The sequence below is a fragment of the Marinococcus halotolerans DSM 16375 genome (assembly GCF_000420725.1).
In the GTDB taxonomy this organism is placed as follows: Bacteria; Bacillota; Bacilli; order Bacillales; family Marinococcaceae; genus Marinococcus; species Marinococcus halotolerans.
The window spans coordinates 55616-170958 of the sequence record NZ_ATVM01000003.1 but is presented as its reverse complement, the minus strand read 5'-3'; the positions used below and the strand labels follow the sequence as shown (position 1 = coordinate 170958).

The window sequence follows — 115343 nt, the reverse complement described above, 5'->3', positions numbered from 1 at the left end:
TGTCACAATCTCCATATCTTTAGTCATCGTGCCGTATTCCGCCAGTGCTTCAAAAATGGTTGGCATATTCCGGATGGACACCCCTTCCCGGAGCAGCTTGGCCAGCACCTTCTGCACATCTCCGATCGTAAGCGTTGAAGGAGTCACTTCTTCGACCAGCGTCGGGTACGTTTCCTTCAGATGATCGATCAGCTGCTTCGTTTCCTCGCGGCCGAGCAGCTCGTGAGCATGCGTTTTAATAACCTCGGTTAGATGCGTGCTTACGACCGACGGCGGATCCACGACCGTGTATCCGGCATCTTCAGCAATGTCGCGCTCTTCTTCCGGAATCCAGAGGGCAGGCAGCCCGAAGGCCGGCTCTGTCGTTTCGATGCCTTCGATCGGCTCTTCAGCTCCGGTACCCATTGCCATGTAATGATCCATGTACAGCTCGCCCCGGGCGATTTCGCTGCCGCGCATGCGTACAACGTACTCTCCCGGCTGCAGCTGGATATTGTCACGAATCCGTATGACCGGCACAATCATCCCGAGCTCAAGCGCCAGCTGACGCCGAATCATCACTACCCGGTCAAGCAGGTCGCCTCCCTGCTTAGCATCTGCAAGAGGAATGAGGTTATAGCCGAATTCAAACTCAATCGGGTCTACGTCCAGCAGCTGCATGACGCTGTCCTGCGAACGCAGATCCTCCTCCTGCGCTTCTTCGGTTTCATGTACCGCTGCCTGCTCCTCCTGCAGCACCGTCTGCCTGATGGTAAATCCAATGGCAGCCATCGCTCCGGCAATGCAGGTGGTTAAAAAGAAGTTAATCGGCGTGAACACGCCCAGTAAAAAGATGGCGCCTGCTGCTACAAACAGCATCGGCGGAAAAGCAAACAGCTGCTTTGTAATATCATGGCCGAGGTTGCCTTCCGAGGCCGCCCGCGTCACGACAATACCGGTTGCTGTCGAAATAAGCAGCGCAGGTATCTGGCTGACCAGGCCGTCCCCGACGGTAAGGAGGGTAAAGGTGTTCGCAGCGGTGCCGATGTCCATCCCATGCTCGGTCATGCCGATCACAAGGCCGAAAATAACGTTAATAATTACAATGACAATCCCTGCGATGGCATCCCCTTTTACAAACTTACTCGCCCCGTCCATCGAACCGTAAAAGTCCGCCTCCTGCTCGATTTTTTCCCGGCGCGCTTTCGCCTGCTGTTCGGAAATAACACCCGCATTCAGATCGGCATCGATGCTCATCTGCTTTCCGGGCATCGCGTCGAGGGTAAAGCGGGCCCCGACCTCCGACACCCGTTCCGCCCCTTTCACGATAACGACAAATTGAATCACAACAAGAATCACGAAAACCACCAGGCCGACAAAGGCGCTTCCCTGGACGACAAAGCTTCCGAACGTCTCAATAACGTTGCCTGCTTCAGCATTGCTTAAGATCGAACGGGTCGTCGAAACGTTCAGCCCGAGCCGGAACAACGTCACAAGCAGAAGCAGCGTAGGAAAGATGCTGAACTCAAGCGGCTCCTTCGTGTTCATTGCCACGAGAATAACCAGAAGCGCCAGTGAAATATTGGCCATAATTAAAACGTCTAAAATAAATGTCGGCAGCGGGATGATCAGCATAATGACAATCAATATAACGCCGAGCAGCACTGATAGTTCTCTAAATCCCATAGGGTTGCTCCTTTTCTAGCCGTTTTTCCTTTTAATGCGGTACACGTATGCAAGCACCTCGGCTACGGCTTTGAATAAATCTTCAGGTATTTCATCATCGATTTCGGACTGGGCGTATAGTGCACGGGCGAGCGGCTTGTTTTCCACCATCGGAATCGAATGCTCGCCTGCTTTTTCTTTGATTTTCCGGGCCAGATGGTCGGCTCCTTTGGCAATCACCTTCGGCGCACCCATTGCGCCTTCTTCATAGCGGAGCGCCACCGCAAAGTGGGTCGGGTTCGTAATGACGACATCTGCTTTCGGTACTTCCTCCATCATCCGCCCCATCGCCATTTCCTGCTGCTTCTGCTTTCGTTTGCCGCGGATAAGCGGGTCGCCCTCCATGTTTTTCATTTCCTGCTTTACGTCGTGCTTGGACATGCGGATCTGCTTTTCATGGTCGTGCTTTTGATAAATATAGTCCGGCAGCGAAAGTACAAGCAGCAGCAGGCTCCCGATCAGCCCCATCAGTCCGGTCAGGCGGGCGATTTCCATAAAGCCGTCACCAACATCCTTTTGCGATAAAAACAGGAGACGGTCGAGCGCCAGCCAGAGAATTGCAAAAACGACCCCGCCGACAAGCGTAATTTTTAAGAGTGCCTTGGCCAGCTCCACGAGCGCCCGGGCCGAGAATATCCGCTTGATGCCGCTGAGCGGGTTAATCTTTTCAAGCTTCATTTTGATTGGTTCGCCTGTGAACAAAAAACCTACCTGCGTAAGCGAGGCTGCGACACCCGCCACCATAGCCACAAGCATCACCGGCAGAATAATAATCACGGACTGGATCGTAATTTCCTGCAGCATCGCCGGCACACTGGCTTTGGTTATGTCCCACTGCATGTATTCTATGTATGTATGTGTCATTAACGCCTGCAAATGATTAAAAATAGTGCCTCCGTACATATAAAAGAGCGCAAATACTAAAAACAGGATGACTGCTGTATTCACATCGTTACTTTTAGGAACCTGGCCTTTCTGCCTCGTGTCCCGGCGCTTTTTAGGAGTGGCCTCCTCTGTTTTTTCCTGTGAAAAAAACTGCAGATCGAGTGTCCACTTCATTCCTGTCCCTCCCCTAAAAGTTCAAGCAGTCCACGCGTGACGTGAAACATATCTTCATACAAGTACTGAATGGCCAGGAACATTCCCGGGATTGCCACCACAAGCAGTGGCAGCCCCGCCGCAATTTTCAGCGGCAGTCCGACGACGAACACGTTCATCTGCGGAACCGCCCTTGCCATAATCCCTAAAGCGAGATCGACCAGAAAGAGCGAGCCGACGAGCGGAAATGCCAATTGAAAAGCGAGAATAAACATTTGGTTAAAAGCTTCCGCCACGTGGGTAACAACCGCTTCATCGCCGAACGTAAGTCCTGTCTGGTCGATGGGCACAAAGCTGTAGCTGTAGTAAATGCCGTCAAGCAGCAGATGATGGCCGTTCACTGCCAGAAGCATTAAGAGCGCGAAAGCGTAAAAGTATCCGCCAAACAGCGGGCTCTGCGCGCCCGTCTGCGGGTCCACCACGTTTGCCACCAAAAAGCCGAAGGAGATGTCGAGAAACATTCCGGCTGTCTGCACCGCATACAGCATAATCGTCGCAATAAGCCCGATCGCAAGCCCGAGCATGACCTCCTTTAACAAAAGCAGGACATACTCCCCGTCCACCGTCATTAGCGGGGCATCCAGTGCCGGAAAAATAGCCAGGGCGAGAAAAAATGCCAAACCTACTTTAAATTGATTCGGTATAGTCCGATAAGAGAAAAGAGGCATCGTCGTAAAGAAAGCGAGCACTCGCACAAGCACCAGGGAAAAAGCCGGGAGCTGCTCTATTATTGCTTCCATCGTCTGTTTATCCGATGAACTGCTGCGCGTGGTACCACAGGTTTCTCGTATACTCCACCAGCTGCGTCAGCATCCACGGGCCAAGCACGAGCATGGCGGCCAAAACGCCAAGAATCTTTGGTATAAACGCAAGCGTCTGCTCCTGGATCTGGGTGGTTGCCTGAAATATGGCAACACCAAAGCCGAGAACGAGCGCAATGACAAGCAGCGGCCCTGCAATTAAAAAAACCATCCATATTCCCTGTTGTGCGATCTGCATTACCTGTTCTGCTGACATACATTTCTTCCTTTCTTCAACCCGGCTAGGTGTAGCTGAGGAGGAGTGATTCCACAATCAGATACCATCCGTCTACGAGCACAAACAATAAAATTTTAAACGGCAGACTGATCATGACAGGCGGAAGCATCATCATGCCCATGCTCATCAGTACACTCGCCACAATCATGTCAATAACAAGAAAAGGCACAAAAATAAGAAACCCCATCTGGAAAGCTGTTTTCAGTTCACTGATGGCAAACGCCGGCACGAGCGATGTGAGTGGAATATCTTCGACCGACTCCGGCCGCTCTTCCCCCGCATAATCCATAAACAGCGCCAGGTCTTTTTCCCGCGTATACCGGGACATAAATTCCTTCATCGGTCCGACTGCTTCTGTCAGTGCTTCGTTCTGGTCAATTTCTCCTGCCATCAAAGGGCTGAATGCCTGCTCGTTTACTTCCGAGAGGGTCGGCGCCATGATGAAGAAGGTTAAAAATAAGGCAAGGCCGATAAGCACCTGGTTTGGCGGTGTCTGCTGCGTAGCAAGCCCCATCCGCACAAAGCTCAGCACAACTACGATTCTGGTAAAACAGGTCATGAGCACTAAAATACCGGGAGCAAGAGACAGCACCGTAAGCAGCAGCACAAGCTGGACCGACGTTGCCGCCCCTTCTCCGCCGCCCTCAAGCAGTCCGCTGAAATCAAGCGCAGGAAGAGCACTAATAATCATCGCCGTTCCTCCTTCGCTTCCGTCCGGTTATCCGGCACCTCCGGATGTTTTGCGTTACGTGCTGTTTGGAGCCGTTCTTCGAGTACCGATTGAAAGGACTGGCCGCTTCCTTCCTCTGTTTTCCCTCGTGTTTTCCATTTTTCCAGCAATGACGGCACACCTGTATATGTATTCTGTTCCTGCGCGGTGATCCGCTCCTGCTCTTCTTTATCTTCAATCTCCTGAAGCAGCGAAATCGTATCCCCCACTCCGACAACAAGCATTTTATCCCCGACTTTAACGACCTGAATCGATTTGTTCTGTCCAAGCCCAATGCCGCCGATGCTCTGAAGCCAGCGGGTGGATTGATATTTGCTTGTTTTTTTGTTGATAAATTTCAGAAGCCAGAACAAAAGGCCGAGAACGACTGTAAGCGCTCCGATCATCTTTACAAAGTTCAGCCACAGGCTGCCGCTGTCCATCGCTGCCGGCGTCGTCTCATCATCTGCCGGAGCTTCTTCATTCCCGGCTGCCGGATCCTCCTGATTTTCCTGTGGATTCAGGGACTCGTTGACAGTAGTGCTGGCAAGCGCTGTATCAGCGCCCGCCAAAAGAATCACTGTCATAATCAAACCTATGATAATTCCGTATTTCCAGTTCATTTTCTTCCCCCGCGGCAGGCCATCAGCCTAGCGTTTTATTAATTGCTTCAAGTACACGGTCTGCCTGAAACGGTTTAACGATGAAGTCCTTTGCCCCCGCCTGAATCGCATCGATCACCATCGACTGCTGACCCATGGCCGAACACATAATCACCTTGGCATTCGGGTCCGCCGCCTTGATTTCCTTCAGCGCTTCAATTCCGTCCTTATCCGGCATCGTAATATCAAGCGTGACCAGATCCGGCGACGTTTCTTGGAACTTTTCCACTGCTTCGTTCCCGTCCTTTGCTTCCCCTACTACGTTAAACCCGTTCTTTTCCAGAATGTCCTTAATCATCATCCGCATAAACGCGGCGTCATCTACTACTAAAACTGAATATGCCATGCTTTCCACTCCCTGTTTGTCATTATTTTAATTGCGCAACCCGTTCTCTTGGACTGAGAATTTCCGTAATGCGTACCCCGAAATTTTCATCGATGACGACCACTTCCCCTTTAGCCACAGGCTTCTGGTTCACCAGTACATCGACGGGTTCGCCGGCAAGCTTATCAAGCTCGACCACCGAGCCCTGGGACAGCGACAAAATGTCTTTGATCGGCTGACGGGACCTGCCAAGCTCCACCGTAACGTCAAGCGATATATCCATCAGCATATCCAGGTTTCCGCCGCCGTCACTGTATCTGTGCGCGGGCTCCTCAAGCTCGGAAAAGGCGGCTCCGCTCACTGCCGGTGCTGCTTTTGGCTCCTGGACACGAGCTCTCTTGGGCTCAGCTTCCTGTCGTCCGGAAGGCTTTCGGGCAGGTTCCTGCTTTTGTTCAGGCTGAGCTTTTGCGGCGCTTGCCCCGAGCAGCTCTTCCACCATTTTTTTCGCAAATCCAAGCGGAATGAGCTGCATAATGTAGGAGTCCATCAGCTCCCCTATCTGGATGCGAAACGCAATCTGTACGACCGTATCTTCATCGGGGATGTATCGGGCCGATTCTTCTTGTTCGAGGTTCATTATATTGACCCCCGGAGGAGAAATATCCACCCGCTTGTTAAAAATGGTGCTCATCGACGTGGATGCCGAACCCATCATCTGATTCATGGCTTCCTGGACCGCGCTTTGCTGCATTTCATCAATGTGGTCCGCCTCGTCGACTTCGCCGTCGCCACCCATCATCAGGTTGGCGATAATGCTTGCATCCGTCATGCTGATTACAAACAAGTTAGTGCCTTCAAATCCTTCCGTATACTCCACATTCACCGCTACGTGTGGGCGGGGAAAGGATTTTTCCACCATCTCGGTCGACACCGCTTTTACACCCGGAATGGTAATGCTGACTTTTTGGTTCAGCAGGCTCGACAGAGCAGTGGCTGCGCTGCTGAAGCTGATATTGCCAATTTCGCCGAGTGTATCCTTTTCTTCGGTGGAAAGCAGATGATCGAGCCCGTCCTCTTGTGTGGAAGAGGCTATTTCTTCGGCCGGCGTCTCCCCGGAGGAAGCACCGCTGTCATCATCGTCTGCACCGACGTTTTTCAGCAGCTCGTTAATTTCGTCCTGCGAAAGCATATCGTCATTACTCATGCTGTTCTTCTCCCTCCTCTATCTTTTCTAGAATCTGTACAGCCATATGGCTGCGCTTTTTCCCCGGCTGAGCCGTGAATTTCTTTCTGCTGCCTACGTGCACCTCGAGCGGGTCATGAATGTGCTGGTTGAGCGTTAAAACGTCTCCACGCTCCATATGTAAAAGCTCCTCGATCGTGATAGAGGACGTGCCGAGGATTGCCTGAAGAGACACATTCCCCTGCAGCAGCCACTCGTTCAGATGCTCTACTTCCTGCTGATTCCGCTCTTTTACTTTCGTCTGCATCCAGTAGTGGGTCGTAAGCTTGGGCAGTATCTCTTCAAGCACCATATGCGGCAGGCACAGATTAATCATCCCGGATGTTTCTCCAATCGTCGTGGTTAAAGAAATAACTACCACGGTTTCGTTTGGAGAGACCATCTGGAGAAACTGCGGATTCACTTCAATTTCGGAGCCGATCGTTTCAATGCTGAGCACTGATTCCCAGGCGCTCTGAAAGGATTCGAGAATCATCTGCATGAATGAGCTTAAAAGCTTTGTTTCAATTTCCGTCAGCTTTTCAACCTTGTTCATACTTTGGCCCTGGCCGCCGAGCAGCCGGTCGAGCATGGCGTAGCCGACATGCGGATTGACCTCCATGAGCATCCGTCCTTCAAGCGGCGGAGCTTCAAACACATTCAGCAGCGTCATTTTAGGAATCGATCGGATAAATTCGTCGTAGGGGACCTGATCCACGGAGGCGACACTGATATCTACAAAGGAGCGCAGCTGTCCTGAAAGCGCCGTGGTAAGAATCCGGGCGAAATTTTCATGAATTCTCGACAGGCCCCGGATCTGTTCTTTGGAAAACCGCAGGGCGCGCTTGAAATCATAGGAACGGACCTTGCGTTCATTTTCTTCTTTTTTTAACTGCTCCCCATCCATTTCTCCGGTAGACAATCCGGATAAAAGGGCGTCTATTTCATGCTGGGATAGTACATCTGACAAGAGGTTTTCACCTCCCTTTCTCTTCTCTCTGGCGGTTTCCGGGCTATTGAATGACGCGTTCGGTCGTGTAGACCCGCTGCACTTTCCCTTCAGTCATAACCTCATTCACTTGTTCCTTGATTCGTTCTTCCATTCTGGTAGTGCCCTCGGAGCCTTCAATGTCTCCGGGTTCGAGCTGGGCCAGCTCATGGATGATAATATTGTTGATCTGATAGTCGCGCTGCTCCAATTCTTCCCGGGCTTTTTCATTATCGGCCTGCAGGCTGAACATCGTTTTAATATAGCGGTCGTTGCCTTTAAGGTTGGTCGTCATTTCCTCCATATCCCAGGTGAGCTCCCGCAGTTCTTCGGCGCTTAATTCCTCTGCCGGTTCTTCTTCACTGCCCTCTGCCTGTTCAGAGGAGGAGCCGAGAAACTGGTACACAGCAGCTGCTGCGCCGGCGATAAGAACAAGAGTCAAAAGCATTATCATCATCGTTTTTCCTGCTTTGCTTTTTAACATAGTTCAGGCGTCCTCCCCTTTTCGAACGGCCGGCATCCATGTCCGACGGTAAAACCGTTCGGCAAGATCCATCACTTCACTGATGCTCTCCCGCACAACAATTTTGTTGCCGTTCAATAGCGTGATTGTCGTATCCGGCGCTGCTTCGACCTGCTCAATCAATGTAGTGTTCAGCACGAACGGGCGTCCGTTTAATTTAGTCAATTCCATCATAATTAATTGAGGGGCAGCGCTGCGCCCCTGTCTCCCCCGATTTCATTCATTAGTTACCGCTTAATGTTAAGCAGTTCCTGCAGTACTTCGTCTGCTGTCGTAATACCTCGAGTATTCGCCTGGAAGCCGCGCTGGGCAGTGATCATTTCCGTAAATTCCTCGGACAGGTCAACGTTGGACATTTCAAGGGCTCCGGACACAATTTCTCCGGCGCCACCTTCGCCCGGCAGAACGTCTACAGCGTCTCCAGAGTTCAAGGAGGCGCTATACACATTCCCTCCCACTTTATCTAAGCCACCAGGATTACTGAATGTAGAAAGTCCAATGGTTACTTCATCAAAATCTTCAGCTCCTACTACGTTCAGGTTGCCTGAGGCGTCAATGCTGAAGCTCTGGGCGTCGTTCGGGATGTTTATTGTTCCCCCATCATCATCCAATAGATAATAGCCATCTCCGTTTACTACATCTCCCTCTTCATCCAAGTAAAAATTCCCGGCGCGGGTATAAACTTCCTCATCTACATTTTCCGGATCTTGAAGCCTAAAATATCCCGAACCCGAAATCGCGAGATCGAGCTCGCGCCCGGTATTTTGCAAGCTACCCTGCGTATCAACTGTGTCGATGCTTCCAAGTTCACTTCCAAGTCCGATTTGTTTCGCGTTAACACCGCCCCGACCGCCATCAGCTCCTGCAGCTGCCCCGGTCTGCTGGCTCATCATATCCTGAAATGTCGGGCGTCCTTTTTTGAATCCCTGGGTATTGACATTTGCGATGTTGTTGCTGATAACGTCCAGCTTCTGCTGAAAGTTCTTCATTCCTGCGATTCCTGAATACATAGAGCGTAGCATTGTATTCCTCCTTTGGTTTAAGCGGGCCCCGTCTGTCTGTCGGGAGCCCAGGCCTCCTTGCGGTCAAGCCTTTTACATGAATATAACGCCGTCAATATTAGTGAACGTATGATTTGCTGCTTCCTGCTTTGACATTGCTGTAATAATGGTCCGGTTCTCTGCATTGACCACCAGTGCCGCTTCCGGGAAAACCACGACGGATTCTTTGACGCCCTTTTCCGCTGCTTCACCTAGCTTTACCTGCATCTGCTCCCAGTCTGCGCTTTTAATATGGACATTTCTTTCTTCCATTCGTTTGGCAGCGTGCTTGCTGATTTTGACATCCGGGGCCTTCAGCTCGTTTTGCAGAAGCGTGGCGAATGAACCATCCTTCTGTTTTGCCGGCTGCGAGGTGTTGGCTGTACTAGATGGAACCGGCATTCTGGCATAGTTGTGCACCTTTGAATAATCCATGCTGTTCCTTCCTTCGTATCAGCTTTCCTCTGCAGCCGCCTCGTCCTCCCCGATGTTCACCACCTGCCTGCCGTCAATCCAGCGTCCGGAGTCAAGCTCGACCATAATGTTTCCCTGTGTATCTTTTTTCACTGACATAATTTCATTGCGGCCTGTCTGCACATCCTCATTTGGGGTATTCGCGTTTACGAGCGTCTGCCACGTCACATCCTGGCCGATCAGGCCGCTCAGCTGCATCAGGGCATCCTGCGCCATAAATTGTGTCGACTGCTCCATCGATTTATTCATGTTGTTCATCTGCTCGAGCGTACTGAAGTTGGCAATCTGTGAAACGTATTCGGTATCATTCATCGGTTCAAGCGGGTTCTGGTTCTGCAGCTGGGTAATAAGCAGCTTTAAAAAATCATCTTTATCCATATTGCCGTTGCTGTTTTCAGCGGCAAAGGGCGTTTTGCTGTTTGAAGCATTGTTCAGCTGCATATTATCTGTAATTGCACTCACCGTATGTTCACCTCCTTTAAATTCGTTCGTTGATCGAAAGCTGCTGTAAAATATCTTCAAACGAGCGTTCTTCCTCTTCTGAAGACTCTTCCTGCATATTTACCGCTTCCCGCTGTTCTTCATGATCTTCTTTCTGCTCTTCTTCTTTATAGAAATCCGGATGCTCGGCTACTTCGATGCGTTCGACCTGCAGGTTCTGCTGCAGGAAGGAATGCCTCAGCTGATGCACGCTGCTTTCCACGAGCTCCTGCGCCCCTTTGGAGGTTGTAATCAGCTGGGCGGTCCACTGGCCTTCGATTTTTGTGAGCTTCACATCGAGCCGGCCCAGATGTTCAGGGTGAAGACGAATCGTATAGGAAGCTCCGTTTTTCAGCTGGGCAGCGTTCATCGTGCCGAGCGTCTGCTGAAACTGCTTTAAAAATTCGGCCTGTCGCTGATTTCCTTCAGAGGCCGGAGGAAGCTGAATCACAAGCGGCGCGTTCGGCTGAAGAGCTCTCGGCTCTCCCGCTCCGTGTGCTGGTGCTGAAGAGGCTGGTGCATTCCCTGCTTCACTGCGGATGCTCCTCAGGATCTGCTCAAGCTGCACGGTAAACGACTCGTTTTTCTCTGTCTCTGCCGTTAAAGATATCGACGGCTGCTTTTTGACCAGAGCCGACAGGCTCTGGATAAATGCCGTCAGCTGCTTTTCCGGCTGTTCTCCAGAGGAAGGCTGAAGGGCTTTTGGTACCCAGGCACCCGGCTCTTCCCGTGCGCTAAGGTACTTCTGCCATTGCTGCAGATCTTTTTTTATCGCTTGAGTGGCGGCGTCTGTCGCTGCCTCCTTCCCGGCAGCAGGACTCATCCACCCGGCAGGCATCTGCGGCAGTAACTGAGGTCGCGGCGTTGGGCTGCTTTTAGCGTCGCCCAGCTGGGCCAGAGAAGAAATTAGCTGCCGCACCTCGGGCGTTTTTTCTGGAAACAGGATGTCGAGTTTCTCTATTCGGGACATTTCCTTCTGTCCCTGCGCCCGTAACGGCTGGCTGTTATCCTTTGCCGGCGCTTCGACGGCCACTGCCGCTGCTGCAAGAGCGGCTTCCGGACGGACACTTTCAGCATTGTCTGGTAAAACCTTTGAAAGAAGCGCAGCCAGTTCATTCAGACGACTCGCAAATACTTGTTCTGCTTGCTTCTTTTCCTCCCCCGCCAGGGTTTTGGAAAGCAGTGGCCCGGCGGTCTCCTGCAGCTTTTCTGCTGCCACCTGTATCGCCTGCTGATCGCTCGGAGCAAGGTCGTTTAACCGGGCTGCCAGCTGCTCGAGCACCGGCAGCTCCAACTGCTTCTCCGCCTCGGCAGCATTTTTTCCTGCAGCTGCTTCTGCGTCCGGAGAATGAAGAACAACGGCAAGCTTTGTGAAAATATTTTCTTTTTCCCCCGGCATTTCTTCGAGCGTCTCTTTTTCCCCTGCTCCTTCGAGGCTCGTTTCGTTACCTGCGAGCTCAGCGATAAACATGACGGCTTCTTCAAATTCGGGGTGCTTCTTCATCAGCTCATTGATTGCTTCCGGTTCTGCTTCGATGACTTTTATTATCTGCTCAGCAGAAGGCCCGGCAGTTTCCGTTCCTTTTTCCGTATCCGGCTGTTTGCCCGTTAATGCAGCGGTCCCGGCAAACAGAGCGGCAAAAGCTGAGGAACTGCTTCCTGCCTGACCGGACAAAGGCGCGCTGTTCAACTGGGCCGCGGACCGGCCGGTAATTGCTGTCTCCATAGCTGGCCTCCTTTCCTCTACTGTTCCAAATCGAGACCTTCAATCCCCGAAACAACGGAAGCAGCAAGCTCCTCATCCATCTCTTCGAGGATGGCGGCCTGTTCCTCCGGCTGAAGGGAATACAAATGCTGAATAATAACTTCTGTTTCCTGCTGCCCAAGCACCGCTGCCGCAGTTGCCGGCTTCATTTCCTCATAAATTTTCTGGGCTGAACCGGCATTTCCGCCGCTTTCTTCCTCTTCATTATTCTCTTCTGTTTCTGATTCGAGCGTCAGTTCCTCAAGCTCTTCTTCCACGCTACGGAGTTCCTGCTCCCGTTCATCAAGCCGCTGCTGCAGTTCGACGATTTCTTCTTCCTTGGCTTCGAGTTCTTCCCCGGAAGTCCCGGCGTCATCTGCACTTTCTTCGCTGCCGGTGACTGACTTCACTACGTCCTGGCCGAGCTGAGTGACGTTTATCCCCATAAAGGACATAACAGCCACCGACAGGACGACAGCGAAAAGAAGCGGGATCAGAAACAGCATGAAAAACCATTGAAAAAAACCGGCTTTTTTCTTTTCTTTTTCAGCCATAGTGCTGCACCGTCTGCTTCTGTAGATACATTTGCACTGCCGTGTCATCCATTGTCATACGCTCGTCCCGCTTTATTTTTTCCATATGTTTTGCTTCTTCTTTTTCTTTTATCAGCTCAAGCTTCCGGTTTTCACGCCATGCTTCCTGCATCGCTTTTTCTTCGCGCTGCATCATCCAGCGTGCCTTGCTCACCGCTTCTTCGAGAACGGCTGCTCGGCGCTCATACATATGCAGCATCTTTTCCTGCTGGCGAAGCTCCCGTACCGTCACTCCCCGGATCATTTTCTCCCGGTTGATTTCTTCTGCGTGCTCTTTGGAACGGAGCATTTCATAGAGGGTTTCCGCTTTCTGCTCAAACTGGTCCACTGCCTCATTGTAGGATTTTACCTTCTGGTCTTTTTCGCGGTCTCTCAGCTGCAGCAGCTGTTCTAAAGAAAATTGGTAGGACATTAGGACGCTCCTTTCTCCGTAACGTTTTGCAGCTTTTGCAGCGTCTGTTCCATCGTCGATGCTTCCATCGACCGCTGCTGGATAAGCGCTTCAACGGCCGGTAATCTTTCCAGTGCCTCGTCGGTTTCCCGGGAGCTGCCTTTGCGGTAGGCCCCGATTCGTATAAGCTCCTCTGCTTCCCGGTAAGCCGCAAGCCAGCTTTTCACTTTCAGAGCTGCCTTCTGATGATTTTCATCCGTAATTTCTGACATCACCCGGCTGACGCTTTGAAGCACGTCAATGGCCGGAAAATGGTTTTTATTGGCAAGCGACCGTTCGAGCACAAAGTGACCGTCGAGAATACCGCGTACGGCATCGGCAATCGGCTCGTTCATGTCGTCTCCGTCCACAAGCACCGTGTAAAACGCGGTAATCGAGCCTTCGTTGCTTGTGCCGGTCCGCTCAAGCAGTCCCGGCAGGAGGGCAAATACCGACGGCGGGTATCCTTTTGTCGTCGGAGGCTCACCAATCGCAAGGCCGATTTCTCTTCGTGCCATCGCAAACCGGGTGATGGAGTCCATCATGAAATTGACCTTTTTTCCTTTGGAGCGAAAATATTCAGCAATGGCCGTTGCCGTGTAGGCGCCCTGGATCCGCATCGAGGCGGGCTGGTCCGAGGTCGCTACTATCAGCACTGATCTGGCCATGCCTTCTTCTCCCAGATCGCGTTCGATAAAGTCCCGTACCTCGCGCCCGCGCTCCCCGATCAGCGCGATCACGTTAATATCGGCTTCAGTGTAGCGCGTGATCATCGAAAGCAGGGTGCTTTTTCCGACACCGCTTCCGGCAAAGATGCCTATCCGCTGGCCTTCGCCCATCGTGAGCAGACTGTCGATCACCCTCACCCCGGTCGGCATAACGTTTGTAATTCTTGGCCGGTCAAGTGGAGCCGGCGGTGCTGCTTCCGAAGAAACGCTGATCAGACCTTCCGGAAGCTCCTGGTGATCAATCGGCTCTCCCATGCCGTTTAACACACGCCCGATAAGCCCTGCCCCTGCCTTGATTTTCAGTGGTTTGCCGGTGGCTTCGACTGTGCAGCCGGGGCTGATGTTTTTTAACGATTCCAGCGGCATCAGGAGCACGTATTCCTGCCGGAAACCAACTACTTCAGCGGCCATGGAGGTGTCGCTTCCGACGCCATATATGTAGCAGATATCCCCTACGTTAGTTTTTGGGCCGCGCGACTCCACCATCAACCCAATCACCCGTTCCACACTTCCGTAGGAACGGTACAGAGACATCTGTTTCACCTGCCGTGCTGCATGCTCTGCTCTCATACCGGCATGCCCTCTTTCACGACAGCCTGCAGCTGTTTTTTCAATTCCTGGAGCTGGGTATCCAGGGAAACATCGAGTTTTCCAAAGTCCGTTTCGAGCACGCACTGCCGCTCTTTCATCTTTGCATCCGGATAAATGGTTACCTTCTGGTCGCTTCCCGCCGCGCTCTGCAGTTCTTCTTTGTACATTCGCACATCTTCATAATCTTCGGCGCTGACGAGCACGCGGATGTTGCCCTGTGCACGCAGGGAGCCGACAGCCGTCGAGAGCTGCATCCGCCAGTGTTCATCCGGGAGCCATTCCGGACCGAGCATTTTTTCGAGCGCCTGCACCGCAATATCGATTACCGTCGGTTCGGCTTCATTCAGGCGTTCGTGAAAGGCCTGTTCAGCAGACTCTATGATCCGCCCGGCGTGGGCAATCTGCTGCTGCCACGCTTCAAAGCCTTTCTGCTCCCCGCTCTCGAACCCTTCAGTGTATCCTTGTTGTTTAGCCTCTTCAGCCCAGGCAGCAATACGCTCCTGCGCTTCCATTTCTTCTTGTTTGATTTTTTCCAGGGTGTCTTTCCAGGCCTGTTCGGCCTGCTCTTGCAGCCGGCCGGCCTGCTCTTTTAACTGCTCGGCCTGCCGCTGCTGAAGGAAATGCTCATCTATCTGTGAAGGAGCTTCTTCATACACGATTTTTTTCGTCGCAATGGTTGTATGCTCTGCGCTGACGTGTGTGCGAAATACGTTAGACAATCACATCATCTCCCCCGCCGCGGGCTATTACAATTTCACCCGTTTCTTCGAGCCTGCGTATAATGCCGACAATTCTCGATTGTGCTTCTTCTACATCACGCAGCCGGACCGGCCCCATAAATTCCATTTCCTCCTGGAACGTTTCGGCCATCCGCTGGGACATATTCTGGAAAACGACTTCTTTCACCTGCTCGCTTGCTACTTTCAGGGCAAGCTGAAGGTCATCGTTATTGACATCGCGTACAACACGCTGAATCGAGCGGTTATCAAGCGCCACCACGTCTTCAAATACAAACATGCGTTTTTTGATTTCCTCGGCCAGCTCCGGATCTTCCTGTTCCAGAGATTCAAGGATGATTTTTTCCGTGCTCCGGTCCACGCCGTTGAGCACCTCTACGACGGATTCAATACCTCCCGCTTCGGTGTAGTCCTGAGTGACGGAGGTCGAAAGCTTTTGTTCGAGCACTGCTTCCACTTCGCTTACAATTTCCGGCGAGGTCCGGTCCATTTTCGCGATACGCCGGGCCACGTCGGTCTGCTGGGTCTCAGGCAGCTCCGACAAAATCTGGCCGGCCTGCCCCGGTTCCAAGTAGGAAAGCACAAGAGCGATTGTCTGCGGATGCTCATTTTGAATAAAGTTCAGCACCTGGGAAGGCTCAGCCTTGCGGGCAAAGTCAAACGGCTTTACCTGCAGCGACGAGGTGAGGCGGTTGATCATATGCATCGCTTCCTCTTCTCCAAGCGCTTTTTCGAGCACGCTTTTAGCGTAGCCGATGCCTCCCTGGGAAATGTAATCCTGGGCAATCGCTATTTGATGAAATTCATTCATCACTTCTTCTTTTTTCGAGCTCTCCACTTTTCTTACATTCGCAATTTCAAGCGTCAGCTTTTCAATCTCTTCTTCCCGTAAATGCTTATATACTTCGGCTGAGACGTCCGGGCCCAATGAAATCAGCAGCACAGCTGCTTTTTGTTTTCCGGTCAGCGTTTCTTTTCTTTTCTGCAATTGCTGCTCCTCCTTTTAATCATCGGACAGCCAGAAACGAAGCAGCTTTGAAAATTCTTCCGGCTTTTCTTTTGCTAGCTTCTCGAGCTGGTTTCGTTTCATTTCTTCTTCGGTCATTTCCCGGCTGTTTTCCAGGTCAGGGATGTCGCGCTGTTCAAATTCTGCAGCCTGAATGCCTTCCTCCTGGGCTTCCGCCGGCTTTTTCCGGCGTACGAGCCATACTACTAATATGATAAGACCAACAGCGCCTACAGCCATTAACGCATACGCCCACCACGGCAGGCCTCCTGCTTCCTGGTCGATCTCTTCTGCGCCAAGGAAGGTCTGGGAGGAAATAGAGACTTTTTCTTCTACATCCATCTCTTCGCCTTCGACTTCAAGATATTCTTTATCAATGCTCGTGCTTATGACTGTCTCAAGCATCGCCTGCATGTTATCCATCGTTTCCGGCTCTAAAGAATTCGGGTCTTCCGGATCCGGCGGCTCCACCATTACCTGAATGCCGAGGTCGCGCAGCTTGTACGGGCTTTCCTGAATCTCTTTATGTATACGGTTTACTTCGTAGTTGATTCGTTCCTCGGTCCGCTCGGAATCGCCGGCTGCTTCAGTACCAGCCGGGTAGTTGGCTACGTCTTCCTCTCCGGCGCCAGCTTCTCCTTCTTCGAGCGGATCCACGCCCTCATAGGCTTCCGCAATTTCTTCAGCACTCACGGCAATGCCTTCCATCGTTTCTTCATCCACCGGCTCCACCAGGTCTTCTTCCCGATTTTCTTTTGTAAAGTCGATATCTGTCGTTACCGACACCATTACTTTATTTTGTCCGGCCACGGTGCCAAGCATCTGCTGCACGTCACGGCGGATGTCTTTTTCGATATCCTGCTGGACCGCACGCTGGTCCTCGTATTCATTCATAGTGGAACCAGAGGATCCGTTTTCCTCATATGTATAATAGTTCATGCTCGTATCGCTGATATCGATGTTTTCAACCGGCAGATCGGGCACACTTTTGGAAACAAGGTTGTACAGAGTTTTCACCTGCTCCTGATCCAGTTCTCCGGTGCCGCTCAAATCGACGGTCACCGATGCTGTAGCTGCTTCGGCTTCTTCAGCCACCCATGTGGCTTCTTCCGGCATGTTAATCATGACATCGGTGCTTTCCACCGCGTCCATGTTGGAAATCAGCGCCTCAAGCTCGGTCTGGAGCGCCGCCCGCTCCATGACGGAGAATTCATTGTCTGTCATTCCAAAGCCGGTCTGATCTTCAATAAAGCTGTAGTCGATCGCCCCGTCCTGCGGAAGCCCCTCAGCCGCCAGATCCACCTTTAACGCATCCACCTGATCCTTTGGCACACTGATGGTGGTTCCTTCATTCGATATTTCATATTTCACTCCGCGGGTGTCCAGGGTCTCTTTGATGCTGCCTGCTGTTTCCGGTGCCAGGTCGGTGTAAAGAGGCTCAAAGTTTGTCCGCGAAAACAGCAGTATGCTGATGAGGAGAAAAAGAAAGATCGCCGTTGTGCCAAAAATATATATTCTTTTTTGTTTTTTACTGCGGCTGCTCCAATACGTTTTCGCCTTTTGGCTGTACTCTTTCCATTTTTCTTTCATAACTCCGCTTCATACCTTCCTCTTTACGATTACACCTGCATCCGCATCATTTCTTTGTAAGCCTCCACCGCCTTGTTTCTCACCTCGGTCGCCGTCTGCATGTAAATACTTCCTTTTTCTGCAGCAATCATCACATCATGCAGATTGTCCGCTTCGCCGGTTACCAGTTTTTCTGTCATCCGATCCGACTCAAGCTGGGCCTCGTTGACTTTACTCATTGCCTCGCTCATTGCCTTTTGAAACGAGTCGCCGGTTTCTTTTACTGTTGCCTGACCCGCCTCGTTCGCCGTTTTCATGGCGGGAGCCTGAATATTTGTGACTTCCATCCGTACGCCTCCTTTCGCTGTTAGTTTTTACCGATTTCGAGTGCTTTCATCATCATGTTTTTATTGGCATTGAGCGCCGTGACGTTTGCTTCATACGAACGCGATGCCGAAGTCAGATCCGTCATTTCTTTTAAAGGGTCCACGTTTGGCATCTGCACGTAGCCTTCTTCATTGGCATCGGGATGCTCAGGCTGGTAGACCTCATCAAAGGGAGCGTCATCTACGCCGATTTCCGACACGCGCATGCCGCCCTGATCATTTAATGCCTTCGTTAAATTCGACTGAAAGGAATTGTCCTGCTTCGGGCTCATGGAGACAGTTTTGCGCTGGTAAGGCTGCCATTCCCCGTCGACGAGCCGGCCTCTCGTGGAATCTGCATTCGCAAGGTTCGAGCTGACAATGTCCATGCGCAGACGCTGAGCCGTCAAGGCCGAACCGGAGGCCTGAATTCCATTAAAAATAGACATGCTTATGATCCTCCCCGGATAGCCGATTTAATGCCGCCGAATTTTCCATTTATACGGTCAACGATGGCGTTATAATGCAGTTGGTTTTCCGAAAGCTCGGTCATTTCTTTATCAATGTCTACGTTGTTTCCGTTATTATTGTATGTATTGCCCCGCTGCTCGTATACGCCTGGAGAATTTTGATTATTCTGAAAAGAAAAGTGTTTTGCGTCTGTTTTTACAGCTTCCATCTGACTGCTGCTTTCCTCCTTTAACATATCCTGAAAGGAGACTTCCTTTGCTTTGTAGTTCGGCGTGTCAATATTGGCAATATTATCTGTGATTGCCTTTTGTCTGAGCGACGCCCCTTCGACCCCTGCCTGCAATTTCTGCCAGGTCCCGGATTGGAACAGTTCCATTTTCTCACCTCTGGCTTTTTTATTAATACTAAAGGTTCAGTAAAATATTTTTATATGAGCATTACTTCCTAAATTGTATAGAAAAAATGTACATTTGTCTAATCAATATCGCTGTTTTTGCATTTCAGCAACTTCCGTCTAAGCAGTTAAACTACTTTTTAATAGTTCTTTTATCCTTACCGAACTTATTTATTTGTATAACATTCAGTTTTTCCTGTGGAAAATGTTGCAGCATGAATTTTTGCTTTTTCAAAGGCATAAAAAAAAGCGACCCATAAAAGGATCGCTCTAAAGCCGTTAATCGTTATTTTTAATTTTCTCGAGCTCATACAAAAACTTATTGTTTAATACTTTAATATACGTCCCTTTCATGCCAAGGGATCTTGATTCGATGACCCCGGCGCTTTCAAGCTTACGCAGAGCGTTGACGATCACAGAGCGGGTGATGCCGACGCGGTCGGCAATTTTGCTTGCTACAAGCAGCCCTTCCTTGCCGTCGAGCTCTTCGAAAATATGCTCGACCGCTTCGAGTTCGCTGTAGGACAGGGAGCTGATGGCCATCTGGACCACTGCTTTGCTTCTCGCTTCCTCTTCAATCTCCTGCGTTTTTTCATGAAGAATTTCCATACCTACAACCGTCGCTCCGTACTCGGCGAGAATCAGATCATCATCATCAAACGTTTCGCTCAACCGTGCCAGCACAAGCGTGCCAAGACGCTGGCCGCCACCGACAATCGGTACAATCGTGGTCAGGCCGGATGCGAATAATTCGGCGCTTTCCTGCGGAAATGCGGTATATTCGCTCTGCACATCCAGATTCGGCGAGGTTTCATTAATGGCGAACAGACCGGAGGTGTATTCCTGTGGGAATTGGCGTTCTTCTAAAATCCGCTGCATTTTTTCGTGCTCGATTTCCTGTTCGATCGAATAGCCGAGCAGTTTCCCGCGGCGGCTGACCACAAACACATTAGCCCCGATAATTTCCTGAAGGGTTTCGGCCATGTCCTTAAAATTGACGTGGTCTCCCTGTGTTTTCTGTAACATTTCATTAATTCTTCTGCTTCTTGTTAACAAATCCATGCTGATTCTCCTCCTGATTTATGCTACAAAATGTACCGGCTGACGTCCCGGTCCCTGGCGATGGTTGCCAGTTTATCATTGACGTATTCCGGCGTGATGGTGATAGCGTCCATAGTAATCTCCGGAGCCTCGAAGGACAGATCTTCGAGCAGTCTTTCAAGCAGCGTGTGCAGCCGCCTTGCACCGATGTTCTCTGTCTGCTGATTGACTGCTTCCGCTAATTCTGCAATGGTTTCGACAGCTTCGTCTGTAAACGTTACTTCAATGCCTTCGGTGCGGATGAGCGCCTGGTACTGCTTGGTAAGAGCCTGATCCGGCTCCCGCAGAATCCGGGCAAAATCTGCTGCTCCTAAGTTATCTAATTCGACACGCACCGGAAATCTTCCTTGCAGCTCAGGAATTAAATCGGAAGGCTTGGCCGTATGAAAAGCACCGGCGGCGATAAACAGCATATGATCGGTACGAACCGGTCCGTATTTGGTATTGACCGTAGACCCTTCCACAATCGGCAGAATGTCCCGCTGTACGCCTTCACGCGACACGTCCGCACTGCTGCTTTCCTTTTTGCCGGTCACTTTATCAATCTCGTCCAGGAACACAATTCCCAGCTGCTCCGCGCGGTAAACGGCTTCCGTGCTCACTTCGTCCATATCGATCATTTTCTGGGCTTCCTGCTCGGTCAGCACCTTGCGTGCTTCGCGCACGGGGAGGGTGCGGCTGCTCGTTTTCTTTGGCATCATATTTCCGAGCATTTCCTGCATGTTCATGCCCATCTGCTCCATGCCGCCGCCCTGAAACATGTCTCCCATCGAGCCGGACTGCTGTTCGACCTCAATGGTTACTTTGCGGTCTTCAAGCTCACCCATCTCCAGCTGCTTCTGCAGCTGGCGGCGCTGCTCACGCAGATCACTGTTGTCTGCGGTGTCTGTTTCTTCTTCTTCCTCGCTGTCATCATTCTGCTGAAAAAGCATGCCGAACGGATTGCCGGAGCTGCTGTCCGCCTGACGATTTTTGCGTTTTCTCGGTGCAAGCAGCCGGACGATTTTTTTATTCGCAGCTTTTTCCGCCTTCTCCTGCACGGAGGCTGTTTTTTCTTCCTTTACAATACGTACGGCAACCTCCACCAGATCCCGGATCATCGATTCCACGTCGCGGCCGACATAGCCGACTTCCGTGAACTTAGTGGCTTCGACCTTCGAAAACGGGGCGCCGACAAGCTTCGCAATCCGGCGGGCGATTTCCGTTTTACCTACGCCCGTCGGCCCGATCATCAGAATATTTTTCGGCGTTACTTCCTCCTGAAGCTGTTCGGGCAGCTTGCTTCTGCGGTACCGGTTGCGAAGAGCTACCGCAACAGAACGTTTTGCTTCATTCTGGCCGATAATATATTGATCGAGCCGTTCTACAATCTGTTTGGGTGTCATCGAAATTTCCATTAGTAAGCCCCCTTAGCGGACTATGTTTTAAGATTCCAAATCTTCAATAATGATTTCATGGTTGGTGAACACACAGATATCTGCTGCTGTCTCAAGCGAGGCTTCGGCCATTTCCCGGGCGCTCAGATGCGTCGCATGCTTTTTGAGTGCCCGTCCGGCACTGAGCGCAAAATTGCCACCGGAGCCGATGGCAAGCATGTTGTCATCCGGCTCGATCACTTCTCCTGTGCCAGCGACCAAAAGCATGGTGGATTTATCCATGACAATGAGCATCGCTTCAAGACGCCGCAGTGTTTTATCGCTGCGCCAGTCCTTGGCAAGCTCGACGGCTGCCCGCTGCAGATTGCCGCTCCACTGCTCGAGTTTTTCTTCAAACAAGTCAAACAGGGTAAACGCATCAGCCACCGAGCCGGCAAATCCGGCGAGAACCTTCCCGTTGTACAGCCTTCTTACTTTTCGTGCGGTATGCTTCATGACCACCTGCTGGCCGAGCGTTACCTGGCCGTCACCGGCCATTGCTCCTTTGCCGTCGTGGTGGACAGCGTATATCGTTGTGGCGTGAAAGGATGGTTCCATTAGTTATTCACGCTTCCTTTCTGCTCTTGGATGTGATTGACGGTACACATCCTGGAGCCGTTCTTTAGTTACGTGGGTGTAAATCTGGGTTGTGGATAAATTGGCATGGCCGAGCAGATCCTGCACGACCCGGAGGTCCGCCCCGTGATTGAGCAGGTGCGTCGCAAACGTGTGCCTCAGGTCATGAGGAGAAATACGAAGCGTGCTCGAGACCTTTTTCACCCGTTCGTTAATAACATGGCGGAACCCGCGGTCGGTCAGCGGGCCGCCACGGGCGTTTAAAAACAGCTGGCCGGCCGGCACTTTGCTTTTGGCTGCAAGCTCCGGACGCACAGTGGTTTTGTACAGCTCGACGGCTTCCTGGGCAAAGCTTCCTACCGGCACGTACCTCTCCTTGCGGCCCTTACCCTTCACAAGAATGGTTCCAAGGTAATCATCGAGGTCATCGGCCTGCAGCTGCTGGCATTCACTGATGCGCATGCCTGTTGCATAAAGCAGCTCCATAATAGCTTTATCCCTGATATCAAGCGGCTTGCTCATGTCAAATGAAGCAAACAGCGATTCGATTTCTTCTTCATATAAAAAGTGGGGGAGCGGCCGCTCTTTTTTTGGATGGCTCGCACCGATAAACGGATTTTGTTCAATATAATCCTCTCGCTGCAGGTAGCGGAAATACGCACGCAGCGCGGAGATTTTCCGCGCTACTGTCGCCCTGGCATACGAGCGGTCATACATGCTGCTGTAGTAGAGACGGACGAGGGTTGGATCAACATCCTCCACGTGCTCCCATCCTTCCTGCTGCATAAACGCTTCAAATTCAATTAAGTCCTGTTCATAAGCTGTTTTCGTATAGGAGGAAATGTTTTTTTCCAGCTCCAGATAGCGGAAAAATTCTTCCCTCCAGGTTAATAGCGGGTTCATCAGCTTTTTGCTCCTTTGCGCTCTCAGCTTCCTTGTGCGCGTCTATTGCCGCCTTATGAAGACAAAAGCTAGTAAATCGTATCATAAACCATGGAGCCTAGCAATCATATCTGGACTTTTTTCTTAAAATTCTGAATAGCCTCCAGAGCCCGCTCGGCGTAGTATTCATTACGCTCCCGCTTGTTTTTAATTTTTTGCTCCGGAGCCGGCAGCAGGCCGAAGTTGGCGTTCATCGGCTGAAAGTTTTTGGCGCCGGCTGTCGTAATATAGTGGCTCATGGCACCAATCACCGTTTCCTTCGGGAAGGTATCTGTTTCTTCCTGTAAATATTGTTTAGCCGCGTTCCATCCGGCGACCAGGCCGGAAGCAGCTGATTCCACATAGCCTTCCACACCGGTAATCTGTCCGGCAAAGAACAAATCACTGCGTGCCTTTGTCTGGTAGGTCGGATTCAGGAAATTCGGGGAATTTAAAAACGTATTCCGGTGCATTACGCCGTAGCGGACAATGTCGGCATTTTCAAGTCCCGGGATTAAGCGGATTACTTCTTTCTGCGGTCCCCATTTAAGATGAGTCTGGAAGCCGACAATATTAAAAAGCGTGCCTTCCTGGTTGTCCTGTCGCAGCTGCACAACAGCGTGCGGGCGCTCCCCTGTTTCCGGATGCTCCAGGCCGACTGGCTTCATCGGGCCGAACAGGAGGGTCTTTTTGCCTCTGCGGGCAATTTCCTCGACCGGCATGCAGCCTTCAAAGAAGATGTTTTTCTCAAATTCGCGCAGCGGCACAACCTCTGCTTCCACCAGCGCATTGTAAAAGCGATCAAATTCCGCTTCGGTCATCGGACAGTTGATGTACGCGGCTTCCCCTTTATCATACCGGGATTTCACGTACGCTTTGTCCATGTCGATGCTGTCTGTTTCGACAATCGGCGCGGCTGCGTCGTAAAAGTACAAATGCTCTTCGCCGGTCAGCTTAAAAATATCCTCAGAAAGGGATTCGGCGGTCAGCGGTCCTGTAGCAATAATCGCCGGTTCCTCGGGGATATGGGTCACTTCTTCCGAGACGACTTCCACGAGCGGATGGTTTTTGACTTTTTCCGTGACGTTGGCGGCAAATTCATGCCGGTCTACGGCAAGGGCGCCGCCTGCCGGTACCGAAGCTGCGTCTGCTGCCTCGATAATCACGCTGTCGAGGTGTCTCATTTCTTCCTTTAATACGCCGACGGCATTTGTAAGATTGTTGGCGCGCAGGGAATTGCTGCAGACCAGCTCCGCAAATTTATCGGTATGGTGGGCGGCCGTCTGTTTGTTCGGACGCATTTCGTGAAGTACGACCGGCACGCCCTGCTTGGCAAGCTGCCATGCCGCTTCGCTTCCGGCCAGTCCTGCACCGACGATATGAACAGGTGTACTTTTCATGATAAAAACTCCTTTCCCTTTTGAAAGCGCAGGCAACTATTCCTTTCGGAAGCAGTCAGGCCTGCGCTGTAACCAGTCATTTTTTAATTTGGTTCTTCCTTGTAATCACATTCAGAGCACTGGACGTGTACGCCTTTTTTCGTCTTTTTCTCCACGAGCATATTTTCACATTTCGGACACGGGCGGGCAATCGGTTTGTCCCAGGAAACAAATTCGCAGTCCGGGTACCGGTCGCAGCCGTAAAAGATCCGCTTTTTCTTACTTCGGCGTTCAACGACATTTCCCTCTTTACATTTCGGGCATTTCACGCCGATATCTTTAACAATTGCTTTCGTATTACGGCATTCCGGGAAATTGGAGCAGGCCATAAACTTTCCGTACCGGCCCATTTTATACACCATCGGATGGCCGCACTGCTCACAGTCTTCGCCTGCCGGCTCATCTTTGATTTCGACTTCTTCCATTTCTTCCTCAGCTTTTTTCAGCCTTGGTTCAAATCCCTGGTAAAATTCGTCGATAATCTCAATCCAATTTTGTTTTCCTTCTTCAATATAGTCAAGATCGTTTTCCATCTTTGCGGTAAATTCCACATCAAGAATTTCCGGGAAGAATTCCACGACCAGATCCATGACAATCTCGCCGAGCTCGGTCGGCACGAAGCGCTTTTCTTCAAGCGCTACGTAGTTCCGGCGCTGTACTGTATCGAGCGTCGGGGCATACGTTGACGGCCGGCCGATGCCCATTTCCTCCATCGTCCGCACGAGCCGCGCTTCTGTGTAACGCGGCGGCGGCTGGGTGAAGTGCTGATTTTCTTCCATGTCCGTCCGGGTGACCATCTGGCCCTCCTGAAGGTCCGGAAGCATTTTGTCCTCTTCTTTTTTGCCGTCGTCCTGACCTTCCACGTACACCTTCATAAAGCCGGGGAATTTCACTTTCGAGCCGGTCGCCCGGAAAAGCACGCCTTCATTATCAAGGTCCACCGACATTGTGTCCATCACGGCCGGGGCCATTTCACTCGCAACCAGACGCTCCCAGACAAGCTTGTACAGCCGGTACTGGTCTCTTGAAAGCGAGCTTTTTACCTGTTTTGGTTCATACATGATGGACGTCGGCCGGATTGCCTCGTGAGCGTCCTGGCTGTTGCTGTTTTTCGCATTCTTGCGCTCTCCCTGGCGGACGTATTCCTCGCCGTACTTTTCCGTAATAAACGTCCGGGCTTCTTCTTTAGCGGTCTGGGAAACCCTCGTGGAGTCCGTACGCATGTATGTGATCAAACCGACGGTGCCGGCCGGTTTCCCTAAATCAATACCTTCATACAGCTGCTGGGCGACCATCATAGTCTTTTTCGCCCGGAAATTCAGCTTTCTCGCTGCTTCCTGCTGCAGGGACGAGGTCGTGAATGGCTGCACCGGGTTGCGTTTACGTTCTTTTCTCGTAACCTTTGTTACTTCAAACTGGTCGCCCTTCATCCTTTGAAGCACGCCGTCGACATCTTCCCGGGAAGCAAGCGCCTGTTTTTCTTTCGCTGTTCCGTGAAATTTCGCTTCAAATTCCGCGTCCCCGTCCGAAAACGTTCCATTAATACTCCAGTATTCTTCCGGAATAAACGCCTTGATTTCTTTTTCCCGGTCAATGATCATTTTCACAGCAATCGACTGCACTCGTCCAGCACTCAACCCTTTTTTCACTTTCTTCCATAGTAATGGACTGATGTTATAGCCGACGAGCCGGTCAAGTATCCGGCGGGCCTGCTGGGCATCCACCAGATCCATATTGATGGAACGGGGGTGCTTGAACGCATCCTTCACCGCCGTTTTTGTAATTTCGTTAAAAACGACGCGGCATTCCGAATCCTCATCAATGTTCAAGCTATGCGCCAAGTGCCACGCGATAGCTTCACCCTCTCTGTCAGGGTCGGCTGCAAGATATACTTTTTTCGCTTTCTTTGCAGCCGTTTTTAATTCTTTTAAAACTGGACCTTTCCCGCGTATCGTTATATATTTCGGGTCATAATTGTTTTCAGTGTCGACTCCCATCTGGCTTTTCGGCAGATCTCTTACGTGCCCCATTGAAGCTTTCACTGCATATTTTTTCCCTAAATACTTTTCGATTGTTTTTGCTTTTGCGGGAGATTCCACGATGACTAAATAGTCGGCCATTCCTCTTCTCCCCTTTGTCTCAATGAAATATTACCATTATTAACGTGAATAAATTACTCTGTCAAATAGTGATGCTTTTATGTTCTTACTCGTTTCAGTGCGTTTTGTGCTTGAAATCACAATTATTCTTTCACAGTTTACCGGACGTGTCTAGCATAACATACGGAAAATTTAAAATTCCGTTTCAATTCCGTCAGCTGTTATGAGACGCTGTCCGGCCGCCGCCAATAAGTAAATCCTCCGGCTGGAGGACCGGGAGAGCGCCGTCATAAATCAGCCGGTTCGTGCCCGCGCTCTGTCTGGAAAACACCGGCCCCGGCAGCGCGCAGACCTCCCTGCCCTGTTCAAGCGCAAGTGAAGCGGTGATGAGAGATCCACTGTTCACGTCTGCTTCTACTACGAATATTTTATCGGACAGGCCGCTGATAATACGGTTTCTGGCCGGAAAGTGCCACTTTCTCGGTGATCTGTCCGGAGGATACTCGCTCAAAAGCAGCCCCGCGTCAGCAATATTTTTTGCCAGCGCGAGGTGCTCCTTTGGATAAATACGGCCAAATCCGGAGCCGAGCACCGCAATAGCCGGCGCCCCCGTTTGCAATGCCTGACGGTGGGCATGGCCGTCTACGCCTCTTGCGAGCCCGCTGACAATCTGCACCTTTCCGTGGGGAAGTAAGGCTTCCACCGCAGCCCTGCCGTAAGACGTCATGCTCCGGGAGCCCACTACCGCAAGCCGGGGACTGTCCCGAAGCAGCGCTGTGTTTCCTTTCGTATATAACACCCACGGCGCATCGTAAATTGATTTTAAAGACGACGGATAGGAGTCGTCAAAATATGTAATCCATCCGGTGTCCTGCTCGCGGTACCACGTGAGCCGCTGCTGGAAGTTAAGCTGGGACATATATGTCCGCCAGGCAGTCCGATGGGCGCTGCTTACGGGCAGAAGATGAGGATGCGTAAAAGGGAGAAGTAATTCGCGGTCGCGGCGGAGCAGCTCTGTGACGTGCTTCCATTGAAAATGGGGAAATTCGTGAACAGCCAGAAGCCGTTCATTAAAGGAGAGATTTTGCATGAGGGATAGTCCTTTCCTGGGGGTGGTGGTTTCTCGGGGAAATACGGGGAGTAAAAGAAACCCTCCGCCTGCCCGAAAGAGGCAGCGGAGGGCGGTTGGCTTATACTTGTGGTTCGTGGGTGAGACATTTTTCGTACAGACCGCGTTCTTTCAGAACGTTGATCATCGTATCACCGATTTCTGCCGGTGTCGCTGATACCTGCACGCCGCTTTCGTTTAACGTTTTGATTTTTTCCTCTGCGGTGCCTTTACCGCCGGAAATAATCGCGCCGGCGTGGCCCATACGTTTCCCTGGAGGCGCTGTGGCACCGCCGATAAAGCCGACAACCGGTTTGGTCATGTTCTGCTTGATCCATTCAGCTGCTTCTTCCTCGGCTGTACCGCCGATTTCACCAATCATGATCACGGCTTCTGTGTCCGGATCGTCATTAAAGGCCTGCAGCACGTCGGTAAAGCTTGTGCCGTTTACAGGGTCGCCGCCGATACCGACAGCTGTCGACTGGCCGACGCCTGCTTTAGTAAGCTGGTCTACGGCTTCATACGTGAGGGTACCCGAACGCGAAACAACACCTACGTGTCCTTTTTTATGAATGTAGCCAGGCATAATGCCGATTTTGCACTCGTCCGGTGTAATAACACCCGGGCAGTTTGGACCGACAAGGCGCGTACGCTTGCCTTCCATAAAGCGTTTCACTTTAATCATATCAAGAACCGGGATGCCTTCAGTGATGCAGATGGCAAGATCAAGGTCTGCATCTACTGCTTCAATGATCGCGTCCGCTGCAAAAGCAGGCGGAACGTAAATAACCGAAACGGTGGCGCCGGTTGCTTCCACTGCATCGTCAAGCGTGTTGAAAACCGGTACGCCTTCAACTTCCGTGCCGCCTTTACCCGGCGTCACGCCGCCGACAATTTTCGTACCGTACTCTAACGCCTGCTGAGTGTGAAAGAGGCCGGTAGATCCTGTAATTCCTTGAACAACTACTTTTGTATCTTTATTAATATAAATGCTCATAGGTCGATGGTCCCTGCCTTTCTATTGAACTAACGAAACAATTTTTTGCGCACCGTCTGCCATAGAGTCCGCTGCTGTAATATTCAATCCGGATTTTTCCAGAATTTCTTTGCCTTTTTCTACGTTCGTGCCTTCCAAACGTACAACAAGCGGAATCTCTAATCCAGTCTGCTTCGTAGCTTCCACTACCCCGTCAGCGATGACGTCGCACTTCATGATTCCACCGAAGATGTTAACGTAAATGCCTTTAACCGCATCATCTTCAAGGATAATTTTAAATGCTTCCGTTACTTTTTCAGCCGTCGCACCGCCGCCAACGTCCAGGAAGTTCGCCGGATCGCCGCTGTAGTGCTTAATGATATCCATTGTCGCCATCGCAAGACCGGCACCATTGACCATGCAGCCGATATTGCCGTCGAGGGCAATGTAGCTTAAGTCATATTTGGAAGCTTCAATTTCCTTTGGATCCTCTTCATCGAGGTCCCGGTAATCAAGTATTTCTTTTTGACGGTAAAGTGCATTGGAATCGAAATTGAATTTCGCGTCAAGTGCCATTACTTTTCCGTCTCCGGTCGTTACAAGCGGGTTGATTTCTGCGATAGAGCAGTCGTTGTCGATAAAGACCTTGGACAGGCCAAGCATAAACTTCACTGCTTCTTTCAGAAGGTCTGTCGGTATATTCATGTTAAATGCCATACGACGGGCCTGGTAAGGCTGCATACCGATAGCTGGATCAATGTATTCGCGGAAGATTTTTTCCGGATTTTCTTCAGCTACTTCTTCGATTTCTGTTCCGCCCTCTTCAGAGCCCATCATTACAATGCGGGACGATACCCGGTCGAGCACAACACCTAAGTAGTATTCCTTCTTGATGTCGCTTCCCTCTTCGATGTAAAGACGCTTCACTTCTTTACCTTCCGGGCCGGTCTGATGGGTAACCAGTGTTTTGCCGAGAATTTCGTCAGCATATTTGCGGACGTCATCGAGGTTTTTAGCGAGCTTGACCCCGCCGGCTTTCCCTCTTCCACCTGCGTGGATCTGGGCTTTCACCACTGTTACGTCAGAACCCAGTTCTTTTGCGGCTGCTTCTGCTTCATCTACCGTAAATGCAACTTTTCCGTTAGGGACTGCTACTCCGTATTTACGAAGGAGCTCTTTTCCCTGGTACTCATGAATATTCATGCTTTTTTCCCCCTCACCGTTACAATACGAATCCTTCTATCGACTGTGTAAGTGATTACAAAATCGAATCTGGGCAGAGCGAAAGCCTGCAAACGGCCTTGCTGCTTCCCACACATCCTTTATCGTATAGAAATTTAGAAAAAAATTCAACATTTCCGTGAAAGTTTCTATCGCGCGGTTTAGTTTTCATTTTTCCCGGCTGTTTTTTTATCCATCCGGTAGATAAAGGCGAAGATTTCCGCTACTACTTCATACAGCTCTTCCGGAATTTCTTCATTCCATTCCAGCTCATGAAGCATATGTACAAGACCGGCATCTTTATGCACCGGCACGTCCTGTTCAGCGGCCGCTTCGATAATTCGTTCTGCAGTCCATCCCCGCCCCTTCGCTTTGACTGCCGGCGCCCGCGAGGTGCCCTGCTTATAATTAAGTGCCACTGCTTTTTTTGTTGTCCAGTTCTGGTTGGAGGTCATATCCGGATATCAAATGCTCCTTTCAGTCCTGATTCCCGGCCATACGGCCTTCCCGGCGCCGCTTCTTCTTCGTGCCACTTAAGCGACACCAGCTCGTAGTTTAAAGATGCCATCGCCGTTTTCAGCATCGGCTGAAAAAGATGCATCGGCTGCTCCGGGCGCGGATTTTCACTGCTGATGTTTATCGTTACATTTCGTTTGTAAATCTGTACATCGGCGAGTAAAACGCCGAGCCGCTCCATCTCAAGCTGAAATAAAATATGGCACGTATCCGGATCAAGCCTGCCGTCTTCGGTCCGTTTTCCCTCCCAGTGAACAACAGCATCCGAAAGCATTTCTCCCCACTTCGCCGGCAGATGGGAGAGCTGCTGCAGCCAGGCATCCTGATCGCTCTGCTGCATGAGCTGCTGACCGGCTACATGGGCGACGGTCCGTTCATGCTGGACAGAGACTTCATTTCTCGACATCATGTGCGTCTGAGCCTGCTCTAAATGCCTGTAAGACGTCTGCATTGCCTCTTTGGTTCCGCTTTCTGCCCAAGCGGACCAGCTCGCACTGCCGGTGTAGCTTTTCAGCCATTCCACCATCTGCGGTGTATTGGCAAGTATCGCTGCAGCTTCCGGGACCAGGGGGTGCCAGGCCTTCATCAGAACCTTTGCGCTCATATCCGCGGCATTGCCTGGCAGCTGCTGGATCGTCTGGTGCAGTCTTTCTGCGTTTTCCACCTGGGACTGAAGCCATTTTTCCACGGAACCGCTGCTTATCGCAGCCTGCCCGACGTGCTGCAGAAATGCTTCAGCATTCAATGGCGGCTGCAGGCTGGCAAATAACCGGTGGATCAGTTGGGCTGCCTGACCGTTTTTGTCACTCGCCGCCGCGGCGGCGGCTGCCGCAAACAGCTGCATTGGCTTTGTCGGGGCTTCGATGTCTCCTTTAAAGCTTTCAGGGGTAAGCACAGCGCTGCTGAGGGACTGATGCACGGCGTCCGATGTTTTATGCCGGGCAAGAAGCGCTGTTAAATCCTGAGCCAGCGACGGCCCGTGCAGCACTTGATGAACGCTTTGAAAGATGGACGTTTTTAAAGGAGCTCCTGCAGTAAGCATCCAATGAATGGTCTGCATGCCCTGCTTGTTTACAGCGCCCTCTCCTTTTAACAGCTGCACGCTTTTTTGAAGCGTCTCCCTCGTTACCGGCAGCTGCATCTGTTCGAACATGCGGAATATGTATTGCTCCTGCTTTCCGGACGACAGACCGAGCTGTTTTAAAAGCGCCTGGCTTTTGTCTGCAGAAGCAGCAGCTCCGTTTGCTGCCACCTGCCACACCTGCCGCCCGTTTTCATTTTTCACCTGAAAATAATATGATTTGCCGGTTTCAACCGGAGCTTCCAAAGAGGCGTGATACACCCGCCCGTTCACGGTGACCGCCGCCTGCTGGCCGGGGTACAGCTGCTTAACGGTACCTTTAATAATCTGACCGGCTTTAATTTCTTCATTTCCGGCCTGTCCTGTACGGTTTCCGGCATATGTGGACAGCAGCGACAGCTTCATTAATTTTCTCTCCTTTTACGAACGGGGGAATCCGGATACCGGCTGAAAGGAATACCGATGGATGGCACATCCACCGAGACGCTTTAAGCCGTCCAGATGGTTCTGAGTGCCGTATCCTTTGTTGCTGGCAAAATCGTAATCCGGATAGAGCGTATGGTAATACTGCATGTAACGGTCCCTTTCCACCTTTGCAAGAATCGAAGCAGCCGCAATCGACACGCTGCGGCTGTCTCCCTGCACGAGCGACTGCTGTTCAATACGCAGTGGAAGGGTCATCGCATCTACGAGCAGGGCGTCCGGAGCAGGTGCAAGGTTCGCGACAGCCGTCCGCATAGCTTTTTTGGTTGCCTGATATATATTCAGACGGTCAATTTCATCCGCCTCGATATGAACCACGCTCCATGCGATGGCCGCCTCTTTGATTTTCGTCTCAAGCTCTTCGCGTTTCTTAGCGGAAAGCATTTTGGAGTCATTTATTTCTACCAGACTGATGTCCTTTGGCAGCACCACAGCAGCGGTGGTTACCGGCCCGGCAAGCGGTCCGCGCCCGACTTCGTCGACCCCGGCCACTGCCTCAAAGCCCCGGTCCCAATAGCCCTGTTCAAACGACAGGCGGCGGCAAAAATCTTCGTACTTTTCCTGCTTCTGCTTCTGTCGTTTGGCATACCGCTGCAGCTCCTTCTGGACGCCGGCCCGGGAGTCCTCCGCCCAGGACTCCAGCAGTGCCGCATCCGGTTCCTCGTTTGTTTGCAAATACTCCTTTACAGCTGTTATCGTCCATTTCTCCAATGTTTTCACCTCTGCTGCACAATTATTCGTTTACTTCGTCGTCCGGGCGTTCAAGGCTGATGCGGCCGAGCAGCCCGCCGCGGAATTCGCGCACAACCATTTCCCCTGCTTTTTCGTAATCGATTTCCGCTCCCGCAAGCAGGGCCCCCCGCTTACGGCCAATATCTTCAAACCATTCGAGCGACGTTTCTCTCGGCTTATCCTCAAGTCCAAAGCGCTGAAGCAGCTTTTCAGGGTAATACTCCTGGCAGATACCGATAATAAAATAAGCAATATCCTGCAGATCCAAAAGCTCATCTTTGATGGCGCCCGTCGCTGCGAGACGTTCACCAACGTAAGGGTCTTCAAACTTCGGCCAGAGAATGCCCGGGGTGTCGAGCAGATCCATTTCTTTGCCCATTTTCAGCCACTGCTGGTTTTTCGTAATTCCCGGACGGTCGCCGATTTTAGCCGTCTTTTTGCCGATCCACTGATTGATGAGCGTTGATTTCCCGACGTTCGGGATGCCGATAATCATCGCCCGTATAGCCCGCGGCTTAATGCCTTTTCTTTTCCATCTGGCCTGGAGACGCTCCGTCTGCTGAAGCGCCGCTTCCTTAATCACATGCAGGCCCTTCTTATGCTTGGAATCCACGTCGACTGCTTCAATTCCCTGATCCCGGTAATACTGCTTCCATTCCTCGGTTACTTTCGGATCGGCCAGGTCGGCCTTGGTTAATACGATAACCGAGGGCTTGTCCTGAATAATCGTTTCAAGCAGCGGGTTCCGCGAGGACCGGGGGATTCTTGCATCTGCGAGCTCGATGACCACATCCACCTGCTTTAGCTTGCTCTGCACTTCTTTTTGTGCTTTGTCCATATGTCCGGGATACCATTGAATGTCCATACCTATGCCTCCTTTCAAATTAAAATGGCGATGTCCACATATGATTGAGCGGCCAGAACGTTATGACCGCTTCGCCGACGATCTCCTCTTCTTCTACGAGCCCTATAGCCCGGGAGTCATAGCTGTTCGGACGGTTGTCCCCCATGACAAACACCTGTCCCTCAGGGATACGGCTCCGGCCTGTTTTCTCCTTCAGTGTGAAATCGGTAGTCGCAGGTATTGGCCCTGCCGCCAGCGTCTTTTTATCAAGGAACGGCTCATCCACCTGCTCCCCGTTAATAAAAAGCTTATCGTTTCTGTATTCGAGTGTATCACCCGGCAGTCCGATGATCCGTTTAATGTAATCATCTTTATCATTAGCGTGGAAAACGACCACATCAAACCGGTCCCACTCATGCAGCCATTTACTTGATTTATTCAACAGCATCCGGTCTTCATCATGAATGGTCGGCTCCATTGATTCGCCTTTCACCACGACTGGAGCTACCAACAGCCAGCGTGCTGTTAGTGCAATAAGTAATGCAATCATAATTACTGTCAGAAGATGCAGCCAATTGATGGGAAAGCGGCGTTCATTCATGCGGTCGATTCCTTTCTTTATATAGTTTATCCGTATGAAAAAAGCTGCAGACGGAATACTCCGCTGCAGCTTTTTTTCCTGTGTCTTATCGAAGTTCTTTAATACGCGCAGCTTTTCCACGCAGGTTACGGAGATAGTACAATCTAGCTTGACGTACTTTACCGCGGCGTTTCACTTCAATCTTATCGATTCTTGGGGAATGAAGCGGCAGAGTTCTCTCTACGCCAATTCCGTAGGAAACTTTACGCACGGTGAAAGACTCGCTGATGCCTCCGCCACGACGTTTAATAACGACGCCCTGAAACACCTGTACACGTTCACGGGAGCCCTCGACAACCTTCAAGTGCACTGCTACAGTGTCACCTGGGCGAAAGTCCGGGAGATCCGATTTTAACTGTTCCTTCGTTATGTCGCGAATAAGTTGTTGCATTTGTATTCGCCTCCTTCTCTCGCATGCTCTTGTCCACGATGAAAACAGCGGAGCACCGTAATTGATGACTATTTAGTCACAAAATGAATCATAGCACATTCCACTGGTGGAATCAACCGCCGGATTTACGTCTGATCGGTATATTTTTCCCAAAGATCCGGCCGCCGTTCTTTTGTTCTCTTTATTGCCTGGTTTTGCCGCCATTCAGCGATTTTTCCGTGGTCGCCGGACAGCAGAATATCTGGCACCTTCATTCCGCGGAAGTCCGCCGGACGGGTATACTGCGGGTACTCCAGCAGCCCGTTTTCAAACGAGTCCGTATGGGCAGACTGCTCATTGCCGAGTACGCCGGGCAGAAGACGCGTAATGCTGTCTGCCATGACCATGGCGCCGAGTTCGCCTCCGGTCAGCACAAAATCGCCGATCGAGTATTCATCCGTAATTAAATGCTCGCGGATCCGCTCGTCATAGCCTTCATAATGCCCGCATATGAACATCAGCCGCTCTTCACCGGCAAGCTCCCTGGCATCCTCCTGCTTAAAAGGCTTTCCCTGCGGGCAGAGAAGAATGACACGGTCCGGCGGCGCATCGCCTGTACTTTTTACCTCAGCGGCGGCGTCAAACACTGGCTGCGGCTTCAATACGAGACCTGCTCCCCCGCCGTACGGGTAATCATCCACCTTGTTATGCTTGTCGTCTGTATAGTCCCGGATGTCGTGGGTATGAAAGGAGACGTGCCCTCTTTCAGCGGCCCGGGAAAGAATGGAGTGGCTGAACACACTTTCAAACATGCCCGGAAACAGGGTTAAAAAATCCATTCTCATTCCGGCAGCATTCCCTTCATTACCCTTACAGTAATACGTTTTTCGGCGACGTCCACATGCTGGACGACCTCTTCAATATAAGGAAGCAGAATATCCTGACGCCCTTCTGCCGGTTCCACCACCCACACATCATTGGCCCCCGGGGTCAGGATTTCTTTCACATAACCGAGGCGGGTGCCTTCTTCCGTGTAGACGTCTGCATCAATGATTTCATGAAAATAATATTCCGTCTCTTCAAGCGGGGCAAGCGCCGTTTCCGGTACAAAAAGCGCCGCATTTTTCATCCAGTCCACGTCGTCAATCGAGTGGAACCCTTCGAATGTGAGCAGAATAAACTGTTTATGCGGCCTTGAGCTTTTAATGACCAGCGGCTCATAGCCGGTTTCTGTCTCGGGCTTCTCTACGTATACCTCCTGCCCGGGCTGAAAACGGTCCTCCTCAAAGTCGCTGACGGATTTTACCCTGACTTCCCCCCGTACGCCGTGCGTGTTTACAATTGTTCCTACATTAAACCATTCCATCTTCGTCACTCGCTTTGTGTTTTGATCTGATTTCTTTTATAATGCCCTCTTCCACAACAATGGTACCCCAGTGCTCGCCTTCATGCCACGGGCTTCCCACTTCGATATCAAATATCACTTCCGTCGTGCCAAATGACAGCTCCGAGCCAACCGGCAGATGCTCGAGCTGGTTCTGCAGAAAATAGAGCTGCTGCAGCTCCTCTTTTCGCTTTTCAATCTCTTTGTTGAATTTATCCATAGCAGCCCAGCGGCCGTTCTCAGTCTCGCGTTCCTTGTTCTGCTTTTGTTTTTGAAAACGAAGCTGTTCTGTTTCCTCCAGCAGCCGGGATTTCTGCTGCTCATACTTTTCCTGCAGCTCCTCTTTTAATGTTTCCGTCAGAATATGGTGAACGTTCATTTTTTTCATTACACGCACTATATCACCTCTTCAAGGGCCCCGAAGCGGCAGCTAAACAGGGAGTTATTTTTGATCGTTCAACAGCGTAAGACGGACGTTTTTCCCTTCTGCTGAGGCTTTCGCCTGCAGGAGCGTTCTCACCGCCTGAATCGTTTTTCCCTGCCTGCCGATCACTTTCCCTGCATCCTCCGGATGAACCCTTACTTCAAGAAGCACCCGGCCATTTTCTTCCGATTCCGTCATATCTATATCATCCGGATAATCCACGATCCGCTCGAGTATTATGTAGGCAAAAGACTTCATCCACTCATCCTTTCCTGATATGTATTATTTTATCACAAACAAACGGCTCCCGGGGCCTTGGCTACAGGCAGAAGCCATGCAGAACGGGCGTATGTATAAAAAAAGACCGCCTCTCCCTGCTCGTTCCGTAAGGAAAGGGCAGGTACAGACGGTCTTTCACCTTATTACTTTGCGTTCTTTTCGTTGTGAAGACGGGTCATAAGACCTTCCTGCGAAAACAGGTTACGAACAGTATCCGATGGTTTAGCACCGTCGAGCATCCACTTAAGAGCTTTCTCTTCGTTCACGTGGAACTCGGCAGGGTTAGTCAGCGGGTTGTACGTACCGATTTCTTCGATAAAACGTCCATCACGTGGAGCCCGGGAATCCGCTACTACCAAACGGTAGAAAGGACGCTTGTTCGAGCCCATGCGCTTTAATCTGATGCGCGTTGCCATATGCAAACACCTCCATTTTTTTCTCACATTTGATTATTATAATAGCTTCTTTGCGTGCTGTAAAGTGTTTTTCCTTGCCATATAAAAATTTTACATGAATGGCATCGAGAAATTGCCTTTTTTCTTGCCCTTCTGCTGCGAAGTCATCTGCTTCATCATTTTTTTCATGTCTTCAAACTGCTTAAGCAGACGATTTACGTCCTGGATCGTTGTACCGCTTCCTTTGGCAATCCGGCGCTTACGGCTTGCGTTCATTAAAGACGGCTGCTGGCGTTCCTGCCTGGTCATAGAGCGAACGATTGCCTCCACCCGCGTAATCTGATTGTCGTCCATCTGGACGTTCTTAAGGCCTTTCATTTTGCCGGCGCCGGGGATCATGCTCATGATATCTTCCATCGATCCCATGTTGCGCACCTGCCCGAGCTGTTCCAAAAAGTCGTCGAACGTCAGCTCCTGCGACCGCATTTTCTTTTCAAGCTCTTTGGCCTTATCTTCATCCACGTTGGTTTGTGCTTTTTCAATCAGAGAGAGCATATCGCCCATGCCAAGAATCCGCGAAGCCATCCGTTCCGGGTGGAATGGTTCAATGGCGTCAATTTTCTCTCCGGTACCGGCAAATTTGATCGGCTTATCCGTTACCGATTTAACCGACAGCGCTGCCCCGCCGCGGGTGTCACCGTCAAGCTTTGTGAGCGTCACACCAGTGATGCCGAGCTGCTCGTTAAAGCTTTCTGCCACATTGACAGCGTCCTGCCCGGTCATCGAGTCCACCACGAGCATGATTTCATCCGGATTGACTGCTTCTTTCATGCGCTGCAGCTCGTCCATCAAGGAATCATCCACGTGCAGACGGCCTGCTGTATCAATAAACAGATAATCATAATGCTCTTCTTTTGCTTTGGCAAGCGATTGTTTGGCGATATCGACCGGATCCGCCTCGGTTCCAAGAGAGAAGACAGGCATGTTCAGCTGCCGGCCGAGCGTCTCAAGCTGATCAATCGCTGCCGGACGGTATACGTCGGCTGCGGCCATCAGGGGCTGGCGGTTTTTGTTTTTCCGTAAATAATTCGCAATTTTCGCAGAAGTGGTCGTTTTCCCGGCGCCCTGCAGGCCGACCATCATTACTACCGTCGGCCCTTTAGCCGCTTTTGCAATTTCAGCCTGTTCGCCGCCCATCAGCTGGGTCAGCTCTTCGCTGACCACCTTGACGACCTGCTGGCCGGGCGTTAAGCTTTTCATCACTTCCTGGCCGGTGGCACGATCTTTCACGCTGTTGACGAACTGCTTTACGACCTTGTAGTTGACATCTGCTTCAAGCAGCGCAAGCCGCACTTCGCGCATCATTGCTTTAACGTCTTCATCCGTAACTTTCCCACGGCTTTTCATATGGTCAAACGTGGACTGCAGACGTTCGCCTAATCCTTCAAATGCCATTACGAAACCCCTTCCTCTTCTAATTTTTCGAGCGTTTCTATCGCTTCAAGCAGCTGCGCCCTCCCCGGGAAATCGTCCGGGGCCAGCAATTTTAACTGCTCATACAGCGCGAGGCGCTCCTGGTATTTTTTATATAATCCAAGCTTTTCTTCGTATTCTTCAAGCATCGTCTCGGTGCGCCGAATGTTGTCGTAAACAGCCTGGCGGCTGACGTTAAATTCCTCCGAAATTTCACCAAGCGAAAAGTCGTCTAAATAGTACCTTTCCAAATAGAGCCGCTGCTTGTTTGTCAGCAGCGGCTGGTAAAAATCAAACAGTGAATTCATGCGAACTGTTTTTTCGAGCATGCAGACCACCTCTGGCGTTAAGTGCAATTACTTTACAGTTCATCTTACGAACCACAGCGTCTCTTGTCAAGAAATTGCATGACCGGATGCTACCGCTCCTCTGCATCAGCCGGCGTCTGCTCAATCATATCCTTGAATAACCCATAGACGAAATCCTCTGCTTCGAAGGGCTGAAGATCATCCAGCTTTTCTCCGAGTCCGACCATTTTTACCGGGATGTTCAATTCGTTGCGGATCGCCATCACGATGCCGCCCTTCGCGGTGCCGTCGAGCTTCGTCAGGATAATGCCGGAAACCTCCGTTGCCTCCCGGAAGGTTTTTGCCTGGCTCATGGCATTCTGGCCGGTGGTAGCGTCCAGGACGAGCAGCACTTCATGAGGAGCCTCGGGAATTTCCCGCGTGATTACACGCTTTACTTTCGCAAGCTCATTCATTAAATTGACCTTGTTCTGCAGACGGCCGGCCGTATCGCAGAGAAGCACATCTGCCTGTCTCGATTTGGCTGACTTGATCGCATCGTAAATGACCGCTGCCGGATCACTGCCGGCCTGCTGCTTGATAACGTCCACTCCGGCACGCTCTCCCCAGCCCTCGAGCTGCTCAATCGCCCCGGCGCGGAACGTGTCCCCGGCTGCGAGAACTACTTTTTTTCCTTCTGCTTTCATTTGATGGGCCATTTTTCCGATCGTGGTCGTTTTCCCGACGCCGTTCACGCCGACAATAAGCATGACAGTCATTCCATCGGGATTCATGTTCAGTTTAGAATCTTCTCCGGTGCGGTCCAGCTTTTCCGCCATTTTTTCTGTAATCAGCGGGGTAAGCTTTTCCGTCGTCCGTATATTTTTCAAGAGCGATTCGTTTCGCAGCTCGTCGATGATTTCCATCACGGTTTCCACTCCGACGTCCGAGCTGATCAGAATTTCTTCGAGTTCTTCAAAAAAATCTTCATTTACTTCGCGGTACTGGGCAAACAGTTCATTCATCGCTTCGGAAAATGACGATCTTGTTTTTGCCAGTCCTTCACGGAAACGGCTGGAAAGCGAGACGCGCCGTTCTTCTTCCGTCTCTTCTTTGCCTGCTTCCTTTGCCTGCTGCTTCGCTTCTTCCCTGGCTTCTTCTTCCGCCGCTTCTCCGGCCATTCGTTTTTTTAATCGTTGAAAAAGACTCATGCTTTTCACTCCTTACACTTCCAGTAGTTCATCCGCTTCTTCCAGGCGGACAGATACCATTTTTGATACGCCTGATTCTTCCATTGTAATTCCGTAAAGCACGTCAGCCTCCTCCATTGTTGCCTTGCGGTGGCTGATCACAATAAACTGGGTCGTTTCACTGAACGAGCGCAGATATTTCGCAAAGCGTACGAGGTTCGCTTCATCAAGAGCGGCTTCCACTTCATCGAGCACGCAGAACGGGGCTGGTTTTACTTTAATGATGGCAAACAGCAGCGCGATGGCTGTCAGCGCCTTCTCCCCGCCAGAGAGCAGAGACAGGTGCTGTCTTTTTTTGCCGGGCGGCCGGGCGGAAATATCCACTCCCGTATGAAGCAGATTCTCCGGATCCGTAAGCACAAGGTCCGCTTCCCCGCCGCCGAACAGCTTCGCAAACACATGCTGGAATTCTTCTCGGATGGCATGGTACGTGGCGGCAAAGCGTTCTGTGACTTCTTTATCCATTTCATCGATCACATCCTGCAGCGACTGTCTCGCCTCCATCAGATCCTCCTGCTGGTTGCTTAAAAAGCGGTGACGCTCCGTGACCCGCTCGCACTCTTCAATCGCTCCGATATTTACAGTACCGAGCTCTTCGATGCCAAGCTGAAGCAGATGCACTTCATCTTTTGCCTGCTCCGGGCTTACAGACAGCGTATGCTTCTCTTTCGCCCGTTCAAAGGACAGTTCATATTCCGACTGCAGGTAGGTGATTTTATTTTCGAGCGCCACGTCAAGCCGGTTCATGCGCACCGTTGTTTCATGCAGACGGTCCCGGCTCTCCTGGAAGCGGTCATTCTGCACAGAGGCTGTCGCTTCGATCTGTTCTGCAGCGCGGGCTGCGCCCGCCTTTTGTTCACTCAGCTGCGCCTGGAGCCGTTCAATTTCTTCTTTGGCAGCTCGCGCCTCTTCAACTAACTTGTCCCAGTCCTGGCCGCTGCGGTCGTTATTTAAATGCTCTTCCCAGGCAGCTGCCCGCTCTTTACGTCCGGTCACCGCCTGTTCGAGTTCTTCTTTTTCCTTATGCAGCCGCTCTTTTTCTTTACGCTGGGCAGAAACATTCTCCCGGAGCGCTGCCGTCTGCACTTTTCGTTCTGTCTCCTGCTCCCGGAGCGCCGCTTCTTCCTCGCCGCGCCTCGAGTATTCCTGCTCGAGCTCGTCAATCGAGGCTTTCAGCTCTGTAACCGCTTTTTCGACTCTTGACCGGTTGTCTTCAAGCACCTGCAGGCGTTCTTCAAGACGTTTTTTCTCTTCTTCAAGCGAAGCGTATTCCCGGTCAAACATACCGAGACGGGAATCAAGACGGTCGTGCTCCTGCTCGCTTTTACGGCGGGCTTCCTTTTTCTCCTCAAGCTGTCCGGAAAGCTTCCGGGCCTTCTGCTGTTTGTCACTCGCAGCCGCTTTCTGCTTCTTTGCAGCTTCCTTCGTGTTCTTCACCGTTTTCTCCCAGGCTGCGGTCTTTTCTTCTATTTCCGATAAATTATTTCTTAGCTCCCGCAGCTCGCGCTGTTTTTCGAGAAGCGTCCCCTTCTGGTTCTGCGTTTTTCCTCCGCTCATCGAACCTCCGGGATTTACGACGTCTCCTTCGAGAGTTACGATACGAATTTTATAGCTGCACGCTGCCGCCAGGCGGTTCGCCGTTTCCAGCTGATCCACCACAAAAATATGGCCGAGCAGCTGGTCACGCACATGCTCATACCCCTGGCGGACATGCACAAGCTTTCCAGCCGTTCCGATAAAACCGGTAAACGTCCGGGCTTTTTCATAGCTTGGCCGGTCGGCCTGTCTCGGCCGCACCGTTTCGGATGGGAGCAGTGTCGCCCGGCCCTTCTGATGCTTTCGCAAATACGCAATCGCCTCACGCGCGTCTTTTTCGGTCCTGGTCACAATATGCTGCAGCGAAGCTCCGAGTGCCGTTTCCATCGCCTCCACGTATTCTCCCGGCACATCCATCAGCTCCGCCACCGAGCCGATAATGCCCGAAAGCTTTTGTTCCCGGGCTTTTAAAATTTCCTTGGCTCCCTGGTAATAGCCGGCATACTCCTCCTGCATTTCTTCAAGCATGCGGATTTTTGATTTTTTTTCGTCGACATACCGGTACGCTTTATACAGTCTGTCTTCCTGCTCTTTCAATTTTTCTTCCAGACGCTCTTCTTCTTTGCTGGCTGCTTCTGCTTCCGCGCGCGCTTCTTCCGTTTGGCGGGCGAGCGCTTCTTCTTCTGTTTTCTGCTCCTCCACGAGCTGTCCGGAATTCTGGCGCTCTTCAAGAAATGATTGGTTATCCTCTTTCAGTGCTTTCATGCGCCGTTCAAGAGAAGCCTTCTGGTCTGTGACGTAACGGGTCTCATTGCCTACAGATGCCTGCTCATTAAGTTTTTCAATGTATTCGCTTTTTTCTGCTTCAAGATCTTTTCCGTTCATTTCCTGGTAGGAACGCAGCTGTTTTTGAACCGACTGCAGCTCATTCAGCCCGCTCGTGAGCGCTTCGTTTTCTTTTTCATACCGTTCTTTTTGTCCCCGGTAAGCGTTTGTTACTTCGCTCAGCCTGGCCTCGTCTTCTTCGAGAGCCTTTTTTTCTGCTTCGAGCTTTTCAGCCGCGTGTTTTCCCTGTTCATTTGAAAGGTTACGGTCCCCTTCGCGTTTTTCGAGATTTCTGGCTGCTTCCACATACCCGCTCTGCACCTGCTGGTGGAACCGGGCAAGAAGGGCTTCGAAATCCCGGGCTTTTCGGGAGAGCGATTCCGTCTGTTCTTTTTTCTGCTTCCATCTCTTGTTGTGCTGTTCTTCTTTTTTCTCCTGCTCCTGGGCGTCTTTCCAGCCCGAATGCAGCTCTTCAATTTCATGCACGAGCAGAGCCGATTCCAGCGCTTCAAGCTCTTCACGCTTGGCCAGGTAGTCCTTCGCCGCCGATGCCTGCATCTGCAGCGGCTCTATCTGCTCGTTTAATTCATGCAGAATATCCTTTACCCGGTGCAGATTCGCCTCTGTTGACTCAAATTTTCTTTCGGCTTCCTGCTTGCGCTGCTTGTATTTCAACACCCCGGAGGCTTCTTCAAACATTGCGCGCCGTTCTTCCGGACGACTGTTTAATACTTCTTCGACCCGGCCCTGGCCAATAATCGAAAATGACTCTTTTCCCATGCCGGAATCCATAAACAAATCGATAATATCCCTGCGGCGGCACTTTGTCCGGTTCAGCAGATACTCGCTTTCTCCGGAACGGTACAATCGGCGCGTGACGCTTATTTCACTGTAGTCATACGGAAGGCTTCCGCTTTCATTATCAAGCACGAGCGTGACTTCCGCAATATTCAGTCCCCGGCGGGTATCGCTTCCGGAAAAAATCACGTCCTCCATACGGGCGCCTCGCAGCGACCGGGCCGATTGTTCTCCGAGTACCCAGCGGATGCTGTCGGAAATATTGCTTTTGCCGCTGCCGTTCGGCCCGACAACGGTCGTAATACCGGGGTTAAAATCAATATGTAAACGGTCGGCAAACGATTTAAACCCTTTAATTTCTATCCGTTTCAGGAACAAAGGTATGCCCCCTCTTATTTTATAGTACCTACTGGCAGCTCCCACTGCTTTCTTTCACTGTTTATATTTTATCACAACACGCGCGCCGGCAGAACTCGACCTAAATCCCCCTTTGTCAAACGCAGGAAAAACCACTACAATAATATTAACGTTGTCATAAAAACACCGTGGATACCTTACAAAGAGATGAACCATGGGTTTTTAAACTGAACGGAGTGGAGGAGAAAAATTCGCATGAGTTTAGAACAAGCAAACCGTGATAACCTGGATTACATGATCACCGACCTGCAGAAAAAATTACAGATCGTCAACGTTTCTGTGATGCAGCCGGAGCACTTTGATGTCGATCAATACCATGAGATTAAAGAAATCTATGACATGGTGGATTCCAAAAATAATATCAGCGTCAGCGAGATGCAGGCCATCGTTTCCGAGCTCGGCCATCTGCGCAAAGGCTGAGCCGCACATTTAAACAACCGCCAGCAGCTGGCGGTTGTTTTTTAATGTCATTTATTCGCGGCGCTGCAACTGTTCGAGGGTAGCCTGGGCTGCCCGCTGCTCCGCTTCTTTTTTTGAACGTCCGCGGCCGGTACCGGCGCGCGCTTCGTTTAAAGAGACAGCAGAATGAAATTCCCTGTTGTGGGCCGGCCCCTGCTCATCGGTGATTTCATAGGAAATCACGCCCAGGTTTTCCTTTTGGACGTATTCCTGCAGCTGGCTTTTATAATCGGCTGTCACAGAAAACGCCCCTTCATCGAGCTTAGGAAAGACGAAGCGTTCCAAAAACTGTTCGACGTTTGAAAGTCCCTGGTCAAGATACATTGCTCCGACGAATGATTCGAATACATCTGCGAGCAGTGCCGGACGGGTGCGGCCGCCGGTCATTTCTTCGCCCTTGCCCATCAGGACCACGTTTCCAAATTGCAATTCCTCGGCCAAGCTAGCTAGCGATGCTTCACATACCATTGCGGCGCGGAGTTTTGTCATATCGCCTTCCGTCATGGAAGGGAATTCGCGGAACAAATGATTGGAAACCGCCAGCTCCAATACAGCATCGCCGAGAAATTCCAAGCGTTCGTTATCCCTTACGTGCTTCATACGATGTTCATTTACATAGGAGGAGTGGGTGAAAGCCTGCCGCAGCAGCTGCTCGTCTGCAAATGAAACCTGCAGCTCCCGGAGAATGGACTGCATGAGTTCATGCTGTCTGGTCGTAAATACTGCTTTCTCCCTCGCCTGACTTTTGGACGATGTAGGTTTTGGCACAAATGAACCTCCCTTAAAATAATTTCGGGGCATTACATAGAAAAGCCCAGCCCGCTTGCACAGGACGTGGGCTTGCTTTCTACTACTGCTTCTCTATGTAATTGATTACATCACCGACTGTCTGAATTTTTTCTGCTTCTTCATCAGAAATTTCCAGATCAAATTCATCTTCCAGTTCCATGACTAATTCTACTACATCCAGAGAATCCGCGCCGAGATCTTCCTTAAAGGTCGCGTCTTTATTGACGTTCGCCTCGTCCACGCCAAGGTGGTCTGCAACGATTTTTTTCACACGTTCCAACGTGTCTGCCATTCCTTTCACCTCCTTTAAAGAATCGTTTCGGCTTCATCCCATCCATTCCACTTCTGAGCACGAATGAAACCGCTGTGTCACCGATATTTTATGGCATTACCATGCCGCCGTCAACATGAAGCGTCTGGCCGGTCATATATTTGGCGCTGTCTGAAGCAAGAAATAACACCGTATTGGCCACATCTTCAGTCTCTCCGAGCTTTTGCAGAGGGATCTGCTGCATCATCTGTTCCTTGGTGCCTTCCTCGAGTTCGTCGGTCATTTCCGTGGAGATAAAGCCTGGTGCAACAGCATTTACCCGAATATTTCTCGAAGCAAGCTCGCGGGCGAGCGTTTTCGTGAGCCCGACAACTCCTGCTTTTGAGGCCGTGTAGTTCGCCTGCCCGGGGTTGCCGGTCGTGCCGACGACAGAAGCCATATTGATGATCGTTCCGCCCCGTTTTTTCATCATCGGACGGGCGGCTGCCCGGGATGTTAAAAACACGCTTTTTAAATTCGTATCAATGACGTCATCCCACTCGTCTTCTTTCATGCGCATTAACAGGTTATCCTTCGTGATACCGGCGTTATTTACAAGCACGTCAATACCGCCGAATTCCTCTGTTACCTGCTTGAGCATTTCTTTGACATCCGATTCATTTGAAACGTCGGCCTGAATAACAAGCGTTTTTACGCCGTGCTCCCCGCACTGCGAGGCAGTCTCCTCGGCCTTTTCCCGGCTGCCGGCGTAGTTGATGGCAACGTTTGCTCCCTGAGCCGCAAAGCCAAGGGCAATGGCTTTGCCAATACCTCTTGACGCTCCAGTTACAAGCACGCTTTGTCCTTCAAAATTCATGACGATGCACTCCTTTTTTCGAGCCATTTATCCAGCGATGCTTCGTCCTGAACGGCATGTACATCGAGGCCCCGTCGCTGGATCCGCCGGATCATTCCGCTCAGGACATTGCCCGGGCCAATTTCCACAAATTCCGTTACACCAAGGTCAATCAGCCGGCGTACCGAGTCTTCCCAGTGGACCGGAGAGGTTACCTGGGCAATCAGCTGCTGGCGGATGGCGGATGGGTCCGAGGTTTCCTTGGCATCCACATTCGCTATGAGCGGGCGGCGCGGCGCGCGGATCTCAACGTTTTGCAGCGCCTCTGCCAGCTTTTCCTCCGCCGGCTTCATAAATGAAGAGTGAAACGGTCCGCTCACCTGCAGCGGCACCACCTTTTTCGCTCCGCGGTCGGGGGCGTGCTCCTCCACATAGCGCACGCCCTCCCGACTCCCGGAGATAACAATCTGCCCTGGCGCGTTCAGGTTGGCCAGCTGTACTTTATCAGCGGCTTCTGTCGCTTCATCTGCAAGCTCCTGCAGATCTTCACGCTCCATGCCCATGACAGCAGCCATGGTCCCTTTACCGTCGGGGTCTGCTTCAGCCATCCATTTTCCACGTTTGGCCACAATCGAAGCAGCGTCCGCGAATTTGAGCGCGCCATTAGCCACCAGCGCCGAATATTCCCCGAGGCTGTGTCCGGCAGTGTAATCCGCCTGCACGCCGCGTTCCTCCACAAGCGCATGAAGGGCGGAGCTCATCGTGAGCAGCGCCGGCTGGGTATACTCCGTCTGGGTTAATGTTTCTTCCGGGCCGTTAAACATAATATCAGTCAGGCTGTAGCCAAGCGCTTCGTCCGCTTGCTGAAATACCGTACGGGCCGTTGGAGCGTTGTCATATAATTCTTTTCCCATTCCAACAAACTGGGATCCCTGTCCAGGAAAAATAAAAGCCGTTTTTGCCATTGTGATGCCTCCTACTCTTCTAAATGCTGCTGCATGAGGTGTGTCACGTTTTCTTCGGCCATCTGCCGGGCCTGGCGGATCGAGTGATACACAGATACGTGATCGGACGAGCCGTGGCACTTAATCAGCGGTGCCTGAAGTCCCACAAGCGTAGCGCCGCCGTGATGGGAGTAATTCATTTTCTCGCGCAAATGCATCAGCCCTGTTTTCATCATGGCAGCAGCCAGTTTTGTCCGCAGGCTTGCCATAAATTCTTTTTTCAAAAGAGAAAACAGGGTGGAGGCGGTGCCTTCGATGGATTTTAGCACGAGGTTTCCGGAAAAGCCGTCGCAGACCGCTACGTCACAGACGCCGTCGAGCAGATCCCTTGATTCTACATTTCCAACGAAATTAACCGGAGCATGCTCGAGCATCTCGTACGTTTCTTTCATTAAGTTATTGCCTTTGCCCTTTTCCGTACCAATATTAACAAGTCCGACCCGCGGATTTTCAATCCCCCGTACCAGCTGCATATATGTACTGCCTAAAATCGCGTGCTGGTACAGATGAGTCGCTTTTGCATCCATATTGGCCCCGGCATCAAGCAGCAGAAAGCCCGTGCCGTCCACTGTCGGAAGCGTCGGGGCAAGTGCCGGCCGCTCCACGCCGTGTATTCTGCCAATATGCAAAAGACCTGCCGTCATAAACGCTCCGGTATTGCCGCACGAAATACCTGCTGCTGCCCGGCCCTCTTTCACTTCCTGCACGGAAAGGACCATCGAGGACTGCTTTTTGCGGCGAATGGCTTTAGTCGGAGACTCGTCTCCGTCAATCACTTCATCGGTATGCAAAATATCAATACGTTCTGTTTTGGATAAATGTTTTTTTATTTGCGGCTCAGAGCCCACCAGTGTAATTTCAATATCTTTAAAAGCTTGGACAGCAGCCATCGCTCCAGCCACCTGGGCTTTTGGAGAATGATCGCCGCCCATCGCATCGACTACAATTCTCATTTTTTAGTCTCCTTATTCGCTCACCGAAGCAGCGTGGGAACGGTACATGACGAATTCGCCCTGAAACACTTCTTCCCCCTGCACGCGGCTTGTTACCGTAACATATGTTTTTCTTTCGGTCTTTTTTGTAACGACTGCCTTGGCAATAATTCGTTCTCCCAGAAACACCTGCCGGTTAAATTCAAGGGACGAGCGCATCGTAAGCGCCAGATCATCGTTAATTACGGCCACAGCCAGGGAATTCGCCTGCGCAAACAGGTAGTGGCCCCGCGCAATGCCGTTTCTTGAGAAAACGTGATCCTCCGTAATTTCAAGCATGCTGATCGCTTCGTGGTCCAGATGGAGGTCGATAACCTCTCCGATCACTTCCTCGAGCGGCAGCGCCTTGACTTCGTCCAGCCTTTCTTTAGCTACGTGCTTGATCCTCTCCCGGTGCTCCGGGATCGAAAGCTCCAGGCGGTCCAGACGGACAGTCTGGACGCTCACCTGAAACGACCGGGCAAGTGCTTCGTCGGTAATAAAGGGATTAGAGGCAATAACAGCCTGAAGCTCTTCCTGTCTTGCCTTTTTATTTTTTCGGGCCATAATAATCATCCACTTCTATGAGTAGGTACTAATAGTAGTATATAGACCGATTTCTTTCATTTCAACCACTAATCCAGTTTATCTTTTTGAAAGGCACCGGCTTCATCAAGATATTCCCGGAGGGCCCGGTATTTTTCATCCTTCCAGAACACCTCGCTGCGTATCAGCTTCGCCGCGTCATCCCGGGCGGTCTCGAGCGCTTTAAAGTCATGGACCACGTCCGCAATTTTAAATTCGGGCAGTCCGCTCTGCTTTTTCCCAAAAAAGTCTCCCGGTCCCCGCAGCTCCAGGTCTTTTTCCGAAAGAACAAATCCATCCTCCGTCTCCTGCATGATATTCATCCGTTCCTGGCCGGTTTCGGACTTCGGGTCGGCTAAAAGCACGCAGTAGGACTGGTGCTCTCCGCGGCCAACCCGGCCCCGCAGCTGGTGCAGCTGGGAAAGCCCGAAACGCTCTGCGTCGTAAATCACCATCATCGTGGCGTTCTGCACGTTCACGCCGACCTCCACGACCGTCGTCGAAACGAGAATATCAAGCTCATGGCCGGCGAACCGCTGCATAACGTCTTCCTTTTCCTCCGCGGGAAGCCGGCCGTGCATCAGGCCGACATTGTACTGCGGGAAGAACTGCATCAGCTGGGCATGCACATCTATCGCGTTCTGCACGTCGAGCGCTTCTGACTCTTCAATGAGCGGACAGATCACATAAGCCTGCCGCCCCTGATCGATTTCCTTCTGCACGAAACGAAGCACCCGTTCAAGCATCTGCGGCTTCGCCCAGTAGGTTTCAATTGGTTTGCGGCCCGGCGGCATTTCGTCAATTACGGACACGTCCATATCCCCGTAGACGCTGATCGCAAGCGTCCGGGGAATCGGAGTGGCGGTCATAAACAATACGTCCGGGTCCTCTCCTTTTTCTTTCAGGATCCGGCGCTGGCCGACCCCGAACCGGTGCTGCTCATCGGTAATGACAAGCTTCAGGTTGTGAAACTGCACCGGCTCCTGGATGAGGGCATGGGTGCCGATGATAATATCGATGGTGCCATCGGTAATGCGTTCATAGGCGTTCCGCTTTTCCTTCTGCCGCATCGAACCAGTCAGCAGTCCCACGGTCACCTCCGTCCCTGCAAACAGCTCCTGCAGAGACTCATAGTGCTGCTCGGCAAGGATTTCTGTAGGCACCATCAGCGCCGACTGGGCGTTTCCGGTAAACACAGCCTGCATGGCAATGGAGGCCACCACCGTTTTCCCGGAGCCTACATCCCCCTGCAAAAGCCGGTTCATCCGTATGGGAGCCTCGATATCCTCCAGGATTTCCCGCACTACTCTTTTTTGCGCATTCGTGAGCGGAAACGGCAGCTGCTTTTCAAATTCCGCCGTCGCCTCTGAATCATACACAAACGGCTGCGCCGAGGCTGACTGCCGCTCCATTCGTTTAAACATCTGCATTTTCAGCTGGAAAAACAGCAGCTCTTCATAGACGTAGCGCCTTCTTGCATGCTTCAGCTGTTCCCGGCTTTTTGGCTGGTGCAGTGCCTGAAACGTTTCGGGCTTGCCGGGGAGACGGTACCTTTCACGGATTTCTTCGGGCAGGTTTTCAGGCACTGCCTGCAGGACGTGTTTTATGGCCTCAGCCTGCATACGCTGCATCTGCTTGACTGTCAGACTCCCGGCCACGCTGTAGATTGGCTCGAGCTGCTTTTCCGGGTCGGGGGCGCCCGCCCGAAAATCCTGCACCGAGATAGTAAGGCGGTGCTTGTCCCATTTCCCGGTGATCGTCACCTGTCTGCCGATTTCTATCTGTTTTTTTAAAAACGCACGGTTAAAAAACACGGCCGTCACCAGCAAATGGTCAATTAATATCCGCACGGTCATCCGGGACTTTTTTTTGCCGAAAAAACGCACGGACGGCTCCGACTGTACCTCTCCGGTAATCGTTACTTTTTCCTGGTGCTTTAATTCTTCTATAGGGACCACTTCGTGGTTTTCATATCGATAGGGAAAATGATGAAGCAGGTCGTTAATCGTGGTAATACCAAGCTGTTCGAGCTCCCGCTGTTTTTCTTCTCCTACACCTTTTAAGTCAGAGACCGGTGATTGAAGCGTCGAATTCATAAACCGTCCCTTCCTTCCTGCTTTTGCTGTATTATACGAACGGTTGTTCACCTTTCATTATATACGTTTCCTTTTTCGCGCGAAAGAGTCACTCCCGCGCTTTACACAAAAAATAAGCCGCCCGGGGCAGCTTATTCCACAGAAACGATATACTGGTACAGCGGCTGTCCACCCGTGTGTGTTTCTATTTCCACATCAGGGTACGTCTGCTCAAGCTCTGCGGCAAGTTCACCTGCCAGCTCTTCGCTCACATCTTCTCCGCTGATCAGCGTAATAATTTCGCTTTCGCTGTCCACCATCTGTGCAAGCAGTTCCTGAAACGCCTGTTTCATTTCCTGGTGGACAGTAACAATATCCTTTTCCCAGATGCCCATAAAATCGCCTTCCTGAATCTTCTTTCCTTCGATACTTGTTTCCCTGACGGCGTGGGTGATCTGGCCGGATTTAACGAACCGGGTGGCTTCTTTCATTGCTTCTTTATTTGCCTCAGCATCTTTTGTTTCATCAAAAGCAAGCATACCGGCGAGACCCTGCGGAACCGTTTTGGTTGGAATGACCGTTACCGGCTTGTCGCTGATGTCTGCTGCCTGCTCGGCAGCCATCACAATATTGCCGTTATTCGGCAGTAAAAACACATGCTCCGCCTGCACCCGGCTGACAGCCTCGAGAAGGTCCTCCGTACTCGGGTTCATCGACTGGCCGCCGCGGACGACCTCCTGCACTCCAAGGCTTTCAAACAGGGAAGCTACCCCGTCGCCGGTCGTTACGGTCACAAATCCGTATGGCACAAGAGATACGGGGGCCCCGGGCTTTTCTGCCGGTACTTCCTGCTGCAGGGCACGGTTCTGTTCGCGCATATTTTCAATTTTTATATGAATCAGTTCTCCGTACCGCTGGGATTTTTCCAGAATTTTACCGGGTTCTTCGGCATGAATATGAACCTTCAGCAGCTCTTCATCGCAGACAACCAAAAGGGAATCTCCGTGGGCCGACAGCTCTTTTCGGAATGCTTCTTCCTCAAAGGAGGGTTCACTGTCTGCAAAACGGACCATCACCTCGGTACAGTAGCCGTACGTAATAGCTTCGGCTCCGCCCTGGGCAGCCGGGTCTTTATGATGCTCAAGCTTCACAAGCTGGTCCAGCGAAGGCCCGGATTCCCCCTCTTCTTCCTCTTCTCCGGTGAGCGCGTGCAGCATTCCTTCATATATATGCACAAGTCCCTGGCCGCCGGAGTCAACTACACCCACCTCTTTTAGAACTGGAAGCTGCTCAGGCGTATACGCAAGCGCTTCTTTTGCCGCTTTCAAAAACTGCCGCATCCATTCTTCAAGCGCAAACGCATCCACGTTATGTTTATTTTTCATAGCAAGAGAGGCTTCCCTCGCCACGGTCAGAATCGTTCCTTCCACTGGCTTCATTACTGCCCGGTAAGCAGCGTCCACTCCCTGTTCAAAAGCTTCTGCCACGTCCTCTGTACGCAGCTCAGCTTTTTTTTCGATGGACTTGGCAAACCCGCGGAACAGCTGTGACAAAATAACTCCCGAATTTCCCCGCGCTCCCATCAGCAGCCCTTTGGAAAAGTGTTTGGCCGTTTCTCCGGCATGGCTGTTCTCCTGAAGCTGTTCGACGCCGGAACGGATCGTCAAACTCATATTGGTGCCAGTATCTCCGTCCGGTACTGGAAAAACATTTAATGCATCCACCTCTTTGCTGTGCTTTTGCAGTGCAGAAGCGCCCTGCTTCAGCATCTTTGCCAGCTCAGGACCGCGTACTAATTGATCCATTTTTCTCTCTCCTTCATCCGTTGCTTCCTATGGTAAGGCTGATTCAATCTGGACGCCCTGCACGTATACGTTTACAGCGGCCACATCCAGGCCGAGCATTTTCTGAAGCTGATACTTTACTTTCCGCTGCACGTTGTGCGCCACTTCAGAAATTTTCGTACCATAGCTTACAATAATATACATATCAATATGAATGAGACCGTCCTCTTCCCGGACGACCACTCCACGGGAATAATTTTCTCTTCGAAGCAATTCCGACAGATTGTCCTTAAAATGTTTCTTTGACGCCATGCCTACGATGCCGTAGCAGTCCATGGCTGCCGCTCCTACGGCAGTGGCAAGCACTTCGAGTGTAATATCGATTGTTCCGTTTGACGAATAAATTTCGAAGCTCATGACTCTTTTCCTTCCTTTCAAGACGCCGGCTGTGTCCGAACGCTCCAGCTTCTTTTCAAAGTAACTCTGCCATTATCACTATAACCACGTTTGCCTGAAATGAAAAGCATAATTGTATTTTTGGCGAATCAACATTGCGTGTGCAGAGGCTCTGTGCTAATATGTTTGAGTATGGGTAATTTTGTTTGATATTAATAAGGAGGTGCCGCATATGTCCCGCAAGTGCTATGTAACAGGGAAAGGCCCTAAAGCTGGAAATAATCGTTCTCACGCCAACAATGCAACGAAACGCCGTTGGGGAGCTAACGTGCAAAAAGTCCGTATTCTTGTGAACGGTAAGCCAAAACGCGTATACGTTTCCGCGAGAGCATTAAAATCCGGTAAAGTCACACGCGTATAAAGCAAAAAGCGGCCAGGGCGCCGCTTTTTTTATGGCTTATTTAGTTTACATAATAATATTATCTACTGTTTTAATTCTTCGATTGCCTTCGCTTTATCCTCCTGTTTGAACAAAGCCGAGCCCGAAACAAGCACATTCGCCCCGGCTTCGAGACAGTCTTTCGCTGTCTCCCGGCTGACCCCGCCGTCCACTTCAATCTCGAGCTCCGGATTAACAACATCCGCCGCCTTTTTCACTGCCCTGATTTTGTCGAGTACGTTTGGGATAAACGCCTGGCCGCCAAAGCCCGGGTTCACGGTCATTAAAAGCACAAGGTCCACATCCGGCAGAATATGGGTGATCATCTCCACCGGCGTCGCCGGGTTCAACACTACGCCAGCCCGGCAGCCGGCTTCTTTAATCTGCTGGATCGTACGGTGAACGTGAGGGCACGCTTCTACATGCACTGAAATGATATCGGCCCCCGCATGGGCAAAATCCGCAATGTAGCGTTCCGGCTTTTCAATCATCAAATGCACGTCAAACGGTTTATCGCTGTAGGGACGAATCGCCTCGATGACCGGGAGCCCGAAGGTGATATTTGGAACGAAATGGCCGTCCATGACATCGATATGTATATAATCCGCCCCGGCTTCGTCAATTTCCTTCACCGCCCGGCCCAATTCCGCAAAATCAGCTGATAGAATAGAAGGCGCAATTTTTATCATTATTAATACCTCCTCGGAGTGGATGAAATTTCTTCGTGGAACTGTTTGTAATGCTCGTAGCGATAGGAGGGGATACGCCCTTCTTCCACATCGAGCCGTATTGCACAGCCCGGCTCCTGTCGGTGGGAGCATCCGCGGAACTTGCAGTCAGGCATTCTTGCCCGCATTTCCGGAAAACAGATATCGAGGTCTTCAGCTGTAATCGAACCAAAATCAAGCGAGCTGAATCCTGGCGTATCTGCCACCCATCCGCCATTCACCCGCAGAAATTCCACATGCCTTGTCGTATGCTTCCCGCGCCCGAGAGCCCCGGAGATGTTTGCTGTCTCGAGATCAAGGTCAGGCGCTACCGCATTCAACAGCGAGGATTTTCCCACCCCCGACTGCCCGGATAAAAGAGAATATTTCTCCGGAAAATAAGCGGCTGCCTCTCCGATGCCTTCGCCTGTTTTGGTCGAGTAAAAATGAAACGGGTAGCCGATACCCTCATAATCCTTCTGTATGGCACGCAGCGTCTCTTTTTTTGCCTCGTCTGCTTTGTCCCATTTACTCACTAAAATCACCGGCTGGATTTCTTCGTTTTCCACATGCACAAGAAAACGGTCGAGCAGCCAGGTGGAAAAATCAGGCTCGACAGCGGAAAATATGAGCAGCGCCTGGTCAATGTTAGCGACCGGCGGGCGCACGAGCTCATTAGCCCGCTCTTTAATTTCAAGTACGTATCCGTCTGTATGATTCTCTGCTTCAAACCGCACCACGTCACCTACGAGCGGTTTGATTTTCTGTTTGCGGAACAGTCCCCGGCCACGACATTGAAAATATCCTTCTTCACTGTCTACATAATAGAACCCGCTGACTGCTTTTACAATTCGACCTGTTGCCATACCTTCGCCCCTTCTTGTAGTACTTGACTCTGCCCTGCCCCGGCCGTTTCCCACACAGCCGTCTGCGTTAAGGGAAATACATGCGGAATTAATTTCGCTGCAGCACTCACGACAAACATTTCTGGAAGCAGCCAGTAAAAAAATGCCGCTCCTGAAAATACGAGTATACAGGCCACAACATACGGCCATTTTTTCGTTTTTTCCGGCTGCCGGTCCACATCCGCCGTCGTTTCCGAACCGGGCTTCTCCTGATCATCTTCCTGAACAGCCGGCGCTGCCACCATCGTATCCTCTTTAGCCAACTGAGGGTCCGACCATTCCCGCTCCCGGGCACTGGTATGGTCCTCCTGAATAAAATAAGGGCGTTCGTTTTTTCTTTCATCAGACAGCGCTGAACGGATGTCCTCATACATTTCTTCGGCGCTCACGTAACGGTCATCCGGGCTTTTCGCCGCAGCTTTTAAAATGACGTTCGCCAGACTCTGAGGGAGACCCTGCCGCAGCTTTGCCGGGTCCGGGAGCGGCTGTTGAATATGCTTTAACGCGATACTTACGGCGGATTCTGCCTCAAAGGGCACCACCCCGGTCACCATTTCAAACAAAACGATGCCGGCTGCATAAATATCCGATCGTGCACTTACAACTCCGCCTCTTGCCTGCTCCGGTGAAATATAATGAACAGACCCCATCATCGTATTGGTCTGTGTGATCGTAGAAGCAGAGGCAGCGCGGGCGATACCGAAATCAGCTACTTTTATTTCCCCCCGGTCGTTAGAAAGAAGGTTGTGGGGTTTAATATCCCGGTGAATGATGCCGTGACTGTGCGCCTGCATCAGTGCTTCGAGCAGCTGCCTGGTTATATGTACCGCCTGTTCAAGCGGCAGTGGTCCATGAAGGCGGATCATTTCTTTCACCGTCTGGCCCTCCACATACTCCATAACGATATAATGCAGTCCCTGTTCTTCGCCAACGTCATAAATATTGACCGTGTTTCTGTGGCCCAAAATAGTGGCTGCCCGTGACTCCCGGCGGAACCGCTGCAAAAATTCCTCATCACCGTTAAACTGCGGCTGAAGAATTTTAAGTGCCACCAGCCGCTCCAAAATCATATCCTCTCCGAGATACACATACGCCATACCCCCGCTCCCAAGGAGACGCTTAATGTGATAGCGGTCACTGATACGTCTTCCGATCAGCTGGTCCATACCTCTTCCTCCCGCATTACCACCGCAATCGTTATATTATCTTCGCCTCCACGGTCATTGGCTGCCTGCACCATCGCTTCCACACCTTCTTGAAGGTCTTCGTGAGAAGCAAGCATCCCGGCCATGTCTTCGGCGCCGAGCTTATTCGTCAGCCCGTCGGTACAAAGAAGCACGCCGTCCCCTTCGCCCCATTCATACGTATAAATGTCAGGGGAAAGGCCGCGGTCCGTGCCGAGTGCTTTCGTTAATATATTTTTCTGCGGATGCGACTCCGCTTCGAGTGCTGAAATCTGTCCTTTATTATACAGCTCCTGCACGAGGGAGTGATCTTCACTCTGCTGCTGAACAGTACGGTCCGTCCAGATATAGCTGCGGCTGTCACCGATATTTCCGGTCACGGTAAACGACGGATGACAGATTGCCGCGACAAGAGTCGTCCCCATTCCCGCATGCTCCGGGTAATGATGGGCGTGGCGGATGATGGCTTCATTTGCTTTCATCATGTTGTCAGTCAGCCACTCGGATGCCTCTTCAACGGAATCGACAGACGGGTTTTCCTTCCATGCGTCCTTTAGCGTCTGATAGGCCATGGCGCTTGCCACGTCTCCGGCCGAATGTCCGCCCATTCCATCAGCAACGACGGCTAAAATAGTGCCGGAAGCATGCGTGACAATGCCTCCGGTATCTTCGTTGTGAGGACGGATTTTTCCCCGGTCTGTTAAGAACATGTGGTTCACTGGGAATTAGCCTCCGTTTCTTCCTTCCGCTGATTGGCACGCAGCTGTCCGCAGGCTGCATCGATATCGTGCCCCTGCTCACGCCGGATCGTTACGTTCACCCCGCGGTCTTTTAATGCTTTTTCAAACCCAAAAATGTCGTTTCTTGTGGTACGCACGTAGTTTCTCTCCGGCACGTCATTCACAGGAATCAGGTTGACGTGGCATTTCAAATCACCGATCAGGTCGGCGAGCTCGTCTGCATCCTCTTTCTGGTCGTTCACCTGGCCGAACAGGCCGTACTCGAACGTGACCCTCCGGTTCGTTTTCTTTTGATAGTAGCGGATCGAATCCATCAGCTCCGACACATCCCATGCGCGGTTGATCGGCATCAGCCGGCTGCGGGTTTCTGTGTTTGCTGCGTGGAGGGATACCGCGAAATTGATCTGCATGTTTTCGTTGGCAAAGTCGTAAATGCGCGGCACGACCCCGCTAGTAGAAACGGTAATGTGGCGTGCACCGATGTTTAAGCCGTCATCATGATTGACAACGCGCAGAAAGTTCATCAGGCCGTCGTAGTTATCGAACGGCTCGCCGATGCCCATGACAACGATAGAGCTTACACGTTCGTCTCTTTCATCAAGCAGACGCTGGGATTCAAGCACCTGGGCGGTAATTTCGCCGCCTTCAAGGTTTCTCTTCAGACCGCCGAGCGTGGAAGCACAGAAGGTACAGCCGAGCCGGCAGCCTACCTGAGTAGTTACACAGACGCTGTAGCCGTAGTCATGCTTCATCAGTACGGTTTCGATCGTATAGCCGTCCTGCAGTTCAAACAAAATCTTAATCGTGCCGTCCTGGGACTGCTGATGAATGACCTCTTTTAACGTCGTCAGTGTAAACGAGCTCTCGAGCTTTTCGCGAAGTGTTTTCGGAATGTTGGTCATTTCCTCAAATGAGGTCACGCGCTTTTGATACATCCATTCAAACAGTTGCTTCGCCCGGAATGCCGGTTCCCCGTTTTCCTTTAACCATTGTTCAAGTTCCTCGTATTTCAAGCTGTACATGGAGGGGCTGTCCGTTTGCGGGGCAGGCGCCTCCTTTTTTAAAATCTGCATGCTTATGCTCCTTCCGTTTCTTCCTGATTATTTTTTACCGCCGCGGCAATGAAAAATCCGTCTGTGCCGTATTCATGGGGAAGAATCGTGCACCATCCGTATTCGCTGGAAAAATGCTCTATTTCTGAAATGTTTAGTTTGTCGGTCAGTTCATGGTCTGGCGTGAGTTCTGGATGCCGGTGCAAAAACGCTTCCCACACCTGTTCGTTCTCCTCTGGACGAATTGTACATGTGCTGTACACAATCCTTCCATTAAATCGTAACATACTTACAGCTTCATTCAATATTTCCTGCTGTATCTCCGGCAGGCGTGCAAAATCCTCTGCTTTTTTGGCCCATTTCTGCTCGGGCTTTTTCCGGATAACGCCAAGTCCGCTGCACGGAGCATCGACGAGCACCCGGTCAAACGTACGCGCCGGAAAGGTTCTTGTCAATTGACGTGCATCCCCGGCGGCCGTTTCAATATTTTCAAGCCGCAGTCTTGCCGCCTGCTCTTCAATCTGGGTCAGCTTTTTTGCACTCAGGTCGTGGGCGGCTACGCTTCCGTCCGGGCCGGTCCGTTCAGCAGCATCCGTTGATTTTCCGCCCGGGGCGGCGCAGGCGTCAAGAACGTCCATGCTCTCTTCGATCATCAGCGCTTCGCCGGCTTTCATCGAGCTTTCGTCCTGCACCGTTATATAGCCATTCTGATACGTTTCGGTGAGGAGAACATTTCCTTTTTCTACAATTAATGCTTTCTCTGCAATAGCCCCGCGGGTTGTCTGAATGCCTTCCTGCTCGAGCATTTCCTGCACGTCTTCGAGTTCAGCCTCCGGGGAGACCCGCACATTCGTTTTTGGCGTGACGTTATTTGCTTCGGCGATACGGAGGGCTGTTTCCTCTCCGTAGGCCGCCTGCCATTCCTTCAGCATCCATGCCGGATGGCTGTAGTCGACGGCCATCCGTTCCTCTGCATTTTTGATTGCAGAGGTGTCGGGAAATCCTTTGCGCTGCAGGGAGCGAAGCACCCCGTTCACAAAACCGCTCACCCCTTTGTTCCCCCGCTGCTTCGCGATTTTTACCGCCTCATCCACAACGGCGTGATCCGGCACCCGGTCAAGATAGCGCATCTGATACACACTCATGCGCAGAAGCACGCGTACCCAGGCGTCAAGCCTCTCAATCGGTTTGTTGACAAAAACCCCGAGCACGTAGTCAAGGGTGTTCTGGCGCCGCAGCGTGCCGTAAACAATTTCGGTCAAGAGGCCTGCGTCCTCCCTCGACCAGGCTTTTCCGGCGAGCTCGTGATGGAGCAGCAGGTGGCTGAATGCCTGTCCGGTCTCCACCCGTTCGAGCAGGGAAGCAGCTGTATACCGGAGGGAATGGGAAGGTTCCGTTTTATTCATCAAAGCTCTCTCCTTTGGACCAGCCGTGGCTTCCCCGCAAAAACTCGGACGTTTTCATCCGTTTTTTTCCGGCCGGCTGAAGCTCCCAGATCCGGACCGTGGTGCCATCACCGGCTGTCACATCAATATAGTCATCCGCGATGACGGTAATAGTGCCCGCTTCAGCACGGACGGATGCGTCAATCCATTCGGCCCGCCACAGCTTAATCGACTTTCCATCTTTCTCTGTATAGGCTACCGGCCACGGATTCATTCCCCGGATCTGGTTATAGATCGAGCGGCCGCTCTGCTTCCAGTTGATTCTTTCCTGACCGCGCTGGATATTGGACGCAAACGTTACCTTTTCTTCATTCTGGGGAATCCGTTCCGCCGTCCCGTCAATAACCGCGGGCAGCGTGTCGATCAAAAGATCAGCCCCAACGGCGCTCAGCTTGTCATGCACGTCTCCGACCGTATCCTCCCAATCAATGGCGACTTCCTGCTGACGGATGATGTCGCCGGCATCAAGCTTTGCAACCATATCCATGATCGTAACGCCTGTTTTTTCCCGGCCATCGATAACCGCCTGGTGAATCGGGGCGCCTCCGCGGTATTCAGGCAGCAGGGAAGCGTGCACATTCACCGCTGCAATGGACGGAGCTTCGAGAAGCTTCTTCGGCAGAATCTGGCCGAAGGCCGCTGTAATAATTAAATCGGGCTTCTCTGCCAGCATTTCGTTTAATGAGGCTTCGTTTTTCAGCTTTTCCGGCTGCAGTACAGGAAGCTCCCGCCTTTGGGCTTCTACTTTAACCGGCGGCGGGGTCAGCTCTTTTTTTCTTCCTTTCGGGCGGTCCGGCTGAGTGACCACCGCAGTTACCGGATAGCCCTCTTCAAGCAGACGCCGCAGGATTGGGACCGAAAAGTCCGGCGTTCCCATAAATAAAATGTTCATATTTATCCCTCTTTTCACAATACACAGCCCCGTGCGTCGGTCACTATCGAAGCAGCGGGGCTGGCGTTTACCTTATAGAAACAACTGCGGGTACATATCAATCGTAATAAACAGCTTATCCTGGGCTGTCTCTTTTTGATAATGTACAGCAATATCATTCAGGATTTTCGTTAATTCAGGCTCATCCCTGTATTTTATCATGCATTGGTACCGATATCTATCCTTGATCCTTGCAATTGGAGAAACGGTCGGCCCGAGAATTTTTGCCTGCGGCGACAATTCCTCCCGCAGCCGGCTCGTCACTTTTTCCGCCGTCTTTAACGCTACCCCGATCTCTTCGTGAGAGACGTTGACCATCGTTAAATAGTAGTAAGGCGGATAGCCGCCCCGCTTGCGCTGGCCCATTTCATGCCGGCTAAACGACGGGTAGTCATGGTTTTTAGCAAACTGGATGCTGTAATGATCAGGGCTGTAGGATTGAATCACTACTTCGCCCTGCAGCTTATCCCGGCCGGCCCGGCCGCTCACCTGCGTAAGCAGCTGAAAGGTTCTCTCCGGCGCCCGGAAATCGGGCAGATGCAGCATGGTGTCTGCGGCAAGCACACCGACCAGCGTAATCATTGGGAAGTCCAGGCCTTTGGCAATCATCTGGGTGCCGAGCAGAATGTCCGCTTCTCCGTTTCCAAACCGGCGGAGCATCTGTTCATGGGAGCCTTTCTTCGTGGTGGTGTCCATATCCATCCGGATAATCCTCGCCTCCGGCAGTACCTTCGTCAGCTCCTCCTCCACCTTCTGGGTGCCCGTGCCGAAATAGCGGATCTGTTCGCTTTCACAGGACGGGCACGTCGCAGGCATCGTTTCTTCATAGCCGCAGTAGTGACACTTCAGCTGATGCTTTGTCTGATGGTATGTGAGCGTAATTTCACAGTGGGGGCATTCAGCGGTATAGCCGCATGAACGGCACATGACAAACGAAGAATAGCCGCGCCGGTTTAAAAACAAAATGCTCTGCTCCCCTTTTTCCAAACGGTCCTTCAGCTTTTCAAGAAGCGTTTCGGAAAATACCGACCGGTTGCCTTTATGAAGCTCGTCTCTCATATCCACAACGTCGATGGCAGGCAGCTGTTTCTGGTTGATTCTCTCCGGCATTTCAAGCAGCTGATAAACGTCCCGGCCGGCACGGGCGTAGGATTCCAGCGACGGCGTAGCGCTTCCCAGTACGACCGGTGCTCCGTGATACCTGCCTCTCCAGATCGCTACCTCCCGGGCGTGATACCTGGGGTGATCCTCCTGCTTGTAGCTGCCTTCGTGTTCTTCATCAATAATAATCAAACCAACGTTCTTAAAAGGGGCAAAAATCGCCGATCGTGCCCCGACTGCTACTTTTGCATCTCCGGCATGCACTCTGCGCCATTCGTCATAACGCTCGCCTCTTGAGAGAGCGCTGTGCATCACCGCCACCTGGTCACCAAACCGCCCTTTAAAGCGTTCAACCATTTGCGGGGTGAGCGAAATTTCCGGCACGAGCACAATCGCCTCCCGCCCCTGCTGCAGCACGCGGTCAATGGCCTGCAGATACACTTCTGTTTTTCCGCTTCCGGTGACCCCGTGAAGCAAAAACGTATGATGTCTGCGCTGTGACGTTTTTTCCGTGATCGGGTCCAGGGCCCGCTGCTGGTCCCGGGTGAGCTCCTGCGGAGGAGTCGCTTCAAAGGAGCGGTCTTCAAACGGGTCCCGGTACGATTCCTGGTCCCGCTCCATAAGAATATTTTTTTCCACAAGACCCTGAATGACAGCACGGCTCGCCGTCTGCTCATGCAGCAGCTGAGCCGCGGGCACGGCCGCCTCTTCATCTCCAATCGAAAGAAACCAATCATACAGCTCCAGCTGTTTTTTCGCTTTCGCAGTAAGAGAAGCTGCATGCGCCCGGTGCTCCGGATGAAGCCGCAGCATCCGCTTCGTCTGTTTTTTCGTCTGGTCCTTCACCTGGTAATCAATCCGGATTTGTTCACGCCGCACAGCTTCCTGCACGTGCTGCATCACTGCTTTATCGTCCGGGAGGTCCTTCCAATCGATCGCCGTCTGCTTCTGAAATACCGCCTGCAGTACAGGCGGCAGGGTCTCCACAGATACGAGCAGCTCCATTTTCTTTTTTGGCTTTGCCCGGATCGCCGCCGGAATCATCGACTGGTAGGCCGTAATTAAAAAACAGACCGTTTCCACGGCCAGATACTCTCCGAGCTCAAGCAGCTCCTGGGTGAGCACCGGATGAGGATCAAGCACGTCTGTAATCGGCTTGACCCGGGCAAGCTCTGTTTTGTCTTCGATCCGCCAGATAAACCCCTGAATTTTCCGGGCTCCAAACGGCACTGTCACTCTCGATCCAGGGTGCGCAAGCATTTCGAGTGAAGCCGGAATCTGGTAATCAAAGGCCCGGTTCGTCTGGCCGGTCGCTATATCAACAATTACTTTGGCGTACATAGTTACGCGTCTCCTATTCGTTTCTGCAGCCAGGACATAATTTCTGCCGCTGCCTCGTGCTTCGACTGGGCTGGAAAAGAGAGAGCCCCGTTTTCATCCACGAAGGTGATTGTATTTTCGTCGGCACGAAAGCCCGAACCTGCTTTACCGATTTCATTGGCGACAATTAGATCGGCATTTTTACGCTGCCGCTTGCTTTCTGCGTATTCCTCGAGGTGTTCCGATTCTGCAGCGAAGCCAATCAGAAGCTGATGCTTCTTTTTCTCTCCGAGCTCCCGGAGAATATCCGGGGTTTTCACCATCGGTATCTCCAGCCCATCGTCCTTTTTCTTCTGCTTTTTTTCATAAACGGTTTCCGGCCGGTAATCAGACACAGCAGCTGCTTTAATCACCACATCCGAGGTATCATAATAGGTCAGTACGGCTTCGCGCATATCCTCCACGCTTTCCACGTCGATTCTTGTCTGGACGCCGCCGGGAGTCGAGAGCGTCACGGGCCCGGCGACCAGCGTCACCTCAGCTCCCCGCCGGGCTGCCTCCTCCGCAATCGCAAAACCCATTTTTCCGCTCGACGGGTTTGTAACGACCCGGAACGGATCAATATGCTCATGCGTTGGGCCGGCTGTGACAAGCACCCGCTTGCCTGCAAGCGGCGTGCCGACATCTTCGGCATCCTGGACAAACTGCATAATGTCCTCGGGTTCCGCCATCCGGCCTTTCCCAATCCAGCCGCAGGCAAGATAGCCCTCCCCGGGTTCAATGAACCGGTAGCCGTCCTGCTTTAACGTCTCCTTGTTGCGCTGAAAGCTCGGGTGATTATACATGTTCACATTCATCGCCGGCGCGACGTAGACGTTGGCAAGTGTTGCCATCATTGTAGTCGTGAGCATATCATCTGCAAGTCCGTTCGCAAGCTTTCCGAGCGTATTGGCCGAGGCAGGCGCTACAATAAATACGTCCGCCCAGTCCGCGACGTCAATATGGGAAACGACCGAGGGATCGGCTTCTGCAAACGTGTCGTCGTACACTCTTGAGCGGGTCAGCGCCTGAAATGTAAGCGGGGTAATAAACTCTTTAGCCTCCGGAGTCATAATAATACGCAGCTCCGCCCCTGCCTGGTACAGCTTGCTTGCAAGCGCCGCGGCTTTAAAGGCAGCTATTCCTCCCGTAACGCCAAGTACAATTTTTTTACCTTTCACAGCTTTCTCCTCCTTTTACAGGCACTTCCAGGCTAAAAAAAGCAACCTACGTGATGCCATAGGTTGCTTCTTCTTATCTGGTGCCCGTTCATTTTCCGTTATTCTTCATAGTCATGTTCTTCGTAGTCACCCTGGCGGTAGCTGAGCACGCCGGCCTGGATTTCTTCGAGAGCGATGCCTACTGCCTTCACAGATTTTGCATTATCGATCATTGGAAGTGCCCCGTCGATTTCTTCGAGGTCTCTCGCGCGCCGTGCCGAGACGGATACTAGCGTATATTTAGAATTGATATGACCGAGCAGCTGATCAATGGACGGGTACAGCATTCCTTCGTCGTTTCTGTTTGAAGCCATTATTCCACCTCCGCTAATTCTTTATATTTTTCAATCAGGCGTTCCTGTTTGCAGTGTTCTGCAGTGACAATAGAGCGAATACGCGAGACCGCTTTTTCGATCTCATCGTTTTCTACTACATAGTCGTACATCTGCATCATGTCAATTTCATTTTTGGCCACAGTCATCCGTTTGTCAATTAATTCAGATGTTTCCGTTCCGCGTCCGACAATCCTGCTGCGGAGCTCGGCGAGGCTCGGAGGCATTAAGAAAATAAATGTTCCTTCCGGATAACGCTCCTTCACCTTTTCTGCGCCCTGCACTTCAATCTCGAGAATAATATCTTTGCCGCGGTCAATAGTTTCCTTGACGTAATCAAGCGGGGTCCCGTAGTAGTTGTCTACATACTGCGCCCATTCAAGCAGACGGCCTTCCTCAATCATTTTTTCAAACTCTTCCTTCGAATGAAAGAAATAATTTACTCCGTGCTCCTCTCCCGGACGGGGAGCGCGGGTGGTGGCCGAGACGGAATACTCAATGTTGGTATCCTCTTCGCGCAGCGCTCCGCACACCGTACCTTTTCCTACACCGGCCGGGCCGGATAGAACAATCAATAACCCTTTATCATCTTTCATAGGTTGACACGCCTCATTTCACAATCTTATTCGTCCGATGAATCATCGTCTTTTGTATGCAGCCGCTGGGCGACTGTTTCCGGCTGAACCGCAGAAAGCACCACATGGTCGCTGTCTGCAATGATAACCGCTCTCGTCCTTCTGCCGTAGGTGGCATCAATCAGCATGTTCCGGTCCCTTGCTTCCTGAATAATCCGTTTGATTGGTGCTGATTCAGGGCTGACGATAGAAATAATCCGGTTTGCCGACACAATGTTGCCAAATCCAATGTTGATTAGCTTAATGCTCAAAACTACCCCTCCTGGTCGGACCATCCCTCTAGCTGCTGCCTGAAAAAATGGTTCATATATGTTTTCTTCTGCGGTTCCTGACGAGTTGTTCTCCTGCTTTAGTATAGCACGATTATTTCAAGCGTCACAAACGATGCTTCGCGGTGAGGCCCGAACATTATGTACTTCTATATTGTAAACAATATCTCTTCGCCCCACAACCAATGTTTATTCAGCAAACAAGACGGCGCGCTTTTCATTATGCTATAATCCACCGTACAGAACGCAAGCAGCAGAAGGTTTTCTCCTGCTTGTACGAGTAAAGGATGATCGAACGTGAGCTTTGACGGAATCATGACCCAGGCGGTTGTGCAGGAGGTCCAGCAGACCCTCCAAAGCGGCCGGATTTCAAAAATACACCAGCCCTACAAAACCGACCTCGTCATTACAGTGCGGGCAAACCGTAAAAACCACCAGCTGCTGCTGTCGGTAAACCCTTCCCTGTCAAGAATGCACCTGACAGACGAAAAGTATCAGAACCCTCCAGAGCCTTCCATGTTCTGCATGCTGCTGCGCAAGCACCTTGAAGGCGGCTTCGTACGGGAGGTAACGCAGCAGGGACTTGAGCGCATTGTTTCATTGCGCATTGAAAACAAAGATGAAATTGGCGATCGTACGGAACGGACCCTGGTTATGGAAATTATGGGCAAGCACAGTAACGTCGTGCTCCTCAATGAGGACCGCACGCACATTCTCGACAGCATGAAGCATATTTCCCCGGCCCAGAATACGGTACGCACGATTCTTCCCGGGCAGGAGTACGTTGCACCCCCTTCCCAGCATAAGGCGAACCCCCTCGACGCCGGAGCCGGCGACGTGCTGAGAGCACTTGACGCCAACCAGGGCAAGCTCGACCGCCAGCTGATGCAGGCGTTTGAAGGAATTTCTCCTCAGAGTGCCAGGGAGACCGCGCACCGGGCCGGTCTCGGTTCGCTGCAAAAGCTCGCCGATACGTTTACCGCGCTTATGAGCGACGTAAAAAACGGGAATTTTCAGCCGCAGATCGTAACGACCGAGGCGAACAAGGAATATTACAGTGCCATTGATCTCACTCATGTAGACGGCACGAAAGAAAGCTTTGCCTCGGTGAGCGCTATGCTCGACCGCTACCATAACGGCAAAGCCGAACGTGACCGCGTACACCAGCAGGCTCATGATCTCGAACGGTTTCTGCAGAACGAACGTGAAAAAAATGAGCGTAAGCTGAAAAAACTGCGCCAGACGATTACGCAGGCTGAAAACCGTCTCGTCTACCAAAAATACGGGGAGCTGTTAACCGCCCACATGCACCAGCTCCGCGGCGGGGAAAAGGAAATAGAAGTAACGGATTATTACGATCCCGAAGGCGGCACGCTTACTATTGAGCTTGAGCCTGAATTATCGCCATCAGATAATGCCCAGCGTTATTTTAAACGATATAATAAAGCCAAAACCTCGCTCTCCGAGGCCAAAAAACAGATTAAGCTGACCCGGCGTGAGATCGATTACCTCGACCGGCTGATTCAGCAGGTCGAAACGGCTGCTCCATCTGACATTGACGACATTCGTGAAGAATTGTCGGACGGCGGTTACCTGAAAAAACGTGTGCAAAAGAAAAAGCAGAAAAAAAATACGAAACCGCAGGTGGAACAGTACGTTTCCTCCGCCGGCACCCTTCTGCTCGTAGGTAAAAACAACCGCCAGAACGAATACGTCACCAACCGGGTGGCAAATGCGGGAGACACCTGGCTGCACACTAAAGACATCCCGGGATCCCACGTAGTGATCCGCTCCACAGATGTGGACGAGGAAACGTTAAAGGAAGCGGCTGTACTTGCCGCCTATTTCTCGAAAGCGCGCTCCTCGTCCTCTGTGCCGGTCGACTACACCCTGATCCGTCACGTGCGAAAACCAAACGGCGCCAAGCCCGGGTTTGTGACCTATGATCAGCAGTCCACCCTGTTTGTCACGCCTGAGGAAAGCCTCGTGCTCGAAATGAAAAACCGGGCAAAGGCCCAGACTGCTGCAAAATAAAAAATGGCTCCTTCCGGCACAGCTGAGCTGTCCGGGAGGAGCTTTTTTCATTCGTATTTACGCCCAGGACGCCGGGGCCTGCTTCCATTCCTGCAGACGCTCGATGTCTTTTTCCTGCACGTAGCCTTCCTCAGCAGCAATCTGAATCAGTGCAGAATAGTTGGTCAGTGTTTTTGCCGGCAGCCCAGCTTCTTTAAGCTGCCTTCCCGCTTCTTCCAGCTCATACGTGAAAATCGCAGCGGCTCCGAGCACCTCGGCTCCGTTTTCCAGAAGTGCCTGCTGGACCGTAATCATGCTTTTGCCGGTCGAGATTAAATCTTCGACAATTACGACTTTATCCTCCGGCTTGACTCGTCCTTCAATCTGATTGCCTTTACCGTGTGATTTGGAAGACCCGCGTACGTAGCACATCGGCAGGTCGAGTCTGTCCGCTGCAAGCGCCGCATGAGCGATCCCGGCCGTCGCGGTGCCGGCAACAATCGTAGCCTCGGGATAATTGTCCCGGATAAGCTCCGCCAGGCCTTCTGCCACCCGGCTCCGTACATCCGGATAGGAAAGCGTCAGCCGGTTGTCACAGTATATCGGCGAGCGGATACCGGAAGACCAGGTAAACGGTTCATCCGGGCGCAGGGTCACTGCTTCGATGGTCAGCAGATCTCTGCTGAGGAGTTCTTCATTCTGCATTGGGCATTCTCCATTCCTGTTCCATTTGTTCGTAGGCCGCAGCCGAATCTGCGGCATTTGTAATGCTGCGGCCTACGACGATGGCGTCACTGCCGAGATCTGCCGCGGCACCCGGGGTCACTACCCGGGCCTGGTCCCCCGCCGCCTCGCCGGTGCCGCGAATTCCCGGCGTCACGGTCATAAAAGAGCTGCTTCGGGCGCTTTTAATAAGAGGAACTTCCCCGGCGGCACAGACCACGCCGTCCTGCCCCGACTGTTCGGCAAGCCCGGCGTAAGCCAGCACTGCTTCGTTCATCGAAAGCGGTATGCCAAGCTCCTCGTTCAGCATCGATTCGGAGGTACTCGTCAGCTGGGTTACTGCTATACAGGCAGGCCTCTTTTGACCGGACCAGGTGCCCTGCTCCAATCCTTCTACAGCCCCCGCCATCATCCGGCTCCCGCCGGCGGCATGGACCGTGATAAGATCCACCTGCAGCCTGGCAAGCTGGGCTGCAGCCCGCTGAACCGTATTAGGGATATCATGCAGCTTCAAGTCAAGAAACACCCGGTGGCCTTTCGCTTTCCATTCCTCTACAAGCGCCGGGCCTTCTTTATAAAATAATTCCATGCCGACTTTTAAAAACAGCGGCCTCTGCCCGAATGAAGCGAGCAGAGCATCCGCCTCCGATTTGTCCGGCACGTCCATAGCGATAATCAGCGGACGGTCATTCATGCTTTCACCCCGCCCTGCTTCCAGCCGGCCCAGTCCGCTGCCGGCTCGGCGTTGGCCCAGTCTGTCAGCTCCTGAATAATTTCCGGGCAGGCAAACGGGTTGCTGATGTTTGCTGTTCCGACAGCCACTGCATCGGCTCCGGCCATCATAAACTCCAGCACGTCCTCCATGCCCATAATTCCGCCCATGCCGATGATAGGCAGATCCGTCACCTGCCGCACCTGATACACCATCCGGATCGCCACCGGCTTAATAGCGGGCCCCGAAAGGCCGCCGATTTCATTGGCAAGCAGCGGCTTGCGCGTCCGCGGATCGATTTTCATGCCCGATAATGTGTTAATCAGCGAGAGGCCATCCGCGCCGGCTTGTTCCACCGCTCTGGCAATCTCGGTAATATCCGTTACGTTGGGAGAGAGCTTGACATACACCGGAACGTCAGAGACGTGCTTCACTCTTTTCGTCAGCTCTGCCGCAAGCTTCGGATCGGTGCCAAACGTAATGCCGCCTTCTTTAACATTCGGGCAGGAAATATTGAGCTCCAGCGCTGCAGCCATTCCGGATTCCGACAGCCCGGCGGCCACCGCTTCGTAATCTTCCATTTTCGTCCCGGCGACGTTTGCAAGAACCGGTGTATCTAACTGCTGGAGCCACGGCAGCTCCTGTTCGGTGACTCCCTTAAGCCCCGGGTTCTGCAGGCCGATGGCGTTCAGCATGCCTGCTTCTGTTTCTGCCACCCGCGGTGTTTCGTTCCCGAATCGCGCTTCTTCGGTGGTTGCTTTAATCGCAATGGCTCCAAGGTTATTGAGGTCATACAGCTGAGCAAACTCTTTTCCAAAGCCAAAGCATCCGCTTGCCGGCATGACCGGGTTTTTCATCTCCAGGCCGGGCAGGCTCACATGCAGTTTCATGACAGCACCACCTCTCCCCACGGAAAGACCGGTCCATCGCTGCAAACCTTCCGGTAGCCCGTTCCGTCCGGATCATCTGTCGTGTGACATACACAGGCAAAGCAGGCACCGATGCCGCAGCCCATGCGCTCCTCAAGGGAAAGCTTTCCTTTCGTCGTCGCATAGGAGCTGTCGAGTGCCCGGAGCATCGGCAGAGGCCCGCAGGCAAAAATGGCGTCGTAGGAAAGATTCCGGCGGTCAATCACGTCTGTGACAAACCCGGTATCTCCGATGCTCCCGTCGATGGTGCTCACAAAACAGTCGCCGAGCGAGCTAAATCTTTCCTGAAAGAAAGCACTGGAGGCATCGGCAAACCCGAGCACGGTCTGAATCTGGACGCCCTGGATTACCAGCTGTTTAGCGAGACCGAGCAGCGGCGGGACGCCTACGCCGCCCCCGACAATCAGCGCCTTTTCTCCTTCGGCCATGTCACTCGTATCAAATCCGTTGCCGAGCGGCCCGAGCACATCCACTTCGTCGCCTGCACGCCAGGCTGCCATCCGGCTTGTGCCTTCGCCCTCGGCACGGAACACAAGGGCCATCCGCCGCTCTTTTGGCCAGTGTTCACTAATACTGACCGGACGGCGGAGAAGCGGGGCGACGTGCGGGGAGGTCTTTACATGCACGAACTGCCCCGGCGCCTGGATGCGCTCCGGCATATCGCCTTCGAGCACGACTTCAAAAATCGATGCTGCGATTTCGTCGATAGAAATGACGCTCATCCATTCTTTTTGAATCACGCCATCACCTCGTTTGTACGGTCTTCTTTCATCGCCGGCATGGCTTCTGTGGAAAAGGTGATCATCTCAAGCACCTTTAACAGGGCTCCGGCCGTGTCGAGCGAGGTGAGACATACTACTTCATTTTCCACCGCTTCCCGCCGGATCCGGAAGCCATCCGCCGCCGCTTTTTTCTGTTTTTCCATCGTGTTGATCACAAACTGGGCTTTGCCTTCCCGGATAAAGTCCAGAATGTTTGGCGACTCTTCCTCCACTTTTGCGACCGACGAAGCCGGAATGCCTTCCTTGTTCAGCCACGCCGCTGTTCCCTGGGTCGCTGTAATCGTATAGCCGATCGCATGAAACCTTCTGGCGAGAGCAAGCGCCTCCTTTTTCCACTCATCGGCGATAGTGAACAGCACGGTGCCGTGATTTGGAATTTTCATCCCGGAAGCAATCAGTCCTTTATACAATGCTTTCTCGAGCGTCTGATCCCGGCCCATCACCTCGCCGGTCGATTTCATTTCCGGCCCAAGGGATATTTCCACCTGGCGGAGCTTGGCAAAGGAAAAGACCGGCACCTTGACCGAAACGCCTTCTGCCTCCGGCAGCAGACCGCTTTCGTAACCCAGGGAAGCAAGGCTCTCTCCGACCATGACCCGGGTGGCAAGCTTGGCAATCGGGCATCCGGTAATTTTACTTAAAAACGGCAGCGTGCGGCTCGCCCGCGGATTCACTTCAAGCACATACACTTCGTCTTCATGTATGACGAACTGAATGTTGAGCAGCCCTTTAATATTCAGCCCTTTTCCGATAGCGACTGTCCGCTCTGCAAGCGTTTGTTTCGTCTGCTCCGAAAGCGTCTGCGATGGATAGACCGCAATCGAATCGCCCGAATGCACGCCGGCGCGTTCGATATGCTCCATGATTCCCGGTATTAGCACCGTCTCCCCGTCTGAAATTGCGTCAACCTCCACTTCCTTTCCGACCATATAACGGTCGATCAGTACCGGGTGCTTGCGGTTAACGCGTACAGCCCGTTCCATGTAGTTAAGCAGTTCTTTTTCATTTCCGACAATTTCCATTGCCCGTCCGCCCAGAACGTACGACGGGCGCACCAGAACCGGGTAGCCGATATCGGCAGCCACCACCCGCGCCTCTTCCGTGCTGACGGCTGTACGGCCGAGCGGCTGAGGGATTTTGAGCGACTGCAGCGCCGCTTCAAATTTATCCCGGTCCTCCGCCCGGTCCATGTCTTCGAGTGTAGTGCCGAGAATCTTGACGCCGTGATCGGCGAGACCATCCGCCAGGTTAATCGCCGTCTGGCCGCCGAATTGAACGATGACGCCCTCCGGCTGTTCCACATCGACCACGTGCATCACGTCCTCCACAGTGAGCGGCTCAAAGTACAGCTTGTCGGAGACGCTGAAGTCTGTCGACACCGTTTCCGGATTGTTGTTGATAATAATCGCTTCATATCCCGCTTCCTGCAGCGCCCAGACGGTATGGACCGTGGCGTAGTCAAATTCCACGCCCTGCCCGATCCGTATCGGGCCGGAGCCAAGGACGATCACAGACGGACGCCCGGTTTTGCTGCTTTCGTTTTCCTCCTCATAGGAGGAGTAGTAATACGGCGTTTCGGATTCGAATTCCGCCGCACACGTGTCGACCATTTTATACACCGGCATAATACCCAGATCGAGGCGCTGGCTGCGCACCTTTTTCTCTGTTGTATTCCAGTAGGCTGCGAGCGTTTCGTCGGCGATACCTGTTGTCTTGGCCATCCGGAGGATCTCTTCATCATTTGGGTACGCACGTGCCATCTCAGCCACTTTGACAATGCCGGCAAATTTTTCGAGGAAAAACAAATCAATTTTTGTCCAGCTGTGCAGCTGTTCAAGCGAGTAGCCGCGCTTTAGCGCCTCCCCGATATAAAACAGCCGCTCATCATCCGCACGAATAAGCTTGTCTATCAACTTTTCTTCAGAAGCCTCTGCGTAATCCGGGTGCGTCAGAAAAGCCCGTCCGAGTTCAAGCGACCGGATGCCTTTTAAAATGGACTCTTCAAATGAGCGTCCGATGGCCATCACTTCTCCTGTTGCCTTCATCTGCGTACCGAGCCGGCGGTTCGCTGCTTCAAATTTGTCAAACGGCCAGCGGGGAATCTTCGTTACTACGTAATCAAGGGCCGGCTCAAAGCTTGCGTATGTCGTACCGGTGATCGGATTCTTTAACTCATCGAGCTTATAGCCCGCCGCGATTTTTGCTGCCAGCTTGGCAATCGGGTAGCCGGTCGCTTTGGACGCAAGCGCCGAGGAGCGGCTCACCCGCGGATTAACCTCGATGATGTAGTATTCAAAGCTTTCCGGAGAAAGGGCAAACTGCACGTTGCAGCCGCCTTCGATTTCAAGCGCGCGGATGATTTTCAGGGAGGAATCCCGAAGCATATGGTACTCCCGGTCAGCAAGCGTCTGGCTCGGGGCGGTGACAATCGAGTCACCGGTATGAATACCGACCGCGTCGATATTTTCCATGTTACAGACAACAATGGCCTGCCCGGAGCTGTCGCGCATCACCTCGTATTCAAGCTCTTTAAACCCGGCGATGCTTTTTTCAAGCAGGCACTGGGTTACCGGGCTGTATTTGAGCCCGGACCCGACAATTTCCACGAGCTCGTCGTGATTGTCCACCAGACCGCCGCCGGTGCCACCAAGCGTATAGGCCGGCCGGACGATAACCGGGTAGCCGATTTCCTCTACAAAGGCTTCTGCTTCCTGCAGGTTGTGCACAATGGTGCTTTCAGGAACCGGCTCATTCAGCTCATACATCAGGTTCCGGAAGGACTCCCGGTCCTCTGCCTGCTCGATCGCAGACAGCTCGGTGCCAAGAAGGGAAATATCGTACCGCTCAAGCAGCCCGTGGCGGTGCAGCTCCATCGCCATATTCAAACCGGTTTGGCCGCCAAGCGTCGGAAGAATGGCGTCCGGCCGTTCTTTTCGGATCACCCGGTCGACAAACTCAAGCGTCAGCGGCTCCATGTACACCTGATCGGCAATGTTGGTATCTGTCATGATGGTTGCCGGGTTGGAATTAATTAAAATAACCTCGTATCCTTCTTCCTTTAACGCCTGGCACGCCTGGGTCCCGGCATAGTCAAACTCCGCCGCCTGGCCGATCACGATAGGGCCGGAGCCAATCACTAATATTTTTTGAATATCTGTACGTTTTGGCATGGTGACTCCCCTTTTACATTCGAGTAGGTACTTTTTCGTAGCGGTTCATTAAGCGGACAAACTGGTCGAATAAGTCGTTGGCATCGCTCGGTCCCGGGCAGGCCTCCGGATGGTACTGAACGCTGAAGGCCGGATACTCCCGGTGTTCGACGCCTTCCACCGTGCCGTCGTTGACATTGACGTGCGTCAGTATAAGATCTGTGCCCATCAGCGAATCCCGGTCCACGGTATAGCCGTGGTTCTGGGAGGTTATATCCACCCGGCCCGTTTTCACCTGTTTGACCGGATGGTTCCCCCCGCGGTGGCCGAACTTGAGCTTCGACGAGGTGGCCCCGCAGGCAAGACTCAGCAGCTGATGGCCGAGACATATGCCAAACACCGGCACTTCACCAATCAGGCCGCGCAGCGTCTCTACGGCCTCCGGCACGTCTTCAGGGTCTCCGGGGCCGTTACTGAGCATTACTCCGTCCGGGTTCAGGGCGAGCACTTCCTTCGCCGTGGCGTTGTATGGAAGCACAAACACGTCGCAGCCGCGGCTGAGCAGATTCCGGGTAATACCGTGCTTAGCCCCGTAATCCATCAGAACGACCCGTTTGCCGTTGCCCGGTGCATGGTAGGCATTTTTCGTACTGACCCTAGACACCTGGTCCCGGGGGTCGACCCACTGCTGCAGCTCCCGGACTATTTCCTCTTCTTCCGCTTCTTCTGCGCACAGTCTGCCCCGCAGCGTGCCGGCGGTCCGGATCATTTTCGTCAGGCGGCGTGTATCAATGCCGCACAGGCCGGGAATATCTTTTTCATGCAGCCATTCGCTGAGCGTGCCAATGCTCCGGAAATTGCTCGGGTGCGAAGCTGCTTCCTTGACGATCAGTCCACCGGCAGAGGGGTGCATCGTTTCGAAGTCATCCCGGTTAATGCCGTAGTTGCCGATCAGCGGATACGTCAGCGTCACCAGCTGATCGCAGTAGGACGGGTCGGATAAAATTTCCTGATAACCGGTCATCCCGGTGTTGAATACGACTTCCCCTACCGTTTCCCGTTCGCTGCCAATCCCTTCTCCGTGAAAAACCGCTCCATTTTCCAGTATTAATTTGCGCTTCATTGCTGCACCTCTTCCTTTTCATACACTGTCTGTCCGTCTACGATCGTGAGTACCGGCCAGCCTTTCAGCTTCCAGCCGGCAAACGGCGTGTTTTTTCCTTTTGATACAAACTGCGCAGGGTCAACTGTTTCTTCGTGCTCGAGGTCAATGAGCGTCAGATCTGCAGCAGCCCCGGGGACAAGCGTTCCGGCATCGAGACCGAACACCCGGGCCGGCCGCTCTGTCATTGATGTGAGCAGATACTCCAGGGTACACACCCCGTTTAAAACCAGTTCGTTATATAAAAGCGGAAAGGCCGTTTCAAATCCCGTAATGCCAAACGGGGCTTCGCCTATAGGCCGTGCTTTTTCTTCCGCCGCGTGAGGGGCATGGTCAGTCGCTATAAAATCAATGGTGCCGTCGAGCCAGGCTTCAAGCAGTGCCTGCCGGTCACCGCGGGACCGCAGCGGCGGATTCATTTTATAGTTTGTGTCCACCTCAGGTATATCGTCTTCGCTCAGCAGCAGATGATGCGGCGTCACTTCGGCTGTTACATGGATACCGGCACGCTTGGCATCGCGAATCAGCCGCACAGATTCCTTCGTGCTCACGTGACATACGTGATAATGGCACCCTGCCGCTTCAGCAAGCAGAATATCGCGGGCGATATGAACCGATTCAGCTACCGCCGGTATGCCCTTTAGTCCGTTCTTTTCCGCAAACCTGCCGGCGTGCACGCTGCCGCCGTATACGAGCGTATTTTCCTCACAGTGCGCCACTACCGGCATATCGACCGCTGCTGCTTCGAGCATGGCTTCGTACATGACAGAGGCGTCCTGAACGCCCACTCCGTCATCTGTAAAAGCAAAGGCCCCGTGCTCTTTCAGTGCTTTCATGTTCGTACGTTTGGCTCCCTGCTGTTTTTCCGTAATCGAAGCGTAGGGAAGAACGCGCACAACCGCCGTCGCTTCGATGCGTTCATAAAGCAGATCAAGCTTTCCTGCGGAGTCTGGCACCGGATGCGTATTTGGCATCGGACAAACGGTGGTGAATCCGCCTTTGGCCGCCGCCTTTGTACCTGAATAGATCGTTTCTTTATGCTCGCCTCCCGGCTCACGAAGATGCACATGCACATCGACCAGACCCGGGCTGAGCAGCCGCCCTTTTGCATCGAGCACCACTTCCGCTTCCTCCGGCACCCGGCCTATGTCCTGGATACGTCCATTTTCAATCAGTACATCCCGCGGTCCGATGATTTCCCCGGAGGTAAACACCTGCGCATTAATAATCCATCCGTTCATTTCCAATCTCCTCCTTTAGCCTGTCTTAATACGTGGTCAAGCACAGCCATACGAATGAACACACCGTTTGTCATCTGCTTGAAGATTCGTGAGCGGCTGCCCTCCACGAGCGCGTCCGCGATTTCCACGCCCCGGTTGATCGGGGCAGGGTGCATAATAATGCTTTTGTCCTTCATGCGCTGCGCCCGTTCTATAGTGAGTCCGTATGCTTCGTGATAATCGTTCGGGCCGGCTATCAGCTGAACGGTGTGCCGTTCATGCTGAATGCGGAGCATCATCATAACGTCCGCCACCTCCACCGCTTCATCCATCGGAATAAAGCGGCTGCTCATGGCTTCATCCATCCATTCTCTTGGTCCCGATACGTATACCTTCGCTCCAAGACGCTCCAATACCTCCACGTTTGAACGGGCGACCCGGCTGTGACGGATATCGCCGGCAATGACGACCTTCACCCCGGCAAACCGGCCAAACTCCTGCTGGATGGTCATTAAATCCAGAAAAGACTGGGTCGGGTGATGCCCGCAGCCGTCCCCGCCGTTAATGATGGGAATGTTGATAAAGTCCCGCAGTTCATCAAAGTATCGTTCCTGCTCGTGACGGATAACGACCACGTCCGCTCCGATGCTTTCGATTGTGCGTACCGTGTCGTACAGGCTCTCTCCCTTTTTCACGCTTGAGGTGGCAGCATCGAAATGAAGAATTCCGAGGCCGAGGTTCTGTTCGGCCGCTTCAAAGCTGAGCTTGGTCCGGGTGCTCGGCTCAAAAAATAAGTTCGCTGCGTACAATGGGAGATTTTTTCGTTCCCGGTCCATGTCTGCGAATGCGTTAGCCCTCGCCAGCAGCTCGTGAATCTGCCGCACATCCCATTCTTCCATTGTCAGCACGTGCTGGACTGCTGCTGTTTTTGAAGATTTTATACTCATCATCGTTTCCGCTCCTTTTTAAGCGCCTCGATCCCTATATAAAAAACCCGGAGTCGGAAAGACTCCAGGTTTACGGGTATGAAGAAACGCCCCGCGCAGGATAGTCTGCTGGCGGAAGTGTTTCCATGCCGTTCAACCTTGGATGTCTCTCTGTACTTCCTTAAAGGATGATCAAGCTGCCTTATTTTTTGATGTAGATGTACTGACGGATTCAAACATCGACCGGTTGCCGTAGGAATCTTCTTTTCCCGGAAGCACTGCGTGCAGCACCATGCCAATTACTGTAGCAAGCGCCATGCTTGAAATTTCAAAGTACTCCCCGACTTCAATGAACGCTCCTCCGATACCGGTTACCAGGATCACGGAGCTGATGATCAGGTTTCGCTTGATGCCAAGGTCGATGTTGTTATCAATCAGCATCCGGAGTCCGTTCGAGGCAATGATGCCAAACAGCAGAATCGAAACCCCGCCCATTACAGCTCCGGGAATGCTTGCGATAAAGGCTTCCACCTTTCCGATGAACCCAAAGCTGATGGCAAGCACTGCCGCTCCGCCGATCACATACACGCTGAATACGCGGGTGATAGCCAGTACGCCGATATTCTCCCCGTACGTTGTGTTCGGGGGTCCGCCGAGCACCGCGGCAAACATTGTAGCCACCCCGTCGCCCATGATGGAACGGTGCAGCCCCGGGGACTTCAGAAAGTTTTTTTCCGCTACTTTGCTTAATACGAGCTGGTCGCCGATATGTTCGGCAATCGTCACCAGCGCAATCGGTGCCATGATCGCGATAACGCTCCAGCTCCAATCCGGGCTGTACGTGGCAAATGGTACGGAGAAGTCCGGTACCTGAATCCAGGCAGCCTCTCCGATGGCGCCTGTGTTTACCATGCCGGCAGCAAGCGCCGTCAGGTAGCCGCCGATGATGCCAAAAAGGACCGGAATGATGCGGAAAAATCCGCGGAAAAACACAGACGCGACAATGACTATGGCAAGTGTGACGGCGGCTACGCTCATATGGCGCATTGGTTCATTGTAGTTTCCGGTGTCTGCGTTGTAGTTCATCGACATTTCGATTGCTGTTGTCGCAAGGCCGAGGCCGATGACCATAATGACCGGACCGACTACTACCGGCGGCAGAATGTTCATCAGCCATCCTACACCGGCTTTACGGATAATCAGCGCCGTAATGCCGTAAACAAGCCCCGCAGCGAGCGAGCCGAGCATGACACCTCCCGGGCCCCCGATGGATAAGGCGGCAATGATCGGGAAAATAAAAGCAAATGACGAACCGAGGTAAGCAGGTATCTGTCCTTTGGTGATGGCCAGATACGCAAGTGTTCCAAGACCGCTGGAAACAAGGGCCACGGCCGGACTGAGCCCGGTGAGCGCCGGCACCAGTATTGTAGATCCAAACATGGCAAACAGATGCTGCAGGCTCAGAATCAGCCACGTAGCCGGAGCCGGCCGGGTCTGGATATGGATATCTTCGTTATTTTTCATGATAAACCTCCATTAATATTGGCATGGAGGGAAGAAACGCTTTCGTCTCATCCCTTTTTGAACTCACTGGTTCAAATTAAAGAGAACTCTTATTACGCAGAATGGATACTCACCTGGTCTTCGCCGTCTTCTTCTGCCATATTGACAGCGATGATTTCTTCGCGGGAGGTCGGTACGTTTTTTCCGATGTAGTCCGGCCGCACAGGAAGCTCCCGGTGGCCCCGGTCCACGAGCACGGCCAGCTGAATCTGTGCCGGCCGGCCGCTGTCCATCATGGCGTCCATGGCTGCCCGCACCGTCCGTCCAGTGTATAGCACGTCGTCCACCAGAATCACTGTTTTTCCGGTAATCTCTCCTGGAAGCACAGCCCCGTGCAGCTCCGGCTCCTGGCTGTTATTATTATGGGATAAATCATCGCGGTACATCGTAATGTCCACTTCGCCAATCGGAATGGCGTTTCCTTCAATCCGTTCGATACTTTCCGCAAGCCGGTTGGCAATGTAGATGCCGCGCGTTTTGATGCCGACCAGGATGCAGTCTTCCACGCCTTTATTTCGTTCAATAATTTCGTGCGATACCCTCGTCAGAGCTCTCCGGATCGCCTGCTCATCCAACAGGACCCGTTCCATTGGCACCATCCTCCTTTATTTCATAAAAAAAGCCCCCATCCCGTAAGGATGAGAGCTTGCGGCTCCGGACACATTCATCCGCAGGCCGGGCATTTACACATACGCCGCCCTGGGTACTTCTGCGTTCAGACACAACCTCTTCTCAGCCTCACGGGACTGTGTTAAAAAGGCATTCGTTTTTTTCGTTATTACGTAGTATGACAGTCTTTTTCTGTGCGGTCAACTAGTTTTGTTAAGTTCATCAATAGCGGCCTGCATCTCCTCCGGCAGTTCAGCCTCCACTTCGATCCACTCTCCGCTGACAGGGTGCTCAAACCGGAGGCGGTACGCGTGCAGCGCCTGGCCCGGAAGAGAGAGAGTCTTCCGGCGTCCGTATTTCGGATCAGCGGCCACCGGGTGGCCAATCTGGGCAAAATGTACACGAATTTGATGCATCCGGCCGGTTTCGAGCTCACATTCCACAAACGTATATTTGTGCCACCACTGAAGCACCTGAAAATGAGTGACCGCCGGCTTGGAGTTTTCCCGCACAGCCGCCATTTTCTGACGGTCATGAGGATCACGGCCGATCGGCATATCAATTTTTCCCGTTTCGTGCGGTACCTCTCCGTGCACAATTGCTTTATATTTCCGCTCAATTTTCCGGTCCTTCATCTGAGCGGACAGCTGCTCATAAGCCTTAGGATGCTTCGCTGCGATCAGGAGGCCGGACGTATCCTTATCCAGACGGTGAATCAGACCCGCCCGGGCTTCGGGGTGATGCTGCCATGCCGGATAGCGGTACAGGAGCCCGTTCATTAATGTTCCCCGGGTATGTCCCGGCGCCGGATGCACGACCATTCCCCGCGGCTTGTAAATCACCACCACATCGTCATCCTCGTAGCGTACATCAAGATCCATTTCCTCCGGCGTCATTTCTTCATGATTTTCTTCAGGTATAGTGACGTCAACCCGGTCTCCGGCCTGAAGCTTGTAATTATTTTTCACGAGGCCGCCGTTAACCGTGATCCAGCCGTCTTTCACCCATTGCTGCACGACCGAACGTGACTCTTCGAGTTCGTCTGTCATCAGACGGTCGATTCTTATTCCCTGCTCTTCTTCGTCAATAATTCGTGGATTCATGTGCTTCTTCCTTCTTTCGTGATCTTTCATCTAAAAACATACCGATAATCAACCAGACTACACCTACCGTCAGGGCAGCGTCTGCGACGTTGAAAATAGGATAATTATAGGCAAACAGGTAGACATCAACAAAATCAACAACTTCACCGAACAGCATACGGTCAATGAAATTTCCAACAGCTCCTCCAAGCACAAGGGCCAGTGGGATTCCAAAAGTAAATGAGAGCGTACCGTACTTCTGCATGTAATACACCACTACCGCTATTACGGCAACCGTAATAATTAAGAAAAACCAGCGCTGGCCCTGCAGGATACCAAAGGCCGCTCCTGCGTTCCGGTGAGAGGTCAGGTATAAAAAAGACGGGATAACTTCAATGCTTTCTCCAATACGCATGGAGGCAGCTACTATGTATTTTGTTACCTGATCGAAAATAATAATCAGCGCAGCCAGCAGGTAATGCCACTTAATAATTTTCATACGGACTCTGTCATCCTCTCTTGCGGTGTGCGTTCCATCCTTAGCATTTTAGCATATATTCGCCGGCGCGAACAGCGCCCAGGGCGATCCTTCCGGCCCTTTACTTTTATAAAAAAAGAGCCCCCTGCTGGAAGGGGGCTCAACACGTGCTATGACTGACTGACGTTCTCTTTTTGATGCATGACTGAAGCACAGCGGCTGCACAGATCCGGATACGCCGGGTCTTCTCCCACTGTATCGGTCACTTCCCAGCAGCGTTCGCAGCGTTCACCTTCCGCTGCCCCCACAACGACGCTTACTTCATCAAGCTTCGCCGCTTCTGACGGGGCCTCAGACGCTGACCCGGCAATTTCTGCCTTCGACACAATAAACAGCGTCTTTAAGCGGGTTACGCTCTCGAGCATGTCTTTCACTTCGCCGTCGGCATAAATATCAACCGATGCTTCAAGCGACTTGCCAATCACTTTTTCTCCTCTCGCTGTCTCCAGCGCCTTTAATACATCGTCCCGGACATCCATGAGACGGTCCCACTTCCGGCGGAGCTCTTCATCCTCCGTCGAACGGTCCGCCTGCGGCATATCCGTCAGCTGTACGCTTTCAGCTTCTGTCTGAGGGATAAATTCCCACACCTCTTCGGCCGTATGCGGAATGATCGGGGCGATCATCTGCACGAGAGCTGTTAACGTGTCATACAGCACTGTCTGCACAGCCCGGCGTCGGACGTCGTCTTCATGCTCAACATAAAGCGTGTCCTTGGCGATATCAAGATAAAACGAGCTCAGATCCACGGTGCAGAAGTTGTGGAACGTCTGATAAACATTTACAAACTGATATTCTTCATAGCCGGCACGGATTTTTGCGATCAAATCCTGCAGGCGCAAATGCATATAATGATCAAGCTCGCTCCAGTCCGACGGTGCAACCCGGTGCTTTTCAGGATCAAAGTCGCTCAGGTTTCCGAGCATGAACCGGAACGTGTTACGGATCTTGCGGTACGCTTCTGCGATTTGCTTTAAAATGTTATCTGAGAGTCGGTGATCTGCCTGGTAATCCACACTCGAGACCCAGAGCCGGAGAATATCCGCCCCGAGCTGCTTGGTGATATCGTTTGGCGAAATCGTATTTCCGAGCGATTTGCTCATTTTTTTGCCTTCTCCGTCCATCGTAAAGCCGTGGCTCAGCACGGAACGGTACGGCGCCTTGCCGGTAACCGCGACGCTCGTTGTAAGAGAAGAGTTAAACCAGCCGCGGTACTGATCGGAGCCTTCAAGATACATATCAGCCGGACGCTGCAGAAGCGGTGATGCCTCAAGCACTGACTGATGGGACGAGCCGCTGTCAAACCACACGTCCATAATATCCATTTCTCTCGTAAAGGTGCCATTCGGGCTGTGTTCCGACGTAAATCCTTCCGGAAGCAGATCTTCGGTCTCCCACTCAAACCATACGTTGGAGCCGTGGCTGCGGAACAGTTCGGAAACGTGCTGGATGGTCTCATCGTTAATGAGTGCTTCGCCGTCCTCTGCATAAAAGACCGGAATCGGCACACCCCAGGCGCGCTGTCTCGAGATGCACCAGTCGCCCCGGTCACGCACCATGTTGTACAGGCGTGTTTCACCCCAGGCCGGGGTCCATGTCACCTGGCTGATTTCATCCAGAAGCTCGCCCCGGATGTTTTCGATCGATGCAAACCACTGATCGGTCGCCCGGTAAATGACCGGCTTTTTCGTTCTCCAGTCGTGCGGATACGAGTGACTGAAGAAGTTCAGCTTCAGAAGCGCTCCGAGCTGATCGAGGTTATCTGTGATTGCTTTATTCGCCTTATCGTAAAACAGTCCTTCAAAGCCCGGGGCTTCGTCGGTAAATACGCCTTTGTCATCTACAGGACAGAGTGTTTCCAGGCCGTACTGCTGTCCTACCACAAAGTCTTCTTCCCCGTGTCCCGGCGCTGTGTGCACACTGCCGGTACCAGCATCGAGCGTCACGTGTTCCCCGAGGATGACGAGAGAATCCCGGCCGTAAATAGGGTGCTCAGCCATTACGTATTCAAGGTCGCTCCCCTTCATACGCTTTGTAATCTCATAGCCGTCCCACTCCAGCTTTTGTTCGAGCTCCTCGAGCAGTCCTTCAGCAACGACGTACTTTTCTTCATTCGCCTTCACGACGACGTAGTCAAGCTCCGGATGCACAGTGATTGCCAGGTTTGCCGGAATCGTCCAAGGGGTCGTCGTCCAGATGATAAACTTTTCATCGCCTTCCAGGACGTTCTTTCCGTCTTTAACCGCAAACGAGACGTAAATCGACGGAGAGCGCATATCGTGGTATTCGATCTCTGCTTCTGCCAGGGCCGATTCCGAGGAAGGTGACCAGTAGACCGGTTTTTTGCCTTTATAAATATGGCCGCGCTTGGCCATTTCCCCGAAGACCTGGATCTGCTGGGCTTCATACTCATGATTCATCGTCACATACGGGTTTTCCCAATCGCCTCTGACCCCGAGACGTTTAAACTGCTCGCGCTGGCGGTCAATTTGTTTTTCCGCATATTCTTCACACGCAGCGCGGAATTCAGCTGTCGTCATTTTTTTCCGGTCGACTTTTTTATTTTTCGTAAGCGCCGTTTCAATCGGCAGCCCGTGAACGTCCCAGCCCGGCACGTACGGTGCATGGTAGCCTGTCATCGATTTGTAGCGGACGATAAAGTCCTTCAGCACTTTATTCAGCGCATGCCCCATATGGATATCCCCGTTGGCATAGGGAGGTCCGTCGTGCAGCACAAACAGCGGGCGGCCTTCCGTGCGGGCCTGAACCTGCTCATAAATGTCCTGTTCATTCCACGTTTTCTGGCGTTCTGGTTCTTTATTTGGCAGATTGCCGCGCATTGGAAATTTAGTTTTTGGCATTAACAGTGATTCTTTATAACTCATTTCCGCATCCTCCTTTTTTTTACAACAAAAAGAGCCATTCAGATCCCCTGTGCATAGGGGCGAGAATGACTCGCGGTACCACCCTGATGAGCGCAGGAAGCCATACGGCTCCCTGCCTGTCTCTTCATTGGCAATAACGGCATTTCCAAAGCCGCCTTAACTTACTGCTTTGTTCAGTTAAGGAACTCCGGGGTGATAACAAAAATGTCCTGGTTCTGCGCTTACACCAACCGCAGATCGCTAAGACCGGTACATTACTGCCTGCTCCCCTTCAACGTTTATCGAATATGATAATGAAAAAGTATAATCTAGTTGGCGGTGTTAGTCAAGACGTGCGCCGTCGCCCGCATAAGCCTCCGCCTCAGCTGGTTCTTCCTCGGCGAGATTCTGCCATTCATCCGAATGAAGCATTTCCATCTGTGCTTCGAGCAGCATTTTAAATTTGGTCTGGTAAACAGAAGCCTGCTTTTTCAATTCTTCAATTTCAAGCTCAATCCGGCGGGATTTGTTCAAGGCTTCGTTGATAATCCGGTCCGCATTTTTCTCCGCTTCCCGAACCGTCAGCTGTCCTTCCTTCTGGGCGTTTTTCCGTACCTCTTCTGCCGATTCCTGGGCTACATAGATCGACTTGTTCAGCGTTTCTTCAATGCTTGAGAAATGATTAATCCGGTCCTCGAGCTCTTTTGTCCGGTCATACAGCTCATCACGTTCACGAATCACATCTTCAAAATCCTTAATCAGCTGCTTTAAAAAATCGTTTACTTCATCTTCGTCGTATCCCCGGAACCCTCTTGTGAATTCCTTATTATGAATATCCAGTGGTGTTAAAGGCAAAATCGTTCACCCTTTCTACTATTCAAGTATGTATACCGGTCCGAAAGCCTGCTGCCTTTTTCTACATTCTTGGCGAAAAAGACAGTTCCTTCCTTCAAAACAAAAAAGCTATTTTTTTCTCTTTTGTTCTTTAATTCCATACACAATCCGCTGCTTATCCTTTTTAGTGCGCCCCAGCACCTCCATCAATTTAGAGCGGCCAAGCCCGCGTACCGAAACGTAATCCCCGGGACGAAGCATGTAGGAGGACTGGTCCACCTTTTTCCAGTTCACGCGCACCTTTGCTTTTTCTATGAATGGAAGCGTTTTGCTCCTTGAAAGCCGGTATGCTTCTGCCATAAACGTATCAAGCCGAAGCGAAGAAACCGTCGTTTCGCGCTCCACCCACTGCTCTTCTATCGGCAGCATAGCGGAAAACGGTTTTTCCACCGGGGTCACGGAGACGTTGGCAATCTTGGGCAGGTTCAGTTCAATATAGCTGCGGACTTCGGCTGCTGCTACGAATTGAAAGCACCCTTCTCCTTCGAGAATATCACCGAACTTCTCCCGTTTTAACCCGATCCCCATCAGGGCCCCGAGAACATCCTTATGTTCAAGAGAAGCGAATTTCTGCGGATAGGAAATTTCAAACAATATCAGCTGAAAATTCTCCTGCTCCGGCTGTTCATAAAATGGATAAATCAGTGCCCGCTTTCGCTCAGCATCCTCGCTTCCCCCGGCAAAAGCATAGTGCACGGTTTCGTCTTTTCCGATGACTGACGCTAAAATATCCCGCTCCCGCGGATCGAGAAAATCAGTCAGACGTCTTTCGAAATTTGTTTCGACTGCTTCTTTCCAGTCTGCCGCCTGTTCCACCCAGGCTCTTTCTTCCGGACGGAAGTGTTCGAGCATATTCATGTTTTATTCACCTCAATTAAAACAACGCACCGGCATTGAAAAACAGTGCCCGGATGCCTGATTCTGCAAAAAAGAGCACAATGATTGCCACAATCGGCGATATATCAAGCGGGCCGAGCGGCGGAATAAAACGGCGGAACGGCTCCAAATATGGTTCACAGATCGAACCGATAAACTGCCCGATCGTAGATTCTCTCGCGTTCGGGAACCAGGACATGAAAATATATACAATTAACACAATCCGGTAAATACTGATTAAACTGATCAGCAAAGAACCTATAAGCTGCATACTCCCTCTCCTTTCTTGTTAATAGTGTTCGTCCCGTTCGGACATGATATCTGTAATAGCACCCGAAATATCAACATTATCGGGCGCGCAGAAAAAGATCTGGCTGCCGACCTTCTGAATGTCCCCGCCAATGGCATAGACCGTGCCGCTTAAAAAATCAACGATGCGCCGCCCCTGCTCCTTTGGTACCCGCTGCAGATTAATGATTACTGCTTTTCGGCTGCACAGGTGATCGGCGATATCCTGCACTTCTTCATAGCTGCGCGGCTCCAAAAGCATCACTTTCGAGGACTTCTGCACACTCTGCAGGCTCACCACGTTGCTCGGCGCTGTCCCCTGCCTGTTTTCGTACTGGGCGTACTGTTCTTCTTCAGAAAGAGGCACTTCCTGTTCAACCACATCGTCATCCATCTCAAAAAAACGCCGGAATTTCGAACGCAAACTCATCTTCTCCTCTCCTTTTTACACAGAGATACCATCCGTTTTGTTATTTAACGCCGGATTCTTTTATTCGCCTACAAGCGAAGTACCGAGACGGATATGAGTAGCGCCTTCTTCTACAGCTACCATATAATCGTTGGACATTCCCATAGACAAATAACCGCAGGGGGCATGCGCCCAGTTTTTTTCCTGGATACGCCTGCGCATTTCCTTCATCTGACGAAAAACCGGCCGGGTGTTTTCAGCATCTTCTTCAAATGGAGCGAGTGTCATTAATCCTACGATCCGAAGGCCGGATAGTTTCACCAGTGATTCGATAAACGGCTCCACTTCCTCTGGCGGAAGCCCTGCTTTGCTTTCTTCCCCCGAGACATTCACCTGCACAAAGCATTCGGTGACTGTTTCCCCGGAGCGTTTATTGATTTCCTCTGCCAAACTCCAGCGGTCCAGCGAATGAATGTATGCACATTTGCCGATAATCTTTTTCGCTTTTTTTGACTGCAGCGTCCCGATAAAATGAATGTCCGCGCGGCCGGAAACAGCTTCATATTTTTCAAGCGCTCCTTCCACACGGTTTTCCCCTAAATTGGTTATTCCAGCTTCTACTGCCTCTACCGCGCGCTCCGGGGACACGTATTTTGTAACAGCAATACATGTTACATCCTCCGGGTCCCGACCGGATGCTTCACAGGCGAGGCGGATGTTATGCTTTATCACTTTCCAGTTGGATTCCACCGTGTTCAAAGTGCAGCATCCTCCCTGCCTATATAATATAGATATAACTCATCATTCGTCCAGTTTTCCCGTTCTCACGACGGTGGGAGAAAAACAGATCCTCTTTGGCATAAGTACAGTAACCACTGACAGCAATACGTTCAGGCGGGACTCCTGCCTGTTCGAGCAGCAGTTTGTTGGCTGTTTTTAAATCAAGCGCGTACCGTCCGTTTGCCTTTTGGATCCACGGCTCCCCGCTGGAAAAATCGTGTTGTTGCTTAAGCGCTGAGAGGACAGTTTCATCCACTTCGTAATTAGCTCCGGATATAGCCGGTCCGATCGCCGCATATATTTGCTCAGGCGGGATTCCCTTCTCTGCAAAAGCACGAATCATTTCAGCTCCAATGTCCGCTGCAGTTCCTTTCCATCCTGCGTGAGCGAGCCCGGCCACCGCGGCGTTTTCTGCATAAAAGAACAGAGGAACACAGTCAGCATAAAAACTGACAAGCGTTACTTCCTTCGACTCGGTAATCATGCCGTCGGCTTCTGCTACAGAGGTTTCCCTCTGCTCACTTCCTTTGCCGGCATCACTGCGGCCAACTTCTACGATACGGCTGCCGTGAACCTGTTCTTCAGCAGTCCAGGTAGACAGGGGCCGTCCAATATGTTCAGCAGTGATCATGCGGTTATTTATCGTTACGTTTCTGTCTTCACCTACATGAAAGGCAGTGTTACGGCTCTCGTAGGGAGTTTTTCCCGCACCGTTTGCTCTTGTTGTAAAGCCGGCAGCGGCTGCTTTGCTGTTCATTTGCAGTTTGAGAATGCCGTTTGTTAAAAGGTGAAACGGCTCAGGCTGCATGCCATCACGACCTTTCTGCTTATTAATCAGCTTTAGCGAAGAAAAGCGGGCCGTATCCGGCCCGCTTTTCTCTTCTATCGCCTGCCCGCGCTTAACGGCGGCGCCGGTTGCGCAGGAACGTTGGAATATCGAGTCCTTCATCTTCTTCCTGTCCATCTCTGGATGGTTCATTTTCAGATACAGGCTCTTCCTTCCAATCCTGCTGGGGTGCAGACTGCTGGGGCTGCTGCGGAGCCTGTTGTCTTGTCGGCTGCTGGCGGGAAACCGTCTGACGGCCGCCGCCCCGGGTTCCCTGAGCGCTCCGCTGATCTTCACTGTCCTGGAATCCTGTCGCAATAACTGTAACTACGATCTCATCCTTCAGGTTCTCGTTAATGACCGAGCCGAAGATCATATTCACATCCGTGTCCGAAGCTTCAGAAACAATTTCAGCTGCTTCGTGCACTTCAAACAGGCTCAGGTTAGAGCCGCCGGTAATGTTCATCAGCACGCCCTGAGCGCCTTCCACGGATGTTTCAAGAAGCGGACTCGAGATGGCTTTTTTCGCCGCTTCCACCGCACGGTTTTCTCCGGTGGATATACCAATACCCATAAGCGCAGAGCCTTTTTCGCTCATGATCGTTTTTACGTCGGCAAAGTCAAGGTTGATAAGTCCCGGTACAGCGATCAGGTCACTGATGCCCTGAACACCCTGGCGAAGGACATTGTCTGCTTCACGGAACGCTTCAAGCATCGGCGTGCTTTTGTCCACAATTTCAAGCAGCCGGTCGTTTGGAATAACAATCAGCGTATCCACTTTTTCCTTTAAAGAAGAAATACCGTTGGAGGACTGCACCGCACGCTTTTTGCCTTCAAATGTGAACGGGCGTGTAACGACGCCTACGGTCAGTGCCCCGATTTCTTTGGCTACTTCAGCAATAACGGGAGCCGCTCCTGTACCTGTGCCTCCGCCCATGCCAGCGGTGATAAATACCATATCGGCACCGGTCAGCGCTTCTTCAAGCTGCTCTTTGCTTTCTTCGGCAGCCTTTTTACCAATTTCGGGGTTCGCTCCGGCACCAAGGCCTCTCGTCAATTTTCCGCCTAATTGAAGCTTTGTTTCTGCTTCTGATAATTTTAACGCCTGGGCGTCTGTGTTGACCGCAATAAATTCTACTCCCTGTAAACCGTTCTCAATCATACGGTTCACAGCGTTCGAACCGCCACCGCCGACACCGATGACTTTAATCTGGGCTAGCTGGTCCATATCCATTTCAAATTCCAACATATGTGGTCCTCCTATATAGTCGTTTTATCCTTCGTTACTTATTCAAAGAAAGATTTAAATACGCTTCGCATCCGCTCTTTAAACCCAGGTTCCTCCGGATCTTTTTCCTTCGTCCGGTTTTGCTGGCGCGTGCTTGAACCATTGCGGTAATTAGCTTCTCCGGCTGAAGCCGGACGGTCAGATTCTGCATACTTCTCAGAGCGTCCCGCTGCTACAACGGAGTCCTCTCCACTATGAACCTTCATGCTTTTATATGCAAATTCAATCAAGCCGATACTCGCTGTATACGTAGGCTCACGTACACCGATATAGTCCGGCATCGCAAGGCGCACATGCTGCTTCCAGATGTCCTGGGCAAGCTCGAGCGTCCCCGGCATCATAACCGCTCCTCCAGTTAATACATAACCGCCCGGAAGATCATGATAACCCATGCGGTTGATTTCCTGCTGCACTAATGTAAGAATCTCTTCCATTCTTGGTTCAATAATTTCTGCGAGTTCGAGCTGTGTGAACTTTTTCTGATCATTGTTTCCAAGCGTCTGAATAGAAAATGACAAATCATCAGAAGCATCATCAATAAAGGCATGACCATGCTCAAGCTTCAAACGCTCTGCCTCTTCGGCGGTCGTTCTGATGCCGACGGAAATGTCGTTTGAGATGTGACTGCCGCCAATTGGGAGAAAGGACATTGTCTGCAGCTGGCCTTCCTGGAACACAGAGACCGTGGTCGATCCGCCGCCAATATCAATTAAGGCTACTCCGAGAGAACGCTCGTCCTTTGAAACGGCTACGCTCCCTGAAGCCAACGGCTGAAGTACAATGTCTGCAATTTCCAGTCCTGCTCGCTCCACACAGCGTAGTAGGTTATGTAAAGCGGTTTTAGCTCCTGTGATAATAGTTCCTTCCATTTCGAGACGGGTGCCGAGCATACCGCGCGGATCTTTAATTCCATCCATTCCGTCTACGATGAACTGGGCTGGAATAATATCAATAATTTCCCGGTCTGGCGGTATGCTCATCACATGTGCCGCGTCGATAACTCTTTCGACATCCTCATCCTGAATTTCACGATCGGTGCTGGACACGGCCACTATTCCATTACACGCGCGCATCTCCACCTGATTGCCGTTAATTCCTACAATGACCTGCTTCACTTCTAAATCAACCATTCGTTCAGCCTGGTCCACGGCCTCTTTAATTGCTTTAACCGTTTCATCGATATCGACGATTGCACCTTTTCTCATGCCGATAGACGGCGCCCGGCCGACTCCGATAATTTTCAAGGCGCCACCGCTCATATCTCCGATAATCGCTCGGACAGACGATGTGCCGACATCAAGACTGACATACAAATTTTCACTGTTCAAGGTTGGGCACCCCCTTAGAGATCTATTTTCGTTTCGATTTTATAACTATTGTATCTTTTATATTTTCATACGCACCAGAATTTTTCCGGTTGCGCTTCCATTAATAATATGTCGCAGTATTTTTGTTTGGGTTAAGAAAAATACGCCTTCTTTTCAGTCTACAACAACTATCTTCAATGGAAAAGGCAATTTTCAAACAATATTCATTCTTTTATTGTGCAGCTCCGCTGTCGCTCTCATTTTCTTCTGTTCCAGAAGCTCCGTTTTCTGCCGCTTCAGGTGTGTCGTTTCCTTCAATGAAACTTTCCTCAGGCATTTGCTGCGTTCCTTCATTTTCTTCCCCAGATTCTTCTTCCGTCTCTGCTGCTTCAAAGTACGGCGCCCTCATCATATAAAGCACCCCGTTTTGGCCGGCATCAATATTTCTTGCAATCGATGGATAAGAGCCCATATAATCCGCGAATCCAGAAACAGAACTTCGGACCTCAAGACCATCGTTCATGTAAAGAGTGATATTGTCCTCCTCGTTTTCAGAAGGATCGAAATACACTTCTGAAATCCGGTTGGTCACCCCTTCACCGAGTTTACCAAGCTCCTCTGCGAACGCCTGAAGTCTTTCTTCGTTCTCAAAATTCTGCAGAAGCGGCGCATCAGCCGGCAGTTCACTATTTACATCATCGGTCAGCGCATGGCCGTTTTCAAGCACAGGGGCATAAGCACCTTCCACCTGCGTATAAGCAACTTTTTCATACTCAGTAACCTCAATATTTACCGTCGCCGGCCAGGACCTTGTCACCTCTGCTTCTTCAATTTCCGGCAGCTGCTCTACATTATTTTTAATCACGTTTCTGTCCATTTCCCAGATATTTGTTCCGATCCGGGCCCCGCTTTCTTCTTTAATAATCTGTTTTTCCGTAAATTGGGAGTCGCTCGTTTCAATACTGCGGATATGGCTTAATGGAGATTGAAAATAAATAACCAGACCGATCAATACAAAAAATACAGCCAGATAGATAAACAGCCGGCGCCGCGATTTTTGCCGACGCTGCTCCTTTAAACTGGGGTGATGCTCTTCGAGCGAGACCAGTTTGCCATCATTTGGCTTCCTCACACCACAGTCCTCCTCTGTTTCCCGCTTATCAGCTGTCGGCTGATCTTCTGTTTACGATTTCCACTTCGGTCTCAAGCTCAATACCGTAAGTTTCTTTCACGGAGGAACGGGCTTTTTCAATTAATGCCAGCACATCAGATGCTTTGGCTTCCCCTGTGTTGACAATAAAGTTTGCATGAAGCTCTGATATCTGCGCTCCACCGATCACGTGTCCTTTTAGTCCGATGTTTTCTATAAGTTCACCGGCATGCTCAGGCAGAGGATTCCGGAACACGCTCCCGGCACAAGGATGAGCCCACGGCTGTGTCTCTCTTCTGTATTCTTTATATTCCTGCATTTCTTTAAAGATGACGTCTTTTTCCCCCTGCTCAAGCTTGAGCCTGGCAGCAACACATATACCTTTGTCTGACTGGAGTCTTGACGTACGGTAGGCAAATCCCATTTCTTCATTAGGAATCCATTCCATTGTTCCGTCCGGAAATAAAATTAACGCTTCTATCAGCACCTTTGACATATCAGAGCCGTGGGCGCCTGCATTCATGAATACTGCGCCGCCGACGCTCCCCGGAATACCTCCGGCGAACTCCATGCCTCCGTATCCGTCCCGGCTTAAAATCGTAGCGAGCCGGACTAGTGGATAGCCCGCTTCCACCGTGACTATACCGTTATCGTTTTCCATATTGGCAAGCTTCGTTCCAAATTTCAATACTACGCCTTCAATCCCGTCATCATCCACCAGCAGGTTCGACCCCCGTCCGATGGCACGCCACGGAAGGTTTTCTTCCTGAATCCATTTCATTGCGTTTACCAGTTCTTCCACGCTTGTCGGCTCCACCAGCCAATCTGCCGGTCCGCCGATTTTCCAAGTCGTATGCTTTGCGAGTGGTTCATCCTTCAGTACCTTGCCAAAGTCTTCGAAATTCCATGCTGATTCCGCCTCTTGTCCCATACGGTCCCCTCCTGTCTATTCATTTGTTTTATTTCAGGTTCCCTGGATTCCATTACTTTTTTGTGTTTGTTTTTGTATACTTTCTTTTTGAAGAATGTATCATTTCGATCCATTCCTGAAACCACCTTTTTAAAGGTAGCTTCAGGAGTGGAGCAAACCTGCACTCCTTCTCATTTGTACTTTTCTACGTATTTTATAAACGTCCGGCCCCGCTCTTCAAACGTCCGGAACTGATCCCAGCTTGCACATGCAGGTGAAAGCAGCAGCACGTCCCCGCTTTCGGAAAGTTGAAAGCCTTTATCTACAGCATCTTCCAGAAATTCTGTACGGTGGATTTCACTCACTCCTGCTTCCTCAGCGGAAGCTGCCAGTTTGTCCCGGGTTTGTCCATAAGCAACGACCGCCTTAATTTTCCGAAAGGAATCGATTAAATCATCGAAGGTGTTGCCGCGGTCAAGCCCTCCGGCCAAAAGCACCACCGGCTCTTCAAAAGCTTCGATCGCCTTCTGGGTGGAAAGCATATTCGTTGCTTTCGAGTCATTATAAATCTTGCGTCCATTCACAATTCCGCTGAATTGAAGCCGGTGCTCGATGCCGTGAAAGTCGGATAATGCCAAATTGATGGCTTCGTTGGATGCACCAAGCACTTTAACTGCAGCAATCGCTGCCAGCATATTTTCTTTATTATGTGCCCCGGGAAGAGAGGCTCGCTCCACAGCCATCACCGGCTCTGTTTTGTAATAAAACATACCTTCCTTAATATAGGCGCCGTTTTCGCAGACAGACTCAGTGGAAAATGGCACAAGTGCGGCGCCCGAGCTTTCGGCAATTTGTTTTACCTCTTTTTGGTCATAATTGTAGACTGCTGTATCTTCTGCGGTCATGTTTTGAAAAAGCTTTGCTTTTGAGTGCTCGTAGTCGTTGCGCGATCCATGGTAATCCAGGTGGGCATCGAAAAGGTTCAGCAGCACCCCGACCTTCGGGCGGAACTGCCTTGTCCCTTTCAGCTGAAAACTCGAAACCTCTGTCACCATAATCTGGTCTTTTTTAATCCGGGGAGCTACTTCACATGCCACATTTCCAATATTACCAGCTACAGCGGCCTCTCTGTGGTCATTTTTGAAAATAGCCTGGATCAATGATGTAGTGGTCGTTTTTCCGTTCGAGCCGGTAATAGCCATCATTGTCCCTTCACACAGTTCTGCCGCAAGCTCAATTTCCGTAATAATATTGAATTGTTTTTCCAGGGCTTTTTCAATAAACGGATGGTGATAGGGGATGCCCGGATTTTTAACAATGACCGAAAACGATTCTTCGAGCAGAGAAACCGGATGGCTTCCTGTAATCAGCCGGATGCCGAGATTCTCAAGCTCCTGAACCTTCGCGTCTCCTTCTTCGGCCTCTGCCCCGTCATTCACCGTTACCTCGGCCCCGGAACGGTGCAGCAGCTTCGCCGCCGCCAATCCACTTTTAGCCAAACCTACTACAAGCACTTTTTTTCCGTTATATTCTTCTAAGCGATCCATTATAAAAACACCTCTAATGCGACCCCGGACAGCCCGGCGGCAGCTCCTACCACCCAAAAAGCAGTAACGACCTGCCATTCCGACCAGCCTGACAGTTCAAAATGGTGATGAACCGGGCTCATTTTAAATACCTTTTTCCCTCTTAATTTGTACGAAATCACCTGAATAATGACACTCAGCGTCTCCAGCACAAATACGAGACCGATCACAATTAACGTCAGTTCGGTTTTGGTTAAAATAGCGACGGCAGCAATCGCACCCCCGAGTGCCAGAGAGCCGGTATCTCCCATAAAAATCTTTGCCGGGTATTTATTGAAGATTAAAAAGCCGAGCAGGCTGCCCACCACTGCAAAGGCAAACAGCCCAACGTCCATATACCCAAGGGAAAAAGCGACGATGGCATAAGCGGCAAACGCCATCGTTCCCGTACCAGCCAGCAGGCCGTCCAGGCCGTCTGTCAAATTCACCGCGTTGGAAGCACCGACGAGCATAATAATGATTAGAAAGAAATACGCCCATCCGAACTCGAGTGACCATTCGGTCCCCGGAACAGCTACACTCGTATCAAACGTGCCATTATACAGCACAATAAAAAAGATAAATGCAATAACAATCTGGCCAATCAGCTTCTGAATGCTCGTGAGGCCGAGATTTCGTTTCATAACGATTTTAATGAAATCATCCAGAAATCCGAGTACTCCGAATCCTACAGTTACAAGCAGGAGCAGCCATATCTCCGTCGTGTAGCCGACAAAAAGCGGCAGTACGATGAGAGCAGTAATCAAAAGGCCGGCAATGATCATTACGCCCCCCATTGTTGGCGTACCGCCTTTTTTCTGATGCGATTCCGGTCCTGTTTCCCGGATGCTCTGGCCAAATTTCAGCCGCTTTAAAGCCGGGATAAGAACCGGTGCTGAAACCGCACATATAATAAATGAAACTATTGTTACTATTAAAGCTGCAAAACCCATCAAGGGAGCTCCTTTCAGTATGACACACTAAGCCTGTTCATTATTTTTTTTTCTGACCGCCTCTTTTGCCACTTCACGGTCATCAAATTCCAACGTCTGATCCCCAACCACCTGGTAAACTTCGTGGCCTTTTCCTGCAATAAGCACTGTGTCTCCGGCCCCTGCAAGGAATACGGCACGTTCGATCGCCTGCCGGCGGTCCTCAATAACTTCATATTTTGTACCAGTAAACCCGGCTTCCATCTGCTCTAATATTTTGAGCGGGTCTTCCGAGCGCGGATTGTCGGAGGTGAGAATTACAAGATCGCTGAATTTTTCTGCGGCTGCTGCCATTTTTGGCCTTTTTTCTTTGTCTCTGTCCCCCCCGCACCCTACTACGGTATAAAGACGTCCTTCAGTCATATCAAAGGCTGTTTGGGCTACATTTTCCAATCCGCCCGGAGTATGAGCGTAATCAACGACAATAGTGCTTTTCTGTCCTGCTTCTACAGCTTCAAATCTGCCGCTTACAACAGGGGCGTGCTTCAGGCCGTCAACGATGCTTGTAACAGAAACATTTTCTGCAATGCATGCAGTAATGGCTGCAAGCGCATTGTATACATTGAATCTTCCAAGCAGCGGATACTCCACTTCCGTGCTCCCCCACGGGGTGTTCAGCGTAAACGATGTTTTGCCGCCATTGGTTTTTATGTTTTCAGCGTAGATATCATTTTGGTCACTGATCCCATATGTGAGCACCGGGACTGTAGTTACTGCCTGAAAGTAGTCGGAGGCTTCGTCATCACCATTTAACACCGCAGTGCCAAGCTCTCCTGCAAAGCTGTTACCCAGCTGGGAAAACAGGAGGCTTTTAGCGTTCCTGTAGCTTTCCATCGATCCGTGATAGTCCAGGTGATCCTGTGAAAGGTTCGTAAAAACCGCTGTACGGAACTGGACTCCCCGTACACGCCCCATCTGCAGCGCATGGGACGAAACCTCCATCACACAGCTTTCCACTTCCTTGTCCCGCATGTCCGCAAACAGCTGCTGCAGCTCCAGGGATTCAGGCGTGGTGTTGTTTGTCTTCACGGATTCATTTCCGATTTTTGCATACATAGTGCCGATCAGGCCTGTCTTTGTCTGCTCTTCGCTCAGGATAGATTCGACTAAATGGCTCGTGGTGGTCTTACCATTTGTCCCGGTTATACCGATTATGCGAACATCCTTTGTAGGATGGTCGTAAAAATGATCCGCTGCGTAGGCCATTACCTTCTGTGTATCCTTAACGATCCACACAGGAGCTTCGACGTCTACATGCCGTTCGGCTATCACAGCTGCCGCCCCGTTACTTACTGCGTCGGCGGCAAAATCATGGCCGTCTACTTTGGTCCCTTCAATACAAAAAAACAGACCATTTGGGGTCACTCCCCTGGAATCCATATGTAAGCTTTCTATTTCTTTATCTTCGCGCTCAAGCCGCACCATTATACTTGGAATAATGTCTGTTATATATTTCATTTCCGTGCCTCTTTTCTATCCGGAGCAAGTGTTTACCACTAATTATAGAAAAATGTGCTTCGTCCTTCCCGGCTGTCTTTTAATGAATTGCACGCAGAGAACTGATTTCATTCTCTGCGTACACCTCACTCATTCTAATGTGAACGACAAAACATGTCATGGGACAATCGTCATTGATTTTCCACCGGTGCTTCACTTTCTTCTGGCTGCTGTTCACCGGTACTTTCTTCTGTATCACTTTCCTGGGTTTCAGAACCCTCTGTTTCAGCCTCTTGTGGCTGTTGTTCCCCGTTTTCATTTTCCTGATTGTTTTCTTCCGTTTCCTCCTGGTCTGTCTGAGCGTCCTGCAGTTCATCCGGCGGCACCAGCTCGACTTCCATGTTTCCGGCAGCACTTACTGCTGTGCCGGGCTCAACCGACTGGGAGCTGACATAGCCGGAGCCGCTGGTGTCTATATCGATTTCAAGCAGCTTTTCGAGACGCTGGATTTCCCGGAGTGACCATCCGCTGACATCAGGAATACTTTTTTGTCCGTTTGTAAGGAAGATTACTTTTTCCCCGACTATCAGCCGTTCCGTATTCGTAGGAATCTGGCTTTCCACCTGATTGCCGCTGCCAATCACTACTGGCTCCAGCCCCGCATTTTCAGCAGCGTTTTCAGCTTTATTCACTGATTTCCCGGTATAGTCTTCAAATTCAATACCTGACTCTTCATAGGCTTTTGTATCCTCAACATCCGAGGGGGTGAGATTCATGTATGAAAGGCTCTGCTGCATCACCGGGTTAAAAATAGCGCTCACCGCATCAGATCCTGTTTCTGTCGGCTCAAGCTCCGGCCGGTCCACGACCACGTAGACAATAATTTCCGGGTCGTCCACCGGTGCCATGCCGATGAAAGAAAAGATGTTCTGGTTTTCTCCGCTCAGATAGCCTCCCCCCTCAGGGTCAGAGATCTGGGCTGTTCCTGTTTTACCTGCAACTTCCACACCGTCAATCTGATACGGGGCACCTGTGCCGTTTTCTCCTTCAATAACGGTTTGCAGCTTTTCTCTTGTCTGGCGTGCCGCTTTCTCACTGATCGGCGTGCCGGCCGTTTTCGGCTCAGACTGGTACGTCGTTTCATTATTATTCGGATTTTCAATACGGTCGATTACGTAAGGCTGCATCATTTCCCCGTCATTGGCAATCGCTGTGGCACCCTGAATCATTTGAATAGGGGTTACCGTAGAAGCCTGGCCAAAGGCGGTTATACCAACGTTTAACGGCGTTTCTTCCGCTAACGCCCCGTCCGCCTCATTCGGCAGATCAATACCGGTTTCCTCCCCGAATCCGAATTTCTTCAGGTAATCAAACAAGGCGCCTTCCGGAAGAATTTCCAGCGCTATTCTCATAAATGCCACGTTTGAGGAACGTCGCAGGCCTTCATTGTACGTGATTTCTCCCCAGCCTTCTCCGTTGTTATGGTCCCGGATCGTTTCCCCGGAGACTTCATACGTGCCGGACTCATAAGTATCTTTACCTTCATAGACTCCCTTGTCGATCGCAGCCGCCAGAGTAAACATTTTAATCGTCGACCCGGGTTCGTACTGGTCGGAAACCGCATAATTCGTATAGTTTTCGATTTCTTCATATTCATTTGGATTAAAGCTCGGCCGGTTGCTCATTCCGAGAATTTCCCCGCTGTCTGCATCAGCCACGATGCCCATCATTTTGTTCGGGCTGTAGTTTTCCTCCACCTCGGACATCGACTGTTCGAGCACGCTCTGAATATTGCCGTCCAGGGTCAGATAAACGTCTTCCCCGTCTTTGGCAGTATTTGTAGTGGTTTCTTCTTCATCAAGAAGAGCGTTTTCTTCAGACTCTGTTTTTGTGCCATCTTCGCCGGTTAATTCTTCATTCAATCCGGCTTCGAGCCCCATCTGGGCTTCTGACATGTCCCGGTTCGTGTAGCCAAGCACATGGCTTGCGAACGTCTGGTTCGGATAGTAGCGCGTCGGCTCCTCACGAAAATGGATGCCTGCAAGATCAAGCTGTTCAATTTCTTCTCTTTCAGACAGCGTTAAATACTTACTTCCGGAACCAAGCTCCACCTGGTACTGGTCGCGTTCGAGCATATCTTCGAGCTGTGCTGGTTCCATGCCAATCAGCGGCCCAAGCTCCCTAGCTACCCTGGCCGGGTTTTTCACATGGTCATCGTAGGATTCGTCAAGGACGGCGTAGACAGAATAAGAAGGCACCTGTTCTGCCAGCGGTTCTCCCTGCTTGTCGTAAATAGTCCCCCGTTTTGCCTCGACAGTTTCGGTCGTGGTATATCTCGAGTCTGCCATACTTGCAAGGTCATTGCCCTCTACTGTTTTTCCCACCTGAATATACACCATACGGCCGGTGAAAATGATAAAGAAAACAGCTACAGCAATAACCAATAATAGCGCCCGCACTTTCGTATTTTTCAATTTCTTCATGCTGAGAACGTTCACCACCTGAGTTTTTACATGTAACGGGGCGTAGGTTAACTTGCAAGAAGGGAGCAGTACTACCGCGTTTCCACGGATTCCCCTCCCTTCTGCATTAGTTCTGTTCTGTTCCGTTCACGACTTGAATATTTTCATCCTTCATTTCCATGCCCAATTCGTTTTTGGCGTAGTCCATGATACGCTCCGGTGAACTAAGTTCAGCCACCTGCAGCTCAAGATTCTGATTTACCTGCTGCTGCTCCTGAATCTGCGTTGCGGTCTGGTCAATCTGTTGGTCCTGGGCGTGTATCGTAGCAAAATTTGAAACGATGAAAAAGGATGCGATTAAAATTCCGATAATGACTGCCGTCATAATCAGTTTTTCGCCCTTTGTAATCCCGCCACGAACGTGGTACTGGACTTTTTTATGTACTATTTGTTTATCTTCCTGCTGGCGTTTGATCTGCTGTGCCAAATTCTCCATTATTGTTTACCCTCCTCGCGTTTTTCGATGATTCGAAGCTTCGCGGAAGCCGCCCTTGGATTTTGCGTCAGTTCTTCTTCTGATGGCAGGATCGGTTTCTTTGTGACCAGGTTAAAATCTGGTTCTGCTTCATCGGGCACGACCGGGAGTCCCTTCGGAAGCGGAGGTGGAGAACTTTTCTGCTTAAACAACTTTTTACAAATTCTGTCTTCTAACGAATGAAATGTTATTACACATAATCTTCCGCCCGGCGCTAACATAGTCAGCGCATCATCGAGCGCTTCTTTGAACACATCAAGTTCATTATTTACAGCAATTCGCAAAGCCTGAAAAGTCCGCTTCGCCGGATGCCCGCCTTTTCTCCTGGCCGGTGCTGGTATTGCACTTTTAATGATTTCCACTAGTTCTTCAGTTGTTTCAATACGGTGATCTTCGCGCGCTTTTTCGATTTTTCTGGCAATCTGCTTGGAAAAACGCTCTTCCCCGTATTCCGAAAGAATCTGCCAGATTTCCTGAAACGATGCATCATTGACGATGTGAGCTGCTGTGCGCTCCTGCCGGTGCCTGTCCATTCTCATATCAAGAGGAGCGTTGTAGCGGTAGCTGAATCCTCTTTCCGGACGATCAAACTGCGGCGATGAAACTCCAAGATCGAATAATATTCCGTTTACCTGCCCGGCTTGAAGCCCAAGCAGCTCTTCCTTTAAAAACTGGAAATTGCTATGTACGATCCTGAAATTTTCACCGTAGGCACGAAGCCGCTGCTGTGCATGCTCAATCGCTTCCTCATCCTGGTCAAAGGCGATTAAAAAGCCTTCAGCAGATAGCTGTTTCATAATTTCTTCACTGTGTCCGCCGCCGCCGAGGGTACAATCAACATACACGCCGTGCGGTTGAATGTTCAGTCCCTGAACTGCTGCTTCCTTTAGTACGGTTTCATGCTCAAATTGTGGCGGCACTTCTATTCCTCCGGCAAAAACGTGTTTGATGCTGCTTTAAAAATCCAAATCGGCCATGTTCTCTGCAATATCCGGAAATACTTCTTCTGATTCTGCGTAATATTCGTCCCATTTGTGTTTATCCCATATTTCTACTCGGCTGCTTACCCCGATGATCATACATTCTTTTTTTAATTCTGCATATTGGCGGAGGGTGGTTGGAATCATCGAACGCCCCTGCTTATCAAGTTCGCATTCAGATGCTCCTGAAAAGAAAAAACGGGTGAATGCCCTTGCGTCTTTTTTTGTGAAAGGCAAAGCTTTTAATTTGGTTTCAATTCGTTCCCATTCGTCGTATGGATAAACAAACAAGCATCCATCCAGACCACGGGTAACGACAAAAGAATCTCCCAACTTCTCCCGAAAACGGGATGGTATAATAATTCTTCCTTTATCGTCCATATTATGTTGATATTCTCCCATAAACATATGGAACCAACCTTTCACCACTCCATACATTTAAGTTACCACATTCCCCCACTTTGTACCACTTTTTCCGGAAAATTTTTTTAACAAAAAAAACTTCCCGCTATTTCGGGAAGTTTCCAGCCGGATCTCGTATAAATCAGCACGAAGATGCTACAGTAATATAATGTTCTGCCGGCCGCTTTTCCACTCTGTTCCAGCTGAAACCTGTGACGGAAGACAGGCGCCGAATTCGTTGAGCATAAATAAAATATTAATCTGCCGTTCTGCCGGCTCCCGGCGCGGATACAGCTGACCGATAATTAATTCGAGCCGCCGCAGGTGAACCTGCACTGTACGCTCCTGCTCCGCATCCAGCCGATCTCCAAGATAACGGACTTCCTTTTCCACCCGCCTCCAGTTTTCATGTGCAAAGCTTTCCTGTGAAGGGAACTGGCGGATCCATTCATTCGCAAGATCGGCATGTGCTTCTTTCATTTGCTCCACCGCCCGGGCCGCTTTGGCTTTTCCGTCCACGTCGTGGGCAGCGTATTTTACTTCCTGAAGCCTTTGTTCGAGTAACGGTAAATTCAGCAGGTCCCTAAAGGGAATGTGTTCTTTTTCAGCGGCCTGCTGCACCTGCCGGGTGGCAAAGTGTAGTTCCATGCGCTTTTGCACAATCGGCAGCCGAAGGTTCAATGCTTCAAACAACGGCTTCAAAAGAGACCAGTACTGCATTTCCCCCGGGCCTGCCACAAAATGAAGAACCGGAAGCATCTGCTCCTGCATCAGCGGCCGGGTGATTACATCAGTACTGAAGCGTTCAGGAGCGTCTGCTGCTTCTTCCAGTAATTCCTCTGTCTCCATCATTTCTCCTGTTCTTCGGCTACGCCAGGTTTCGCCTGTATATTCAAGCAGATGCCTCACATGATTAATATGATAAAACAGATGGCCGCTGTCAAAATTGATGCCTCCGACATTCCCGTACCCAGCTGCTGCCCTTTCAGCTGCCCCCTGATAAACAGCTTCGTTTATTTTTGCCGGTACAGAAAGCAGGCTCTTAAACAGCGGAGCCCCCAGTTCTCTCCATTCCGGCTGCTGTGGATCCATCATGATGAGATCCGTTTCTTTAAACAGCCAGCGCATTATCTCTGCGAAAAACTGGGACCAGGATTCTGAACTGTGCACCAGCAAACGAACTTCGCTTCTTAATTCCTTTGTAAACGGACTCTCACGGAGCTTCGAAAAGGCCTCTTCCACAAATGCTTCCGCTTCTCCGGTGTCAAACGGCTGCTCGGACACAGGTACGTTCGGAAGAAAGTTTCCTTCAAACCTCGTTTTATCAAGATGTCCGCCGACCGGGAAATTGACATGGTTGACTTCCTCCCAGTCATGGTCCTCACCCGCAATCCAAAACAAAGGAAGCACAGGACGCCCCAGCCGCTTTTGTTCCTTCTCTGCAAGCTTAATTACAGATACAGCCTTGGATATAACCATAGACGGGCCAGTAAGCATTCCGGCCTGCTGGCCGCCGGCTACGATGACCGTTTCTTCGCCTTCAAGTTTTTCAAGGGCCGCTACCGCTCTTTCCCCGTAATGGAGGCTGTTATTATACTTCTGCAGAAGCTGCTTTAATCGCCGGCGCTCAAAAGACCGGCCGTCTAAATAACGAAGCCGGTCCTGTACCCCCTGTGTATTCCCAGCGTAATGAAAGAGCTGCCTGGCACTGGGTTTTCCCCGTTGATAGTCATGCAAAAAATGATTGTTTTCCATTGGTTGATCGTACAGCACTTTCATATCAAACTACCATCCTTTATGCCTTGCTCCGTTCTATGCCGTAAACTGCAGATACACCCAGTATCCGGCTAACAGGACGTACCCTGCCGCGAATATAAAGAAGCTGCATCTCCATATGCCCTTTAGCACCCGGAAAAATTCCAGCTCCTCCCGGGAAAGATAATGGATAATGGAGATCACTACGGCGCTTGCCAGAATTACTAAATAAATAACCCACAGGTAGGATTCGTTCCATAAGTCACTTGACCATCTGTGCACCGAAGCAATGAACAACAACGTAGTTGAATCACAGGCAGCCCGGAAGGCGTATGCTTTTCTTTTCGTTAATTTTGCCGTGACCAGATAGGCTATGTACCAAAAAGCCGGCGGAAAGGCCAGAGCTGCTTCCATTAACCATCCATATATCTGCTGTAGCATATTTGTCACTTTCCCTCATCCAGTTTGCTCGCATTTGTTCAACTCTATCACATTAAACACCAGTAGCTTTGATGAATTATAGATGTCTCAAGCATTTTAGCACATCTCTTCTCTCCGGACTAGTAGCATCGGACGATCTGGGACACCGACTTTTCACTTTTCGATTTAAAACGTTTTCGTGTATAATGAAGTTGGAAGTTATTAGTGAAGGAGGCCAATCGCATGAGTGGAATAGAAGTTGTACCATTACTCATAAACTACAAGACATTAGAAGAATTTCAAAACTTCAAAGAAGTTGGCGCTCAGGAGCTTTCCATGCAGGAGGAGCTCGAAGAAAACATTATGGAAAACGACAGCCGTTCCCCATTTTACGGCATCTATTTTGGAGACCGGCTGGTCGCACGTATGTGTTTATATACCATCACCGGAAAATACGACCGCTTCTTTGACCCTCCCCAGGATTATCTTGAGCTTTGGAAGCTCGAAGTGCTCGAGCCTTACCGGGGACGTGGTTTTGGAGAAGAGCTTGTCAACTACGCAAAAAGCTTTGAACTGCCGGTAAAAACAAACGCACGCCAGCGTTCGGATGATTTCTGGCTGAAAATGGGCTTTGAGCCTGCAGAATACAACCCGGTCAGAGACCGCGGCGAAAATCCATACGTATGGTATCCAAAAGGCGTACAGCCGCAAAAAGCAGAAGAATTAACTGCAGAACCGCCTCTTTCCGATACTGAATCGTAAGATCCTAATTTTCCAGTATCTGCATAAAAAAGCAGGGCACCGCTTCCGGCGCCCTGCTTTTTATTATTTTTCTACAACTGTTTCGCCTTTGTAAGAACCGCAATTTCTGCACACGCGGTGAGATAGTTTCTGCTCTCCACATTGTTCACATTCTACCATACCTGGTACTGCTACTTTTTGATGAGCTCTGCGCATACGTTTACGGGTCTTAGAAGTACGTCTGAAAGGTACTGCCATGATTCCCACCTCCTTATAAGATAAAGATTATTTCAACCAGTGAATGATTTTGGATCAGCTGGAGCCTTTATCGAAATACTTCGATAAATCAGCCATTCTCGGATCAACTTTAGGAGCTTCCTGCTCCCGTTCCTTTATTAATTCATCCTCCGAGATGACCCGCCAGTCGTCTCCGCTTTGAGGGGCAAGCGGCTCACCGTCCCCTTCTTTTGCGAAGACTCTGAGCGGCATTTCAAGGAAAATGTTTTCTTTAATATATGGGAGAAGATCGACAAAACCATCTTCTGGCTCGTGTTCATTAACGTTTTCTTCGTCCGCCGGCATCCCGTCGAGCCGAAATGCTTCAAACATTTCCACATCAAACGGATGATGGACGTCCGCGAGCGTGCGGGCACATGGAAGTATCATAGTCCCTGTTAACCGCAGGTGTACATGAAAGGTTTCTTCAACGATCGTCCCTTCACCCTGCACATGCACAGCACTGATATCGCGTAATTCTTTATCGCGCTCAATCATCTCTGAAACATCTGCGTCACCTTCGATGTTAAACGCCTGTTCGTGCTTCTTTGAAAGTAACTGCTGGATACCCCATTTCATCGGATCCACCTCCAGACAACAAGAGTAATTATATCCATCGTAACGTTCTTTGTCAACATTTTTTCTTTACAGTAAACCCTTTTGAACTCTCGAAAAACATCGTATCATGAATAAAGAAACGTGAAAAGCGATATCTCCCGAAATACCCTACTTGAAAGGCGGACTTTTAATGAACGTTCTAGGAGTGATTGTCGAATACAATCCTTTTCATAATGGTCACCTGTATCACCTCGAACAGGCTGCCCTCCAGAGTAAGGCCGATGTAATCGTATGTATTATGAGCGGCCCTTTTCTTCAGCGCGGGGAGCCTGCTCTCGTTCCTAAAAGGGAACGGGCGGAAATGGCGATCTTAAACGGGGCTGATCTTGTTATCGAGCTTCCTTATATGTTTGCCTGTCAGCATGCTGACATATTTGCGGCCGGGGCGGTTTCCATTTGCAGGGAGATCGGCGTTACCGATTTAAACTTCGGAAGCGAGCACGGAGAATCTGCTCCGTTTATAAAGCTTGTTGATTTTCTTAACAAACACCGGGACCGTTTTGACGAACGTGTCCGCTTTCATATTCAGGGAGGATGCAGCTACGCAAAAGCTAACGAGCTGGCATACAGAGACTTAGAGGCTCCGGGGTCCCTGCCGGACTTAAGCCAGCCAAATAATATTCTTGGCTTTCATTACACAAAAGCTGCCGCACAGGCTTATCCGGCGCTCCGGATCAACACCGTCAAACGAAAAGGTGCTTCCTATCACGACATTTCTCCGCATCATTCGTCTATCGCAAGCGCCACCAGTCTGCGGCAGATGCTTCAGCGCGGGGAAGACATCAGTTCGTTTATTCCCGAAGCCTCCAGACGCATTCTTACCCAGCTTCCGCGCCTGCGGTTTTGGGAGGACTATTTTTCTGTCCTGCAGGCAAAGGTGGTTACTGCCTCCGACACAGAGCTTGCCACCCACTATGATATGTCCGAAGGCCTCCATAACCGCATGAAACGGCTGATGAAAGAAGCAGCCTCTTTTGAACAGTGGCTGCACCTGGTAAAAACGAAGCGTTATACTTTGACACGTCTTCAGCGCACCGCTGTGCATATATTAACTGGCCTGACAAAAGACGAAGCCTCTACAGCCTCTGACGGCCGAAACGTTGACCACATTCGGGTTCTCGGCATGAACGCGAAAGGACGGCTCTATTTAAACCGGGCAAAAAAACATATATCCGTGCCTCTTTATACGAAAATGAGCAGTGAAAAAACGCCGCAGCTGGTCCTCGGCGAACGGGCTGATAATGCTTATGCGCTTTTACTTCCGCCTGCTGAAAGACAAAAAGAATGGCGGAAGGATTATGACCTTCCGCCTCTCCTGCTTTTTTAGGATTTGCTTTCAGCTACTTTTAGATCGTTTTTCAGATAGTTCAAAGCTTCATCAAGCGATTCTACTGGCACGATTTCCATATCAGTGCCGATGTTTTCCGCCGTTTGCTTCGCAATTTCGTAATTGGACGGCGGAGCCATGTCTGAAGCCGGCGCAAAAAAGACATCTATATTTTCATTATCCGCCGCAACAACTTTTTTATCTATTCCGCCAATCGGGCCAACCCCGCCCTGCTCATCAATGGTGCCGGTGCCGGCTATTTTCTCTCCATCTGTAAGATCTTCTTTTGTGAGCTGATTGTATACTTCAAGCGCAAACATTAAACCCGCGGAAGGGCCTCCGATAGACCCAGCGTCGATCGTCACCTCCGGCTCAAGAGAAACAGTTCTTTCCGTATAGGGATACAATATTCCAAGACCGGAGTTTTCCGACTCTCCGGTCGAAGCCGGAAATGATTCTACAGCAACTTCCGCTTCCATCTGCTCCTTATTCCGCCGGAAGGTAATAGTAGCTTCTTCGCCGGTTTCGATATTTGCAATCTCACTGTTTAATTCTTCAAGCGTCTGGATATCTGTGCCGTTGACCGCCTGGATCAGATCGCCCTCCTCGAGCTTTTCTGCCGCGTCCATGCCGTCAATAAAGTCCGAAGCTCTTACTCCGCGGTACTCTACATTGACATTTTTACCGGCCGCTTCATACGCTGCTATTTCTGCAGACTCCTGGGAGCTCTTCATTACCTGGCGCTGGCGTTCAAAAAACTCTTCTTCACTTTCATCTTCAAATTGGTAGGAGTTCTTTGGAGAAAGCTCGCGGTACGGAGAAAATACGGACCATAAAGCAAGTGCCGGCGTAGCACCCTGTTGAAAAACAGTCGTTAAATACATTTCGCCGGATTCCTCCGTCCCCTGCTCTACCTCCACCACCGAAGACAAACTGGCTGCTGATCCCGGCTGTATATAATAGTACGGAAGAGGCACCTGGGTTAATATAAGCACCACAGCTGCTATGACAGCTGCAGTAATAATCCGCCGCATTTTCCTGCTTCGGGTGCGATACATGATCTTCATCCTTTATAAACAATTATTATTCATCATACGAAGGATTGAAGGGGATTTGCAATGAATCGCACTTTTACCCCCGATTTTTCTTCTCAAACTGCTTTCTAAGCGCATCTTCCACGTGCGCAGGCACAAGCCCGGATACATCCGCTCCGTATTCCGCTACTTCTTTTACAATACTCGAGCTCAGATAAGAATACTGATGATTTGTCATCATAAAAAATGTCTCTACACCGGGTTCGAGTTTTCTGTTTATTGATGCTGCCTGCATTTCATATTCAAAATCAGACACCGCCCGGAGGCCTCTTACGATTGTATCAGCTTCTATTTCTTTTACATAATCCACTAAAAGCCCGTGAAAAGCATCCACTTCCACCCCGGGCATATGCTTGACTGATTCCTCTATCAACTTCACCCGCTGGTCAATAGAAAAGAACGGTTCTTTTTTCCGGTTATGCAGCACTGCCACCACTACATGGTCAAATACATTATACGCCCGTTCGATTATATCCAGATGGCCGTTAGTAACCGGATCAAAGCTCCCCGGATAAATTGCTTTACTCGCCATTTTTAGCGCCTCCCGTCAGCTGCAATATTGTAAGTGTGGTATCACCGTAATTTTTTTCTGCAAATACAGACAGACGTTCGTCAAACGCTGCCGATTTTGCTGCGGCATGCTCCCATACAAGCATTCCATCTTCTTTTAACATAGAGCAGTCCAGTACTTTCTCCACTAGCTGCCCTGCTTTTTCTTCTGCGTAAGGAGGATCAAAAAAAATCAAATCAAACTGCCGCCCCCGGGCCTCAAGACGATCCAGTGCTTTAGACGCTTCCGAACGGTAAACCTCCGCCCGGGCGCCCAGTGCAAGAGCGTCAATATTGGCCCGGACGGTCCTGACCGCGCTCTGGGCTTTGTCGACAAAAACAGCTGAACTGCAGCCTCTGCTGAGCGCTTCAATTCCGAGATTCCCGGTGCCGGCAAACAAATCAAGAACCGTTTCCTGCTCAGAAAAAAAGGGGCCCAGCTTATGAAACAATGCCTCTTTCACTTTATCAGACGTTGGCCGTGTGCCCTGCCCTGGCACAGCTTTCAGCCTCCGCCCTTTAAGCTCTCCTGCTATCACTCTCATACGTTTCGCCTCACTCTATGATTCTGTGCGCTGCGCCAGCTTCGGAATCACCTTTGTATACATCACAAATACAGCAGCCCCCAATATGGCTGCACTGATTAAAAACAAACCGCGCATACCAAGAGCGGCGCTGATCAGGCCTCCGGCGGCCGGCCCAAGCATGTTTCCGAGAAACAAAAAGCTATTGGAAAATCCGTATGCCCTGCTTTCCATTCCCTTGGGGGACAGCTGGCGGATTAACGTGTTAGCCGCCGGCAGAAGGCCGCCAAGACACAGGCCAACAAAAAAACGTGCAACAATCAGCTGCCAAAGATTTGTTACAAACGCCTGCGGTATGGAAAGGAGCACCGCACCGATTAATGAACCAAACAGCACATACTGCGCCCCTTTTGTATCACTAAGTTTCCCAAGCTTAGGCGAAGCAAGCATGTTCGCCACCCCCAGGGAGGCCACCGCCAGACCCGCGTAAAAAGCATTTTCTTCTCTGCCGCTCAGTTCACCAACAAACACGGAAATGAGCGGATTAACTCCGATCAGCGCGAACTGCACAAGAAAAATAACGGTATACAGAGGGATCATAGGCTGCACGCCTGCAATCCTTTTGAAATCATCACTCGTTTTCGTTTTCTCCGCCTGCTCCGGCTTCTCGAAATCTTCCTTCACTAAAAACAAAACGGCAACCGCTGCCACGGCGATGCCGAGTCCGGTAATATTAAATATTGCCCGGAAGCCGAAAGCGTCTGCTAAAAGACCGCCAATCAGCGGCCCGCAGATCGTTCCTGCCACGGTGCCCGACTGCAGCATACCGAGCGCACGCCCCGCGTACTCCTTCGGTGTGTTCGTGGACACGAGCGCAATCGAAGCAGGAATAAAGCCGCTGATGGTCCCGTTTAACATTCTCAGGAAAAACAAACTCCATGGACCGGTGGCAAATCCCATCAGTACCATTACTATCGCCATTCCAAATCCAGACCGGAGCACCATCAGCTTACGGCCCTGTCTATCCGCAATTTTACCCCAGAGCGGGGCAAATAAAAAAGCCGTTAAAAAATTGACGCCAAAAATAACGCCTGACCAGATACTTATCTGCCCAGGATCTGTCACTCCAAGCTCCTGCAGATAAAGCGGCAGGAATGGAACGATCATCGTCATGGCTGCCATTACAAAAAATTGGGCTGCCATTAATATATATAAGTTTTTTCTCCATCTTACCATAAGAGAGGTCCCTTCTTTCTGCCTCCCTTATTATAAAACAGCGTTTCCCCCTGGACAATAAAAGGAGTTTTATTTATATTCCAATGCTGTCATCCTCCGGTTGGCTTTCTTTTTCGACCTTGTGGTATTCTAGCGGAATAAATGGTTTTTCCGACCGTTCCACCCTTTCCACAAAACCGAGATTCCCGATTTGGCTCATAGCCGTATCCACATTTTCCTGGTCCACATATATTACCGCGTATTTCATTTGTTTTGAAACGTAATGCACTAATCCGTACTTTCTCAGCTGTCTCGCCTGTTTGACAGACTTAATCCAAACAGCTACGCCAATTCTCGGCTGATGCATGAAAGCACATCCTTTCGCATGATTTTCGTTAAGTCTAGCATGTCAGAAGAAAAAAGGGCAATGCTGTCCAGGAGGAGTAAGATGAATCAACCATCTGTAATTGTTATCGGCGGAGGCTTCGGCGGTCTTACCACGGCCGCCCTGCTCGCCCGCCACCACTATGACGTCACTTTATTTGAAGCCTCCAATGAATGGGGCGGATGTGCCGGCAAGTTTACGCACAAGCCGTATTTGTTCCCTGTCGGCGCCACTCTCGGCCTCGGCCTGCAGCAGCCGGACGGGATTCATTACCGGGTTTTCAACCAACTCGGCGAACCGCTCCCAAAACACGAGAGCCTTGAGACCATTATGCAGGTGCACGCTCCTTCATTTACTCTGCCGCTATACTCTTCGCGGGAAAAACATATCGATACTCTCTGCCGGTTGTTTCCTTCCTCTGCAGCCGGTATCCGCTCGCTGTACCGCTACATTTTCCAGGTCGGGGAAGAGATGCGTAAATTAATCCACCATCTTCCGGTCCTTCCAATGCAAAAGCCCGCCGATTTCATTCGTTCTGTGCGGGCGCTCAGGCCCGGTATCCTTGGCGCTGTCCGCTGGCTTGCTGCCTCTACCGAAGATGTGCTGCGGCACTTCCGTCTTCAGGACACCGAGGTGCACCAGTATATTGACGGGCAGCTCCTGGACAGCCTGCAGACAAGCAGCCGCCACGCTCCTGCCCTGCTTGGATTGTACGCCCTCGATTTATACCATCAGGGCGCTTCCTATGTATACGGCGGATTATACCGCATGGCCGAACAATTAAAAAAAGCCGGAGAACGTCACGGGGCGTCTATGCAAAAACGCCGACGCATTCAGGCTGTAGAAAAAAACGATAACGGCACATGGACGGCTATTGACCACCGGGACCGAAAGACACACGCCGACCATCTGGTATTAAACATCCCTGTTCAGTCCGCACTCCCGCTGTTTCACCCCAAAGAGCGAAAACAGTTTACCCGGCGCTGGCATACAAAATCCGAAACACCGATCTGGAGTACTTTTTCCATGTACGGAGTCTGCGAGCCGTCCGAACCGCCCGCAGCGTTATTTCACCAGCTGCTCTGGGACCAGAAGCTTCCCGGTATTTCGAGCCATTTGTTTTATTCATTATCAGCACCTGATGACCGCACCCGGGCTCCCGAAGGTGAGCGTACGTTTACTGTTTCCACACACACACCGCCCGAATACTGGGAGGATCTGTCGTTATATGAAGACAGAAAGTCAGCCGCCACCAGGGCGCTTACAGAAAAAATTCAGGAAGCCGGCCTGCCAGTGCAGCCGGAGCGGGTCCTCCCCGGCGCTCCGCACGCCTGGGAGCGATACATTAAACGGCCCCGCGGCATGGTCGGCGGGTTCCCGCAGACGAGAAAACACACGTTTTTTCATCCATTGTCCCACCGGTCCCCGCTTGAAAATGTTTGGTTCTGCGGAGATTCCATTTTTCCGGGCGCCAGTACGATGGCCGTTACTATGAGCGGCATTCATGTATTTGAATCGATCAGCGGCCAGTCGTTTGCCGCTCTCGAACGACAGCAGTAATCATTTGCGGTGAAACTGCCTGCGGCCAATTTTTTCCACCGCAGCCGGCCACAGCTGGTATAACGTACTAAGGACTTTCATCCAACGCGGCATAAAAACCGTACGCTTTGGCTGCTCGAGCAGCTTCACCAGCTCGGCGGCCACTTTTTCGGGTGACAGGGCTATCTGCTCAACCGAACGCTTATACCTACCAGTCGGATCCGCACGGTCATGAAACTCCGTTTTTACCGGTCCGGTATTTAATACCGAAATCCAAATCCCGGTCCCGGCTGTTTCCAGGCGCAGCGCTTCGGCGAACCCAAGCACAGCACGCTTGCTCGCGGCGTAAACCGTCGCTTTGGGCGTACCGATAATGCCTGCAGTTGATCCTATGAAAATGATATGGCCTCCCCTCTGTTTTAATTCAGGAAGCAGCGCCTGCGTAATGGCGATGTTTCCTTTTACATTTGTATCTATCATCTGCTCCCAGTCCTCTATACTCAGCTGCTCCAGTTCATTAAACTTCCCTGTACCGGCATTGTTGATGAGTACATCCGGGTTTCCGTGCATATCAATGATTTTTTTCATTTCTTCTGCTGCATTTCCTGTTTCTCTCACGTCCATCGTCCAGGCCGCAAATTCCCCGGGCTGGTTTTTCCATTCCGCTGCAGCTGCCTCCAGCTTCTTCGTGTTTCTTCCTATACCTATTACTTTCTCTCCGTTTTGCACAAGCATCTCTGCTGTTTTTCTGCCAATACCGCTGCTTGCTCCTGTTAGTATAATTGTTTTCAACTAATCTTCCTCCCAGACGTATTAAAACTTGACAAACTACCCGGCACTTCACATAATAGTAATCACAAATAAGCTGAATAGTATAAAAGCTGTGAAACGGAAATAGTAGGACAAAGCACCGACAGAGAGCATAGCCATGAGCTGAAAGCTATGCCGGAATCTGCTTTGCCTGAACCTGTCCGTGAGCTTCCTTTAGGACGCGGTCCTGCGTTAATGGACATGAGCGGAAAAGACGCAGTCTTTTCAACTAAAGGTGGTACCGCGGATAACTCTTTCGTCCTTTTACAGGCGAAGGGGTTTTTTATATGCATTCAGAACGAATAAGACAGGTGGTTCCAATGAAAAAAGAACGGGTCGTTGTGAAAATCGGGAGCAGCTCTTTAACGAACCAGCAGGGGAGCTTAAGCAGGGAAAAGCTGAAGCAGTACGCAGATGAAATCATCCGGCTGCGGCAGACAGGAAATGAAGTTATTTTGATCAGCTCCGGAGCAGTAGCTGCCGGCTTCTACGATCTTGGCTATCCGTCCCGGCCGGTTACGACTGCCGGCAAACAGGCAGCCGCCGCTGTCGGACAGAGCCAGCTGATGCAGGCGTATAATGAAGAATTCAGCAGAGTGAATATTGCCTGCGGCCAGCTGCTTTTAACCCGGGAAAATTTCGCCAATCACAGCCAGTACCAGAACGCCCATTCCACTATTACCGAGCTCCTTCACCGCCAGGTGCTTCCCATTATTAACGAAAACGACTCCATCGCTGTCGATGAACTTACGTTCGGGGATAATGACATGCTGTCGGCCCTTGTAGCCGGCCTTGTACATGCAGATACACTGCTGATATTAACAGATATCAACGGTATTTACGACAAGAACCCAAACGAAGACCCGGAAGCCAAAAAATATCATTTTATCCCGTCCATCACGAGCGACCTGATGGAGCAGGCCGGAGAAACAAGCTCCTCTGTTGGCACCGGCGGTATGCGCTCTAAGCTAAAAGCAGCCGGCACAGCCATCCGCCTCGGCACCCGGGTATTTGTCGGCAGGCTCGGCATCGGACACCGCCTCGAAGACGTCCTGAGCGGCAAAGGGGATGGCACGTATATAGGGGTCCCCGGCGGCGATGTAGTGAACAATAAAAAACAGTGGATCGGCCTCCACTCCGTTACTGCCGGCGCTGTAGTAGTTGATGAAGGAGCGGCAAAAGCACTGCTCCGTTCCGGGAAAAGCCTCCTTCCTGCGGGCATCGTCGATGTGCAGGGCCACTTTTCCGCTGGAAATGTTGTCGATGTGTATGACCAGAAAGACCAGCTGCTCGGACGGGGGCAGGTGAACATGAGTGCCAAGGAGCTGCACGCCGTTAAAGGAAAATCCTCGGCTGAAGCTGCCTCGTTTACATTAACGTCAAAACCAGAAGTCATCCACCGGGACAACTGGATTACTACTGTAAGGGAGAGATAAACATGGAACAAACACAAATCAGCACCCAGATGCGGCTGCAGGGAGAAGCAGCGAAAAAAGCGGCTAAACGTGTCGCTGCCGCTTCCACCGAAGAAAAAAACAAGGCGCTTTCGCTCATCGCCGACGAACTTGAAACGCGGGAAGCTTTTATTCTTGAAGCAAACGCCAAAGATCTTGAAGCAGGCAGGAAAAATGGATTATCCTCTGCTCTTCTTGACCGCCTAACGCTTGACTCCGGGCGTATCGCAGGCATGGCTGACGGCTGCCGGCAGATCGCGTCTCTTGAAGATCCTATCGGCGAGACGATCGAGTCCTGGACCCGTCCGAACGGCCTGAAAATGGAAAGCGTCCGGGTTCCGCTCGGTGTGATCGGCATGATTTACGAAGCACGGCCGAATGTGACAGCTGACGCGGCTGCTCTTGCTTTAAAAACCGGCAACGGCGTGCTTTTACGCGGCAGTTCTTCCGCTTTTCAATCGAATCAGGCAGTCATGGACGCCATATGGGAAGCTTTGGAAAAAACTTCCCTTCCGAAAGAAGCGGTGCAGCTCGCATCCGATACTTCAAGGGAAGCTGCCACGACAATGTTTCAGATGAATGATTTCCTGGATGTATTAATACCACGCGGCGGCGCCAATTTAATTAAAACCGTAGTGAATCAGTCCACCGTTCCTGTGCTTGAAACCGGTGTCGGCAACTGCCACATTTTTATTGACGAAACTGCTGTGGCTGATAAAGCGGTGCAGATTGCCGTCAATGCCAAAACACAGCGCCCTTCTGTCTGCAATGCAGCTGAAACCATCCTTGTGCATCATTCCTGGCTTGAGGACCACGGCGAATCCCTGGTGCATGCCCTGCTTGCCCACGGAGTTACTATCCGCGGGGACGCTCCGGTGCAAAAGCTGCATAGCGATGTCGAGCCTGCAGCCGACGAGGATTGGAATACCGAATACCTGGATATGATTGTTTCGATGAAAACTGTACAGGACACAGAAGAAGCTATCGAGCATATCAATACGTTCACCACGTATCACTCTGAGGCCATTGTTACAGAATCTGCGGAAAATAAACGGAAGTTTTTCCAGCAAATCGATGCAGCGGCCCTTTATCACAATGCCTCTACCCGCTTTACCGATGGATTCGAATTCGGCTTTGGTGCAGAAATCGGAGTGAGCACCCAGAAGCTGCATGCCCGCGGGCCAATGGGATTAAAAGCGATCACTTCCTACAAATATTTAATTCACGGAGATGGGCAGATCAAATGATGACAAAAACAAACCTACAGCAGAAAACCATTGCATTTATCGGTTCCGGCTCGATGGCAGAAGCTATATTTTCAGGACTGCTGCGCCACGAGCTGGTCAAACCGGCAAACATTCTCGGGACGGTAAAATCGTCTGCGGATAAGCAAGAACGCCTGAAGGAGCAGTACGGTATCCACGTAAAAACCGATAACAAAGAAGCTGTTAAGGCAGCTGACATTGTTGTTCTCGCCGTCAAACCAAAAGACGCCGAAGCAGTTGTCCGGTCATTTGCCGGCGAACTGACTAAAGATAAGCTCTTAATCAGCGTCCTCGCCGGTATTTCTTTAAGCGATCTTGAATCCTTCGTCGAACAGGAGGTGCCGGTGGTGCGTTCGATGCCAAACACTTCCGCCCACGTCGGTGCCTCGACAACGGCTATATGTGCAGGCACCTATGCCACTGATGAGGACCTTGATCTCGCGGAATCACTGTTCCAGGTGGTCGGGAGCGTGCACACGATTTCCGAGCAGGACATCGACGGTTTCACCGCGATTGCCGGAAGCGGCCCTGCCTATTTTTATTATTTCCTGGAAGCGATGGAGGAAATGGCGGCTGAAGCCGGTTTTAAGCCGGAGGAAGCAAAAAATATTATCGCTCACACTATGGAAGGCGCGGCTTTTCGCTACCTTGATTCTGATAAAAAGCCGCATGAATTGTATCAGGAAGTATTAAGTCCAAATGGAGTAACTGAAGCAGCTTTCACCCATCTTGAAAAACACAGAGTCCAGAAGCATTTTTTAGAAGCCATGAAAGAAGCTTCGAAGCGCTCCGGCTCCATTGGTGATTAGTAACAAAAAAGCAGGAACCGGCTCCCGGCTCCTGCTTTTTTATTGAAGCAGTGAAATAATTTTACCTGCCGCATCTTTTCCGCTCAAAATGGCACCTTCTACTTTTCCTTCTCCAAACGCATCCCCTGCAAATGCAAGAGGGTACGGCGAGTCATAGCTTCGCGAGCGGTCCGGGTACATATGTACCGGCTTCGCGTAGCGCCAGCGCTTTGGGTGAAGC

118 protein-coding genes, 1 pseudogene and 2 other annotated features (2 of these 121 running past the window's edge) are annotated in these 115343 nt (G+C 51.2%); of the genes and pseudogenes, 9 read left to right on the top strand and 110 right to left on the bottom strand.

Features of this window, described 5'->3' with window-relative positions:
* The 48 genes from flhA to smc form a co-directional block, all read right to left on the bottom strand.
* On the bottom strand, positions 1-1665 hold the 5' portion of the coding sequence (gene flhA / locus G548_RS0103635; protein ID WP_022792787.1) for a flagellar biosynthesis protein FlhA. Its footprint begins 369 nt before the window's first position; 1665 of the gene's 2034 nt are visible here — the first part of the coding sequence; it begins with the start codon at positions 1663-1665; its stop codon lies beyond the left edge, outside the window.
* A gap of 15 nt (positions 1666-1680) precedes the next feature.
* Positions 1681-2763 (bottom strand): flagellar biosynthesis protein FlhB, encoded by a 1083-nt coding sequence (flhB, locus tag G548_RS0103630; RefSeq protein ID WP_022792786.1) that lies wholly within the window; start codon positions 2761-2763, stop codon positions 1681-1683.
* The gene (gene fliR / locus G548_RS0103625; protein WP_022792785.1) at positions 2760-3542 is read right to left on the bottom strand and encodes a flagellar biosynthetic protein FliR; all 783 of its coding nucleotides are present in this window, start codon (positions 3540-3542) and stop codon (positions 2760-2762) included. Before fliR ends, flhB begins: the two co-directional genes overlap by 4 nt.
* Before the next feature lie 7 nt (positions 3543-3549).
* Positions 3550-3819 carry a flagellar biosynthesis protein FliQ gene (gene fliQ, locus G548_RS0103620; RefSeq protein WP_022792784.1) on the bottom strand — a complete coding sequence of 90 codons (270 nt, stop codon included), beginning with the start codon at positions 3817-3819 and terminating at the stop codon, positions 3550-3552.
* Positions 3820-3844: 25 nt separating this feature from the next.
* Complete coding sequence (gene fliP, locus G548_RS0103615) at positions 3845-4531, bottom strand: flagellar type III secretion system pore protein FliP (protein ID WP_022792783.1); 687 nt, start codon at positions 4529-4531, stop codon at positions 3845-3847.
* The gene (locus G548_RS17255; RefSeq protein ID WP_022792782.1) at positions 4528-5172 is read right to left on the bottom strand and encodes a flagellar biosynthetic protein FliO; all 645 of its coding nucleotides are present in this window, start codon (positions 5170-5172) and stop codon (positions 4528-4530) included. The genes fliP and G548_RS17255 overlap by 4 nt, the downstream gene beginning before the upstream one ends.
* A 22-nt stretch (positions 5173-5194) precedes the next feature.
* The gene (locus G548_RS0103605; RefSeq protein WP_022792781.1) at positions 5195-5557 is read right to left on the bottom strand and encodes a response regulator; all 363 of its coding nucleotides are present in this window, start codon (positions 5555-5557) and stop codon (positions 5195-5197) included.
* Between the two features lie 22 nt (positions 5558-5579).
* Positions 5580-6740 (bottom strand): flagellar motor switch phosphatase FliY, encoded by a 1161-nt coding sequence (fliY, locus tag G548_RS0103600; protein ID WP_022792780.1) that lies wholly within the window; start codon positions 6738-6740, stop codon positions 5580-5582.
* Positions 6733-7728 (bottom strand): flagellar motor switch protein FliM, encoded by a 996-nt coding sequence (fliM, locus tag G548_RS0103595; RefSeq protein WP_022792779.1) that lies wholly within the window; start codon positions 7726-7728, stop codon positions 6733-6735. Before fliM ends, fliY begins: the two co-directional genes overlap by 8 nt.
* Before the next feature lie 43 nt (positions 7729-7771).
* A complete protein-coding gene (locus G548_RS0103590) occupies positions 7772-8230 on the bottom strand; it encodes a flagellar basal body-associated FliL family protein (RefSeq protein WP_022792778.1) in 459 nt (152 codons plus the stop codon).
* Between the two features lie 3 nt (positions 8231-8233).
* Positions 8234-8443, bottom strand: coding sequence for a flagellar FlbD family protein (locus G548_RS0103585; RefSeq protein WP_022792777.1), 210 nt, complete (start codon positions 8441-8443; stop codon positions 8234-8236).
* A 53-nt stretch (positions 8444-8496) separates the two neighbouring features.
* The gene (gene flgG / locus G548_RS0103580; protein WP_022792776.1) at positions 8497-9291 is read right to left on the bottom strand and encodes a flagellar basal body rod protein FlgG; all 795 of its coding nucleotides are present in this window, start codon (positions 9289-9291) and stop codon (positions 8497-8499) included.
* Positions 9292-9363: 72 nt separating this feature from the next.
* Positions 9364-9744 carry a TIGR02530 family flagellar biosynthesis protein gene (locus tag G548_RS0103575; RefSeq protein WP_022792775.1) on the bottom strand — a complete coding sequence of 127 codons (381 nt, stop codon included), beginning with the start codon at positions 9742-9744 and terminating at the stop codon, positions 9364-9366.
* Positions 9745-9762: 18 nt separating this feature from the next.
* Positions 9763-10245, bottom strand: coding sequence for a flagellar hook capping FlgD N-terminal domain-containing protein (locus G548_RS18690; RefSeq protein WP_022792774.1), 483 nt, complete (start codon positions 10243-10245; stop codon positions 9763-9765).
* A 16-nt stretch (positions 10246-10261) separates the two neighbouring features.
* Positions 10262-11989, bottom strand: a complete 1728-nt coding sequence (locus G548_RS0103565) for a flagellar hook-length control protein FliK (protein ID WP_022792773.1) — start codon at positions 11987-11989, stop codon at positions 10262-10264.
* Positions 11990-12006: 17 nt separating this feature from the next.
* Positions 12007-12561: a MotE family protein gene (locus G548_RS0103560; protein WP_022792772.1), complete on the bottom strand. Its 555-nt coding sequence runs from the start codon at positions 12559-12561 to the stop codon at positions 12007-12009.
* Positions 12554-13012, bottom strand: a complete 459-nt coding sequence (fliJ, locus tag G548_RS0103555) for a flagellar export protein FliJ (protein ID WP_022792771.1) — start codon at positions 13010-13012, stop codon at positions 12554-12556. Before fliJ ends, G548_RS0103560 begins: the two co-directional genes overlap by 8 nt.
* Positions 13012-14328 carry a flagellar protein export ATPase FliI gene (fliI, locus tag G548_RS0103550; RefSeq protein WP_022792770.1) on the bottom strand — a complete coding sequence of 439 codons (1317 nt, stop codon included), beginning with the start codon at positions 14326-14328 and terminating at the stop codon, positions 13012-13014. Before fliI ends, fliJ begins: the two co-directional genes overlap by 1 nt.
* Entirely contained in the window at positions 14325-15068 is a 744-nt protein-coding gene (gene fliH / locus G548_RS0103545) for a flagellar assembly protein FliH (RefSeq protein ID WP_022792769.1), read from the bottom strand. Before fliH ends, fliI begins: the two co-directional genes overlap by 4 nt.
* Positions 15061-16074: a flagellar motor switch protein FliG gene (gene fliG, locus G548_RS0103540; RefSeq protein ID WP_022792768.1), complete on the bottom strand. Its 1014-nt coding sequence runs from the start codon at positions 16072-16074 to the stop codon at positions 15061-15063. Before fliG ends, fliH begins: the two co-directional genes overlap by 8 nt.
* 15 nt (positions 16075-16089) lie before the next feature.
* On the bottom strand, positions 16090-17682 hold the full coding sequence (fliF, locus tag G548_RS0103535; protein ID WP_022792767.1) for a flagellar basal-body MS-ring/collar protein FliF: 1593 nt from the start codon (positions 17680-17682) through the stop codon (positions 16090-16092).
* Positions 17683-17711: 29 nt separating this feature from the next.
* Complete coding sequence (gene fliE / locus G548_RS0103530) at positions 17712-18008, bottom strand: flagellar hook-basal body complex protein FliE (RefSeq protein ID WP_022792766.1); 297 nt, start codon at positions 18006-18008, stop codon at positions 17712-17714.
* Between the two features lie 20 nt (positions 18009-18028).
* A complete protein-coding gene (gene flgC / locus G548_RS0103525) occupies positions 18029-18475 on the bottom strand; it encodes a flagellar basal body rod protein FlgC (protein WP_022792765.1) in 447 nt (148 codons plus the stop codon).
* Positions 18476-18477: 2 nt separating this feature from the next.
* Positions 18478-18873 carry a flagellar basal body rod protein FlgB gene (flgB, locus tag G548_RS0103520; protein WP_022792764.1) on the bottom strand — a complete coding sequence of 132 codons (396 nt, stop codon included), beginning with the start codon at positions 18871-18873 and terminating at the stop codon, positions 18478-18480.
* Positions 18874-19170: 297 nt separating this feature from the next.
* Positions 19171-19953, bottom strand: a complete 783-nt coding sequence (gene codY / locus G548_RS0103515) for a GTP-sensing pleiotropic transcriptional regulator CodY (RefSeq protein ID WP_022792763.1) — start codon at positions 19951-19953, stop codon at positions 19171-19173.
* Between the two features lie 23 nt (positions 19954-19976).
* On the bottom strand, positions 19977-21389 hold the full coding sequence (gene hslU / locus G548_RS0103510) for an ATP-dependent protease ATPase subunit HslU (RefSeq protein ID WP_022792762.1): 1413 nt from the start codon (positions 21387-21389) through the stop codon (positions 19977-19979).
* A gap of 27 nt (positions 21390-21416) precedes the next feature.
* Positions 21417-21965, bottom strand: coding sequence for an ATP-dependent protease subunit HslV (gene hslV, locus G548_RS0103505; RefSeq protein WP_022792761.1), 549 nt, complete (start codon positions 21963-21965; stop codon positions 21417-21419).
* 3 nt (positions 21966-21968) lie between these two features.
* Positions 21969-22886: a tyrosine recombinase XerC gene (gene xerC, locus G548_RS0103500; protein ID WP_022792760.1), complete on the bottom strand. Its 918-nt coding sequence runs from the start codon at positions 22884-22886 to the stop codon at positions 21969-21971.
* Positions 22887-22990: 104 nt separating this feature from the next.
* Positions 22991-24304, bottom strand: coding sequence for an FADH(2)-oxidizing methylenetetrahydrofolate--tRNA-(uracil(54)-C(5))-methyltransferase TrmFO (trmFO, locus tag G548_RS0103495; RefSeq protein WP_022792759.1), 1314 nt, complete (start codon positions 24302-24304; stop codon positions 22991-22993).
* An 83-nt stretch (positions 24305-24387) separates the two neighbouring features.
* Positions 24388-26463: a type I DNA topoisomerase gene (gene topA, locus G548_RS0103490; RefSeq protein ID WP_022792758.1), complete on the bottom strand. Its 2076-nt coding sequence runs from the start codon at positions 26461-26463 to the stop codon at positions 24388-24390.
* Positions 26464-26656: 193 nt separating this feature from the next.
* The gene (gene dprA, locus G548_RS17245; RefSeq protein WP_022792757.1) at positions 26657-27532 is read right to left on the bottom strand and encodes a DNA-processing protein DprA; all 876 of its coding nucleotides are present in this window, start codon (positions 27530-27532) and stop codon (positions 26657-26659) included.
* A gap of 100 nt (positions 27533-27632) precedes the next feature.
* A complete protein-coding gene (sucD, locus tag G548_RS0103480; protein ID WP_022792756.1) occupies positions 27633-28547 on the bottom strand; it encodes a succinate--CoA ligase subunit alpha in 915 nt (304 codons plus the stop codon).
* A 21-nt stretch (positions 28548-28568) separates the two neighbouring features.
* Positions 28569-29729: an ADP-forming succinate--CoA ligase subunit beta gene (sucC, locus tag G548_RS0103475; protein WP_022792755.1), complete on the bottom strand. Its 1161-nt coding sequence runs from the start codon at positions 29727-29729 to the stop codon at positions 28569-28571.
* Between the two features lie 179 nt (positions 29730-29908).
* Entirely contained in the window at positions 29909-30202 is a 294-nt protein-coding gene (locus G548_RS0103470; protein WP_022792754.1) for an EscU/YscU/HrcU family type III secretion system export apparatus switch protein, read from the bottom strand.
* The gene (locus G548_RS0103465) at positions 30199-31749 is read right to left on the bottom strand and encodes a hypothetical protein (RefSeq protein ID WP_022792753.1); all 1551 of its coding nucleotides are present in this window, start codon (positions 31747-31749) and stop codon (positions 30199-30201) included. Before G548_RS0103465 ends, G548_RS0103470 begins: the two co-directional genes overlap by 4 nt.
* Positions 31750-31764: 15 nt before the next feature.
* Entirely contained in the window at positions 31765-32538 is a 774-nt protein-coding gene (locus G548_RS0103460) for a ribonuclease HII (protein WP_022792752.1), read from the bottom strand.
* A 22-nt stretch (positions 32539-32560) separates the two neighbouring features.
* Positions 32561-33424 (bottom strand): ribosome biogenesis GTPase YlqF, encoded by an 864-nt coding sequence (gene ylqF / locus G548_RS0103455; RefSeq protein WP_022792751.1) that lies wholly within the window; start codon positions 33422-33424, stop codon positions 32561-32563.
* A gap of 19 nt (positions 33425-33443) precedes the next feature.
* On the bottom strand, positions 33444-34004 hold the full coding sequence (gene lepB / locus G548_RS0103450; RefSeq protein WP_027847179.1) for a signal peptidase I: 561 nt from the start codon (positions 34002-34004) through the stop codon (positions 33444-33446).
* 85 nt (positions 34005-34089) lie between these two features.
* A complete protein-coding gene (rplS, locus tag G548_RS0103445; RefSeq protein ID WP_022792749.1) occupies positions 34090-34434 on the bottom strand; it encodes a 50S ribosomal protein L19 in 345 nt (114 codons plus the stop codon).
* A gap of 125 nt (positions 34435-34559) precedes the next feature.
* Entirely contained in the window at positions 34560-35258 is a 699-nt protein-coding gene (trmD, locus tag G548_RS17240; protein ID WP_022792748.1) for a tRNA (guanosine(37)-N1)-methyltransferase TrmD, read from the bottom strand.
* Positions 35255-35779 (bottom strand): ribosome maturation factor RimM, encoded by a 525-nt coding sequence (gene rimM, locus G548_RS0103435; RefSeq protein ID WP_022792747.1) that lies wholly within the window; start codon positions 35777-35779, stop codon positions 35255-35257. The genes trmD and rimM overlap by 4 nt, the downstream gene beginning before the upstream one ends.
* On the bottom strand, positions 35766-36185 hold the full coding sequence (locus G548_RS0103430; RefSeq protein WP_245558584.1) for a YlqD family protein: 420 nt from the start codon (positions 36183-36185) through the stop codon (positions 35766-35768). Before G548_RS0103430 ends, rimM begins: the two co-directional genes overlap by 14 nt.
* 54 nt (positions 36186-36239) lie before the next feature.
* A complete protein-coding gene (locus G548_RS0103425) occupies positions 36240-36479 on the bottom strand; it encodes a KH domain-containing protein (RefSeq protein WP_022792745.1) in 240 nt (79 codons plus the stop codon).
* 164 nt (positions 36480-36643) lie between these two features.
* On the bottom strand, positions 36644-36916 hold the full coding sequence (rpsP, locus tag G548_RS0103420) for a 30S ribosomal protein S16 (RefSeq protein WP_022792744.1): 273 nt from the start codon (positions 36914-36916) through the stop codon (positions 36644-36646).
* A gap of 90 nt (positions 36917-37006) precedes the next feature.
* Positions 37007-38350: a signal recognition particle protein gene (ffh, locus tag G548_RS0103415; protein WP_022792743.1), complete on the bottom strand. Its 1344-nt coding sequence runs from the start codon at positions 38348-38350 to the stop codon at positions 37007-37009.
* Positions 38350-38697: a putative DNA-binding protein gene (locus G548_RS0103410; RefSeq protein ID WP_022792742.1), complete on the bottom strand. Its 348-nt coding sequence runs from the start codon at positions 38695-38697 to the stop codon at positions 38350-38352. Before G548_RS0103410 ends, ffh begins: the two co-directional genes overlap by 1 nt.
* Positions 38698-38786: 89 nt before the next feature.
* Entirely contained in the window at positions 38787-39866 is a 1080-nt protein-coding gene (gene ftsY / locus G548_RS17235; protein WP_022792741.1) for a signal recognition particle-docking protein FtsY, read from the bottom strand.
* A gap of 12 nt (positions 39867-39878) precedes the next feature.
* On the bottom strand, positions 39879-43442 hold the full coding sequence (gene smc / locus G548_RS0103400) for a chromosome segregation protein SMC (RefSeq protein ID WP_022792740.1): 3564 nt from the start codon (positions 43440-43442) through the stop codon (positions 39879-39881).
* 234 nt (positions 43443-43676) lie between these two features.
* Between smc and G548_RS0103395 the strand changes: the two genes are divergently transcribed.
* Positions 43677-43901, top strand: coding sequence for a DUF1128 domain-containing protein (locus G548_RS0103395; protein ID WP_022792739.1), 225 nt, complete (start codon positions 43677-43679; stop codon positions 43899-43901).
* 51 nt (positions 43902-43952) lie between these two features.
* Here the strand turns inward: G548_RS0103395 and rnc are convergent, their stop codons facing one another.
* The 9 genes from rnc to G548_RS0103350 all read right to left on the bottom strand — a co-directional run bounded on the left by rnc (position 43953) and on the right by G548_RS0103350 (position 52671).
* Positions 43953-44636 carry a ribonuclease III gene (gene rnc, locus G548_RS0103390; RefSeq protein ID WP_051143834.1) on the bottom strand — a complete coding sequence of 228 codons (684 nt, stop codon included), beginning with the start codon at positions 44634-44636 and terminating at the stop codon, positions 43953-43955.
* A 154-nt stretch (positions 44637-44790) separates the two neighbouring features.
* Positions 44791-45021: an acyl carrier protein gene (acpP, locus tag G548_RS0103385; RefSeq protein WP_027847178.1), complete on the bottom strand. Its 231-nt coding sequence runs from the start codon at positions 45019-45021 to the stop codon at positions 44791-44793.
* Positions 45022-45109: 88 nt separating this feature from the next.
* Entirely contained in the window at positions 45110-45856 is a 747-nt protein-coding gene (gene fabG / locus G548_RS0103380) for a 3-oxoacyl-[acyl-carrier-protein] reductase (RefSeq protein WP_022792737.1), read from the bottom strand.
* On the bottom strand, positions 45853-46800 hold the full coding sequence (gene fabD / locus G548_RS0103375) for an ACP S-malonyltransferase (RefSeq protein WP_022792736.1): 948 nt from the start codon (positions 46798-46800) through the stop codon (positions 45853-45855). The genes fabG and fabD overlap by 4 nt, the downstream gene beginning before the upstream one ends.
* 11 nt (positions 46801-46811) lie before the next feature.
* On the bottom strand, positions 46812-47792 hold the full coding sequence (gene plsX, locus G548_RS0103370) for a phosphate acyltransferase PlsX (protein WP_027847177.1): 981 nt from the start codon (positions 47790-47792) through the stop codon (positions 46812-46814).
* A gap of 12 nt (positions 47793-47804) precedes the next feature.
* Entirely contained in the window at positions 47805-48377 is a 573-nt protein-coding gene (fapR, locus tag G548_RS0103365; RefSeq protein WP_022792735.1) for a transcription factor FapR, read from the bottom strand.
* Between the two features lie 68 nt (positions 48378-48445).
* Positions 48446-50491 (bottom strand): ATP-dependent DNA helicase RecG, encoded by a 2046-nt coding sequence (gene recG, locus G548_RS0103360; protein WP_022792734.1) that lies wholly within the window; start codon positions 50489-50491, stop codon positions 48446-48448.
* A gap of 131 nt (positions 50492-50622) precedes the next feature.
* The gene (locus G548_RS0103355) at positions 50623-52275 is read right to left on the bottom strand and encodes a DAK2 domain-containing protein (protein WP_022792733.1); all 1653 of its coding nucleotides are present in this window, start codon (positions 52273-52275) and stop codon (positions 50623-50625) included.
* 27 nt (positions 52276-52302) lie between these two features.
* Complete coding sequence (locus G548_RS0103350; RefSeq protein ID WP_022792732.1) at positions 52303-52671, bottom strand: Asp23/Gls24 family envelope stress response protein; 369 nt, start codon at positions 52669-52671, stop codon at positions 52303-52305.
* A 211-nt stretch (positions 52672-52882) separates the two neighbouring features.
* Here G548_RS0103350 and rpmB point away from each other — a divergent pair, with 211 nt between their 5' ends.
* Positions 52883-53071, top strand: coding sequence for a 50S ribosomal protein L28 (gene rpmB, locus G548_RS0103345; protein WP_022792731.1), 189 nt, complete (start codon positions 52883-52885; stop codon positions 53069-53071).
* A gap of 62 nt (positions 53072-53133) precedes the next feature.
* Here the strand turns inward: rpmB and rpe are convergent, their stop codons facing one another.
* The 12 genes from rpe to remA all read right to left on the bottom strand — a co-directional run bounded on the left by rpe (position 53134) and on the right by remA (position 64951).
* Entirely contained in the window at positions 53134-53778 is a 645-nt protein-coding gene (rpe, locus tag G548_RS0103340) for a ribulose-phosphate 3-epimerase (RefSeq protein ID WP_022792730.1), read from the bottom strand.
* A 2-nt stretch (positions 53779-53780) separates the two neighbouring features.
* The gene (rsgA, locus tag G548_RS0103335; RefSeq protein WP_022792729.1) at positions 53781-54662 is read right to left on the bottom strand and encodes a ribosome small subunit-dependent GTPase A; all 882 of its coding nucleotides are present in this window, start codon (positions 54660-54662) and stop codon (positions 53781-53783) included.
* A complete protein-coding gene (gene pknB / locus G548_RS17230; protein WP_022792728.1) occupies positions 54641-55867 on the bottom strand; it encodes a Stk1 family PASTA domain-containing Ser/Thr kinase in 1227 nt (408 codons plus the stop codon). The genes rsgA and pknB overlap by 22 nt, the downstream gene beginning before the upstream one ends.
* Positions 55855-56595, bottom strand: coding sequence for a Stp1/IreP family PP2C-type Ser/Thr phosphatase (locus tag G548_RS0103325; protein WP_040880609.1), 741 nt, complete (start codon positions 56593-56595; stop codon positions 55855-55857). The genes pknB and G548_RS0103325 overlap by 13 nt, the downstream gene beginning before the upstream one ends.
* 5 nt (positions 56596-56600) lie before the next feature.
* Complete coding sequence (gene rlmN, locus G548_RS0103320; RefSeq protein ID WP_022792726.1) at positions 56601-57698, bottom strand: dual-specificity RNA methyltransferase RlmN; 1098 nt, start codon at positions 57696-57698, stop codon at positions 56601-56603.
* A 2-nt stretch (positions 57699-57700) separates the two neighbouring features.
* Positions 57701-59083, bottom strand: coding sequence for a 16S rRNA (cytosine(967)-C(5))-methyltransferase RsmB (gene rsmB, locus G548_RS0103315; RefSeq protein ID WP_022792725.1), 1383 nt, complete (start codon positions 59081-59083; stop codon positions 57701-57703).
* Positions 59076-60014 (bottom strand): methionyl-tRNA formyltransferase, encoded by a 939-nt coding sequence (gene fmt, locus G548_RS0103310; RefSeq protein ID WP_022792724.1) that lies wholly within the window; start codon positions 60012-60014, stop codon positions 59076-59078. Before fmt ends, rsmB begins: the two co-directional genes overlap by 8 nt.
* Positions 60015-60086: 72 nt before the next feature.
* On the bottom strand, positions 60087-62495 hold the full coding sequence (gene priA / locus G548_RS0103305) for a primosomal protein N' (protein ID WP_022792723.1): 2409 nt from the start codon (positions 62493-62495) through the stop codon (positions 60087-60089).
* A gap of 2 nt (positions 62496-62497) precedes the next feature.
* Complete coding sequence (gene coaBC, locus G548_RS0103300) at positions 62498-63694, bottom strand: bifunctional phosphopantothenoylcysteine decarboxylase/phosphopantothenate--cysteine ligase CoaBC (protein WP_022792722.1); 1197 nt, start codon at positions 63692-63694, stop codon at positions 62498-62500.
* Positions 63695-63792: 98 nt separating this feature from the next.
* On the bottom strand, positions 63793-64047 hold the full coding sequence (gene rpoZ, locus G548_RS0103295; protein ID WP_022792721.1) for a DNA-directed RNA polymerase subunit omega: 255 nt from the start codon (positions 64045-64047) through the stop codon (positions 63793-63795).
* The gene (gene gmk / locus G548_RS0103290; RefSeq protein ID WP_022792720.1) at positions 64047-64661 is read right to left on the bottom strand and encodes a guanylate kinase; all 615 of its coding nucleotides are present in this window, start codon (positions 64659-64661) and stop codon (positions 64047-64049) included. The genes rpoZ and gmk overlap by 1 nt, the downstream gene beginning before the upstream one ends.
* 26 nt (positions 64662-64687) lie before the next feature.
* On the bottom strand, positions 64688-64951 hold the full coding sequence (gene remA, locus G548_RS0103285; RefSeq protein WP_022792719.1) for an extracellular matrix/biofilm regulator RemA: 264 nt from the start codon (positions 64949-64951) through the stop codon (positions 64688-64690).
* Between the two features lie 315 nt (positions 64952-65266).
* Between remA and G548_RS0103280 the strand changes: the two genes are divergently transcribed.
* A complete protein-coding gene (locus G548_RS0103280; RefSeq protein WP_022792718.1) occupies positions 65267-67003 on the top strand; it encodes an Rqc2 family fibronectin-binding protein in 1737 nt (578 codons plus the stop codon).
* 57 nt (positions 67004-67060) lie between these two features.
* Here G548_RS0103280 and pyrE read toward each other — a convergent pair whose 3' ends face one another.
* The 32 genes and pseudogenes from pyrE to G548_RS0103120 form a co-directional block, all read right to left on the bottom strand.
* Complete coding sequence (pyrE, locus tag G548_RS0103275; protein ID WP_022792717.1) at positions 67061-67687, bottom strand: orotate phosphoribosyltransferase; 627 nt, start codon at positions 67685-67687, stop codon at positions 67061-67063.
* On the bottom strand, positions 67677-68399 hold the full coding sequence (gene pyrF / locus G548_RS0103270; protein ID WP_022792716.1) for an orotidine-5'-phosphate decarboxylase: 723 nt from the start codon (positions 68397-68399) through the stop codon (positions 67677-67679). Before pyrF ends, pyrE begins: the two co-directional genes overlap by 11 nt.
* Positions 68400-68446: 47 nt before the next feature.
* A pseudogene (locus G548_RS17225) lies at positions 68447-69307 on the bottom strand (dihydroorotate dehydrogenase); the annotation flags it as partial.
* Positions 69304-70086, bottom strand: coding sequence for a dihydroorotate dehydrogenase electron transfer subunit (locus tag G548_RS0103260; RefSeq protein ID WP_022792714.1), 783 nt, complete (start codon positions 70084-70086; stop codon positions 69304-69306). The gene G548_RS0103260 and the pseudogene G548_RS17225, both read right to left, overlap by 4 nt.
* Positions 70083-73298, bottom strand: a complete 3216-nt coding sequence (carB, locus tag G548_RS0103255; RefSeq protein WP_022792713.1) for a carbamoyl-phosphate synthase large subunit — start codon at positions 73296-73298, stop codon at positions 70083-70085. The genes G548_RS0103260 and carB overlap by 4 nt, the downstream gene beginning before the upstream one ends.
* A gap of 13 nt (positions 73299-73311) precedes the next feature.
* Complete coding sequence (locus G548_RS0103250; protein ID WP_022792712.1) at positions 73312-74400, bottom strand: carbamoyl phosphate synthase small subunit; 1089 nt, start codon at positions 74398-74400, stop codon at positions 73312-73314.
* Positions 74397-75680, bottom strand: coding sequence for a dihydroorotase (locus G548_RS0103245; protein WP_022792711.1), 1284 nt, complete (start codon positions 75678-75680; stop codon positions 74397-74399). Before G548_RS0103245 ends, G548_RS0103250 begins: the two co-directional genes overlap by 4 nt.
* Complete coding sequence (locus G548_RS17220) at positions 75677-76606, bottom strand: aspartate carbamoyltransferase catalytic subunit (protein WP_040880608.1); 930 nt, start codon at positions 76604-76606, stop codon at positions 75677-75679. Before G548_RS17220 ends, G548_RS0103245 begins: the two co-directional genes overlap by 4 nt.
* A 171-nt stretch (positions 76607-76777) precedes the next feature.
* Positions 76778-78109, bottom strand: a complete 1332-nt coding sequence (locus tag G548_RS0103235) for a solute carrier family 23 protein (RefSeq protein WP_022792709.1) — start codon at positions 78107-78109, stop codon at positions 76778-76780.
* Between the two features lie 92 nt (positions 78110-78201).
* The gene (gene pyrR / locus G548_RS0103230) at positions 78202-78738 is read right to left on the bottom strand and encodes a bifunctional pyr operon transcriptional regulator/uracil phosphoribosyltransferase PyrR (RefSeq protein ID WP_022792708.1); all 537 of its coding nucleotides are present in this window, start codon (positions 78736-78738) and stop codon (positions 78202-78204) included.
* 219 nt (positions 78739-78957) lie between these two features.
* A complete protein-coding gene (locus tag G548_RS0103225) occupies positions 78958-79860 on the bottom strand; it encodes an RluA family pseudouridine synthase (protein WP_022792707.1) in 903 nt (300 codons plus the stop codon).
* Positions 79841-80338, bottom strand: a complete 498-nt coding sequence (gene lspA, locus G548_RS0103220; RefSeq protein ID WP_022792706.1) for a signal peptidase II — start codon at positions 80336-80338, stop codon at positions 79841-79843. The genes G548_RS0103225 and lspA overlap by 20 nt, the downstream gene beginning before the upstream one ends.
* 149 nt (positions 80339-80487) lie before the next feature.
* Complete coding sequence (gene ileS, locus G548_RS0103215) at positions 80488-83262, bottom strand: isoleucine--tRNA ligase (protein ID WP_022792705.1); 2775 nt, start codon at positions 83260-83262, stop codon at positions 80488-80490.
* Between the two features lie 52 nt (positions 83263-83314).
* Positions 83315-83546 (bottom strand) — a binding site (T-box leader).
* A 37-nt stretch (positions 83547-83583) separates the two neighbouring features.
* Positions 83584-84096: a DivIVA domain-containing protein gene (locus tag G548_RS0103210; protein ID WP_022792704.1), complete on the bottom strand. Its 513-nt coding sequence runs from the start codon at positions 84094-84096 to the stop codon at positions 83584-83586.
* 108 nt (positions 84097-84204) lie between these two features.
* The gene (locus G548_RS0103205; protein ID WP_022792703.1) at positions 84205-84993 is read right to left on the bottom strand and encodes a YlmH family RNA-binding protein; all 789 of its coding nucleotides are present in this window, start codon (positions 84991-84993) and stop codon (positions 84205-84207) included.
* 16 nt (positions 84994-85009) lie between these two features.
* Positions 85010-85282 carry a YggT family protein gene (locus tag G548_RS0103200; protein WP_022792702.1) on the bottom strand — a complete coding sequence of 91 codons (273 nt, stop codon included), beginning with the start codon at positions 85280-85282 and terminating at the stop codon, positions 85010-85012.
* An 18-nt stretch (positions 85283-85300) separates the two neighbouring features.
* Complete coding sequence (locus G548_RS0103195) at positions 85301-85729, bottom strand: cell division protein SepF (protein WP_022792701.1); 429 nt, start codon at positions 85727-85729, stop codon at positions 85301-85303.
* Between the two features lie 60 nt (positions 85730-85789).
* Positions 85790-86467 carry a YggS family pyridoxal phosphate-dependent enzyme gene (locus G548_RS0103190; RefSeq protein WP_022792700.1) on the bottom strand — a complete coding sequence of 226 codons (678 nt, stop codon included), beginning with the start codon at positions 86465-86467 and terminating at the stop codon, positions 85790-85792.
* A 19-nt stretch (positions 86468-86486) separates the two neighbouring features.
* Positions 86487-87437, bottom strand: coding sequence for a peptidoglycan editing factor PgeF (pgeF, locus tag G548_RS0103185; RefSeq protein ID WP_022792699.1), 951 nt, complete (start codon positions 87435-87437; stop codon positions 86487-86489).
* Positions 87388-88563 (bottom strand): cell division protein FtsZ, encoded by a 1176-nt coding sequence (ftsZ, locus tag G548_RS0103180; protein ID WP_022792698.1) that lies wholly within the window; start codon positions 88561-88563, stop codon positions 87388-87390. The genes pgeF and ftsZ overlap by 50 nt, the downstream gene beginning before the upstream one ends.
* Positions 88564-88601: 38 nt before the next feature.
* A complete protein-coding gene (gene ftsA, locus G548_RS0103175) occupies positions 88602-89930 on the bottom strand; it encodes a cell division protein FtsA (protein ID WP_022792697.1) in 1329 nt (442 codons plus the stop codon).
* Positions 89931-90141: 211 nt separating this feature from the next.
* A complete protein-coding gene (locus tag G548_RS17215; RefSeq protein WP_022792696.1) occupies positions 90142-91041 on the bottom strand; it encodes a cell division protein FtsQ/DivIB in 900 nt (299 codons plus the stop codon).
* A 28-nt stretch (positions 91042-91069) separates the two neighbouring features.
* Complete coding sequence (murB, locus tag G548_RS0103165; RefSeq protein ID WP_022792695.1) at positions 91070-91990, bottom strand: UDP-N-acetylmuramate dehydrogenase; 921 nt, start codon at positions 91988-91990, stop codon at positions 91070-91072.
* Between the two features lie 170 nt (positions 91991-92160).
* A complete protein-coding gene (gene murD, locus G548_RS0103160; protein ID WP_022792694.1) occupies positions 92161-93516 on the bottom strand; it encodes a UDP-N-acetylmuramoyl-L-alanine--D-glutamate ligase in 1356 nt (451 codons plus the stop codon).
* Positions 93516-94490 carry a phospho-N-acetylmuramoyl-pentapeptide-transferase gene (mraY, locus tag G548_RS0103155; protein WP_027847170.1) on the bottom strand — a complete coding sequence of 325 codons (975 nt, stop codon included), beginning with the start codon at positions 94488-94490 and terminating at the stop codon, positions 93516-93518. Before mraY ends, murD begins: the two co-directional genes overlap by 1 nt.
* A gap of 24 nt (positions 94491-94514) precedes the next feature.
* Complete coding sequence (locus G548_RS0103150; protein WP_022792692.1) at positions 94515-95984, bottom strand: UDP-N-acetylmuramoyl-L-alanyl-D-glutamate--2,6-diaminopimelate ligase; 1470 nt, start codon at positions 95982-95984, stop codon at positions 94515-94517.
* Between the two features lie 170 nt (positions 95985-96154).
* Entirely contained in the window at positions 96155-98446 is a 2292-nt protein-coding gene (locus G548_RS17210) for a penicillin-binding protein (protein WP_051143831.1), read from the bottom strand.
* 106 nt (positions 98447-98552) lie between these two features.
* On the bottom strand, positions 98553-98921 hold the full coding sequence (gene ftsL, locus G548_RS0103140) for a cell division protein FtsL (RefSeq protein WP_022792690.1): 369 nt from the start codon (positions 98919-98921) through the stop codon (positions 98553-98555).
* Positions 98921-99880: a 16S rRNA (cytosine(1402)-N(4))-methyltransferase RsmH gene (gene rsmH / locus G548_RS0103135; protein ID WP_022792689.1), complete on the bottom strand. Its 960-nt coding sequence runs from the start codon at positions 99878-99880 to the stop codon at positions 98921-98923. The genes ftsL and rsmH overlap by 1 nt, the downstream gene beginning before the upstream one ends.
* Positions 99881-99916: 36 nt before the next feature.
* Positions 99917-100348 (bottom strand): division/cell wall cluster transcriptional repressor MraZ, encoded by a 432-nt coding sequence (mraZ, locus tag G548_RS0103130; RefSeq protein WP_022792688.1) that lies wholly within the window; start codon positions 100346-100348, stop codon positions 99917-99919.
* Between the two features lie 150 nt (positions 100349-100498).
* A complete protein-coding gene (bshC, locus tag G548_RS0103125) occupies positions 100499-102121 on the bottom strand; it encodes a bacillithiol biosynthesis cysteine-adding enzyme BshC (protein ID WP_022792687.1) in 1623 nt (540 codons plus the stop codon).
* 33 nt (positions 102122-102154) lie between these two features.
* Entirely contained in the window at positions 102155-102538 is a 384-nt protein-coding gene (locus G548_RS0103120; RefSeq protein ID WP_245558581.1) for a DUF3397 domain-containing protein, read from the bottom strand.
* A gap of 222 nt (positions 102539-102760) precedes the next feature.
* Between G548_RS0103120 and G548_RS0103115 the strand changes: the two genes are divergently transcribed.
* A complete protein-coding gene (locus tag G548_RS0103115; RefSeq protein WP_022792685.1) occupies positions 102761-103279 on the top strand; it encodes an N-acetyltransferase in 519 nt (172 codons plus the stop codon).
* A gap of 63 nt (positions 103280-103342) precedes the next feature.
* On the opposite strand, the gene rpmF is transcribed toward G548_RS0103115, so the two are convergent.
* Both rpmF and G548_RS0103110 read right to left on the bottom strand, forming a co-directional pair.
* A complete protein-coding gene (gene rpmF, locus G548_RS18960) occupies positions 103343-103516 on the bottom strand; it encodes a 50S ribosomal protein L32 (RefSeq protein ID WP_079476087.1) in 174 nt (57 codons plus the stop codon).
* Between the two features lie 54 nt (positions 103517-103570).
* Complete coding sequence (locus G548_RS0103110) at positions 103571-104113, bottom strand: YceD family protein (protein WP_022792684.1); 543 nt, start codon at positions 104111-104113, stop codon at positions 103571-103573.
* A gap of 169 nt (positions 104114-104282) precedes the next feature.
* Between G548_RS0103110 and G548_RS0103105 the strand changes: the two genes are divergently transcribed.
* Positions 104283-105479, top strand: coding sequence for a nucleotidyltransferase (locus G548_RS0103105; protein WP_022792683.1), 1197 nt, complete (start codon positions 104283-104285; stop codon positions 105477-105479).
* On the opposite strand, the gene G548_RS0103100 is transcribed toward G548_RS0103105, so the two are convergent.
* The 5 genes from G548_RS0103100 to G548_RS0103080 form a co-directional block, all read right to left on the bottom strand.
* Entirely contained in the window at positions 105476-106537 is a 1062-nt protein-coding gene (locus G548_RS0103100) for a SepM family pheromone-processing serine protease (protein ID WP_022792682.1), read from the bottom strand. The genes G548_RS0103105 and G548_RS0103100 overlap by 4 nt on opposite strands.
* 73 nt (positions 106538-106610) lie before the next feature.
* A complete protein-coding gene (gene coaD, locus G548_RS0103095) occupies positions 106611-107105 on the bottom strand; it encodes a pantetheine-phosphate adenylyltransferase (protein WP_022792681.1) in 495 nt (164 codons plus the stop codon).
* Positions 107095-107667, bottom strand: coding sequence for a 16S rRNA (guanine(966)-N(2))-methyltransferase RsmD (gene rsmD, locus G548_RS17205; RefSeq protein ID WP_022792680.1), 573 nt, complete (start codon positions 107665-107667; stop codon positions 107095-107097). The genes coaD and rsmD overlap by 11 nt, the downstream gene beginning before the upstream one ends.
* A gap of 15 nt (positions 107668-107682) precedes the next feature.
* Complete coding sequence (locus G548_RS0103085; RefSeq protein WP_022792679.1) at positions 107683-108882, bottom strand: MFS transporter; 1200 nt, start codon at positions 108880-108882, stop codon at positions 107683-107685.
* Between the two features lie 73 nt (positions 108883-108955).
* A complete protein-coding gene (locus G548_RS0103080) occupies positions 108956-109228 on the bottom strand; it encodes a YlbG family protein (RefSeq protein ID WP_022792678.1) in 273 nt (90 codons plus the stop codon).
* Between the two features lie 81 nt (positions 109229-109309).
* On the opposite strand from G548_RS0103080, the gene G548_RS17200 reads away from it, so the two are divergent.
* Positions 109310-110806, top strand: coding sequence for a phytoene desaturase family protein (locus G548_RS17200; protein ID WP_022792677.1), 1497 nt, complete (start codon positions 109310-109312; stop codon positions 110804-110806).
* On the opposite strand, the gene G548_RS0103070 is transcribed toward G548_RS17200, so the two are convergent.
* Positions 110807-111577, bottom strand: a complete 771-nt coding sequence (locus G548_RS0103070) for an SDR family NAD(P)-dependent oxidoreductase (RefSeq protein ID WP_022792676.1) — start codon at positions 111575-111577, stop codon at positions 110807-110809.
* An 82-nt stretch (positions 111578-111659) separates the two neighbouring features.
* Positions 111660-111862: a binding site (T-box leader), on the top strand.
* 53 nt (positions 111863-111915) lie between these two features.
* On the opposite strand from G548_RS0103070, the gene proB reads away from it, so the two are divergent.
* From proB to proC, 3 genes are read left to right on the top strand one after another with little or no spacing between them, the layout of a single operon-like run.
* On the top strand, positions 111916-113031 hold the full coding sequence (gene proB, locus G548_RS0103060) for a glutamate 5-kinase (protein ID WP_022792674.1): 1116 nt from the start codon (positions 111916-111918) through the stop codon (positions 113029-113031).
* A gap of 2 nt (positions 113032-113033) precedes the next feature.
* The gene (locus G548_RS0103055) at positions 113034-114296 is read left to right on the top strand and encodes a glutamate-5-semialdehyde dehydrogenase (protein WP_022792673.1); all 1263 of its coding nucleotides are present in this window, start codon (positions 113034-113036) and stop codon (positions 114294-114296) included.
* Positions 114293-115123 (top strand): pyrroline-5-carboxylate reductase, encoded by an 831-nt coding sequence (gene proC, locus G548_RS0103050; RefSeq protein WP_022792672.1) that lies wholly within the window; start codon positions 114293-114295, stop codon positions 115121-115123. The genes G548_RS0103055 and proC overlap by 4 nt, the downstream gene beginning before the upstream one ends.
* Before the next feature lie 39 nt (positions 115124-115162).
* Here proC and G548_RS0103045 read toward each other — a convergent pair whose 3' ends face one another.
* Positions 115163-115343: the 3' end of an NAD(P)/FAD-dependent oxidoreductase gene (locus tag G548_RS0103045; protein WP_022792671.1), read on the bottom strand. It continues 809 nt past the right edge of the window; 181 of the gene's 990 nt are visible here — the last part of the coding sequence; its start codon lies beyond the right edge, outside the window; it ends in the stop codon at positions 115163-115165.

Coding starts and splice junctions, on each gene's coding strand:
- G548_RS0103120 (WP_245558581.1), bottom strand. CDS start 102,538: ATGCTACAGCAGATATATGGATGGTTAATGGAAGCAGCTCTGGCCTTT.
- G548_RS0103560 (WP_022792772.1), bottom strand. CDS start 12,561: ATGGCTGAAAAAGAAAAGAAAAAAGCCGGTTTTTTTCAATGGTTTTTC.
- fapR (WP_022792735.1), bottom strand. CDS start 48,377: ATGGCCCGAAAAAATAAAAAGGCAAGACAGGAAGAGCTTCAGGCTGTT.
- G548_RS0103105 (WP_022792683.1), top strand. CDS start 104,283: ATGAACGTTCTAGGAGTGATTGTCGAATACAATCCTTTTCATAATGGT.
- lepB (WP_027847179.1), bottom strand. CDS start 34,004: ATGAATGAACGCCGCTTTCCCATCAATTGGCTGCATCTTCTGACAGTA.
- rpmB (WP_022792731.1), top strand. CDS start 52,883: ATGTCCCGCAAGTGCTATGTAACAGGGAAAGGCCCTAAAGCTGGAAAT.
- G548_RS0103110 (WP_022792684.1), bottom strand. CDS start 104,113: ATGAAATGGGGTATCCAGCAGTTACTTTCAAAGAAGCACGAACAGGCG.
- codY (WP_022792763.1), bottom strand. CDS start 19,953: ATGGATTTGTTAACAAGAAGCAGAAGAATTAATGAAATGTTACAGAAA.
- G548_RS0103195 (WP_022792701.1), bottom strand. CDS start 85,729: ATGAGTTTGCGTTCGAAATTCCGGCGTTTTTTTGAGATGGATGACGAT.
- hslV (WP_022792761.1), bottom strand. CDS start 21,965: ATGGAACCATCCTTTCACGCCACAACGATATACGCTGTCCACCACGAC.
- G548_RS0103565 (WP_022792773.1), bottom strand. CDS start 11,989: ATGGAGACAGCAATTACCGGCCGGTCCGCGGCCCAGTTGAACAGCGCG.
- topA (WP_022792758.1), bottom strand. CDS start 26,463: ATGGCCGACTATTTAGTCATCGTGGAATCTCCCGCAAAAGCAAAAACA.
- G548_RS0103350 (WP_022792732.1), bottom strand. CDS start 52,671: ATGAGCTTCGAAATTTATTCGTCAAACGGAACAATCGATATTACACTC.
- xerC (WP_022792760.1), bottom strand. CDS start 22,886: ATGAACCCGCTATTAACCTGGAGGGAAGAATTTTTCCGCTATCTGGAG.
- G548_RS0103080 (WP_022792678.1), bottom strand. CDS start 109,228: ATGCATCAGCCGAGAATTGGCGTAGCTGTTTGGATTAAGTCTGTCAAA.
- fmt (WP_022792724.1), bottom strand. CDS start 60,014: ATGAACATTTTATTTATGGGAACGCCGGACTTTTCGGTCCCAATCCTG.
- sucD (WP_022792756.1), bottom strand. CDS start 28,547: ATGAGCATTTATATTAATAAAGATACAAAAGTAGTTGTTCAAGGAATT.
- bshC (WP_022792687.1), bottom strand. CDS start 102,121: ATGAAAGTGCTGTACGATCAACCAATGGAAAACAATCATTTTTTGCAT.
- acpP (WP_027847178.1), bottom strand. CDS start 45,021: ATGGCAGACACGTTGGAACGTGTGAAAAAAATCGTTGCAGACCACCTT.
- fliJ (WP_022792771.1), bottom strand. CDS start 13,012: ATGTCCTACCAATTTTCTTTAGAACAGCTGCTGCAGCTGAGAGACCGC.
- fliP (WP_022792783.1), bottom strand. CDS start 4,531: ATGATTATTAGTGCTCTTCCTGCGCTTGATTTCAGCGGACTGCTTGAG.
- rimM (WP_022792747.1), bottom strand. CDS start 35,779: ATGGAATGGTTTAATGTAGGAACAATTGTAAACACGCACGGCGTACGG.
- fliF (WP_022792767.1), bottom strand. CDS start 17,682: ATGAAAGAAAAATGGAAAGAGTACAGCCAAAAGGCGAAAACGTATTGG.
- dprA (WP_022792757.1), bottom strand. CDS start 27,532: ATGCAAAATCTCTCCTTTAATGAACGGCTTCTGGCTGTTCACGAATTT.
- fabD (WP_022792736.1), bottom strand. CDS start 46,800: ATGGCAAAAACGGCTTTTATTTTTCCTGGACAGGGATCCCAGTTTGTT.
- G548_RS0103055 (WP_022792673.1), top strand. CDS start 113,034: ATGGAACAAACACAAATCAGCACCCAGATGCGGCTGCAGGGAGAAGCA.
- rpoZ (WP_022792721.1), bottom strand. CDS start 64,047: ATGGCTTCAAACAGAAACGACGAAGGAATGCTGTACCCGTCCATTGAT.
- G548_RS17255 (WP_022792782.1), bottom strand. CDS start 5,172: ATGAACTGGAAATACGGAATTATCATAGGTTTGATTATGACAGTGATT.
- G548_RS17200 (WP_022792677.1), top strand. CDS start 109,310: ATGAATCAACCATCTGTAATTGTTATCGGCGGAGGCTTCGGCGGTCTT.
- fliR (WP_022792785.1), bottom strand. CDS start 3,542: ATGGAAGCAATAATAGAGCAGCTCCCGGCTTTTTCCCTGGTGCTTGTG.
- lspA (WP_022792706.1), bottom strand. CDS start 80,338: ATGAAAATTATTAAGTGGCATTACCTGCTGGCTGCGCTGATTATTATT.
- ftsL (WP_022792690.1), bottom strand. CDS start 98,921: ATGGAGAATTTGGCACAGCAGATCAAACGCCAGCAGGAAGATAAACAA.
- G548_RS17220 (WP_040880608.1), bottom strand. CDS start 76,606: ATGAGTATAAAATCTTCAAAAACAGCAGCAGTCCAGCACGTGCTGACA.
- ftsY (WP_022792741.1), bottom strand. CDS start 39,866: ATGAGTCTTTTTCAACGATTAAAAAAACGAATGGCCGGAGAAGCGGCG.
- ftsZ (WP_022792698.1), bottom strand. CDS start 88,563: ATGTTGGAATTTGAAATGGATATGGACCAGCTAGCCCAGATTAAAGTC.
- G548_RS0103585 (WP_022792777.1), bottom strand. CDS start 8,443: ATGATGGAATTGACTAAATTAAACGGACGCCCGTTCGTGCTGAACACT.
- hslU (WP_022792762.1), bottom strand. CDS start 21,389: ATGGAAATTTCGATGACACCCAAACAGATTGTAGAACGGCTCGATCAA.
- trmFO (WP_022792759.1), bottom strand. CDS start 24,304: ATGAAAAGTACACCTGTTCATATCGTCGGTGCAGGACTGGCCGGAAGC.
- G548_RS0103430 (WP_245558584.1), bottom strand. CDS start 36,185: ATGAAAAAAATGAACGTTCACCATATTCTGACGGAAACATTAAAAGAG.
- ffh (WP_022792743.1), bottom strand. CDS start 38,350: ATGGCATTTGAAGGATTAGGCGAACGTCTGCAGTCCACGTTTGACCAT.
- gmk (WP_022792720.1), bottom strand. CDS start 64,661: ATGAAAGATGATAAAGGGTTATTGATTGTTCTATCCGGCCCGGCCGGT.
- rsmB (WP_022792725.1), bottom strand. CDS start 59,083: ATGAATAAAACGGAACCTTCCCATTCCCTCCGGTATACAGCTGCTTCC.
- sucC (WP_022792755.1), bottom strand. CDS start 29,729: ATGAATATTCATGAGTACCAGGGAAAAGAGCTCCTTCGTAAATACGGA.
- pyrF (WP_022792716.1), bottom strand. CDS start 68,399: ATGAATGACCGTCCGCTGATTATCGCTATGGACGTGCCGGACAAATCG.
- G548_RS0103425 (WP_022792745.1), bottom strand. CDS start 36,479: ATGAAGTCTTTTGCCTACATAATACTCGAGCGGATCGTGGATTATCCG.
- G548_RS0103470 (WP_022792754.1), bottom strand. CDS start 30,202: ATGACCTCCAACCAGAACTGGACAACAAAAAAAGCAGTGGCACTTAAT.
- pgeF (WP_022792699.1), bottom strand. CDS start 87,437: ATGAAGGACTCGATATTCCAACGTTCCTGCGCAACCGGCGCCGCCGTT.
- G548_RS0103465 (WP_022792753.1), bottom strand. CDS start 31,749: ATGAAGCTGTCGCTGCTGTCCACATATGCCGGAAACCGTACAGGACAG.
- rsgA (WP_022792729.1), bottom strand. CDS start 54,662: ATGGCAACAGGTCGAATTGTAAAAGCAGTCAGCGGGTTCTATTATGTA.
- plsX (WP_027847177.1), bottom strand. CDS start 47,792: ATGAGAATTGTAGTCGATGCGATGGGCGGCGATCATTCTCCAAAAGCC.
- G548_RS0103250 (WP_022792712.1), bottom strand. CDS start 74,400: ATGAAGCGCAAATTAATACTGGAAAATGGAGCGGTTTTTCACGGAGAA.
- coaD (WP_022792681.1), bottom strand. CDS start 107,105: ATGGCGAGTAAAGCAATTTATCCGGGGAGCTTTGATCCGGTTACTAAC.
- rpe (WP_022792730.1), bottom strand. CDS start 53,778: ATGATAAAAATTGCGCCTTCTATTCTATCAGCTGATTTTGCGGAATTG.
- rsmD (WP_022792680.1), bottom strand. CDS start 107,667: ATGAGAGTGATAGCAGGAGAGCTTAAAGGGCGGAGGCTGAAAGCTGTG.
- G548_RS0103200 (WP_022792702.1), bottom strand. CDS start 85,282: ATGCAGCTTATAGGTTCTTTGCTGATCAGTTTAATCAGTATTTACCGG.
- G548_RS0103355 (WP_022792733.1), bottom strand. CDS start 52,275: ATGGATCAATTAGTACGCGGTCCTGAGCTGGCAAAGATGCTGAAGCAG.
- recG (WP_022792734.1), bottom strand. CDS start 50,491: ATGAATTCGACGCTTCAATCACCGGTCTCTGACTTAAAAGGTGTAGGA.
- trmD (WP_022792748.1), bottom strand. CDS start 35,258: ATGAGAATGGATTTTTTAACCCTGTTTCCGGGCATGTTTGAAAGTGTG.
- fabG (WP_022792737.1), bottom strand. CDS start 45,856: ATGAATTTTGAAGGACAAAGCGTGCTTGTAACTGGAGCGTCAAGAGGT.
- G548_RS0103395 (WP_022792739.1), top strand. CDS start 43,677: ATGAGTTTAGAACAAGCAAACCGTGATAACCTGGATTACATGATCACC.
- proC (WP_022792672.1), top strand. CDS start 114,293: ATGATGACAAAAACAAACCTACAGCAGAAAACCATTGCATTTATCGGT.
- rlmN (WP_022792726.1), bottom strand. CDS start 57,698: ATGCAGATTTTAAAAAAGGAGGCGCCTGCCCCGCAAACGGACAGCCCC.
- murB (WP_022792695.1), bottom strand. CDS start 91,990: ATGGGACAAGAGGCGGAATCAGCATGGAATTTCGAAGACTTTGGCAAG.
- G548_RS0103085 (WP_022792679.1), bottom strand. CDS start 108,882: ATGGTAAGATGGAGAAAAAACTTATATATATTAATGGCAGCCCAATTT.
- ylqF (WP_022792751.1), bottom strand. CDS start 33,424: ATGGACATTCAATGGTATCCCGGACATATGGACAAAGCACAAAAAGAA.
- G548_RS0103205 (WP_022792703.1), bottom strand. CDS start 84,993: ATGAATATGCTCGAACACTTCCGTCCGGAAGAAAGAGCCTGGGTGGAA.
- ileS (WP_022792705.1), bottom strand. CDS start 83,262: ATGAGTTATAAAGAATCACTGTTAATGCCAAAAACTAAATTTCCAATG.
- G548_RS17210 (WP_051143831.1), bottom strand. CDS start 98,446: ATGAAGAAATTGAAAAATACGAAAGTGCGGGCGCTATTATTGGTTATT.
- pyrR (WP_022792708.1), bottom strand. CDS start 78,738: ATGGAACGGGTCCTGTTGGATGAGCAGGCGATCCGGAGAGCTCTGACG.
- G548_RS0103115 (WP_022792685.1), top strand. CDS start 102,761: ATGAGTGGAATAGAAGTTGTACCATTACTCATAAACTACAAGACATTA.
- fliY (WP_022792780.1), bottom strand. CDS start 6,740: ATGAGTAATGACGATATGCTTTCGCAGGACGAAATTAACGAGCTGCTG.
- rpsP (WP_022792744.1), bottom strand. CDS start 36,916: ATGGCAACGCGCATCAGATTAAAGCGCATGGGCTCGAACAAGCGTCCT.
- flgG (WP_022792776.1), bottom strand. CDS start 9,291: ATGCTACGCTCTATGTATTCAGGAATCGCAGGAATGAAGAACTTTCAG.
- G548_RS0103245 (WP_022792711.1), bottom strand. CDS start 75,680: ATGAACGGATGGATTATTAATGCGCAGGTGTTTACCTCCGGGGAAATC.
- pyrE (WP_022792717.1), bottom strand. CDS start 67,687: ATGCAGAATGAAGAACTCCTCAGCAGAGATCTGCTGACCATCGAAGCA.
- G548_RS0103235 (WP_022792709.1), bottom strand. CDS start 78,109: ATGAAAAATAACGAAGATATCCATATCCAGACCCGGCCGGCTCCGGCT.
- fliE (WP_022792766.1), bottom strand. CDS start 18,008: ATGGAAGTCACAAATATTCAGGCTCCCGCCATGAAAACGGCGAACGAG.
- priA (WP_022792723.1), bottom strand. CDS start 62,495: ATGTACGCCAAAGTAATTGTTGATATAGCGACCGGCCAGACGAACCGG.
- G548_RS0103100 (WP_022792682.1), bottom strand. CDS start 106,537: ATGTATCGCACCCGAAGCAGGAAAATGCGGCGGATTATTACTGCAGCT.
- rpmF (WP_079476087.1), bottom strand. CDS start 103,516: ATGGCAGTACCTTTCAGACGTACTTCTAAGACCCGTAAACGTATGCGC.
- flhB (WP_022792786.1), bottom strand. CDS start 2,763: ATGAAGTGGACACTCGATCTGCAGTTTTTTTCACAGGAAAAAACAGAG.
- mraZ (WP_022792688.1), bottom strand. CDS start 100,348: ATGTTTATGGGAGAATATCAACATAATATGGACGATAAAGGAAGAATT.
- fliQ (WP_022792784.1), bottom strand. CDS start 3,819: ATGTCAGCAGAACAGGTAATGCAGATCGCACAACAGGGAATATGGATG.
- G548_RS0103605 (WP_022792781.1), bottom strand. CDS start 5,557: ATGGCATATTCAGTTTTAGTAGTAGATGACGCCGCGTTTATGCGGATG.
- rnc (WP_051143834.1), bottom strand. CDS start 44,636: ATGCAGTCCATTCTCCGGGAGCTGCAGGTTTCATTTGCAGACGAGCAG.
- pknB (WP_022792728.1), bottom strand. CDS start 55,867: ATGGACCAGCTGATCGGAAGACGTATCAGTGACCGCTATCACATTAAG.
- proB (WP_022792674.1), top strand. CDS start 111,916: ATGAAAAAAGAACGGGTCGTTGTGAAAATCGGGAGCAGCTCTTTAACG.
- murD (WP_022792694.1), bottom strand. CDS start 93,516: ATGGATCGCTTAGAAGAATATAACGGAAAAAAAGTGCTTGTAGTAGGT.
- carB (WP_022792713.1), bottom strand. CDS start 73,298: ATGCCAAAACGTACAGATATTCAAAAAATATTAGTGATTGGCTCCGGC.
- fliI (WP_022792770.1), bottom strand. CDS start 14,328: ATGAGAGCAGAGCATGCAGCACGGCAGGTGAAACAGATGTCTCTGTAC.
- G548_RS0103575 (WP_022792775.1), bottom strand. CDS start 9,744: ATGGATTATTCAAAGGTGCACAACTATGCCAGAATGCCGGTTCCATCT.
- flgB (WP_022792764.1), bottom strand. CDS start 18,873: ATGGAACTGTTCCAATCCGGGACCTGGCAGAAATTGCAGGCAGGGGTC.
- G548_RS0103410 (WP_022792742.1), bottom strand. CDS start 38,697: ATGCTCGAAAAAACAGTTCGCATGAATTCACTGTTTGATTTTTACCAG.
- G548_RS0103590 (WP_022792778.1), bottom strand. CDS start 8,230: ATGTTAAAAAGCAAAGCAGGAAAAACGATGATGATAATGCTTTTGACT.
- G548_RS0103150 (WP_022792692.1), bottom strand. CDS start 95,984: ATGAAATATATAACAGACATTATTCCAAGTATAATGGTGCGGCTTGAG.
- G548_RS0103225 (WP_022792707.1), bottom strand. CDS start 79,860: ATGAATCCACGAATTATTGACGAAGAAGAGCAGGGAATAAGAATCGAC.
- flgC (WP_022792765.1), bottom strand. CDS start 18,475: ATGTCTATTTTTAATGGAATTCAGGCCTCCGGTTCGGCCTTGACGGCT.
- rplS (WP_022792749.1), bottom strand. CDS start 34,434: ATGCAACAACTTATTCGCGACATAACGAAGGAACAGTTAAAATCGGAT.
- G548_RS0103325 (WP_040880609.1), bottom strand. CDS start 56,595: ATGTTCTTAACAGACCGGGGAAAAATCCGTCCTCACAACGAAGATACC.